A 92664-nucleotide genomic window follows, 5' to 3' on the forward strand; every position below is an offset into this window, starting at 1 on the left:
CGCAGGCCCCGCGCGCCCCCAGCCCGGCCGACGACGCCGCGCGCGAGGAGCGGGTGCGCATGACGCGCCTGCGCCAGACGATCGCCAAACGCCTGAAGGACGCGCAGAATACCGCAGCCATGCTGACCACCTACAACGAGGTGGACATGAAGGCGGTCATGGATCTGCGCTCCGAATACAAGGACCTGTTCGAAAAGAAGCACGGCGTGCGGCTGGGCTTCATGTCCTTCTTCACCAAAGCCTGCGTGCATGCCCTGAAGGAAGTTCCCGAGGTCAACGCCGAGATCGACGGCACCGACGTCGTCTACAAGAACTACGTCCATATGGGCATCGCCGCGGGCACGCCCCAGGGCCTCGTCGTGCCCGTCATCCGCGACGTCGACCAGATGTCCTTCGCCGCCATCGAGAAAGAGATCGCCGCCAAGGGCCGCGCGGCCCGCGACGGCAAGCTCGCCATGTCCGACATGCAGGGCGGGACGTTCACCATCTCGAACGGGGGAGTCTACGGCTCGCTCATGTCCTCTCCGATTCTGAACCCGCCGCAATCGGGGATCCTGGGCATGCACAAGATCCAGGAGCGTCCGATGGTCGTCGGCGGCGAGATCGTCATCCGTCCGATGATGTACCTGGCGCTCAGCTACGACCACCGCATCGTGGACGGGAAGGGTGCGGTGACGTTCCTCGTGCGCGTGAAGGAAGCGCTGGAGGATCCGCGTCGGTTGCTGATGGACCTGTAAGGCCTGATAGAAGCGGGACAGCCCGTGCGCGTCGCAGTCCTTCGTGTTCTTCTGGCGCGACCGGGGTTCCATACACGGGTCGCGGCGTCGGGTGTGTTCCTGTTGGTCTGGGTCGCCCAGGCGTGGGAGCAGTATCGTCAGACGACGCTTTTCGGGTCCGAGGGAGATTTGGTGGCCGTGTTCGACAGAATGTGGCTGCCACTTCTGATCTACGGGATCGGCGTCGTCCTGATAGTGTGGATCCCGCTCGTCGCGCTGTTGGGATTGCTGGTATTGTCTGGCCTCATCCTGGCGGAATTCGCGGCGTCCGACCGCATACCCCCGGACGTCGTGAATATGATGGTCCCGATCCTGATCGCGACCGTCCTGCTTGCCGCAGGCTTCGTGCGGCACGTCATGTCACGCGAGCGGGAAGGCTGACCGAGGCGCGGGCGGGACAAAGATCATTGGATCGTGGTCGGGACAGGCGAGACCGGGAGGACCTGGCGGACCATTCGCGCGACCTGACGTCTTGCGACACGCATCCGTGGCTTTCCCTGAGCTGGTCGGTCACGCCGCTTGCCCCACGGACGTATCCCGTATAGCCCCCGCCCTCGCTCCCCAACCCATCGGAGAGGATCAATGGGCTACAAGGTCGTCGTCTGCGGCGCCACGGGGAACGTGGGCCGCGAAATGCTGAATATCCTGGCCGAGCGCCAGTTTCCCGTGGACGAGATCGCCGCTCTGGCGTCGCGCCGTTCGTTGGGTACGGAGGTCAGCTTCGGCGACAAGACACTCAAGACGAAGGACCTGGCCGAGTTCGACTTCACCGGCTGGGATATCGCCTTCTTCGCCATCGGCTCTGACGGGTCGAAGGAATACGCGCCCAAGGCCGCGAAGGCCGGATGCGTCGTGATCGACAACTCGTCGCTCTATCGCTACGACCCGGACGTTCCGCTGGTCGTGCCGGAAGTGAACCCGGAAGCGGTCGAGGGCTATTCGAAGAAGAACATCATCGCGAACCCCAACTGCTCGACGGCGCAGATGGTGGTGGCGCTCAAGCCGCTGCACGACCGCGCCCGGATCAAGCGGGTCGTCGTCTCGACGTATCAGTCTGTCTCGGGCTCGGGCAAAGGCGGGATGGACGAGCTGTGGGATCAGACGAAAGCCGTCTACAACCCGACCACCGATGTCGAACCCGATGTCTACACCAAGCAGATCGCCTTCAACGTCATTCCCCATATCGACGTCTTCATGGAGGACGGGTCGACCAAGGAAGAGTGGAAGATGGTCGCCGAGACCAAGAAGATCGTGGATCCGGCGATCAAGGTCACGGCCACCTGCGTGCGCGTCCCGGTCTTCGTCGGTCATTCGGAGTCGATCAACATCGAGTTCGAGGACTTCCTCGACGAGGACGAGGCCCGCGACATCCTGCGCGAGGCGCCGGGGATCATGGTGATCGACAAGCGCGAGGACGGCGGCTACGTCACCCCGGTTGAATGCGTCGGCGACTTCGCCACCTTCATCAGCCGCATCCGCCAGGATTCCACGATCGAGAACGGTCTGAACCTCTGGTGCGTCTCCGACAACCTGCGCAAGGGCGCCGCGCTGAACGCGGTACAGATCGCCGAGACGCTGGGCGCACGGGTCCTCAAGAAGGGCTGATAGGCGATACGGCTTGCCCCTCGCCTCCGGCCGCGACACGTTGGCCCCCGAACGCAATTTCGGGGGCCTTTCCATGCGCGCCATCCTTCTCGCCTCTCTTGCCCTGCCCGGCATCGCCTTTGCCGACGATGTCCCGCTGCGTGCCGGCGTCACCTCCGCCACGATCTACCCCGCAGGTGCCGAAGTCGTGCGCGAGACGCAGGTGGACGTGCCTGAGGGCGCGCACCGGCTGCTGATCCCCTTCCCGCCCGGAGTGGTTCCCGATGTGGTTCTGGATGGGGCAAGCCTGACGGGGGTCGCGATCCTGCCGGATGCCGGGCTCGACCTCGAAGCGCTGGATAGCGACGCACAGGCCCGCGCACGGGACGCGGTGGAGGCCGCCGAGAACGAGACCGAAGCGGCGGCCCGGGCCGTCGAGGCCGCGCGGGCCGAAATCCGGGGGGCAGAGATCCGACTGCGATGGCTCCAGACCCTGACCGGCGGGGGCGAAGGCGGCCTGCGCGCGCCCCGCGATGCAGAGGGGCTGACCACGCTGCTGGGCACATTGGCCGAGCAGGTCGCGCAGGCAGAGGCCGATCGCGTGGCCGCCTCAGAGGCGGTGTCGGCCGCCGAGGACGCACTGACGGAGGCGAGAGAAGCCGAGGCAGAAGCGCGTGCCGCCCTCGCCCGGCTGAGGCCCCTGCCCGAAGACGTTCCAGTTCTGGCCATTTCCGCCGACGTGCCGGAGGCCGGTGAGATCGACATTCGCATCGAAGGCTTCGACCGCTTCGCCGGTTGGTCGCCGCTCTACGACATGCGGCTGGACACAAAGGAAGGCACACTGGCCCTCGACCGGAAAGCGTCCATTCGTATCGGTGGCGCGGAGCTTTGGTCCGATATCGACCTCGCCCTGTCCACCGCGAACCCCACGCGCGGGACGGATCCCGCTCCGGCCTTCCCGGACCCGGCCCGTACCGTCAATCCGAACCTGGAGCAGTTTGCGGGGGACGCTGTGGCCGAGCCGCTCGTCATGGAAGAAAGCGCCCCGATGCAGCGCAGGCTCGCCGCCCCCGCACCCGCGGCGGCACAGGCGGTGAACTACGGATTGTCGCTGACCTACACCTATCCGCGGCCCGTCACGCTGGAGCCCGGCGCAGAGGTGGCGATCCTGCTCGATACACTGGCGCTGGAGGCGGAGACCGCGCTGCGCGCCGTGCCACGGCGGGACGAGACAGCCTTCCTGATGGCGGATGTGACCAACATGACGGCCGAGACGATCCTGCCCGGGCCGATGACCCTCTACCGGGACGGGGACCGGCTGGGCACCGGCAGCGTGCCCCTGACCCCGCCGGGCGGAGAACTGCAGGTCGGCTTCGGGCCCGTCGACACGATCCAGCTGGAATGGGAACGGCTGACCCGCGACGAGGGGGATACGGGCATCTTCCGCACCAACTCGACCTTGCGCGAACGCGTGGCCTTTGTCGTCCGGAACACGGGGGCCGATCCCGAAGAGGTGACCGCCCTCTACTCCCTGCCCTTTTCCGAGCAGGAAGATGTTGGCGTCGAGGTTGCCGCGCAGCCGGGCCCGAGCGAGATGGACTGGCGCTTCCGGCGTGGCGTCGCCGCATGGGAGATGACGCTGGAGCCGGGCGAGGAGCGGCGCGTGGAACTGACCTTCGAGATCGACTGGCCCGAGGGCCAACAGCTTCGCTGGCAGCCCTAGCCTTCGACAGACCCGCGGGTCGGCCGGATCAGAACCGTTCGGCCCGCAGGACCTCGCAATCCGTGATCGAGACCACGCCGATGTGGGGTTTCACCACCGCGAAGGCCGCGTCCAGCAGCGTGTCCAGCCGTTCGGCCCGGACGATACAGACGAACGCCAGCATCCCTTGCGCCCGTCCGACCTGTCCGGCCCGCGACCAGGTCCCGGATCGACCCGACCCGCCCTGCACCGGAAGGATCGTGTAGCCCGTCACATCGACCTTGCGCAGCGCCTCGCTCAGTCGCCGTTCCATGATGGCTTCGATGATGATCTCGACGCGCTTGGCGGGATGGGTATCCATGTCAGCCTCCGGCGATCATGTGGGCAGCGGCGAGATAGACGCCCAGCCCGATGGTCAGATTGAAGGGAAAGGTCACGCCCAGCGAAAGCGTGAGGTAGATCGACGGGTTCGCCTCTGGCAGCGCCACGCGCATGGCCGCGGGGACGGCGATATAGCTGGCCGATGCCCCCAGGACCGCCATCAGCATCGCACTGCCCGGGTTGAGCCCCAGCAGGAAGGCCGCGGCCAGCCCGGCCGTGGCGCCGACCAGCGGCATCGTGACGCCGAAGGCGAGCAGACCGGCGGTCAGAATGCCCCGCGCCTCGCGCAGGCCACGTCCCGCGACGAGGCCCATATCCAGCAGGAACAAGCAGAGTACGCCCTGAAAGGGCGCTTCGATGAAGGCGGAGATGCGGGCCATACCGTCCTGCCCCGTGATCCAGCCGATGAAGAAGGCTCCGACCAGAAGAACGATAGAGCCGTTCAGCACGATTTCCCGCCAGAGATCCGCATCCATGTCACGCCCGTCGCCGGATCGCGCGACGAGCCAGAGCGCGGACAGGATCGCAGGCGCCTCCATCACGGCGGCGACGGCGACCATCCAGCCATCCGGGTTGAGACCCGCACTCTGGGCGACAGAGGTGCCGGCCACGAAGGTCACGATCGAGATCGAGCCGTAATGCGCAGCCACCGCGGCCGCATCCAGCGGCGTGAGGCCGGTCATCGCCCGAAGCAGCGCGAAGGCCACGAACGGCAGCGCGGCCGACAGCACGAGGCCCGCAAGGAGCGCCCCGACGAGTTGCCAGCCCAGACCTGCCTCGGCCACCGAGACGCCGCCTTTGAAGCCGATGGCGAAGAGCAGATAGATCGACAGGCCCTTGGCGATCGCTTCGGGGATGGACAGGTCCGATCGGGCCAGCGCGGCGACGACGCCGAGCGCGAAGCTCAGGATGACCGGCGACAACAGGTTCGCGAGCGCCAGATCGACCACGTTCATCGGAGAACCCGCCGGATCACGTCAAAGCGCAACAAAGGCGTCCGCGGCCGGATCGTAGGCTTCAAGGACGCCGGACGAGATATCGTTCCACAACCCGTGCAAGGCGAGGTCGCCCGCCTCGACCGCGGCGGCGACGAAAGGGAACGTCATCAGGTTTTCGAGGGAGACCAGGACGGCACGTTTTTCGAGCGCCGTCGGTCGGATTGCGAGGTCGAGGTCCTTCACGGACTCGTAGCCGGGACGGAGGATGTCCATCCAGCGGCCCACGTAACTGTCGTCGTCGTCCAGTTCCGGAGCTGCGCCCTCGCACATCTCGGCACAGGCCGCGACGCCGCCGCAGCGGGAATGGCCCACGACGATGATCTGGCTGACATGCAGGCCCGTCACGGCATATTCTACGGCGGCAGACGTCCCGTGTTGCCCGGCGCCGGGATCATGGGACGGCACGAGGCCGGCGATGTTGCGATGGATGAAGAACTCGCCCTGCTCCGCTCCGAAGATCGACGTGACATGAACCCGGCTGTCGCAACAGGCGATGATCATCGCGCGCGGCCGCTGCCCCTCGGCGGCAAGGCGGCGATACCAGGCTGCATTCTGCGCATAGGTGGTGGCCTTCCATCCGTGATATCGCTGGATCAGGGATGGAGGGAGCGGGCTGGCATGCTTCATGGGTCGTCCTCTTGGCGGGTCCGCACTACCGTCCTCCGCGCGTTCGTGCAATTCGACCATTTCCACCCTAGGCCGCCCGGCCCACGCCATGATCGCGCCCTGATCCCGGGTGACCTTCCGAGCATGGCACAGATCGTTCCCTTCTCCTCCGCAAGCTCCAACGGCGGCACCGCGTCGCTCCTGCCCCGCGAACCGATGCAGATCGACACCCGACGCTTGCGGGCCGTCTGCGACGCCCACGGCGCCGCCGCCGAAGAAACCATCGCAGCGGCGCTCTTCCGGATCGAGGAACGTCTCATCCTCGCATCCTGGCAAATCGAGAAATTCGAGTTGGGCGGTCTTCGCCGGACCGCGACCGAGTTGGTCGACTTGTCCGGTGAACTGGGCCTCGTCTCGCTCGAACAGGCCGCGGGCGCCGTGATCGAAGTGCTCGACAGACCGGATCCCGCGCAAGAAGAGACGACGCTTGCCGCCGTCGCCGCTCGGCTGGCCCGGATGGGACAGGCCGGATCTCTCGGGCATTGGGATCTGACGGGGGACAGCGGCCCGGACGGCTTCGCCTCCTGAGACGACAGGCAGGGCATGGCCGTCCTGCATCGCCCCGACCTCGCCATGCGCCGTTCCTCTTGCGGTGGCGCGCAGCGGGCCTAGGGTCCGCGCAGCCGTTCCTGCTGCGAGAACCCGATGAGCGCCCCCCTTTTCGCCGATCCCGATACACGAGCCATCCCGCTTCGACCCGTCTGGAGCGACGATCTGGAGGCGTGGCTCGCCGATCAGGACGAGCCGGCGAGGGATTGGGTCGAGGCCACGGGTTTCCGCGCCAAGGCCGGCGAACTCTGCCGGATACCCGGACCCGATCTGACGGTCTCGCGCGTCCTTCTTGGCATGGGGCGCCGGACGACCCGCCGCCGCACGCGCTTTGCCGTCGCGCGGGCCGCCAGGGCGCTGTCGGAGGGGACCTACAGGCTCGACGGCGAAATGACGGTCAACGACACGGAAGAAGCCGCGCTCGGCTGGCTGCTCTCGGGCTACCGGTTCACCCGCTACAGGCCCGGCGACGGCGGATCGCATCCCGGCCTGATCGCACCGCGCGGCGTCGATGCTTCGCGCCTCGAAACGATCGCGGAGGGCGAGTTCCTGACACGGGACCTCATCAACACGCCCGCGCAGGACATGGGCCCCGATGAGCTGGAGCACGCGGCCCACGACCTGGCCCGCCGTCACCAGGCCACCTGCACCGTCACGACCGGCGACGACCTGCTGAACTCCGATCTGCCGCTGATCCACGCTGTCGGACGGGCGAGCACCCGTGCCCCACGGCTGATTGACCTGACATGGGGAGCCGAAGACGCCCCAAAGCTGACGCTGGTCGGAAAGGGCGTGTGCTTCGACACGGGCGGGCTGAACCTGAAACCGGCATCGTCGATGGGATTGATGAAAAAGGACATGGGCGGCGCGGCGACCGTCCTGGGCCTGGCGTATATGGTCATGGCGAGCGGTCTGGACCTGCGCCTCCGGGTCCTGATCCCCGCGGTCGAGAATGCCGTCGCGGGCAACGCATTCCGTCCCGGCGACGTCCTGACGTCCCGTTCGGGAAAGACGGTGGAGATCAACAACACCGACGCCGAGGGGCGGCTGGTCCTTGCCGATGCCCTGACCGTCGCAACCGAAGACGAGGATGCGCGCCCCGATCTGCTGGTCTGCATGGCCACGCTCACAGGTGCAGCGCGTGTCGCTCTGGGTCCGGACCTCGCCCCGTTCTATACCGACGACGATGCGCTGGCGATGGCGCTGGCCCATGCGGCCGCGCGCGTCCGCGATCCGGTCTGGCGGATGCCGTTCCACCGGCCCTACGAGACCATGATCGAACCCGGCATCGCGGACCTGGACAACGCGCCGTCAGGCGGTTTCGCCGGATCGGTCACGGCCGCGCTGTTCCTCGACAGGTTCGTCCCGGACGCCGTGCGGTTCGCGCATTTCGACATCTATGGCTGGAACCCGACTGCGGCGCCCGCGCGCCCCAAGGGCGGCGTCGGCCAGGGGGCACGCGCCTTGTTCGAAGCGTTGCCCAAGGTCCTCGCCCGATGACGCAAGACCCGCGGACCACACCAGCGAACGGACATGCGGCCGCGTCCGAACTGCGGGGCAAGGTCGAAGCCGCGCGTTACGTGAAGGGCACGATGAAGACGGTGCGCCAGCCGCTGGCGAACCTGCTCGACAAGCCGCGCGGCGAGCGGACAAGCCAGTTGCTCTATGGCGAGACGTTCCGGGTGATCGACGAGCGGGAAGGATACTCCTTCGGACAGGGTTTGCGCGACGGGTATTGCGGATGGGTCGCGACGACCGCGCTTGCGCGCCATGAAGAGGCGACCCACTGGATCGCGGCACCCGCGACGCATCTCTACGTCAAGCCGAGCCTGCGCGCGCAACCGGAAGTGTCGCTCTATTGCGGCAGCCGCGTCCGCGTCGTCTCCGAGCAGGGCGACTTCTGCAAGCTCTCGACCGGGCACCACGCCCCGGTTCAGCATCTGCGGCTTTTGCGTCAGACCTATATGGATGCGGTCCGTCTGGCGGACCTGTTTTTGGGGACGCCGTATCTCTGGGGCGGCGTCTCGCCCTGGGGGGTGGATTGTTCCGGTCTGGTACAACGCGCGCTGCTGGGCGCGGGTCACGAATGCCCGCGCGACTCGGATCAGCAGATGGCCGAACTCGGGCGGCCTCTCTTGGGCGGAGAAGACCTGAAGCGTGGCGACCTCATCTTCTGGAAGGGCCATGTCGGTATCCTCGCCAGCCCGACCCGGCTGCTCCACGCGAACGCCTACACGATGTCGGTGGCCTACGAGAATCTGGGCGAGGCGATTGAGCGCATCGCCCGAAGTTCCGGGCCCGGACAGGGCAGCGGAGAGGTTCTTGCGATAAAGCGGTTGGAACGTCTCTGAACGTGCGGGGGCGGCACCGCTTGGTGCCACCCCCATCGGACCCACGACGGGTCTGGATCGGTGTGATCAGCCCAGCATGAAGTCCATCTCGACCATCGGCGGCATTTCGATGAGGTCCGCCTCGATCGTCGGTACGGGAAGGATCGGGCCGCCGTCCGATCCGCAGAAGCCGTCATGTTCCAGCGTGACCACCTCTGCCGCGATGAACTCGATCTGGTCGGCGTCAATAGCATCCTGAAACCGCTTCATCGCTTCGGCTTCGGCAGCCGCGGCGATCTCCATCTGGATGGCAGCGAATTTCGGTGTCGGAACGTACTCGATCGTGGTGACGGACTTGGTTCCGGTCCACTCGACCGACTTCAAGGGAAAGGTAAGCGCCATGACATGACCTCCGATTGGTAAGCGTTAACAAATGCTTGCAAGAAGCCCCTCGGAGGTAGCAGGCGCGTTTAAATGCGATCAGTGGGGTATTCCGTACCGCGGAACCCGTCGGGGGTAAGTCAATCCTGACTTTCCGTCGTCGGTCAGTCGACGGGGCGGATCAACTTGCGTTCGAGGACCCGCAGGACCTGTTGCAGATCGTGTCCGCGGCGCAGGATGCGGCCATCCATACCGATCACCGAATACTGACCTTGCCGTGCCGCCAGCTTGGGCCGTTTCTCGATCCGGTACATCGGCTGTTCGGCCGTCCGGCGGAACACGGAAAAGATCGCGACGTCCCTGAGCGCCGAGATCCCGTAGTCGCGCCATTCGCCCGCAGCCACCATCCGACCATAGAGACGAAGGATCGCGTTCAGTTCGGACCGCTGAAACTGGACCTGCTCGGGGGGGTGGATTGGCTGGTGGGCCGTCATCCGACGACAGTTACGCGAGCACGAGCGCATTTCAAGCGCTGCCATCGCCCTGCCACGAAATGATCCCCCCTGCGCCGCCATGAGTCCGTGGAATCGCCCGGCACCGGGGTCAGTGTCGTCCCTGCAGCAAGTCCTCGGCGGGTCGACAATCCTGCCCCCACCGTCGGCCCGCCGGGGCGCTGCATCTCTCTCAAGGATAAAGACCGACCCCGCCCCCCTCTGGCGGGGTCGACCCTTTTTCGGCAAGCCGGTGACGGGTGTTACCTGTGCGTCAACCCTGCCACCGCGCCGCCACAAAAGTTTCCCGGGATCGCCCGGAACCCGGCGTGTCTCCGCCGAATGGCACGGTCAGAAGGAACGTGTCGGAGCGGTTTCCGCTCCGGTCCCGGAAGAGGCGCCAATCCTGCCCCCACCAGGCGCCCTTCCGGGCCAAGTCTGCCCACGCGGCCGAGTTCCGCGTGACGGCCCCGCCGGAAAAGGCGGGGCCGTTTGGATTCGGGCCGCAACCGCGTGATACGTCAGCTTCGAACGAGTGTCTCGTAGGATTGTGCGATATCGCGCGTGATCGCTCCGACTTCGAAGTTGTAGTCACCGATCTGGCCCACCGGCGTCACCTCGGCCGCGGTCCCGGTCAGCCAGCACTGCTCGAACCCTTCCAGCTCTTCGGGCATGATATGGCGCTCGTGGACCTTGATCTGGCGGTCCTTGAGCATGCCGATCACCGTCTGACGCGTGATCCCGTTCAGGAAGCAATCCGGGTCCGGTGTGTGCACTTCGCCGTCCTTGACGAAGAAGATGTTGGCGCCGGTCGCTTCGGCCACATAGCCGCGATAGTCGAACATCATCGCGTCCGAGCATCCCTTCGCCTCGGCGGCGTGCTTGGACATCGTGCAGATCATGTAGAGACCGGCCGCCTTGGCCATGTGCGGCGCCGTTTCGGGAGACGGACGCTTCCACTTGGCGATATCCAGCTTGGCGCCCTTCATCTTGGCATCGCCGTAATAGTCGCCCCACGCCCAGGTCGCGACAGCCATCCGAACCGGGTTCCGGGAGGAACTGACGCCCATATCCTCGCCAGCGCCCCGCCAGGCTAGCGCGCGCACATAGGCGTTCTCCAAGCCGTTGGCCTTGAGCGTCTCGTATTTGGCGGCCTCGATCTCATCGACCCTCCACGGGATTTCCATGTCGAGCGCGCGACCGCTCGCGATCAGGCGTTCGGAATGCTTGCGGCTCTCGAAGATGGTGCCGTCATAGGCGCGCTCTCCTTCGAAGACGCTGGACGCGTAATGCATCGCATGGGTCAGCAGGTGCACGTTGGCCGACTGCCAGTCGACCAGCTTGCCATCCATCCAGATCTTGCCCGTCATTTCCGCATAGGAGCCCGCCATCGCATCATCCTTTCCGATCATGTCCCCGGTCGGTCCGGTTCAGACATTTTATTTCGTCAAATCTGTCTTCGCCTACGGATTCGGGCTTGGAATGTCAACAAGGCTGACTTAATTTGCTGCCATGTCGGATCGGGACAGCGAATCCCTGCTCTTCTTGACGGATGAGCAACTGCGCCGCGCTATCGAGGCCATGTTCTTTGCCTATCGGGGTTTTACCGCCGACCCGGACCGCATTCTGGCCGAGCGGGGATATGGTCGCGCTCATCACCGGGCGATCCACTTCATCAACCGAAGCCCCGGAACCACCGTCAACAATCTGCTCGCCATCCTGGGCGTCACGAAGCAGTCGCTCAACCGCGTGCTGCGAAGCCTCGTCGAGGACGGCCTCGTCGAGAGCCGCGTCGGCCCGCGCGACCGGCGCGAGCGGCATCTCTACCTGACCGAGACGGGTGCCGCGCTCGAAGCGGAGCTGTCGGATGCCCAACGGACGCGGATGCGTGCGGCATTCCGCGAAGCGGGGCCGACAGCCGTCTCTGGCTTCCGAGAGGTCTTGGAGCATATGATGGACCCAGACCTGCGCCGCCACTTCGCCGCCGTGCGAGAGGACAGATGACGGACATCCCAACCCAACAGGCCCATGTCCTGTTGGTCGACGACGACGAACGGATCCGCGAGCTTCTGCAGAAGTTCCTTGTCCGGAACGGCTATCTCGTGACGACGGCCCGCGACGCGGATCACGCGCGGCGCCTGTTGCTGGGGCTGGATTTTGATATCGTCATTCTGGATGTGATGATGCCGGGCGACGACGGGATCACCTTGTGCGGCGAGATCCGGGAGAGCCGCGCCAGCCTGCCGATCTTTCTGCTGACCGCCAAGGGGGAGACGTCCGACCGGATCGCGGGACTTGAGGCGGGGGCCGACGACTACCTCCCCAAGCCGTTCGAGCCGAAGGAGTTGCTTCTGCGGATGAAGGCCGTTCTTCGACGGGCGCCCGCCTCCGGAGAAGCCCTTCCGAAGACGCTGCAACTTGGCCCGCGCCGGTACGACCTCGAGCGTGGGGAGTTGTGGAAGGGATCGGATCCGGTGCGACTGACGGCGACGGAGACGACCCTGATGCGGATCTTCGCCGCGACCCCCCATGAGCCGGTGAGTCGTGCGACCCTGGTCGAGAAGTTGGGGCGCCACGGCGACGGGGACACGACATCGGAGAGGGCCGTGGACGTGCAGGTCACGCGCCTACGCCGCAAGCTGGAGCCCGATCCGAAGCAGCCGCGATACCTGCAGACGATCCGGGGCGAAGGCTACATGCTGGCGCCGGACTGACCTCCGTTCGAGCAGATCGGGGCCGTCTGTCCAAACCTGTCCAGCACTCTGATCGACGCAGAAATACGACCGGCGTTGCACGGGTCGAGCGCATCGCGGGACTCTGCCGCTTGCCCAAATTCCCAGCGGGCTAAGGGGAGTGGCGGAGGAGCGATCTCGCTTGCTATGCGTCGGTAATGACGATCCTCTTTTCCCACGACGCGGCCGCGCGGCACGTCACGCCCCCCGGCCATCCCGAACAGGTCGCCCGCTACGGCGCGGTCATTGACGCGCTGTCGGATCTGACGCTGGACCGGCGCATCCCCGAGCGGGCGGCGGCCGAACAGGTCCTCCGCTGCCATCCGCAAAGCTATCTTGACGAACTCGAGGCGACCGTCCCTGCAACCGGCACCGTCCAGCTGGACCCCGACACCCATATGTCGCCGGGCTCTCTGGACGCGGCATGGCTTGCGGCCGGCGCCGCCTGCCAGGCCGTGGACGCAGTCGCGGATGGCGGGCGTGCATTCGTCGCGATGCGCCCCCCCGGTCATCACGCCGAGACCGCCAAGCCGATGGGATTTTGCCTGCTCGGAACCGTTGGGATCGCCGCGAAACACGCGCTTCAGACCTATTCGCGGATCGCGGTCGTGGATTTCGATGTCCATCACGGCAACGGCACGCAGGATCTTCTGTGGGACGAAGAGACCGCGCTCTTCGTATCGACGCATCAATCGCCGCTCTGGCCCGGATCTGGAGATCCGTCCGAGACGGGCGCCCACGGCCAGATCATGAACCGCACGCTGGAGCCGTTCTCGGACGGCCATGCTTTCCGCAAGGTGATGGAGCGGGACGTGCTGCCCGCTTTGGACGCGTGGCGGCCCGAACTCGTGCTCGTCTCGGCCGGTTTCGACGCCCACGCAGACGACCCGTTGGCGCAGTTGCAATGGTCGGAAGACGACTTCTCCTGGGTCACCGAGCGGCTTTGCGAACTCGCGGACACACATGCGGGCGGACGGGTGGTCTCGTGCCTGGAAGGGGGCTATGACCTGCCGGCGCTCGGCCGCTCGGCCCGGGCCCATGTGACTGCGCTGGGAGAGTGAAATGGCCGACGACATCGCCGAAATGAGCTTCGAGGCGGCCATGGCGGAACTGGAGAAGCTGGTGACGCAGCTGGATTCCGGCGATGTGCCATTGGAGGAGTCGATCGCCCTCTATGAGCGCGGCGCTTTGCTGAAGGCCCATTGCGAGGCCAAGCTGAAAGCCGCCGAAGAGCGGGTCGAGCAGATCACCCTCCGGGACGGTCAGCCGACCGGAACGACCCGGTCCGACGTGTCGTGAGCTTCGAAGCCGCGCTCGCGCGCGCGCAGGCGGACACGCAAGCCACATTGGATGAGATGCTTGCCCGGTTCGACGGGGCGGTTGGCGACGCGATGCGCCACGCCTGCAACGGCGGCAAGCGGCTGCGCGCTTTCCTGTGTCTCGAAAGCGCGGCGCTGCATGATGCCCCGCGGGATCGCGCCCTGCGCGCCGCGGCGGCGATCGAATGCGTCCATGCGTACAGCCTGGTTCATGACGACCTGCCCTGCATGGACGACGACGACATGCGGCGGGGGCGGCCGACCGTGCATCGCCAGTGGGACGAGGCGACGGCCGTTCTTGCCGGAGACGCCCTCCAGACGCTGGCTTTCGAGATCCTGGCGGATCCGGCGACACACCCGGACGGCGCGGTCCGGTCCGAGCTTGTCCTGACGCTGGCGCGGGATGCAGGGGCGGCCGGAATGGTTCGCGGTCAGGCCCTGGACATCGCGGCAGAGGAAGCGGAGGCACCGCTTTCCCTCGATCAGATCACCGAAATGCAACGCCTTAAGACCGGGCGTCTGCTGGAATGGCCTTGCCGGGCGGGTGCCGTGATGGGTCGTGCGGATCCGGCGCCGATGCTGGATTTCGCGGGCCATCTGGGCCTCGCCTTCCAGATTGCTGACGACTTGCTGGACGTGGAAGGCGACGCGGCGGCGACGGGAAAGGCCGTCGGCAAGGATGCGGCGGCGGGCAAAGCGACCTTCGTCTCGCTTTTGGGTGTCGAGGGTGCCCGCGCCCGCGCGCGCCAATTGATCGAGACAGCCGAGATGTCTCTTTTGCCTTACGGACCCGCTGCCGCTAATCTCAAGGGTGTCGCCCGCTACGTGGTGACCCGCGACAGGTGAAGCTCATGACCGAACGACCGCATACACCTCTTCTGGACCGGGTCGCCGGCCCGGCCGATCTCAAGGGCATGAGCGATCGCGACCTGACCCAGCTCGCACACGAGCTTCGCGCCGAGACAATCCACGCCGTCTCCGGCACCGGCGGGCATCTGGGATCGGGGCTGGGCGTCGTGGAACTGACCGTCGCGCTCCACGCGGTCTTCGACACGCCGCGCGACCGGCTGATCTGGGATGTCAGCCACCAATGCTATCCGCACAAGATCCTGACCGGGCGCCGCGACCGGATGCACACGCTGCGGCAGAAAGACGGCCTGTCCGGCTTCACCAAGCGGGCCGAGTCGCCCTACGACCCATTTGGCGCCGCGCATTCCTCGACCTCGATCAGCGCGGCGTTGGGATTTGCCATGGGCCGGGAGCTTGGCGCACCGGAGGTGGGCGACGCCATCGCCGTTATCGGCGACGGTGCCCTGTCGGGAGGCATGGCCTACGAGGCGCTCAACCACGCCGGTCACCTGAAAAAGCGGCTGATCGTGATCCTGAACGACAACGAGATGTCGATCGCGCCGCCGGTCGGCGCGATGTCGTCCTATCTGTCGCGTCTCTACGCGGGAGCGCCGTTCCAGGATTTCACAACCGCTGCCAAAACCGCAGTCGGTTTCCTTCCGCCTCCGCTGCAGGAAGGTGCGCGCCGCGCAAAGGAAATGATCAAGGGCATGACCGTCGGCGGCACGCTCTTCGAGGAATTGGGCTTCAGCTATGTCGGTCCGATCGACGGGCACGACATGGAGAGCCTGCTGCAGGTCCTTCGCACGGTGAAGGTTCGCGCGACCGGGCCGATCCTGATCCACGCGGTCACGCAAAAGGGCAAGGGCTATGCGGAGCATCGCGCCGACAGGGGACATGCGACCGCCAAGTTCGATGTCGCGACCGGAGAGCAGAAGAAGGCGCCGTCCAATGCACCCAGCTACACAAAGGTGTTCGCCCAATCCCTGATCCAGGAGGCAGCGGAGGACGACCGAATCGTCGCCGTGACGGCCGCGATGCCAGACGGCACGGGGTTAAACCTCTTCGCCGAACGGTTTCCGGCCCGTTGCTTCGACGTCGGCATCGCCGAGCAGCATGGTGTCACCTTCTGCGCGGGTATGGCGGCCGCAGGGCTGAAGCCGTTCGCGGCGATCTACTCGACCTTTCTTCAGCGCGGCTACGATCAGGTGGTGCACGACGTCGCTCTTCAGAACCTGCCGGTGCGCTTTGCCATCGACCGGGCGGGACTGGTCGGCGCCGACGGGGCCACCCATGCGGGCAGTTTCGATATCGCCTATCTCTCCAACCTGCCCAATTTCACAATCATGGCTGCCGCCGACGAGGCAGAGTTGCGCCATATGGTGGCGACGGCTGCCGCCCACGACAGCGGTCCCATCGCCTTTCGCTTTCCACGCGGCGAAGGCGTCGGGTGCGAGATGCCCGAACGGGGCGAGCCGCTCGAAATCGGCCGTGGCCGGATCGTACAGGAAGGCGAGCGCGTCGCGATCCTCTCCTTCGGGGCACGGCTGCGCGAGGTCGAGGCGGCATGCGAGAAGCTGGCGGCACGGGGGATCAAGCCGACCGTCGCTGATGCGCGGTTCGCCAAGCCGCTGGACCGAGAGTTGATCCTGTCGCTGGCGCAGGGCCACGAGGCGCTGATCACGATAGAAGAGGGCGCCGTGGGCGGCTTCGGCAGCCATGTCGCGCAGCTTTTGGCCAGCGAAGGCGTATTCGACAGCGGTCTGCGGTTCCGATCGATGGTCCTGCCGGATCGCTTCATCGATCAGGCGGGCCCGTCGCAGATGTACGAAAGCGCAGGGCTTCAGGCGGAAGACATAGAAGGGATGGTCCTGCGCGTTCTGGACGTCGAGGTCCTGGAACGTCGGGCCTAGCGCCGCATCTCGGCACGAAGAAAAAGGGCGGCTCGATAAGCCGCCCTTTCCAAATTCGGATCCGCGAGAAGATTACTCGAGGATTTCCTCGATCTCTTCTTCGCCGGTCGTGTCCGAAGAGTCGCCACCCGACAGAGCGGCAGCTGCCAGGATCACGGCGCCGGCGCCGATCGCCAGCGGCAGGAGGCCGGGGCCACCAACGCCCTCGTCCACGATGACGACTTCGTCGCCGACGACGGCTTCGACGTTGCCGGTGGACTTCGTGCTGTTGAGCAGCAGGGGCGATTCGGCCAGAGCGGTCACAGGCGCGAAAGCGACCATGGTGGCGGCCGACAGCGCAAAGAGCTTGGTCATGGTTGTCTCCAATTCGACGTGCACGCCCAGAACGATAGGGCGATTGATCACGCCTTACAACCAAAGGCCCCGGGAAATCGAATACTTATTGAGACGATCGGCGCCAATTCGCTGCCTTCTGTGGCGCCCTTGCAGCGTTGACGCCGATCAGTTGCGCAGAAGGCTCAGGTCGAAGCGGCCGAGCTCGTCGCTGACTTCGACTTGCTGGCGACGGACGGCCCCGGTCGTGTCCACCCAATAGCGGTTGGTCAACGCCTGCCCTTCGCCAACGCACCGCTCCTCATAGAGCGATGTGCGCCAGGACTGTCCGTAGAACTCGATGGTTTCGCTTCCGACAGGGACAACGTCGCAGAGATAGTCGCGCACCTCGATCGTGCTGTCGCCTCTCAGACGACGCTCCACTCGGAGGACGTCTTCGCCGCCTCCACGGCCAAGCGCACCGATTAGGCCGTCCACATCCGCGGTGAGCAGATCGAACCCGAGCCCGCGCGTGCCCACCAGGATACCGGAGCGCAGCAGGACGCCGATGCCAGACCCGTCGCGCCATTGCACCACGTTGCCCACGCCTGTCGCAACCGGCGTGAAGCCTGCCGCCTGATCGCGGTTCACATCGACGACCAGAAGGACGGGTTTGCCCACCTGCTCCAGAAACGCCGGAGACAGCAGGGGCCGGACATCGCTTTCCGGTTCGGGAGAGCCCAAGCCGATCAAGGTTCCAAGCGAGCTCGTCGTGAGATCGATCAGGCCGCCCGGCTCACGTTCGGAGCCGCAGCCGGCAAGGACGGCGAAGGACAGGATTGCCAGCAGACGCTTCATCGCCAGAACCGTCCCCAGTCTTCCGTCAGCTCCGGCCCGGACTGGTCAGAAACCAGACCGTACAGCCGGTTCTGCAACCTCAGGCGCGCGCCACCGTCCCTCAGGATCGGCTGAATGACCGTATTGCGCTCCCCCCGGCTCGGCTGTCCGGTGAGGAAACTCGTCGGGATCGTGATCTTGATGCCCTTGTCGAACGACCCTTCACCGAATTCCTCGGACGACACGTTGGTCTTGGTCGCGTAGGCTCCAAGTTCCCAGCCGTTGGCGAAGCGGCGCGACAACTCGTAGGTCGCACCCTGGTCCCCGGCGAGGTACTGTCCCACATGCAAGGTCGAGTGATAGCCGCCGCCGTGATTGTAGTAGGCGGACACGTAACCCGTCGTCGCATCGAGATCCTGGAATCCGAAACGCATGTCGAAATCGCGCTGCCGCACGTGGTTGACTTCGACACCCAAGGCGAGCGGTCCAGTCGCCGGTTTCCACAGGAGTTCGGCTGATACGCCGCCGAATTGACGCTCCAGCAGGCCGGCGCTCAGGCGGCCATAGAGGTTCCGGCCGGGGCGGAAGAAATACTCGGCCGTCAGGTAGGGAATGAACGGTTCGTCGGTCTTCGCGAAAAGGTTCGACTCTGACCGGACCCGGGGCAGGACCGAGTTCGACTCGCGGGTGGACTCGTCGCGGTTTCCGATCAGACGCTGGCGGATCGCCCCCGAGAAGACGAGACCGGGCGTCGGCTCGAAGCGGGCGGACAATTGGGCCCCGAGATCGATGCGAAGCGGATTGTCCGGATCGAACGTGCTGATCGAGACATAGGGGCCCAGCCCCCAGTCGAAGCGCGGATAGGCGCCGGGCGCGAGGACGAGACCTTCGCGCGAAAGGGTTTGCGCATCGACGATGCCCGCGACCGCGAGGATCTCATCGGCGCCGTCCGGGCGGTTCTCGATCGCCTCGACATCCGAACGGCGCAGAACCACGGCGGCACCCGGTTGGCTTCGCGAGTTCAGCGGCACCAGAACCAACGTCTCGACGGATGCGGGAAGGGACCGGGTCGCGGCGCGCGCGGCGCGGCCGATGGCCTGCGCCTGGCTTTCGTAGGTCGGGTTGAAGAACCGGATCTGCGCTTCATCGGCCGAGACGCGATAGGAGTGAAGCTCCAGTCCGGCCGCCTCGAGCGCGCGGGTCAGCGAGTCCTCGATCACCGGACCAGAGCGCGGGTTCGTGAGCCATTCCGTCAGCCAAAGCTCGGGCGCAACGTTTCTCGAAGGGCGGACGAGCACCGGTTCCGGCACGACGTCTGTCCCGCCGCCTGCAGGCGCCTGCTTGGGGTTCAGCGCGTAGACCAGGCCGATCCCGATATCACTGCCGAACCGATAAGCGGCCTGAAGCCTGAGGCGCGGCGAGTATTCATAATCCAGCCCCAGATTGACGCTGGTCTTGCGGTCGACGATCCCGGCTTCGACTTCCTGTTCATAGGCATCGGAGGAATACTCCGCCTTGAACGTCAGCTTGTCGGTCGCGCGCCAGGCGACACCCCCGAACAGGGCCGCATCGCCCCGGAACCATTGATCCGCTTCGAAGTCGCCGCCCGTCCCGCCCTCGAACTCGGGTCGGTCGCCCAATCCGAACGGATTGGAAAATCCGTTCTCGGTTCCCAGTCGGCCCCAGCCGATGCCTCCGCTGACCGTGAAGTCGCCCAGCGTCTTCGTCGCGACGATGTATTCACTGCTGTAGATCCCGGTTCCGCCGAAATCCTGCAGGCCGACCGTGACGGCGGGGCGTCGCGCGGTCTCTTTCAGAAGCTGCAGGCGGAGGTCGAAACTGCGGTCGTAGGTCCGCTCCCGCTCCCCGTTCACGATCAGCAGGTCGTCGATCGTCGCATAGCGGAAGACACCCTGGACCCGAGGCGCGATCTGAAAGGTCAGGGCGGTGCGGGTCGTGCCGTTGTCGAATGCATGAACCGAGGTCGTCAGCGTTCCGTCGGGCTGCATCTCTGCCGAGGGCGTGTCGATCAGGCCGGGGACGCCAAGAAAGTTCGTCGTGACCGGACGCTGGTTCTGCTGCGGAACGGCCGAATGGCCGGATAGCATGACGGCCAGGGCAGCCGCCGTGCCCGGAAGATACCGCTTTGCCCCCATCTTCGCCCTTGGCCCCCGCTTGTCTGGCCCGCCGTGACGCCCGTCAGACCATTGCCGCCGTCGCTTGTCCATTGCTCTTGGCCGCAGATCGGCTCAACTGTCCCGTCCATGCAACGTGTCGCTCCCCCGCCTCGCACGATCGTCACCGGCGCTTCGGGCCGTGTGGCACGGCTCTTGCGCGCGGTTTGGGGAGAGACGGTCGAATGGCGATCCCGCGCCGGCGGAGATCCGCTGGCAGACCTGCCGGAAGGCGGCAGCCTGCTGTGCCTGGCCGGCATCGTGCCCGGCGCTGGCGACCTGGCAGAGAACGCTCGCATCGCGCGCAAGACGTTGGATGCGGCGGGGCGGGTCGGCCTGCGCCGCGTCCTGCTGATGTCGAGCGCGGCCGTCTATCCCGTCGGCGAGCGGCTGACCGAGGCGCAGGCGGCCCCGTTCTCCGACTACGGGCGGGCCAAGCTGGCCATGGAGACCGAGGCACAAGGGGCAGACGTCGAGACCTGCTGCCTCCGGTTGGGAAACCTGGCCGGAGCCGATGCCCTGCTTGGGCGCCTGACAAGGGCCGACCCGGTTCTCGACGTGTTTGCCGACGGGCGGGTCCCGCGGCGCAGCTACATCGGACCCGTGTCGCTGGCGAACGCCCTGGCGCGCCTGCTGACGCTGCCCCAGCCGTTGCCGCCGGTTCTGAATCTCGCGGCGCCGGGTGTCGTCGGGATGGACGAGCTTTTGTCCGCCGCCGGGCGCGCCTGGATCTCGCGGCCGGCCCCGGAGACGGCCATCCCCGTGATCGGCCTCGACACGGCCGCGCTGCGCGCGCTGGTCCCGATCGGCGACGATGACGGGGACCCGGCGGAAATCGTCCGGCAATGGCGGCAGGTGCGTCCGTGAGCGCGGGGAAGCGTCTGCTCGATCTCGTGCTGGCATGCTTTCTTGCGGTGATCCTCGCTCCGGTCATCGCGGTCATCGCCGTCTGGCTCGCGATCCGTCAGGGGCGACCCGTCCTCTATGGGTCAGAGCGGATGCGCAGCCCGGAGCAGCCCTTCACGCTGTGGAAATTCCGCACGATGGCCCCCGATCCCGCCGATGCAGGCGTGACCGGCGGCGACAAGGTCGACCGCATCACGCCGCAGGGCGCATGGTTACGCGCCCGAAGGCTGGACGAGTTGCCCCAACTCTGGAACGTGCTGCGCGGCGATATCAGTTTCGTGGGTCCCCGCCCGCCCTTGCGCCGCTATGTGGACCTTCGCCCGGACCTCTACGCGCGCGTTCTGCGCTCGCGTCCCGGCATTACCGGGCTGGCGACCCTCACCTACGAGGCGCACGAGGAGGCCCTGCTTAGCCGGTGCCGGACGGGGGCAGAGACCGAAGCGGTCTACCTCCGCTCCTGTGTGCCAAGAAAGGCGGCGCTGGACCTGATCTATCAGGAACGGCGGACGCTGTGCCTGGACCTGTGGCTTATCGGCCGAACGGCGGCGAAGGTCATACCGAAACGGAAGTAGCTGTTGTCCGCCCGCGAATGGCTCGCCCGCGCCTATCGGCCCTCGCCCAGTCGCTTCTCGATCGCTTCGAGCCGGGCCAGCACCTCGTCGCGATAGGCATCCGTGGCGGCGTTGGATTCCTCGGCATGCGCGTCCTGCATCGAGTTGACGATCAGGCCGACCAGAAGGTTCACCACCGCGAAGGTCGTCACCAGGATGAAGGGCAGAAAGAAGGCCCAGGCCCAGGGGTGGACCTCCATCACCGGTCGGACGATCCCCATGGACCACGATTCCAGGGTCATGATCTGGAACAGCGTATAACCGGACCGGCCCAGATCCCCGAACCAGTCCGGATGGGTCGCTCCGAAGAGCTTCGTCGCCATGACCGCGCCGACATAGAAGACCAGCCCCATCAGCAGGAACACGCTGGCCATGCCGGGCAAGGCGGTGACCAAACCCTCGACCACCCGGCGGAGACGGGGAAAGACCGAAACCACGCGCAGCACGCGAAGGACGCGAAGCGCGCGCAGGACGCTGAAACCTTGCGTGGTCGGGACCAGCGCGATGCCCACGATCACGAAATCGAACAGGTTCCAGCCGTCGCGCCAGAACCGCCGCCCATAGCCAACCATCTTCAGAACGAGCTCGATGACGAAGATCGTCAGGCAGATCCTGTCGAGCGTCAGGATCAGTTGCCCTGCCGTGGCCATGGCGACCGGAACAGTCTCCAGCCCAAGCGTCACCGCGTTGAACAGGATCACGCCGGTTATGAACCACCGCACCTGTGGCGTCTCGAGCCACGTGGACAGGCGAGATCGGAAGTCGGTCATGGGGTCTCTCGGCGGAAGATGGCGGCAAGTTCCAGATGGGCCGACCAGCGGAACTGGTCAACAAGTGTGACAGGCCCCGGCCGCCATCCGCCCGCGACGAGGTTGGCGGCGTCGCGGGCGAAACTGTCTGGATCGCAGGACACATAGGCGATGGCGGCGATATCCACCTCGGCGAGATGCGCGATCTGAGCCGCCGCCCCTGCCCGGGGCGGATCGAGGATCACCATGTCATAATCCGACAATTCCTCAACGGTCAGGGGTTCGCGAAAGAGGTCGCGGCGCGTCGTGGTGATTGCCTTGCAACCCGGGGCGTGCCGGATGCCGCCGTTCAGCGCTTCCACAAGATCCGCAGCGCCCTCGAACGCATCGGTCGGCGCGACTTGTGCCGCCGGGAAGGTGAACGTGCCCATGCCCGCGAAGAGATCGGCAATCCGGCGCGCGCCGCCGAATGCCGGCGCGATCGCAGCGACGAGCGTCGCCTCGCCTTCGGCCGTGGCCTGAAGGAAGGCGCCAGGCGGCGGAACGACGCGTGCAGGCCCAAGCTGCACCTCCGGCGCGACCGTCTGGGCAATGGGCTCACCATCCTGGGTCACGCGCGCGAAAGGCAGATCGGCGACCATTCCGGCGTCGAGCGGTCGCCCCCCCGTGATCGACAGATCGAGCCCGGTGGCGGTTTCGGTCAGGTGAAGCCCGATTTCGGCGCCACGCGGGGCGGTCCGTCGGGTCAGGACCTCCAGCGCCGGGAGGGCGCCCATCAGCCTCCGGGACAGCAGGCGGCAATCGGGGATCGCCACAAGGTCGTGACTTCCGGCCGCGTGAAAGCCGACTTGCGCGCCCTTCTTCGTCTTTCGGCCTTTCAGGGCCGCACGACGGCGGCTGTTCGGGGGCGACGTGTGGACAGGGCCGATCTGCGCCTTGACGCCCGCACGGCTCAGGGCATCGGCGACGCGGCTGCGTTTCCATTCGGCGACGAATCCATCCGAGGCATGCTGCAGCACGCATCCGCCACAACGCCGGAAATGCGGACAGGGCGGCGCGACGCGGTCAGGGCTGGGCGTGACGATCCGGGGCTCCGGGACACGGTCGCCCACGATGTCGCCCGTCACCTCTTCGCCGGGCAGCGTCCGCGGCACGTAGATCGGACCCGGGGCGATCCCGTCCCCGCGATGGCCAAGGCGGTCGATGAGATGGCTCTGCGTCATGGAACGGGATCAATCCCATTCCATCCCGGTTGCAAATCACTCCGCAGCGATTTGCACGGACCGCTACTCGGCAGCCACATCCTCGATCCCGATGAAGCCGCCGGACTGACGGTCCCAGTACCGGGCATAGGTGCCCCTCAGCGCGATGAGTTCGGCATGGGTTCCCTGCTCGACGATCCGGCCCTCTTCCAGTACGATAATCCGGTCCATCCGGGCGATGGTGGACAGGCGGTGCGCGATGGCGAGGACGGTCTTCCCCTCCATTACCCGTTCCAGCGCGGTCTGGATCGCGGCCTCCACCTCGCTGTCGAGCGCACTGGTCGCCTCGTCCAGCACCAGGATGGGGGCGTCCTTCAGGATCGCGCGAGCCAGGGCGATGCGCTGCCGCTGACCGCCCGACAACTTCACCCCCCGCTCCCCGAGAGTGGCCTCGTAGCCGGTGCGCCCCTTGTGGTCGTGCAGCCCGGTGATGAAATCGTGCGCCTCCGCTGCGCGGGCGGCAATCATCACCTCCTCCTCCGTGGCGCCGGGCTTGCCGTAGCGGATGTTGTCCATCGCGGAGCGGTTGAACATCGCCGTCTCTTGCGTGACCATCCCGATCTGGCGGCGCAGGCTGTCCTGCGTGACGTCGCGCACGTCCTGTCCATCCACCGCCACACGTCCGGCCTCGACATCGTAGAGCCGCATCAGAAGGGCCACCAGCGTCGACTTGCCCGCGCCGGAGGCGCCGACGATGCCCAGCTTTTCCCCGGGCGCGATCCGCAGATCCAGATCGAAGACGCCGCCGGCCTGGGCGGCATCGGGGTCGCGACCATAGGTAAAGGTCACATCCTCGAATGCGATCCGGCCGTCCGTCACATCCAGATCCACCGCATCCGGCTTGTCGGTCAGGTCATGCAGATGGGCGAGGGTCCGCATCCCGTCCTCCACCTCTCCGACATTCGCGTAGAGCGCCATCAGCGTGAAGCTCACCCACCCCGTCATCTGGCTCAGGCGGAATGCGATGGCACCGGCCGTCGCGATGTCGCCGGCGCTCGCCTGACCCGATTGCCACAACAGGACCGTGCCGCCGATCATCAGGATCGGCAGCAAGCCGGCCGTGAACATCAGGCTGAAGCGGAACCCGGTTGACATCCGCCCGAAGGCGAGGCTGTCGTCGCGAAGCCTGCCCATCGCATCCAGCGCGGCGCGATCTTCATGATCGGCATGGCCGAACAGCTTGACCGTCTTGATGTTCGTGATCGTGTCGACGACCTGCCCCGTCACCATCGCCCGGCTGGCGGCGCGCGCCTTCGACCGGGCCCGGATGCGCGGCATGAACCACCGGAAAAGCGCCAGATACCCGATCAGCCACAGCGTCAGCGCCAGCGCGACGCGCCAATCGATCGCAAGCATCAGAAGCGCCGATCCGATCAGCGAGGCGAGCGCAAAGGCCACGACGTTGATGAACTCGTTCGTCACCTCGGTCACGGCACGGGCCGTCTGCATCTGCTTGGAGGCGATGCGCCCCGCGAAGTCGTTGTCGAAGAAGCTGACCGACTGGCCCAGCGACCAGCGATGAAGCCGTGATTGGACCAAGGGGTAGACGTTGGGCACGACCGCAAGCCCGTTGAACGCCGCCGAGGTGCCGAAAACGAGCGGCCGGGCAATCAGGTAGAAGCCGAGAAACGCCGTCAGCAAGAGCGCGTTGCGCGCGAAATACCCGTCAGGCGCCGTCGCGCTGTCGATCACGGCGCCCAGGAAGAAGGCCGTCACGATCTCTGTCGTTCCGGCCAGTGCCGAAACCGCGAAAGCGACGATCAGGGGCGGCCAGGCCCCGGAAAGGCACCAGCGGAAGAAAGACAACAGGTCGCGCGGCGGCGGCCCGTCCGCGTGGCGAAAGGCGGGAACGAGGCCTGCAAAGCGGTCGGCGAGGGAACGAAGCATGAGCCTCCTTTCGTAATTGCGCAAATGAGCAACCTAGCTCCGGCAGATGCGATTGGCAGGCCGGGGGCGGTGCAGCACGACGGAGCGGAAACGGCTTCCGTCTAGGCGATCCGGGGCCGGATTGGTATTCTTGAAGGCCAGCGGATTAGGGTTATCTCATAGTCAACGCAGCAAAATTACTCCGCAGCCTCTCCCGCCACATCGATGAAGCCACCTGATTGCCGCGCCCAGAAGCGCGCGTAGAGGCCTCCTTCCGCCAGAAGGTCGTCGTGGCTGCCCTGCTCTACGATGCGGCCCTCGTCGATGACGACGATCCGGTCCATTGCGGCAATGGTCGACAGCCGGTGCGCAATCGCGATGACGCTCTTGCCTTCCATCATCCCGTAGAGCGTGTCCTGGATCGCAGCCTCGACCTCGCTGTCGAGCGCGCTCGTGGCTTCGTCCAGAACGAGGATGGGCGCGTCCTTCAGGATGACACGCGCGAGCGCGATGCGCTGGCGCTGGCCGCCCGACAGCTTGACGCCGCGCTCGCCGACATGGGCGTCGTAGCCCGTTCGGCCTTCGCTGTCTTCGAGCGCAAGGATGAAATCGTGAGCATGGGCCCTTCGCGCCGCGGCCTCGACATCCGCGTCGGTCGCACTCGCAAGACCGTAGCCGATATTGTCCCGGATCGAGCGGTGCATCAGGCTCGAATCCTGCTGGACCATGCCGATGGCACGGCGCAGCGAGGCTTGCGTCACGCTGCTGACGGACTGGCCGTCGATGGCGATGCGTCCGTGCTCTGCGTCGTAGAACCGCAGGAGCAGCTTGACCAAGGTCGACTTTCCGGCGCCCGACCGTCCGACGATGCCGACCTTCTCGCCCGGCGCGATAGCAAGCGACAGACCCGTCACGCCGCCCTGCGTGCCGCCGTAGTGATGACTCACGTCTTCGAATACGATCGAGCCGTCCGTCACCGTCAAATCGCTCGCGTCGGTGGCATCGGTCAGCGCGATGGGTTGCGCGATCGTCTCCATCCCCTCGGCGATGATCCCGAGGTTCCGAAAGAAGGACGACAGCGCCCACATGATCCAGCCCGTCATGGCGTTGAGCCGCAGGACCAGCGCCGCGGCCGCCGCCACGATCCCGACGCTGGCCGTCCCCTGCGACCAGAGCAGGATCCCCCATCCGACGACGCCCACGATCAGCAGCCCGTTCAGCGTGACGAGCGCAACATCCATAATCGTGAAGATCCGCATTTCGGCGGCGAAGGTCCGGCGGGTATGCTCGATGGCATCCTTGGCGTAATCCAGCTCCTGCCCTTCATGGGCGAAGAGCTTGACGGACTGGATGTTCGTATAGGCATCCACCACGCGTCCGGTCGTCATCGACCGGGCATCGGAGGCGGCCTTGGAGGCCGGGCCGACATTCCGGATCGTCCACCAGACCAGACCGGCATAGAGCGCGAACCAGATCGCCAAGGGGATCAACAGGCGCGGATCGCCTCCCCAGAGAAGGATCGCCGCCCCCAGGAGATAGGCCAGCGCAAAGGTGATCGCATCGAAGACCTGAAACATCGCCTCGCCCGCGGCGGGCGGCGTCTGCATGATGCGGTTGGCGATGCGCCCGGCGAAATCGTTCTCGAACCAGCCCACCGATTGGCGCAACACATGCTTGTGCGCCCGCCAGCGGAAGACGGTGCCGTAGTTCGGCAGAAGCGCGTTGTTCAGCAAAAGCACGTCCAGGGCCTGGATCGCCGGACGAAGGATCAGCACGAAAGCCGCCATCAGAAGCAGTTCGGTCCCGTAGCGCGACAGGACCTCTGATGGGCTACCTTGGGACATCAGGTCCACGACCCGCCCCATATAGGCGATGAGGCCGACCTCGACGGCCGCAACGACGACGGAAATCAGGGCAGTCAGCGTGAAGAGTTTTGTGAAGGGCCGTGAATATTCCTGCAGAAATGGCCAGAGCGCGCGGGGCGGTGCATCCGCTTCGGGGACGGGTGCGTAGGGGTCGATCAGGTTCTCGAAGTAGCGGAACATTGGCGGCTGCCTCCGGGCCAGCCGCCTCATATAGGGTCAACCAGGCACAAAGACCATGACAGCGGACGCGGAAAGCGCGATTGCCATCACTGTCGTGAACATCCGCCACGCGATCGGGGTCGTCAGCAGGTATGCCAGCAGCGACCCGGCAATGGCCCAGAAGACGCAGACGAAGAGATTGATCCCGGAGAACGCGGAAGCGATCCGCGCCGCCTCGAGAAGCGGCGGGAGACCCAGCGAATGACCAGCAACCGCGGCGAGGGCGATCGCCCAGGCTTTTGGATTGACCCATTGGAAGAGAACCGCCTCGACGAAGGTGAAGGGGCGCCCGTGCCCTCCTTCCTGACCCGGCGCCGAGACCAACAGCTTCCAGGCCATCCACAGGATCCAGGCGGCGGCCCCGACTTGGAGCGTGAATTTGAGCGCCGGAATTGTGACGAGCAGGGCGCCAAGCCCGAACGTCGCCACAGCCGACGTGACCCCGACGCCGACCACTACGCCGCAAATGTGCGGCACGGTCGCATGGAACCCGAACCGGGCCCCGGACGCCGTGATCAGGATGACATTCGGGCCGGGCGAGAACAGCCCGGCAAACACGAAGAGATAGAGAGGGTCGAGCGTCACGCGAGCCGAAGGGTTGAGGACAAGGAAAATGGCGGATCGGCGGTTTCCCGGTGCACCTGTTGCAGGGCGAAGGGAAGGCTAGTCGCCATCAACCCAGCGCCCGCGCCCTGAGATCGTCCCGTTCAATCTCGCCCGAAGCCGCGAGCCAGACGGCCTTTGCCTCTGCAAGGGCGCGGCCAAGATCGGGCCCTTGGAGCGCCGGCATCAGATCGGCTGCGACAAGTGGAAACGGCGTATCGGCGCCGCGCTCCGCTGCGGCGAAATCCCCCGGCCCGGGCGCGTGCCCGATGCTCGCCGCGCGGATCAGCAGCGCATCGCGCGCCCGCTCTGCCCCCAGGATGTGGCCCAGTGCAAAGGGCGGCCCTTCCGTTTCCCGCAAGGACTCAATCGCTTTCTCCTCGGCCCGTGAGAGGCGGAGCCCGGATGTGTCCCCTCCGATCGCCGCGAGGCGACGAAGCCAATCCGGCGAGATCTCTCCTTCAAGGTGGACCAACGGGGCCAATGCAGTCGGATCGGCCCCCGGAAGGACCCGCGTCAGGATCCCCGTCTGGGCCATCGCGCCGATGCACGGTGCAGGATCCGGCGCCGCAAGAAGCTTGCGGATTTCGTGGCCCACCCTCTCTCGGCTCAGACGATCGAGACCGGCCGCCTCTCGCGCGCAGGCGGACAGGCCCTCGGCGTCAAGCCCGTCGCGTCCGTACCAGGCCGTGAAGCGAAAGAACCGGAGGATCCGCAGATAATCCTCTTTGATCCGCGCATGCGGGTCCCCGATGAAACGGACGCGCCCGGCGCGCAGATCGGGCATCCCCCCGAGCGGGTCGACGATCGTGCCATCGGCCCGCGCATAGAGTGCATTCATGGTGAAGTCGCGCCGGCGGGCATCGTCGGTCGCATTGTCCGAGAAGGCCACGGTCGCGTGCCGCCCATCGGTATCCACATCCCGGCGGAACGTCGTGATCTCGTGGGGCAGACCACCGCTCATGACGGTGACCGTGCCGTGATCCAGACCGGTCGGAATGACCCTCAGTCCATTCTGTTCGGCGAGGTCGATGACCCGTTCCGGACGCGCATCGGTTGCGATGTCGATATCGGCGACAGGCGCGCCGAGCAGGGAATTGCGGACGCAGCCACCGACTGCGAGCGCGTCGTGCCCGGCATCTTCCAGCAATTTCAGGACAGCCTGCGTCGGCGCGGCACTCAGCCAGTCAGCTTCGATCCTCATGCACCCTCTCGGCCAATCCGCGCAGGATGCGTGCCGTCGCACCCCAGACGTAGTAGGGACCATAGGGCACGGCGTAGTAGCGGCGCCACTCCCCGCGCCACCGCCTCGCTTCGATCGTGTAGTTAGCGGGCTCAAGCAGATGGCTCGCCGGGATCGAGAAGACTTCGGCGACCTCCCCCGCCTCCGGCACAGGATCGAATTGCGGCACTTCGGCAAGGATCGGCGTCACCGTGAAGCCGGTGACCGTCTCGTGGCTCGGCAGATGGCAGAGGACCGATGCCTCGCTGAGCCCGACTTCTTCCGATGCCTCGCGGAGCGCGGCCGACTCAGCGGTCTCGCCCTCCTCGGTCTTGCCGCCCGGAAAGGCGATCTGTCCGGGGTGATGCTTCAATCGGCTGGAACGCTTGGTCAACAGAATGCGCGGGCCTTCTTCCGCATCCATGAGACCGACCAGAACGGCCGCATCGCGTAGCACCCTTCGTCCCGGCAGGACGACCTCCGGATTGAGATCGAAATCCGAAGACGCGCCGTCCGAATGTCGGGCGGCGCGCGTAATTCCGGCGATTGAAATCACGGCGCCTTCGTTGCCTCGAACCCGAGCGTCTCGGGCTCGAACTCGTAATGCGCTCCGCAGAACTGGCAGTCTGCCGTGACGATGCCGTCCTCCGTCGTCATGTGGGCGATATCCTTTGCAGAATAGATCGACAGGGATTGCCGCACCCTCTCCGACGAACACGTACACCCGAAGCGGATCGGCTGAGGATCGAACACCCTCGGCCCCTCCTCATGGAACAGACGGACCAGCAGGTCGGTCGGGCTGACGGACGGGCCGATCAACTCGAGGTCCTCGGTCGTGTCGAGCAGCAGGTTGGCCCGGTTCCAGTTCTCCTGCCCGTCGTCATCGAGGATGTCCGACGCGGTCAGGAGCCCGCCTTCACCGGATCCGCCCTCGCCGCTCGCGTAGGGGCTGGCCTTCGGCATGTGCTGCAGCATCACGCCTCCGGCTCGCCACCCCTCCTCCACGCCAGGCTCGGTGGGCCGGCCATGGGACAACGCAAAGCGCGTCGAGATCTGCTCGGATTGCGCGAAGTAGGTTTCCGCGCAGGCCGACAGGCTCCCCCCGGCGATGGGCGTGATCCCCTGATAGGGCGCCATGTCCTTGCCTTGGTCGATGAGGATCGCAAAGTAGCCCTTTCCGATCAGGTCGAACGGCTCGTCCCGGACATGCGCCAGCAACCTATCGCGATCGAAGCTCGCATAGGCGCGGATCCGAGCCGGTTGCCCGTCCTCGGTAGGCCCGTAGTAATCGGTCGCGATAAGCCGCGCCGGACCGTCGCCGCGAACCTGGAGCGAGAGCTTCCAGCGCAGCTTGATCGTCTGACCGATCAGTGCAGTCAGCAAGGCCATCTCGGCCACCAGCGCCTCGATCTGAGGCGGGTAATCGTGCTGGCGCAGCACCTCGTCGAGCACTCCGTCCAGACGGGCCACGCGGCCGCGGATGTCGGAAGCATCGAGCTGAAACGGCAACACGGTGTCGTCCCAGATGTGGGTCATCGTATTGATCATGGCGGAGTTCCTTTCCGGCACGGGTATCCCGCGCCTGTCTGGCGAGCCATATAGGACCGCGGCAGCCCCCGATAAACCCTTCCGCCCGGAGAGCCGATGATCCCTCGCCTTGGACGCCCGCCCCCATCGGTTCCGCACCGCTTCCGGCCCGGCGCCTATGCGATTCTGGTCAAAGGAGACCGGATCCTGCTCACGGAGCAGGACATGCCCGACGGGGTGGAGCTTCAATTGCCGGGCGGTGGCCTGGAACCGGAAGAGACGACGATACCCGGTCTGGTCCGCGAAGTGATCGAGGAGACGGGATATCGCTGCCGTATCCTGCGCCGCGTCGGTGCATATCGGCGCTTCACGATGATGGAAGACTACGGAGTCCGCGCCGAGAAGCTCTGCCATATCTATCTGGGCCAAGCCGGGCTTCGGATCGGGCCGCCGCGGGAACAGGGGCACAGGGCAATCTGGGCTCATCGTGACGAAGCCATCCGCGGGCTTGCGAACCGGGCGGATGCTGAGATCCTTCACCGTGTCTTGCGGAACCGATGGACTCGCCGCTGAGGCTCTTTGCAACCAGGATCCCGGGCAATGACCAGCGTCTCGGCACACTCGCGACGACACGTCGAGCCGCGCTGCGCGTCCAGATCGGTGGCGAGATGACCCGGCATTTCACGACAATTCTTGCATCGGGACGTCGCGCCGGCTTCAGGGTCCGTCGAAGAAATCACGTGATTGCAATCACGCCGTTCCACCGGCCGGAGTGAAATCGCCACAGATAGAGATCAGCAGTTTGCTGCCCGCTGCTTTCGCGGACAGCCACTAGAAGACCGCTGAGACGTCGCAGCGATCTTTCGGAAGACCCGCCGCGCTGTCGGGTCACCTTGCCGTGCCGGTTTTAGCGGGATCGCCGAATGCGAAGCTGAGCATCGAGACGTCGTCATCGAAGTCGGCTATCTCCGCATGGGTTCGGAGGCCTTCCTCGATCGCCTTCAGCATTCCTCCCGGGTCCGGGGGAGAGGTCGCAAGCATTTCAATCAGGCCCACCTCGCCCAGCATATCGCCCCAGCTGTTCATGCATTCCGTGACGCCATCGGAATAGAGGAGCAGGGTATCGCCCGGCGCGAGCCGGGCTCGTGACCGCTCGAACGGGGCCTCGGGCAGCAGTCCGACTGGGGGGCCGCCTTCACCGATCGGATCGACGCTGCCATCTGCCCGCCGGATCAGCGGATGCGGGTGACCGGCCTGACAGAATTCGATCTCGCCCGTCTGAGTGTCCACATATGCGAGCGCCGCCGTGAAATAGATGTCGGTCGACATCTCGGAAATCATGTAATCGTTGATCCGGGCCAGCACCGCCTCGGGTGGATCCGGCCGCCCATAGCCGTGACGGAAGAGAGCACTGTCGCGCGCGGTGCCGGTCAGAAAGGCGCCGGCAAGTCGGCCCGTCAGCAATGCGGATGCAATTCCATGTCCGGATACGTCGATCGAGAGAAGGGCAAGACGTCCGTCTCCGAGGTCGAGATATCCCAGAAGGTCGCCGCCTACCGGTCCCTGCGTGATCAGCTTCAGCTGGACGCCATGAGGCCCGAACGTCTCGGCGTCTGGGGGCAGGAATGACCGCTGAAGGTTCCGAGCCTCGATCAGGTCACGGTCGGTCGCATCCTGTTGCAGCCGCAGGTCGTGCAGCATGACCGCCACTTCGTGATTGCGATGCAAGAGCACCTCTTGCATCGACAGCATTCGCTGTCCCGACCGGACGCGCGCCCGCAACTCGTCCATATCGATCGGGCGGGTGACGAAATCATCGGCGCCGGCCTCCAGGCCCCGTGCCTTGGTCCGAGCGTCCTTGGCCGCCGTCATGAGAATGAAGTAGGCGTAGCGATCCGCCTGACTGCGACGGAACGCCCGGCAAAATTCCGGCCCGTCCATACCCGGCATCTGCCAATCCGAGACGATCAATCCGATCGGCGCCGCTTCCGCCTCTCTTTCGACGATATCGAGAGCTTCGACCGGGCTTTCGGCCTGCAGAACCTCGATACCCATCTTCTCCAGCACACGCGCGACGAGCCGGCGTTGCGCCCTACTGTCGTCGACTACCAGCGCACGCAGCGAAGCGACCGCAGGCGGCGGCGGCGGCGGCGACTGGATCGGAACGTGTTTCATCCCAACCGCGATAGCGCGGATACGCTAACGGAACGTGAACCGCCGGGAGCCTGCCCGATCATCCGCTGCGCGTTAACGCGGTCTTCAACCTTGCACGCCATATCGGCGGCATGAACGCGAATATGCTGGACATCGAACGTCTGTCTGAACTTGCCGGGGAAGTCGGCGAAGAGGATCTCGATATGGTTCTGAACCTCTTCCTCGACGAGGCGGAAGAGGTGATCGAACGAATTTCCAAGCGCATGGAAGACGAAGACTTCGCCAAGGCGACCCACTTCCTTCGATCCGGCGCTTTGAACATCGGCTTCTCCGGGCTCGCATCTGCGGCCGGCGCGGCAGATGATCTTCCGCCGGACCGTCGCGGCGAAGCCGCCGCATCCCTAACGGCGGTCCTGCTCGAAACCCGTCGCGTGGTGGGCAGTACGGTCGGATTCGCAGCCTGATTCACGCGCAAACAGGACAGGCAGACCCTGATCCGCACCTGCGATCAGATGACGAGTTCGGCCAGAACCGGATCGCCTGTTATGTCTCGCCAGGTAAAACCGCTGTCATCCATTCGCGCCTGAAGCCGCTCGAATGAGGCAGGGTCGGTGGTTTCGATCCCCATGAGCACGGTCCCGAAGTTCCTGGCCGACTTCTTGAGGTATTCGAATCGCGCGATGTCGTCGTCGGGGCCCAGCAACTCAAGGAAGTCCCGGAGGGCGCCCGGCCGCTGTGGCATCCGCAGAATATAGTACTTCTTCAACCCCCCGAACCGCATCGCGCGCTCCTTGACGTCGGGGAGTCTCTCGAAGTCGAAGTTGCCGCCAGTCGTCACACAGACCACGCGTCGGCCTTCGATTTCCGGCCGCAAGTCCCGCAATGCATCGACCGAGAGCGCGCCCGCGGGTTCTAGGACGATCCCTTCGATGTTCAGAAGCTCTTGGATCGTCAGGCACAAGCGACCCTCCGGAACCCGCAGAACGTGCTGCGGAGGGGTCTGCCGCAACAGCTCGAACGGGCGGTCGCCGATCCGCGCGACCGCGGCCCCGTCGACGAAGCTGTCGATCTGGTCCAGCGTCACCGGATGCCCCGATACCAGCGCCGCGGCAAGCGAGGCCGCGCCCACAGGTTCGACCAATCGGACGTCCTGCGGCATCTGGCGGGCAGCGCGAAGATAGCCGACCACCCCGGCCGAAAGCCCCCCACCGCCGACCGGCATGACGAGCATGTCGGGAGGCCCGTCCATCTGCTCCAGCATCTCGACCGCAACGCTGGCTTGCCCCTCGATCACATCGTCATCGTCGAACGGAGACAGGAAATGCGCGCCGGTCTCCTCGCAGAATCGTCGAGCTGCGGCGAGGGTCGCGTCGAAGAAATCGCCTGTCAGCTCGATCCTGACATGCTCCCCGCCGAAGGCACGCGTCTTGTCGATCTTTTGACCTGGAGTCGTGACCGGCATGAAGATGGTTCCGTCGACACCCAGATGCCGACACATCCAGGCAACGCCCTGTGCGTGGTTTCCGGCACTGGCACACGCCACCGCCTCGCCGCTCAGCTTGCGCATGGCGTTGAACGCGCCCCTCAGCTTGTAGGAGCGGACCGGCGTCAGATCCTCGCGCTTGAGCCAGATATCAGCGCCGTAGCGGTCGGACAGGAAATCGTTGCGCAGGCACGGGGTCGCTGGAAAGACCTCGCGCATCGCATCGGTCGCCGCGAGCGCGCCTGCGACGCGGTCATTCAAGAGGTCGGCCCTCGACCACGTGACCGTACAGCACCGTCAATGTCCCGACGCCGACCATCAGGGCAATCCACTGGACGACGATCTGGTAGATCACGGTGATGGGCCCGGCGGCCTGCATCTCGCCCTCCGGCAGGTCGGGTGCCGTGTCCAGAAGCGTCGGGACCTCGAGAAGGAAGGTAAATCCGACGGTTAGCAGGGCGAGCACGATGGCCGTCCGCGAATGGCCGGACGTCTCGCGCATTGCCTCGCCGAAACTCATGCGCCGTCCGATCGCGCCCGCCGGGAGAACCACGCCGAGCCGGTAGAACAGCAACAGCGCGATGAATAACGAGGTCGCGCTGACCAGCGGCTGCGCCGCGAGACCGAACAGGGGGTAGAGCAGAACGGCGACCATCGTCCCCGCAGCAAGCATGATCAATCCGATCGCAAGTCCCAGAAGCAGTGTCCGGCCGAGATAGCCGAGGACAAGTCCGCCATTGAAGGGAGGAACCCAGCCGGCCGGCGGCTCGCCCAGCAGGGTCCGCCGATGCCAGGCCACGGCGACCCATGTGAAGAGGAACAGGCTCAGAAAGCCGACACCTAGGGCGGAATTGACGAAGCCGGGTGGTATCTCGCCGGCCTGCATCATCTCCGGGTCCAGCGCCATGAGGGAGAGGTCCGGATAGGACGAGGTCAGCCACCAGGATGCCGCGCCCGCGATGATGAAGGGAATGAGGGATACTCTCAATGCATCCGACAGCCCATCGGTGATCTGCAGCACCGCATGCTTGAAGATCGTCCAGCCCAACATCTCGCAAATCCCTTCAATCCTGTCAGGCATCTGGCGTGCCACCCGGCGAGCGTCAATGTCGTCGCATTTCGCTGCCCGCTTTGGCAAAGGTGCCGTCTTGTGTATCTTTTTGAACCAGCGAGCTTTTCAGGCGTTCGAGTTCATGTGCCGACACGGCACTGGATATCTGAGGAGTCCCAAGATGCCCTTCCTTCGCCCCGCCTTGACCGCTTCCCTCTTACTGGCCGCGCCCGGTCTCGCGCTTGCGGACGCGCACGCGTCGTCGCCATTCGCGGAGTCCACGCTGGAATACGGGGAAAGCTATATGGCAACCACGCTGATCGGAACGCGGATCCACGCGACCGAGGCCGAGTTGACGCCCGGCATGTCGCTCCCGGCCGGCACCGTCGCGGAATGGGACGACATCGGCGAGATCGGAGATCTGATCATCGGCACCGACGGTTCGCTTGAAGCGGTAGTCGTGGATGTCGGCGGCTTCTTGGGCCTCGGCGAGAGGGAAGTCGCCATCTCGTGGGACATGCTGCGCCCGGTCTACGAAGAGGACAACATTCAGGAATATTTCCTCGGCGTGAACGCCACCGAGGAGATGATGCGGAACGCCCCGCAGGTAACGCGCGTCCCGACCGAATAGCCGGCCTCCGGCCTCTGCCCCATCTTGCGGGCGGGGGCCGCCAGCGTTAGGCGCCTGCGGGACCGAAGGAGGACCGCATGGACGCGCCCAAGAAAGTCGTGCTCGCCTATTCCGGGGGGCTGGATACCTCGATTATCCTCAAATGGCTGCAGACCGAGTATGGTTGCGAGGTCGTGACCTTTACGGCCGATCTGGGCCAGGGCGAGGAACTGGAACCTGCCCGGAAGAAGGCCGAGATGATGGGTGCGACCTCGATCCATATCGAGGATCTGCGGGAGGAATTCACTCGCGACTTCGTCTTCCCGATGTTTCGGGCCAACGCGCTTTACGAGGGGCTTTACTTGCTCGGCACATCCATCGCGCGGCCACTCATCTCGAAGCGGCTGGTCGAGATCGCAGCCGAGGAAGGCGCCGATGCCGTCGCGCACGGAGCCACGGGCAAGGGCAACGACCAGGTCCGCTTCGAGTTGGCGGCCTATGCGTTGAACCCCGACATCAAGGTCATCGCACCCTGGCGCCTCTGGGACCTGACGAGCCGGACAAAGCTGATTGATTTCGCCGAGAAGCACCAGATCCCGATCGCAAAGGACAAGCGCGGCGAGGCGCCATTCAGCGTCGATGCCAACCTCCTGCACACCTCATCCGAGGGTAAGGTTCTCGAGGACCCCGCCGAGGAGGCGCCGGACTACGTTCTGCAGCGGATCACGCGGCCCGAAGATGCGCCGGATGAGCCGGAAATGGTCGAGATCACGTTCGAGCGCGGAGATGCGGTCGCGATCGATGGCGAGGCGATGTCCCCCGCGGCGATCCTGACACGCCTGAACGAACTCGGCGGCAAGCATGGCGTCGGTATCCTGGATCTTGTCGAAAACCGCTTCGTCGGGATGAAGTCCCGCGGCATCTACGAGACGCCTGGCGGGACGATCCTGCTGGAGGCCCATCGCGGGATCGAACAGATCACGCTGGATGCGGGCGCAGGCCACCTGAAGGACTCGATCATGCCCCGCTATGCGGAGTTTATCTATAACGGCTTCTGGTTCTCACCCGAGCGGGAAATGCTGCAGGCGCTGATCGACAAGAGTCAGGAGCATGTGTCCGGAACGGTTCGCGTGAAGCTCTACAAGGGGTCCGCCCGGACCGTGGCCCGCTGGTCCGATCACAGTCTCTATTCAGAGGCGCATGTGACCTTCGAAGAAGACGCCGGGGCCTATGATCAGCGCGACGCGAAGGGCTTCATCCATCTGAACGCACTTCGACTGAAGCTCGTGGCGAACCGGAACAAGCGGGTCGGCGGATGAATCGGGATGCCGCCCGGCGCAACGGGCGGTCCGCACCACGTCGGTGCCGATGCGAATAGCGATCACGTTCGCGATTTGCGCCGCGGGTGTGGGCGTCTTCCAGCTTCTCGGCCTGCCCCTTCCCTTTCTTCTGGGTCCGCTCTTCGCATGTCTCGCCGCCGCTCTTGCGGGGATCCGGCTCGATAGCTGGAAGATCCTGACAGACGGCATGCGCACGATCCTCGGGGTCGCCGTCGGCGCATCGGTCACGCCCGCCCTGATGGGCCAACTGCCGTCAATGGCATTGTCGCTGCTGCTCGCGCCGCTCTTCCTCTTGGTGTCCGGCCTTGCGGGTTATCCGTATCTCCGCGCGGTGTGCAGGTTCGACAAGCCGACGGCATTCTATGCCGCGATGCCGGGCGGCCTGCAGGACATGCTGGCCTTCGGAGAAGAGGCCGGCGGGGATCCGAGGGCCCTCTCTCTGCTGCACGCGACGCGCGTCCTGCTGATCGTGTCGGTCATCCCGGCGGTTCTGGTCCTCTACTACGAAATCGACCTGACGGTCGCTCCGGGTGCACCGGCACGTGACCTTGAACCCGGACAAATGGCGTTGATGGCGATCGCGGCCCTCTTGGGATGGCGGGCCGCCAAGTGGATCGGGTTGTTCGGCGCTTCCATTCTCGGTCCGATGATCGTCGCCGCGCTCCTTTCGCTCATGGGTCTGATCGAGAGCCGTCCGCCTGCCGAAGCCATCCAGGCGGCGCAGTTCTTCATCGGCATGGTCGTCGGAGTGAAATATTCCGGAATCACCGTGACAGAAGTTCGCCGGATCCTCGTCTCTGGCCTCGGACACGGCCTGATCCTCGCCGTCATCGCGGGGATCTTCGCCGAAATCGTCGTTCTTGCCGGGCTCGCTCCGCCACTTGATGCGATCCTCGCCTTCTCGCCGGGCGGGCAGGCGGAGATGGCGATCATGGCCATCATCGCAGGGGCGGACTTGGCCTACGTGCTCGTCCACCACATCACTCGAATCGTTCTGGTCATTACCTGTGCCCCGCTGGTTTATCCGTACCTGAGATGAGGCACATCGAACGCGCATCGGCAGGGTCGACCCGCGCGGACAGAGCAACCAAAGTAGACCGAGAGCCCGCACCGCCATTCGACGACCACACCCGAGATTTGCCCATGACCTCCTTGCCCGACGATGACGACGCAATCCCGGCGGCGCTGCGACGCTGGCTGACCGAAGACGCCCTTCCGCTGTGGACGGGACTAGGCTTCGATGCAGCGACAGAAACGGTCTGGGAATCGCTGACCCATGACGGGGCGCCGCGTCGCCATCAGATCAAGCGATTGCGGGTCCAGGTGCGGCAGGCCTACGTCTTCGCGCAGGCCAGAGGAATGTCACCCGGGGCCGAAGACCTCGCGGTTCGTCTCTTCGCCCGCACCATGGAAGACGGGTTTGATCAGGACGGACATCTCGCGGCCAATCTGGATCCACGGACCGGCGCGCGCCTCGATAGTCCGCACGACCTCTATGATCTGGCCTTCGTCCTCCTGGCGACGTCCGCACTGATCGACGCAGGGCACGGGATCGAGAGCGATCTGAAAAAACTGCGGTCCGCCTTGGAAAAGCTCAAGGCGGCACGAGGCTGGCACGAAACGGCGGAGCGACGGCAGCCACGTCGCCAGAACCCTCATATGCACCTGTTCGAAGCCAGCACGGCGCTCTTCGCGGCGACTGGCGATGCCTTCTGGCGCGATGTCGCTCAGGAATGCCTCGACCTGCTTGGGGAGGTTTTCCTGGCCCCCGAAGGACGCCTTCTTGAGCATTTCGATGCGGATTGGTGCCCCTTGCCCGATGGCGGAGGGCAGCAATACGAACCGGGCCACATGGTCGAATGGATCTGGCTCCTCGATGCGTGGGAGAAGGCCACCGGCCTCTCATCCGGCATCGATCCCGCGCCGCTTTGGCACCGGGCCCTGGATCGCAGGTTCGAATTGACGGGTTGCCTACCGGACCAGTCCGATCCGACCTCCGATTTCGCGCGCACCTGGCCCCAGACCGAGATGCTCAAGGCGGCGATCGTGATGACGGCTAGAGGCGATAACCGCCTGGAGCCCGATCAGGCGCTGCGTCTGCTGTGGGACCGATACCTGACTGGCCCTGTCCCGGGCGGCTGGTACGACCGCCTGGATCGCCACGGCTCCGTCATCTCCGACAACATGCCGGCCTCGACATTCTATCACATCTGGGTTGCACTCCGTGCCCGGATGACCGGGCCATCCCGATAACGCACTCGGAAGCTGACTGCGTCCGGATCAGCTCCGCCCTTCGCGCATCCAGGCGCCGACGGTGAGACCCGCAGCGATCAACAGGAACAACCAGGGCGGCACGAGCGACAGCAGTCGGATATCGGCCGTGAGATACGCCTGACGGGGGGTATAGCCCAGCCACCCCCGGCCTGCCGCCTCGCGATCCGCGCGAACAGCCCGCAAATCCGGCGCGCCGTCTTCGACCGCCCAGACGCCACCATTCGTCGCATCGACCGCCTCTGCGACGACCTCCTCGCTCGCGATCGTCTGTTCGAATTCGCGTGGGGCGGCAGGTCCCAATCCGATGACGGCGGTCCGATCCCCTTCCTGCAACCGATAGAGGCCCTGCATCTCGCCGAGATGGCGCGCCACGTAACGACCCGGCGCCTCCTCCTGGAGCGTCAATTCGATTGTCGATCCATCCGGCGCGGTCAGCGTTACGGGGCCCGGTTCGTCGCCAAGCGTCCGGCGTGTCACCGTGATCTCCTGTCCGAGCGCAGTGGCCGTCAGCGCCTCTTCTTCCAGTTCGGGCTCACCCATCAGCCAATGGGCGAGACGCCGCAACAACTCCGCCTGCGGACCGCCACCTTCATAGCCGCGATCCCAAAGCCAGACATGATCGGATCCAAGCAATGCGACGCGGCCCGCCTTTACGCGGTCGAGGATCAGCAACGGTTCATCCTCGACACCGGTCATGACGATCTGTGCGTCGGACGGGGTAAGCTGAATCTGACGATGCCACCGGCCCCAAGGCGCCTCGCCATCCCCATACCCTGTCGGCAGACCTTCGGTCACCGGATGCTTCTCGCCCGTATCCGACACGGTGGGCAGGAAGCCCTCCTCGATGACACGCGCGGTGGGTTCGGCCGGTAGGACCGACGCCAGAGGAGAGCGGAAGATCGAGTCGGCGGTCGCGAAGTCCGGGCCGGCCGCAATCAGCAGGGCGCCCCCCTCCTCGACGTAGCGGCGGACATTCTCGAGATAGATGCCCGGCAGAATACCACGCCGTTGATATCGGTCGAAAATGATCAGGTCGAATTCGTCGATCTTCTCGAAGAACAGCTCTCGCGTGGGGAATGCGATAAGGCTGAGTTCCGTCACGGGAACCCCGTCCTGCTTGCCCGGTGGCCGCAGAATCGTGAAGTGAACCAGGTCCACCGACGCATCCGCCTTCAGCAGGTTGCGCCAGGTCCGTTGGCCCGGATGCGGCTCGCCGGAGACGAGCAGGACGCGAAGCCGATCGCGAACACCGTTGATCTGAATGATCTGGGCGTTGTTCCGGTCGGTCAGTTCGCCATCTGCTTCGGGCAGGCGGAACTCCATGACATTCAACCCGCCATGGGGCAGGACAATCGGCAGGTTCAGGTCTTCGCCCACCGGGATCCGATAGGCCCGGGGCTGCCCTCCGTCGATCGAAAGAACGATATCCGCCTCGTTCCCGATATCCGGCGGAACATCCCCGACATCTTCCACGCGGAGGGTTATCGAGAACTCTTCATCGAGGATCGCAAAAGCAGGCGCGTCCCGAACGATCAGACGGCGATCCCAGTCGCCGCTACGTCCGGTGCGAAGCAAGTGAAGCGGCGCAGGCAGATCCGGTGCGAGCTGAGGATCGTGGATCCGGCCATCCGAGATCAGGAATGCGCCGGCCACGCGATCCTGCGGGACTTCGGCGAGAAGTTCGGAAAGGGCGGTCATCGCCAGCGTACCCGCGTCCCCCTCCCCGTCGGACACCCGGACGACACGGGTATCGAGACCTTCACGCTCTGCCTCCGACAATAGCTCAGCGAGCGCCTCGCGTGTCTGCTGTTCACGGTCGGACAGACGCTGCGATGCGCTCTCATCAACGGCGACCAGCAGGATGTCGGAAAGGGGTTCACGCTCCTCGGTCTGGAGCGAGGGGTCCAGCAACGCCACAGTCAGCGCCGCGGCAGCAAGCGCGCGCAGCCACCATCCCGGCAGGCGCCGCCACAGGGCCAACAGCGCTGCGGCGAAAGCCAGCGCCGCCACGGCACCGATCAGCCAGAGCGGAAGGGTCGGATCGAGGACGATTTCACGGGTCATCGCGTCAGTTCCCCAACCGATCAAGCAGGGCCGGGACGTGCACCTGGTCGGATTTGTAGTTACCGGAAAGCACGTGCATCACCAGATTCACCCCGAACCGGTACGCGATCTCGCGCTGTTGCTCGCCGGAATAGCCCGAGCCGACCGGCAAGAGCGGACGACCGCCCTGATCCGTGGCCCATGCCGCCGCCCAATCGTTTCCACCGATCAGAACCGGCGTCACGCCATCGTTCAGGTTTCGGAACGGCATGCCTTCCACCTGCTCCGCCGCGGGACTGGCTTCGACCCACACGTCGCGGCTTGCGAAGCGGCCGGGGAAATCCTGGAGCAGATAGAAGCTCCGGGTCAGAACGTGGTCACCCGGGAGGGGTTCGAGAGGCGGAATGTCAAGCGGCGCCGCGAGATCCCGAAGTCGCCGCGAGGCCGGGGAATTCGACCCGAACCCGCCGAGATCGGCGTCGCGTGTATCGAAGACGATCATGCCCCCGCCGCGAAGATAGCGGTTCAGCTTGGCGTATGCATCCTGGGACGGAAGCGGTTGGTCCTCCGTCACGGGCCAATAAAGAAACGGAAGAAAGGCGAGTTCGTCGGTTTCGAGGTTCACCCCCCTTGGCGCCTCGGGCTCCACGCTGGTGCGCTGCGTCAGAATTCTGGACAGACCGCGCATCCCCGCTTCCGACACGTCATCGATCCGGGGATTCCCCGTCTGGACATAGGCCAAGGAGACGTCGGTCGGGAAAGGATCGTCCTGGGCCGAAGCCGGCATTGCCGAAAGCGCGATCAGGGCCGCCGCGCCGAAGCGCCGGAGGATCGGAATTGCGGCGAGCGCCGTCATGACGATGAGAACGAGTAGGATCATACCTTGCACGTGGGAACTGATCGCTCCACCGCAATGCCATTGCGTCGAACAGGTCGAACCCGCGGATGCGGCATCAGGCAGCACGAGAACGAACGGGGTCGCCAAAACGGCCACCGCACCGCGCAATCTGCCTCCCAGCCAGAGGGTCGCTATCGCATCCATCGCCAGCAGGATCAGCGCGACGGCGAGCAACCAGGGCGCGAGATCCGTCTCTTCTTGAATGGCCAACGCTTCGACGGTCGCACCGGCCGGATAGCTCGCCGGCACAAGCTCCGCCTCGGGTCCGAGGACGTTCAAGGCAAGCGAACGGCCCGGACCCTCGTATACGCCGGGTGGCAGATCAGCGGTGGGAATTCCATCCGCCAGGTCTTCCCCGGCGACTCCAGGAAGCGTGCCCGCATCCCGCACACGTCCGAAGCCGTCGAGAACGATGCGTGGTGTCCAGGTGGTTCCCTCAAGCTCTTCCGCCTCGATGGCAGCGGGCCGGGTGGACACCGCAAGCCTTTCGAGCATCTGGACGAAGAGCCCAGAGATCGGCAGGTTCGACCATTCCGCATTCGCGGTCACATGGAAGAGAACCACTTGCCCCTCCCCCAAGGACTTCCGCGTGACCAGGGGCGTGCCATCCGCAAGAGCTGCGATCGCGCGCTCCGCCAAGGTCGGATCCGGTTGGGCGACAACCTGCGATGTGACGGTCACCTCCTGCGGAAGGTCCAGCCCCGCAAAGGGGCTTTCGTCGGGGAACGGGCGGAGCAGCTTAGGCTCGCCCCATGACAGGGCGCCGCCCACCGTGCGCCCTCCGCTTCTCAGCCGGACGGGCATCAGCGGATCCTCATCCGCCCGCGACACGTCGGACGCGGCAAGACGCGGACCCGCAAAGCGAAGCAGCAGGCCACCCCCTTCGACCCATTCCTCGACGCGCAGCGCTTCGGATGGCGACAATCGCGCGACATCGGCGAAGACGAGGACGTCAGGGTTGGCAGGCAAGATCGTGTCGAGATCGCCCTCGATGAGATCCGCTGTCGGCGCGAGGGCTCGGCGCAGGTAGAAGAGAGGATCAAGCAAATCCTCGCTCTCGCCGCCGGCGGTCGCCAGCAACGCCACTTCACGCCGGGCGAGGCTGTCATCGGCAAGCGCCACGGCACCGGCCGTCCGCTCTCCGGCGATTTCGATCCGTGAAACCCTGTTTCTCAGCTCGGGCGGCAAACGCAGTTCGGCCTCGGCACGGTCCGAGGCCTCTTCGAAGACAGCCTCACCTGTCCCCAACTCGGCCATGGCGCCGGTCGGGCCCGGTCCGATCGCGCGCAGCGCGACAGTCCGTGTGCCAGCGTCTCCGAGACGCACGACATGCAAGCGGATTGCGCCCTCCTCGTAGCGCGGCGGAGTCAGCCCGATGATGGGTCGACTTCCAGCCACGAAATGCGCGCCGATCTCGCCCCGGCCCTCTCGTTCCAGACCGTCAGAAAACCAGACGACTTCAGCGCCTTCCAGATCGAGGGAGGAGAGACCGGAATAGTCCGGCTCCCATGCACGGGGCTGAACGGAAGGCAATCGTTCGATCCAGGCCTGTGCGCCCTGAAACGGGATCTCGTCGGGCAACTCGTCCGTCAGGGACAGGACTGCGGCAACACGCCCGGCCCGAGCCGCATCGCGCAAGAGCCCTTCGACCCGTTCCATGCGCTGCGGCCAATCCCTCGCCGAGGCCCACGATGCGTCCATGAGCACGAGCAGAGGTCCACGGCCCGTCCCCGCCTCTCGCGGGTTCAGCACCGGGCCGGCGAACGCGATGATTGCCGCCGCAACCGCCAACATCCTGAGGAGCAGAAGCCACCAGGGCGTCGTCGATGTCTGGCTCTCGTCGTCCTTCAATCCGAGAAGCAGGATGATCCCCGAAAAACGCCGCCGGATCGGGGCAGGCGGAACGGCACGCAGAAGCCACCAGAGGATCGGGAGAAGCAGAAGCCCCAGCAAGAGAAGCGGTGTTGTGAAAGCGATCGCGCTCACCGGCGGGGGCCCAATGCGGAATGAAGTGAAAGAAGGGCGGCGCCCGCGGACTCGTCGGTGTGATGCGTCATGAACCGCCAGCCGGTTCTGGTGCAAAGCCCGTTCAGCGTGTCGCGCCGTTCAGCCAGCCGTGTGAGGTAGTCTTCGCGCAAACGGCTCGCCTTGAGCGTTTCGAACTGAATCGCGCCGGACATGCTTTGGAACACGGTGCGTCCATCGTAGGGGAAGGCCTCCTCTTCGGGGTCGAGGATCTGCAACAAAATCCCCTCGACCCCTCGGTCCGCGGCCGAAGTCAACGCGTCTACGAGTTTCTCCGGTGGCCCGAGGAAATCCGACAGGAAGACCGCGCGCGCCCCCCACGGCATCGTCTGGGGACGAGGTGTACCGTAATCGGACCGGTCTCCGTCCTGCATCAGTGAGTTCGCCATGGCCATCAACTGTGCCCGCCCACCCTTCGGTGGCTCGGCCAGATTGGCGAGGCCCGCCCTCTCTCCGGCGCGGATCGCCAGTGTCGCGAGCGCGAGCGCCAGCGTCTGTGCCCGCCGCAGCTTCGAGGGACGATCACCGCCGGAGAACTGCATCGATGCGGCATCGTCGACCCAAATCGTAAGGGCCTGCGCCGCCTGCCACTCGGTTTCCCGGACGAAATGGGCATCGGTCCGGGCCGATTGGCGCCAGTCGATGGAGCGGCGCGGATCGCCAGGCTGTGCGGACCGGTACTGCCAGAACGCATCCCCGGGTCCGGCCCGTTTGCGGCCATGATGCCCCATCAGAACAGTCGCCGCCAACCGTTCGGCATGCAGAAGCAGCTGAGGAAGAGCGCTGGCTTCCGCTTCGGACCGGGCTCTCAGAGAGCCGGGGGTGTGGATGGCCGCATCCAATTGTCAGGCGGCGCGTTCGACATGCGTGATGCGGGCCGTCATCTCGTCGATGACATCTTCCAGACGGACCCCCTCGGCACGGGCGGCGAAAGACAGTGCCATCCGGTGCAGAAGAACCGGCCGCGCGAGCTTGGCCACGTCCTCCGGACCCGGCGCAAGCCGCCCCTCGAGCAACGCTTGAGCCCGGCAAAGCATCATGAGCGCCTGTGCCGCGCGTGGGCCAGGCCCCCATGCGACGTGCTTTCGGACCTGGTCCGTCGCTTCCTCGCCATCGGGCCGGCAGGCCCTGACAAGATCGAGGATAAGCTCCACAATCCCCTCGCCCACCGGCATGCGCCGGACGATCCCCTGCGCGGCGATCAGGGACGGGCCGTCGAAGATCTGACGCGTCTCTTCTTCGGTAATGCCTGTCGTCGCCAGCACGATCGCGCGCTCCGTATCCCGGTCGGGATACTCGACGTCGATCCGGACGAGGAACCGGTCCAGCTGCGCCTCAGGCAAGGGGTACGTGCCCTCCTGCTCGATCGGGTTCTGCGTGGCGAGGACGTGGAAGGGCGAAGGCAACTCATGCGTCTGACCCGCGATCGTCACTTCATGCTCCTGCATTGCCTGCAAAAGTGCCGATTGTGTACGGGGAGAGGCGCGGTTGATCTCGTCCGCCATCAGAAGTTGAGCGAAGATCGGCCCTTCGACATAGCGGAACGCCCGGCTGCCGTCGCCCGCCGTCTCCAGAACTTCCGAGCCAAGGATATCCGCGGGCATCAGGTCGGGCGTGAACTGTATCCGGTTGCCGCTGAGGCCCATGACGGTCGAAAGCGTTTCGACCAGACGTGTCTTTCCGAGCCCCGGGAGGCCCATCAGAAGCGCGTGACCGCCGGACAACATCGCAGCCAGGGTCAGGTCGACGACCCGATCCTGCCCGATGATCCGCGTCGCAATCGCGCCGCGCGCATCGGCCAGACGTGCACCCAGCCTTTCGATTTCCGCGAGCAATTCGTCGGCCATTGCGAACCCCTTCTGCGCCACTACTCTTGCACTAGCTATGGTGTCCGGAACGCGGGGCAAAGGGTAATGTCGGATAACGGACGCGTGAGCACGTCGACGGATGGGCTGATCTCCGCCGCAAGGCAGGCCGCAAAGGAGGGGAAACGTGGCTCTCCCCCCGTCCACCTCTGGGACCCGCCCTATTGTGGAGAGATCGATATCGTCATCAAACGGGACGGAACCTGGTTCCACGAAGGGACACCTATAGGCCGACCCGGCCTTGTGAACCTGTTCGCATCGATCCTGAAACGCGAAGGGGACAAGCACTACCTCGTCACGCCAGTCGAGAAGGTCGGAATCGAAGTCGAAGACGCACCGTTCGTTGCGGTCGATTTCGAGACCGGGCCGAACGGAATTGCGTTCGTCACCAATGTCGATGATCGCGTCACCGCTGGTCCCGAGCATCCGATCCGCGTCGATCTGGCGCAGGATGGAGAGCCGTCACCCTATGTCGAGGTGCGCCGCGGCCTGGAGGCGCTCATCGACCGCAAGAGTTTCTATCGGCTCGTCGAGATCGGCGAAGAGCGCGATGGCGTCTTCGGACTAAGCTCCGGGGGCGCATTCTTCCCAATCATTGCGGCCACCGGACTCGATTGAGCGGACTGAGGTCACGCAACGTCAGTCGTCGTCGCCGCCCGGTCCGTCTGGTGTTACGGGGCGCCGCTCGTCATCGCTGACCCTGTCGCTCGGCCGCGCGGTCTCCTGCTCGCGCGCCGTCTCCATCTGCTCGCGGGTCGAAGGCTGACCGGCAGCTTCGGCCCCTGTCCCGAGGGGAGCCGCGCCGGGATCGGGAAAGCCCTGCTTGTCGCCGGTCCTCCCCGAAGCGATGTCGTCCTTCAGCATCGCGGACGTCGCGCCTTCGCGTTCTTCCAGCGGCGTGTCGGGATCATAGGGCAGCTCCTTGCCGTCCTTCTTCGGTCCCTTTCCCTGAGCGTCGTTCTTGGTCATGGCGGCCTCCGTCATCTGCTCCCTGCACAACCGGCCGGGGCACGCATACGTTCCGGCGCGCCCGTTTAGGGGAGCAAGCGGATGGCCGTGGCGGGACCGACGGGGCAGACTGCCCGCGAACCGACGCCAAAGGAGCCGCACCATGATTCCCGCCCGCTTCGCTCCCGCGCTTTTCGGCCTGATCCTCTCCGGCCTCATGTCGCTGATCGTTTCCGGCTTCGCGACCTGGCGCGCGATCGGTCTGGTCGAGGGCTTCGGCGCCACATGGACGGGCGCGTGGCTGGGATCATGGGCCATCGCGTTTCCGACGGTGCTGGTGGTCGCCCCCCTGACCCGGCGGCTGGTCGATCGACTGGTCGCCCGATGATGCTGACACAATGCTGTCAGCAGGGGCGCGCGATGGTCTAGGCTCCAACCATTCGGAGCTGACCCATGACCTTCGCACCCCAACATCCCGTCGTCTGGACCGAGATCCCCGTCACCGACCTCGCGGCCGGCCGGCGCTTCTATGAGAGCGTGTTCCAGTGGGCGATGGCACCCCAGTCCGGCCCGCCGAACGATTTCGTGTTCTTCACTCCGCCCAGCGCGGACGAGGGCATCGGCGGCCACATATACCCCGGCACACCGGCGCAGGATGGCGGCCCCACCATTCACCTCCAAGTCCCCGGGACGCTCGAGGATGCGGTGGATCGCGTTTGGAACGCAGGCGGCAAGGTGTTGGACATGCCGCCCGTCACCATCCCCGCCGGCCGTTTCGTCTATGCGCTCGACCCCGACGGCAATTCCATAGGTCTCTTCGAGCCCAAGCAGGGCGGATGAGACGGGCCGACCGCCTTCTTCGGATCACGGATATCCTGCGCGGCGGTCGGCTGACCACCGCGCAGGATCTGGCCGACCGTCTGGAAGTGTCGAAGCGCACGATCTACCGCGATGTGGCCGATCTGATCGCCAACCGCGTCCCGATCGAGGGCGAGGCGGGCATGGGCTACGTCATGCGGCAAGGCTACGACCTGCCGCCGATCATGTTCACCGCCGAAGAGGTGGTGGCCCTGGTCGGCGGCGCCCGCCTGATCCGCGCCTGGGGCGGGGGCCGGATGGGCCGATCCGCCGAGGCCGCGCTGGACAAGATCGCCGCCGTCCTGCCGGATCCCGAAGCCGCCCGGGCCGGATCCGTTCACATCCACGCCTTCCGCCCATCGGAGCAGTCGCGAGAGACCGCGGACCGGCTGGACGGTATCGAAGCGGCAACCGAGGCGGGCTGCTATCTGTCCTTCGCCTACAGCGACGAACGAGGCCGGCCCACACGCCGTACCGTGCGCCCTCTGGGCCTGTGGTTCTGGGGAAAGGTCTGGACCATGGTTGCGTGGTGCGAATTGCGACAGGACTTCCGCATGTTCCGCGTCGATCGCATGTCCGAGATGAACGCGGGCGAGCGATTTCCTCCGGATCCCGATCGCACCATCGAGGCGTTCCGCCGAAGCCAGCCCTGCCTACCGCCGGAATGGTGAGGGGCGAAGCCCCTGGGCGGCGGACGCTGCGACATCCGCGATCCGCTTGGCGCGGGTCGCTTCGGTTTTCGCCGTCTTGACCCATTCCAACGTGCCGCGTGTGACCGATCGGGGCCAGCCGTCCCACACGGCGCGCAGATCGCCCAATGCCGCATCGAGATCTTCCGGCACCACACCGGCCTCGATCTCGTCGAGGAAGGTCCACATCCCCGAGTCCTTCGCGGCCTCAATGGCGTCCTCCCCCGCCTCGGTCATCGCGCCAGAGGTGCGCGCGGCCTCAACCAAACGCTTGTTCAGAGCCGACCAGGCAGAGCCCGGCCTGCGCGGTGCAATCAGATGGGCCGAGCGGTCTTCATCGATCCTGTTAACGACCGCGTCGATCCAGCCCCAGCACAAGAGTTCCTCGACCGCCTCGATCCAGGGCAGGTGATCAGGGTGATGCGCCTTGTAGGTGGCAAGCCAGACGCCTTCCTCGTCTCGATGATGCACGGCCAGCCACTCGCGCAGATCCGGCCGCGACCGGACCGTGACCAGCGGGCGATCCTTGTGCGTCTCGCTCATACCGCTCGCCACTCGCCCGGCAGCAGATCCTCGACGCTCCAATCCCCGACCGACCAGCGCACGAGCCTCAGGACAGGTAGGCCCACATGGGCACACATCCGGCGCACCTGACGGTTGCGTCCCTCGGTGATCGTCAGCCGCAACCAGGCGTCCGGAACGGTCTTGCGCAGCCGCACGGGTGGATCGCGCGGCCACAGGTCGGGGGCCGCGACCTCTTCGACCTCGGCGGGCCGGGTCAATCCGTCCTTCAGGGTCACGCCACGCCGCAAGGCGTTCAGCGCCGCCGCATCCGGCGTCCCTTCGACAAGCGCGAAGTAGGTTTTCGGCGTCTTCGCCTTCGGCGACGTGATCCGCGCTTGCAGCCGGCCGTCATCGGTCAACGCGAGCAGGCCTTCGCTGTCCCGATCCAGCCGTCCCGCCGCGTAGACGCCCTTGGGCAGACCGAGCCTCGAAAGCCCCGGCCATTTCCCTTCGTCGGTGAACTGACTCAGCATGTTCATCGGCTTGTTGACCAGCACGATCACGCGACCATCCCCCACTCGTGCGCATATCCTTTGCCCGATCGGGCGGTCCCGCGCTACCTTCGACCCAAAACACGAGGGAGAGCAGCCCCATGATCGGACGTCTCGCAGGCGTCGTGCTGGCCGTGTTTGTGGGCGGCACAGCCAGTCAGGCCCCCGAATTCGCCCAACAATACCAGCAACGCCTTGGCGGCGCGGTGGATGAGCTATCCCGCATTGTCGCCGATTTCGACCGCGACGCCTACGAGGCGGGTCTGACGCGGCAGGACGCCCTTGCCGCGATGACCGGATCGGAGTTCGTCCTCCGGCGGCAGGCCTCCATGCGCCGAAATATCGACAGGCTGGGGCGAATGGGTGCTCAGATCGACCGCCTGCGGGCCGAGCCGACCGGACTGGGTCGCGTCGCCCTCGTGGCTCGGGCACCCGATCCCGAACTGGCGCGCCGGACCTGGGACGACTTTCAGCCGGCCATTCCCATCACGCCGACCGGCTTCGGCCTGGGCGCGACCGGCGCGTTCCTCGGTTGGCTCTTGGCCCAACTTCTCCGAATGCCGTTCCGCAGGCGCACGTCTCAGCCGGCCCGTTCGTCCCTGTAGATCCGGAACTCGGGCGACGACGCGGCATAGATCACATTCGCAAGCTTCGGATCGTCGTAGGCATCGTCATTCGTGACATGCCCATCGTAGCCACCGACCTTGACCAGATCCGTCCCGTCCCGCCAGCAGATGTTGAGACCGTGTTCCGCTTCCCAATCGCAATCCGCCTCCAGGCTCACGAACCAAGCCGTCTTGAAGTAGTCCTGCCGCACCGTGATCGAGCGGGGGCGGACATGGGCCCAGATCGCCTCAGGCCCGGCGGGGACGCCCATCTGCGCATCCAGCCAATCCTCTCCGCCGACGGCTGAGTGGTAATCGCGGTAGTAGGCGTAGACATGGCGCCAGGTCGTGCTCAAGGCCTCGGGAGGCAGCGTCATGAACCGGTCGAACGCAGCGCGTCCATCGTCGGTGATCGGTTCGAATTCCAACAGCGCGACCTCGACGCCGCCGAAGATTGGCGGCCGGACGGGCGTCTCACGATGGGTCAATGCGCCTCGGCCCAGGTCTTGCCCACACCGGCATCGACGACGATCGGAACCGAGAGCGACCGGACCGGCATGTTCGCACCCTCCATCACCTCGCGGGCGCGCTCGATCAGCGCGTCAGCGGCGTCCTCGGCGGCTTCGAACAGCAATTCGTCGTGGACCTGTAGCAGCATCCTCGCGTCGATCCCCTCGATCGCGGCCTCCATGCGCGCCATGGCGCGGCGGATGATATCGGCATTCGACCCCTGGATCGGCGCGTTGATTGCCGCGCGGCGCGCATAGCCGGCCTGCGGTCCTTTCTGGCCGACACCCGGTGTGTGGACCTTGCGGCCGAACAGCGTCGTGACGAACCCGTCCTTCTTCGCGCGCTCGGTCGTTTCGTCCATGTAGTCCTTGATGCCGGGGAACTTCTCGAAATAGCGCTTGATGAACTCGCTCGCCTCCTCACGCGGGATCCGCAGATTGCGGGCCAACCCGAAGCCCGAGATGCCGTAGACGATCCCGTAATTGATCGCCTTCGCAGATCGCCTGACGTCGGGCGTCATCTCGTCGAGTGGCACGCCGAACATCTCGGACGCGGTGACCGAGTGGATGTCATGGCCAGCCCGGAACGCCTCTTCCAGCGCGGGAACGTCTGCGAACTCGGTCAGCAAACGCAGCTCGATCTGGCTGTAGTCGAGGCTGACAAGCACCCGACCTTCGGGAGCGACGAAGGCCTCGCGGATACGGCGCCCCTCTTCGGTGCGGACGGGGATGTTCTGAAGGTTGGGATCCGAAGACGCCAATCGCCCGGTATTCGCCCCGGCGATCGAATAGGACGTGTGCACCCGCCCCGTCTCGTCGTTGATATGGGTCTGGAGGTTGTCGGTATAGGTGTTCTTCAGCTTGGCGATCTGGCGCCAGTCCAGCACGCGGCGGGCCAGATCGTGTTCCGTCGCCAGGTCCTCCAGTACGTCCGCGCCGGTCGCCCAGGCGCCGGTCTTGGTCTTCTTTCCTCCCGGCAGGCCCATCTCGTCGAACAGGATCTCGCCCAGCTGGCTGGGTGAGCCGACGTTGAAGGGCTTGCCCGCCAGCGCGTGGATGTCGGCCTCCAGTTCAGCCATCTTCTGCGCGAAGGCCCCCGACATCCGACTGAGATGGTCGCGGTCGACCTGAATGCCGTGCATCTCCATCCGTGCGAGGACGGGGACCATTGGGCGCTCGAGCGTTTCATAGACCTGGGTGACATGCTCGGAATGCAGGCGCGGCTTCAGCAGGTGCCAGAGGCGCCACGTCACCTCCGCATCCTCGGCGGCATAGGGAGCGGCCTTGTCGATCGGCACCCGGTCGAAGGTCACAGCCGACTTTCCGGTCCCGATCAACTCCTTGATCGGGATGCATTGGTGATTGAGATAACGGTCCGCCAGAACGTCCATCCCGTGCGCATGCAGTCCGGAATGCTGAGCGTAGGAAAGCAGCATGGTATCGTCGATTGGGGCGACCGTGACCCCGTACCGGGCGAAGATCTTGAAGTCGTACTTCATGTTCTGACCGATCTTCAGGACCGCCGGATCCTCCAGGACGGGTCCGAGCATCTCCAGCGCGCGGTCGAGCGGCATCTGACCCTCGGCCAGCGTGCCCGTGCCGAACAGATCGTCTTCTCCGGACTTGTGGCCGAGCGGAACGTAGCAGGCCGCTCCTGCTCCGGTGCTCAGCGAGATGCCGACAAGCTCTGCCGTCATTTCGTTCAGCGACGTCGTTTCGGTGTCGACCGCCACGATGCCCACCGCGTTGATACGGTCGATCCAGCTTTGCAGACCGGCTTCGTCGGTCACCGTCTCATAGACGGAATGATCGATGGCCGGCATCTCGACGGCGGCCGGCTGGTTCGGCTCCGCTGCGATGTCCGGCGCCTTCGGCGGTTCCACCTCGAAACGTTCCGCGATCCGGCGCGTCAGGGTGCGGAATTCCATCCGGTTCAGGAAATCGAGCAACGCATCCGGCTCCGGCGCACGCAACTCCAGATCGTCCAGCGTGAAGGCGAGCGGCACATCGTCGTCCAGCCGGACCAGCTCGCGCGACATGCGGATCTGATCCGCCTTCTCGAGCAGCGTCTCGCGACGCTTGGGTTGCTTGATCGCCTCGGCATTGGCCAGCAGATTGTCCAGATCGCCCCATTCACCGATCAGTTGCGCGGCCGTCTTGATCCCAATCCCCGGCGCACCGGGAACGTTGTCAGTGCTGTCCCCCGCCAGAGCCTGGACATCGACCACCCGATCGGGGCCGACGCCGAAGTACTTCTCGACCCCTTCGACGTCGATCGTCTCGTCCGGTTTGCCCTGGATGCCGGGCTTGGTCATCTCGACCCCGCCCCCGACGAGTTGCATCAGATCCTTGTCGGCGCTGACGATGGTGCAGCGGCCACCCGCCTCCCGGACCTGGCGGGCAAGGGTGGCGATGATGTCGTCGGCTTCGAACCCCTCCATCTCTTCGCAGGCGACATTGAAGGCACGCGTCGCCTCCCGGGTCAGCGGAATCTGGGGCCGCAGGTCTTCGGGCAATTCCGGACGATGACCCTTGTAGTCCGGATAGATGTCATTGCGGAACGTATGACTGCCCTTGTCGAAGATGACCGCCAGATGCGTCGCCGCGTCGGGCCCTTCATTCCGCTCCAGATACCGGTCCAACATGTTGCAGAAGCCGGAGACGGCACCGATGGGCAGCCCATCCGACTTGCGCGTCAACGGCGGCAGGGCGTGGAAGGCGCGGAAGATGTAGGCCGACCCGTCGATCAGATGCAGGTGGCACCCTTTGCCGAACGTCATGATCTCGATCCCCCGCTGCCATTCGATCGTCCTTCTGACACGATGGCCGGGCACGCGCCACGTCTTGTAGGCAGGCAGGGACCGAGCCGTGAAAGACCGGCTGGGGCGGACCAGTCTGCCGTTGCCTCGGTCAGCGTCCGGGAATGCGTGGGGTCGGTGCCGTGAGCTTTGTGTTGCGTCAGGGTGAGCTGACCGCTCTAGGCGGCAATCACCGACTGAGCCGCGTGCAGGAAAACCGCGATGAAATAGACCACGGACGCCGCGACGACGAAGGCATGCCAGATCGTGTTATGGTACCGGACCCGCTCCATCAGCAGGAACGGAGTTCCAAATGTGTACAAAAGACCCCCGGCCACCATCAGCCCCAGTACGGGCCAAGAGACGGTCGAGATGACCTCCTGCCCGCCCGCCAGAACGGCCCAGCCCATGGCCAGGGCGATACCCACCGAAAGCGCGGTCGACCGGCGGCGCTTGAGAAAGGTGGTCGCCGTCGCCACGACGGCCGCAGTCCAGATCGCTGCCAGGAAGGTGGAGCCGGCACCGGACAGCATGACAAAAGGCGTAACCGTTCCCGCGATCTTTATGTAGATCGCGGACAGGTCGATCCGGCGCAAGCGGTCGGTCCAGCCCGGATGATAGACATGATTGTAGGCAAGCGATGCCGTCAGCATTGCAATAAGGCAGATGCCGTAAACACTGACACCCAGGACACCTGTCAGATTGCCATGCCACAGAACTGTCAGAGTGATCAGGACGGGCACCGCGGCCAGCGCGGCGATCAGTCCCAGCAGGTGGACGACTGCATCCGACATCCGCTCGGCCCGGCTGTAGAGCCTTGGACCGTCCAGATCCGGGGGCATGACGACGCGTCTGGACATGATTCCAGTCTAGACCTCAACGGAGACGTGACAAATCGCGAAACGACAACCTTTCGTGAACAGAGCGGTTCCGAAAGTAACAGATGTGCGTTTAAGCATCGTAAACGCAGTGGGCAGGCCAGGATATCCCCTAAGGCGCCCTCAACCTGCGGTCCACCGCTCATGGATCACTGAATAGCCGGGCGGACCTCGTAGAGCGTGAACCGCCCTTCCTGCGCGACCAGATCAAGGCCGTCTACCAGACCATCAATCGCAGGGCCTCGATCGACAACGATCGCATGGGTCAGCTTTTGGTCCCAGTTTTCGAGGTACGGAAGCCGTTCCGCCAGATCTTCGGTCAGCGGCGTCGTCAGAAACCTGTAGTCAATCGCCTGTCCGATGAACACTGCGTGATCCGCCCATTCCGGTCGTACCGAAAGCAGATGCGTCCCCTGAAAGAGGGTAGGTACGAACGCGCTACGGGCAGCGACCAGATGAGCATGGACATGATAGTAGCTTCGATCACGCTGGTGACCTGCGCCGCGAAGCCCAGCCACTCTCGCTCCGGGCGGCAGATCTCGCGAGACTTCTCGGAGATCCGCCACTTCTTGCGAATAGGTAGCCGCGATGTCGTGAAACACCCACGCTCTGCCGCCGATCAGCAGACCGAGGACCACAGCGATGACGATTGCGCTACGCGGCCGCAGATCAATCCAGAATGTGCTCGCAAATAGAACTGCAATCAGGACAACGGGAACGCGAATATGAACGAGTGCGATCCCGTTGAGCCAGGTCGGTGCGAGTAGAGATGCGACAGCGAGCGCGATAATCGGTCCCTTCATGCGCGGAGCGACTGCAAGGCGGTTGTGTCCCTTGGCAAAAACGCGGAGTCCGCATCCGACAATGACCATGATGGCCGCGGCCGAGATCAGCGTCATTGAAGAGAACCCGGTCTCACCGACCTGCACCAGCGGCGACATCGCGGCGCGGAAACGATCGCTCAGGATACCGAATTCGGTCCTCGTGCTCGCATCGCTTTCTGGCGCGGAAACCAGGCTCACAATGAGGACAACGATCGGCAGGACGAACGGTATACCCTCGATCAGCAGGATACCGATCCGACGTTTGACCGGTCCGCTTCCGTTGGCAGCCCGTTGGACCTCGCGACCGAAAGCGGCGATGCCGAGAATTAGAAATGCGAAGAAATGCATGATGTAGAGAGCAGCGGCGAACAGGATGAAGAAAGGCATCCTCCAGCGAGCCCAACGCCCCTCTTCCATCGCCAGCCAGAGAGCGAGACCATAGAGCATGAATGGCAAGCTGAATACGAAGTTCTGGAAGCCCCACATGAAGGGAGCTGAAAATACCAGAAGCGCGCTTGCGGCGGGCCAAGTCGTCCATCGCCCGAGGGCGACGCGTGAAACGACCATCGTCGCCGCGATCAGATTCACCGCATAGATCGCGATAAGGACTGAGGCAAACTCTTCAGCTTCTCCGGGGAAGCCCGTGAGATGCCAGACGAGGTCCGCAGCAGAATTCGGGATCAGTCCGAATGTATATTCGTAGTAGGTATCGAGAGGGCCGCCTTCGGACGCAGCAGCAATATGGAGCCGGGCTATGTGGTTCGGTAGATCGACCAGCGGAAGGTGCGGGTTCGAGACGATCGCGGCGACGGAAACGATAGCGCAGAGCGCGAACGCCATGAAAGGAACTGCGCCGAGGCCGCGCGTCCTATCGGGGATTGCCCGCTCCTTCGACCCGATATCGAAAACGTGGCTCATCTTGCACCTGTCGGCATCTCGTAAGGAGTATTGTCGATCATTTGCCGGGGTTCCGCGGCGGAAATGTGTCGATACCTTGAAGGTGACGCGGATTTCTCAGGTGCACGCTATGAGCGTTTGATCCCCGTCATCGGTCTGGCTTGAAAAACCTTGGCGGCATCGGTCGCATGTCAGGCCTGCTGCGCGCGCCGGACGATCTGACGGCGGAAATGTCACAGCTCCGCCGCACTTCGGCCGACTTGGAGAGGCAACCTGCGGCAGTCGTAAGCTGGGCAGTACGTATCCAAGGGGCAGAAATGGCCAAGATCGAACAGATCCTTCCGGCAGTTCGGGTGCCTTCCGCCTCGAGAGTGCGCGAGATTCGAAAGGTCTCGCTGATCGTCCCGGTACTCAACGAGCAGGACGCCATCGCCGCCTTCCTCGACCGGATCGAAGAAGTGATGGCACCGCTTGCCAAGGAGTACGTCTACAGCGTGATCTTCGTGAACGACGGAAGCACTGACGCGACTGAATTCGCCATCCGGAGCAGAATGCAAAGTGACGGCCGTATCAGTCTCATCAATCTGTCACGGAACTTCGGCAAGGAAGCGGCCCTGTCTGCCGGCCTCGATCATGCGGACGGCGACGCATGCATACCTATCGACGTCGATCTTCAGGACCCGCCCGAACTCCTCCCGCAAATGCTGGGTCACTGGAAGAAAGGCGCCCTCGTGGTAAACGCGCGACGCACGTGCCGCGCGACCGATACCTGGATGAAGAGAGCGACAGCCGGCAGTTTCTACAAGATCTTCAACGCAATGGCCGATCAGCGGATCCCTCCGGATGTCGGCGATTTCCGCCTTCTGGATCGACAGGTCGTCGATGTCCTGCGCGGCATGGGGGAACGGGTCCGCTTCAACAAGGCGCTCTTCAGTTGGGTCGGATTCGAGACTGCCGAAGTGACTTTCGAACGCCCCAGGCGCGAGAGCGGCACAAGCGCATGGAACTACTGGCGCCTGTGGAACTTCGCGTTGGACGGGATTTTTAGCTCGTCGACGGCTCCCCTGCGGATCTGGACCTATGCAGGTGCCGTCCTGGCGTCCCTGTCTTTTCTCTACGCAGGCTTCGTTCTGCTTCAGACACTGATCGTCGGCGTCGACGTGCCCGGCTACGCATCGACCCTGATCTTGATCCTTCTGTTCGGCGGACTGAACCTTTTCGCCATAGGGATCATCGGAGAATATGTCGGCCGCATCTATTCGGAGGTCCGGGAGCGGCCGCTCTACGTTCTGCGATCGGTCCATATGACTGAGAAGGCCGCGACCGATGACTAGCCGGTACGAATGTCTCTACCGCATGAACCCCAGCCGACATTCCACCAGACTTGAAGTGCGGCGAGGCAAGCGCGTCGTTTTTCGACAGAGAACGAAAGCGGCGCGATGATCGGCCAATTGGCTCGCTTTGCCGGCATCGGACTGCTTGCCACGCTGACCCATGTGTCGGTTGCGCTGCTTGCTTCGTCACTCATCGGCTTCGGCCCTCAGGCGGCAAACTTCGCCGGGTTCCTCTCCGCGGTGGCGCTCTCCTATTTCGGACATGGCCGCATCACCTTTCGAGCGGAGATGGTTCACGAATTCCACGGACCTCGCTTTCTTGTCGCTTCGATGAGTGCCCTGTTGCTCTCAACGGCCTTGACCCAGATTCTGACCGTCTGGCTCGGAGCGCATCTGGCAGTGGCAATGGCCGCGGTTGGCGTGGTCGTCCCGGCTGCGAGCTTTTTGCTCTACAGGTTCTGGGTCTTTCCTCAGGATCAGGCCACAGGCCCGTAGATCGCCAGGGTCTCCGTCTGGATTGCACTCGGCAGTCCATCGCATTGGGGTGCGGCCTCGCCAGCGACGAGCGGGCGAACGTAATACTCCGCTCCGACCTCGTTCAGGATGTCTTCCATATACTCGCAGGTCGCCGCACGACGGGTCGCTTCGTCCCAAGCCTGAGCACCCAACCAGCCCTCCAAAGTCTCGACGTCCGGAGCAGGTCGCGTCACCTGGTCGATGCGCGTGCGTGTCAGCGCCGCTTGTTCGGGCTGGGCGACCGAGAAGAGCTTGAAATCGACATAGGCGCTCCGCTGGGCGTAGTGGCGAAACTCCATCAGGCTGACGGGGATCACGAACAGCGCGTCGACCGGCGTCTCTGTCCGGATCCGCTCCAGGGCAATGCGGCTCGATTCCGGCAGGGGTGGAGGCAGAGGGCGCGCCGGAAACAGCAACACGAGCGATGTGGCGAGGCCGATTGCGAGAAGTTGTCGAGCACGAACGACTCGATCCAAAAAGATCATGCCGATCCCAAGCGCAAGCAGCAGCATCCCGGCTGGCACACCGTTCAAAACAGCGAGCGCGGCAAGCAGGGCGACCATCGCAAGGGCCACCGGCTCCCGTAGCCGGTCATGGACGGCGGCAATCGCAAAGACGGGCCCCAGAACAAAGCCCAACGAGCTGGACCGGGTCGCATCGAGGATGAAGAAACCGACCCAATCCGTGATCTGCCACTTGTAGACAATTAGGGTGACCAGATGCAGCGCCGTCAGGGCGGCCATCGCTCCGACGGCGAACCGCCCCCCCGCGCGTCCGGTGCGAAGCATCAATGCGGCTCCGGCCCAGCCCGCCAGAAGATACAGGGATGTGAGCCCGATATGAGACCAGGGCGGGTCATAATGCGCTGGCGAACGGAATCGGTATGCATCCTGGATCAGATCGATCTGCGTATTCGCATCAGAGGTCGCGATCATCGATCCGAGGATCGGAATGGCCGCCGGTATGGCGACACCGATCGCTGCCGCAGCCATCGGCAGCGTATCGCCCGGCCTCTGGAACAGGGCACCCAGACCGACGATCGCAGCGCCGTGAAATGCCGTCATGGGTTGGGCGTAGGCGGCCACCCCAAGCAGGATGCCAGCCAGCCAGACCCGCCGGGCCAAGGCCATCGCGACGGCTCCGAGGACCAAGGCCAGTGCAACATTGTGGTGATGGAAGAACGGCGAGATCAATCCACCGAAATGCCCCCGCCCCAACCCGGGAAGCGCAACGACGACGCCCAGGCCCACGACAACCGGCAAGGCCCATGCAGGTGCACCCAGCCGGCGCAGGATGGCCAGAACGGCAACGGCAACCGCCCCTGCCAAAACCCAGACCGCGATCCGAAAGACCGGCTCGACCCCCGGTCCCCAGAGACCCAATCGATAGATCGCCTCGTAGACCAGTGCATGGTTCGAGAACATGCGCAGTTGCTCGTCACGCGGAAACAGCGATGGGTCGAGGCGGATCTCGGTCAGAGGCGCATAGGCGAAATCATCTCCGAACGGGAACGGTGCGTACCCGATGAAGCTGTGCGCCAACAGGCCCAGCGCCAAAGCGAAAAGGATCCCCTGCCAGTTCATAGGTCCCGTCGGTCATCCCCGTCAGGCGGTTCTGACGCGCTCGCCGCAGAGCATCAAGCTGATGGCATTCGAAATCCCGAACCGTGGCAAGCGAGCCGCCGAACGGCGGCTTCGGGACACGTGGCCTAAGCTCAGCGACCACGGAGATACCTACGACCGTCGCACCTCCGCCGCCGAAATCCTTCCCATGACCTAGAGCCGCAGCCTAAGCGTCAGGATTTCGTAGTTTCGCAGGGACACGGCAGCCTCGCCCTTCGTTAGCGTAATCGGTTCGCTCTCCGTCTCCAGTAGGCCGCAGCGCTCTACGCTTCTGACGGCCGGATCGAAGCGAAGCGTGACCGGCCCGTTCGTGTTGTGAGCCTCGTACAACCGTACGATTATTCCCTCACCATCCTCGGCCGGCTTGATCGTTTCGATCACGATACGCTGGCTTTCGCATTCTACGATCGAACCGCGTGAACCAGCCCCGTCACCCGATCCGGCATAAACGCGCGGCTGAAGATTCAACGCATAGGCCTCGCGGCGGACGTCCACGCGCGTGTCTCCTTCGTGAGGCAAGAGCGCGTAGGTAAAGCGATGATGCCCCTGATCCGCCGTGTTATCTGGCATCGTGGCCGACTTGATGAGCGAAAGCCGAAGGACATCGCCGCGGACGTCGTAGCCGTACTTGCAATCGTTCAGAAGCGCGACGCCGTAGTCACCTTCGCTCAGATCGGCCCATTTCTGGGCAGGCACTTCGAATTGCGCGGCGTCCCAACTGGTGTTGCGGTGCCCGGGCCGGTCGATCTGCCCCCACTGGATGTCGAACTCCGCACGAGAGGCACGGACGGAGACGGGGAAGGCCGCCTTGAGAAGGAGATGTGTCTCGTGCCAATCGACATCCGTGTCGAAATCGATCCGCGCCGAATGGCGGGTCAGGCTGATGCGCTGCGTCAGGCGTGACTGGCGGAATGCACGCGTCAACTGGATCGTCGCGCGCAGTGGACCGGTTTCCACGACGTCCATCTCGTTGAGCGCGGTCACGACCTCACCGCGATCCTCGAAGAAGATGTCGATGTCCCAGGCGTCCCAACTGATGGGCCGATCCTCGAAGAGCTCCAGCTTGTTCCCGAGAGCACCGTCCTTGAGGACCTCGCGCCCCCTGCGCTTGTCCAGGATTGAGGTGATCATCCCATGGTCACCAAAAGTGACGCGCAGGACCGCGTTCTCCAGAATCGCACCGCCGTCGGGCGTCCGCATCGCGGTCGCGCCCTGCGGTTCCGTCGCTGGACCCGATGACGGGTAGAGTGGCCGCGTGGAAAGCGGAACGCCGGCAGGAAGCTCGACGAGAACGCCGTCTTCGATTGACTGCATGGGTAAGGACCCGCCGCCGGCTTCCGCCACCGGCCCCGCCCCATTCGGGAGCTTGACGAGCCGCGCCCCCGGCAGAGGGGCCGTGTCCAGCACCAAGTAGGCCGCGTCCTGCGGGGCGATCGCCTTGGCCGCACGGTCCAGCACAGCCTCGACCGATTGCGTGATGCGAGCGAAGTCTCGTCTAGCATCCTCGAAGACGACGGGGACAGAGGTGCCGGTCAGGATATCGTGGAACTGCATCATGCAGAGCAGCCGCCATTCTTCCGTGAGATCTTCGGGTTCGCGGCCGCCCATCATCGCCAGCGACATCGCAAGTTCCGCGTCGTGGAGCAGCACTTCCGTCTTGCGGTTGGCACGCTTGATCCAGCCGTTCCCGGTCAGAACGCCGCGATGCCCTTCGAGGTAGAACTCGCCTTGCCAGGTCGGGAGTGCGGGCGCTTCTTCTTCGAGACGCTCGAAGTAACGGCGGACGGTGGATTGTACGACCCGCGGCGCGCCCGGCATCATCTCGTAGGATTTTGCCCTGCGGATCAATTCGTCCGTCGGGCCTCCGCCGCCGTCGCCGTAGCCATAGGCAATCAGCAATTCGCGAACGCGATCCTTCATCGTGTTCCGGGACCAGGTTCCGACCACCTCGCCGGCAGTCAGGTCGGACTTGTAGTTGGTCGGGAACGGCAGATGCTGAACAGTGCGGGGTGTCGTCAGAAACTGCGCCAGCACGCGGGATCCATCGATCCCCTCCCACCAAGTCGTCGACGCCGGCATCTGGTTGTACTGGTTCCAGTTCACCTTGTTGGTGACGAACCAGCGCAGCCCGGCCTGAACCATCAGTTGTGGCAGACAGGCCGGAAAGCCGAACGTGTCGGGCAACCAGAGAACCGGAGCTTCCGCGCCCGGGCCGAAAGTCTCGTCGCAGTACCGGCGGGCGAGCAAAAGCTGCCGGACCAGGGCCTCGGCGCCCGGCATGTTGGCATCGGGCTCGACCCACATGCCCCCCAGGATCTCCCAGCGGCCCTCGGCCACCCGTTTGCGGATCCCCTCGAAGATCTCGGGATAGTCCTCTTGCGTCCATGCATAGAGCTGGGGCTGCGAATGGGAGAAGTGGAACGCGTCGTACTTCTCCATCAGCCGGAGGACGTTGGAATATGTGCGTGCGTTCTTCTGGCGGATCTGAGCCGTCGGCCAGAGGTAGGCCACGTCCATGTGGGCGTGACCTGCCGCATGGAGCGTGACGTCGAGAGGCGGCCCGGCCCGGCTGAGACCCTCTTTCAACTTCTGCGTCGCGGGCAGAATGGACGCGCGAAATGCGTCCTCCATGGGATCGCGGGTATCCAGAACGAGAAACGCGGAATCGAGCGCCGACAGGATCGCGTGTTTTTCCGGCCGGTTGTCATTCATCTGCGCCGACAGGTCGAGCGCGGTCTCGGCCAGCATGATCAGATCCTGAAGGTCGCAATCGACGTCGATCACCGCGCATTCACGCAGGAAGAGTTGTGAGCGGTCGCGTGGATCGGGCGGCCAGCTTGTCAGGCCTGTCCAGCCGTGAAGGAGCACCTCGTGCGATTGCCCATCGACGAAGCGCCGCGGGATTTCGATCGTATGGTGATAGCGATCCGCGGACGCGATCGTAGTGCCGTCGATGTGCAGCAATCCTTCCGGATGGGTGAAGATGTCGCCGGCGACGCCGAGCGGAAAATGCAGTGCCGCATCCTGCCAATCCGCCGGCACGGCGAATTGCGACCGCAGGACGAAATGCAGGTTCTGCCCCCCCCAATAGCTTTGCCAGTCAAGGATTTCGCCAGGCGCCTCCCTGGCGGAAACAGACAAGTGGGGCGCGACGGTCGCGTCGGGGAGTTCTTCCAGACGAAACCGATCTATGGGGCGCCGCTGCTTTGCGATGAGGGGTCTGATCAGGCGCAGGCGTTGCGCGATCTTCTCGGCGGTCAGACGCTGTCGGTGAGACATCGGGGATCAGTCCACCCCCAGAGAAAACCCGGGGATCGTACTCCTCAGGATCATCTCGTGCCGGCCGTCGATCCGCGCCAGCTCTGCGAGCCCGGCCTCCGCATCCTCGGACGAGCCCCAGTCCCGGTCGAGATCCGGCCACGGGATCGAGGAGATGAGCAGCTTCGTATACGCGTGTTGCGGATCGCCGATCACGTCCTTTGGAGGTCCGGCCTCGACCACATGCCCCTTGTACAGGACCATCACATAGTCCGAGACATGATACGCCGTCGCGAGGTCATGGGTGATGTAGACGATCGAGATCCCGTGCTGGTCCTTCAGGTCATGGATGTTTTTCAGGATCGTCGCCCGAAGCGACGCGTCGACCATCGAGACCGGCTCGTCCGCGATCAGCAGCTTGGGACTTAGCATCAGGGCGCGGGCCACGATGAGGCGCTGCCTTTGTCCACCAGACAATTGGTGCGGATAACGCCCCAGCACGGTTTCGGGGGCGAGACCGACCGCACGGCACGCATCCTCCATCGCCTGTTGAACGTGCGCAGGTCCCTCGGAGAGGCCGAACCGCTCGAAAGGAAACTTGAGTGCGTGGTTGACCCGGTAGAAGGGATTGAAGCAGGCATAGGGGTCCTGAAAGACCGCCTGCACGTCCTTGCGGAAGGCCAGCGCCTCGGGTGCGGATTGCCGGTTGATGTCGTGACCCTTGAATAGAACTGCCCCGGTTGACGGCTCGTTGAAGCCCAGCATCAGGCTGCCCATCGTCGACTTTCCGGATCCCGACTGCCCGACGATCGAGATGATCTTGGGCTCCTCGCCATCGAGAGAGAAGCTCATCGGATGCAGAGCCGTCACCGCGCCGTACGTCTTGGACACGCTGCGCAGTTCGAGCAGCGGCGTTCCGTCTTCGGTCGCGTAGCCTTTGGCCGGGGTCGCGGGCTTCGGGTCCAGAAAGCTCTCGCCCCCCACAAGCGGAACCGAAGAGATCAGTTCACGCGTGTAGGGGTGCTGCGGGTCTTCGATGATCTGGCGGACCGGCCCGAACTCGACCAACTCGCCCTTCTTCAGGACGCCGATCTCATCGACCGATTGGGCCATCAGGCCCATGTCGTGCCCGATCAGGATCAGACCGGCACCGATCTTCCCCTGCACGTCCCGCAGGGTCTGCATCACGTGGCGCTGCGTGATGACGTCCAGTGCCGAAGTCGGCTCGTCGGCGATGATGAGATCCGGATCGAGGCAGACCCCGATTGCGATGCAGACCCGCTGCTTCATGCCTCCGGACAATTCATGCGGGTAGAGTTGCCCCACGATATCGGGATCGAGGCCCACGCTTTCCAGCGCGCGGTTCGAGCGCTGCCGCAGCTCTTCCTCCGCCATCGCACCTTCATGCGCGACGATCCCGTCCCAGATCTGGTTCTCGATCCGCATCACCGGGTTCAGCGAGTTCATCGCCCCCTGAGGAATGTAGCTGATTCGGGACAGACGCACGTTGCGCATGTCTTCATCGGACAGCTTGAGCAGGTTGCTCTCCGGCAAGGAGTGCAAGTGGATCTCGCCGCCAGAAACGAAGCCCGGGGAGGCCAGCATCCGCATCGCTGACAGGGCTGTCGTCGTCTTGCCGGACCCGCTTTCGCCGATAAAGCCGATGCGGCGGCCCTCTCCGATCGACAAGGATACATCGGTCACCGCATGGACGATGCCGGTCGAGGTCGGGAAGTCGATGGAGACGTTCTTGAAGTCCAGAATGGTCATCGCGCGTCCTGTCACAAGCGCCGTAGGCGCGGGTTCGACACTTCATCGAGCCCGAGGTTCACCAGCAGAAGCCCGATGAACATCACCGCCAGCAACAGCGTCGGGATGCCCCACCACCACCACAGGTTCTGGATCAGCGCGCCCGAGTTGATCGCATCGTAGATCACCCGTCCCAACGTCGGGATGCGTTGGGGACCGAGACCCAGGACCTCCAGTCCCACAGCCGTCACGATGGATGTCGTGACATTCGCGATGAAGGATCCGAAGAGGTAGGGTACGAGGTTCGGCAGCATCTCGCGGAACATGATGTGCCACGTCGATGCGCCGGACAGGCGGGCCATCTGCACATAGCCCGACTCGCGCATCGACAGGACCTGCGCACGGATCAGCCGGGTGGGCGATTGCCAGACGAAGCACGCGATCAGGATCGCCATGATCGTCAGCGAGATGTCTCCGTAGGCCGCCTGAAAGACGACGAGGATCAGAAGCGGCGGGATCGTGATCATCACGTCCGACCCGACCCGGATCACGTCGTCGGTCCGGCCACCGATGAAGCCTGCCGAGAAGCCGAGGAAGATGCCGATGGACATCCCGATCAACGACGCCAGCACACCCACATAGAGCGAGTTCGGCGCCCCGACGATCAGCAGGGCGAGAATGTCCTTTCCGGTGACGTCGGTTCCCAGCGGATGCGCCCAGGATCCGACCTGCCCGCGCAGGTTCTCAATCCCCACCGGGGCCTGTCGCGGCAGACCGGAGCCGGTGAAGACCATCTCTGTATCCCAGAAGATCCGACCGAGGATACCCAAAGCCACGATCCCCAGCAGCAGGCCGAGGCCCCATAGCAGCTTTGGGTTCAACCACGGATTCTCGAACCGCTTCATCCGGCGCAGCTGCGCACGGGAAAGGCCCGTCATGTCCGGTGCGGCAGTCTCGGGCGCGGCGGCATTCCTGTCTTCCATCGCTCAGGCTCCGTGCCGGATGCGGGGATCGACCAGCGGATAGACCAGGTCGACGAGGAAGACCGAAACGGCCGTCATCAGGATGATCACGAACGACACGCCTTGGATCACCGGATAATCCTGCGTGAGGATCGCGTCGTAGAGCAGCTTTCCCATCCCCGGATAGGCGAATATGCGCTCTACCAGGACCTGCCCCGCCACGAGCATCCCGATCTTGAGGGCGAAGGCCGTGATCTGCGGGAGGATCGCGTTGCGGATCATGTAGCGGTAGAGGATGTAGCGCGGACGCAGGCCCTTGGCCTTGGCGAGCGTCGTGTAGTCCTCGCCCTGCACCCCGATCATCAGCCCGCGCATCCCCAGCGCCCAGAACCCGAACGTCACGACGACGATGGAAAGCGCCGGCAGGAAGCCGTGATAGAGGACCGAGGCCGCGAAATCGAAGGTCCAGCTCGGCTCGACATTCAGGCCGTATGGCCCGGAAAGGGGAAACCACCGAAGCTGTGTCGAGAATATGTACATCAACAGCAGACCGGAAAGGATCGGGGGAACCGAGGTGAAGACCATCGCCGCCGGGATCGCGACTTTCCAGATCCGGGGTGTGTGTTCCCACACCATCAGCGCGCCAAGCAGGTTGCCGATCAGGAAGGTGATGACCAGCGAGATCAGCATCAGGCCGATGGTCCAGGGCAATGCGTTGCCGATCATCGCCGCCACGGGGGTCGGGAAGCTGGCGGTCGACAGGCCGAAATCGAAGGTCAGCGTGTTCCAGACATAGAGAAGGTATTGCATCGACAAAGGCTGATCGAGGCCGAAACTCTCGCGCAGCTGCGCCAGGATCTGGTCCGCATTCTCGACCGACCCGCCGCCCGAAGCCATCCGCCCCAATGCCGCCGAAGCCGGATCGAGCCCGGAGAGGCGCGGAATGATCCAGATGAGCGTCGCGGCGATCACCACGGTCAGGACGAGCGTCGTGATCCGATTCGCAAGGTAGCCTGCCGGTATGCGTCCCATTGCGGACCTCCTCCCCGCGCTCCCTCTGGGTGCCATGGGCCGCTGATCTCGGCGGCCCATGGCGGGTTTGTTCGGGCGCCGTCGCGCCGGGGCGCTATTCGGCCTTGGTCAGGTTGTGGATGATCTGATGTCCCGAATTCCAATGGAAGAACGGGTGGTTGTAGTAGTTGTCATCCGACGGCCACCCCTCCCAGTACGTGGTGCTGAAGGGCATCAGCTTGAACGCCTGAACCAGTGGGATGAAGGGCATCTCCGCGTCCAGATGCTGGTACGCATCGGCCACCATTCCCGGGATCGCCTCATCGCCCAGCGGCATGGATGCCATCTGGTTGACGATCTCCGAGTAGGCTGACGCCGCATCGCTGTCCCAGCGCGAGGTGTTGTTGAAGCCAGGCGACCGCTCACCGACCGGGACGACGTCTTGAACCGTGTAGCGTCCCATCGACGCCCAGGGTTCGTTGACCGACCCGCAGGACAGCCAGGAATAGGACATCGTGTACGCCCCGAACGGCAGCACCTCGCCCCAGAAGACCGAGTTCTCGACCGGCACGGAGCGGGCGTCGATCCCGGCCCGCTGAAGCTGTTCGACGACCATGTCGATCGTCCGCGTGTATTCGGTCGATGCCGAATTCACGTGGATTTCCACCGACAGGGTCTCGCCGTCCTTCTCGTAGTAATCGCCGTTGCGGGTCCAGCCTTCGGCCTCGATCAACGCTTGGCCGGCGGCCACGTCGGCGGTTTCGGGCAACCCGTAGCCGGCTTCCACCACAGCGTCGATGAAAGGCGCCATCGAGCCGTAATCGGCGAACATGGTCCGGCTGGGCGTCGTCGCGCCCTCGGCGGCTATGTTCACGATCTGGGTCCGGTCGATGATGCTGGCAACGGCGCGGCGCATGTTGGGATTGTCCCAGGGCGCGACGGTCGTGTTGATCTCGAGCTGGCGTGCGCAAGGATCGGCGACGGCATACGGATAGTCCGCATACCAGGCGATGACGTTCGGGTTCTGCGCCCGGATCGCTTCGAACGTGCCCACCGACAGGTTCTGCGCGGCGTCGAGCTGGTCCGTCGCGATCAGCTGTGCCCGGCTCTCCTCGCCGCCCGACTCGAGGAAGACGACGCGGAGCGGTTCCGGCAGATCCCGGAAACCGGTCTCCGCGCCCCACCAATCGTCATTCCGGTCCCAGATCGCGCGGTTCGATGCGGCACTGGTGAAGGTATAGGGGCCGGTCCCGATCGGCGGGTTGAAGGTAAAGGTCGCCGGGTTCTCGGCCTGGCTCCAGATATGCTCTGGCATGATCAGGAACGAGCCGAAGATCCGAACGCCGAAATTTTCCACGACGAAGCGCGGGTTGGGTTCGTTCAGCGTGACGCGGACGGTCAGGTCATCGACCTTCTCCACGCTCTGGACCTGGCTGCGCAGCGTGGCGACCTCACGGGCGTTGAGTTCTTCGTTCTCGAGCGCCATCTGGATCGAAAAGACCACATCGTCGGCATTGAAAGCCTCGCCATCCGACCAGGTCACACCCTCGCGCAGCGAGATCGTGAATTCGGTCGAGTCCGCGTTGCCCTCGGCGCCGGTGGCGAGCCACGGATCGAGTTCACCCGTCCCGTAGTTCAGGATGAAGAGCGGTTCCCACATCACCTGATGAGCCCCCTGCATCCGCCGGATGCCGGTTCCGTCTGTCATCCAGTTGAAGTTCTCCGGATCCTGGATCGTGCGGTCCAGGTCGAAGATCACCGTGTCTTCCCGCGCGACATCCTGCGCGAGGGCCGGTCCGTAAAGCACCATCGCCGCCGCGGTCGCAGCCGCGAGCAGTCTTTTCCTATCAATCATTTTGTTCCTCCCTGTCTTCACACTCTACCTTCGGCGCGCCTCAAGCCGCCCGTCGGCACACGGTGTCACCTAACGTAATCGAGCACCAGCACGCGCGTCTCCTCCGGAATGTCCGAGCGGCCGATCTCGACGGTGTGGGCGCAGGCGAAATCGACATCCGCGTCGTCGAAGTGACCAAGGAAGCTCTCGATCCACATCGTGTTGCGGGGCCGATAGGTCAGCGTCCGGAAATGCATCGGCACGACCAGCTTCGGCCCGACCGCACGGATCATCTTCATCAGGTCGGGCAGTTCGATAGTCAGATAGCCCCCCGCCAAGGCCAGCAGCACGTCACACTCCTCGAAGAAAGCGATCTGCGCATCGGTGAGCGGATTTCCCACATCGCCCATATGCGCAATGCGCAGACCGTCGAGTTCGAAGCGGTACATGCCGTTCTGGCCCGGCACTTCATGTTCCGGATGGTGGTCCCATTCGGCCGCCTCGATCGCGCTGACAGTCAGGCCGTCCGCCTCTGCCGTGCCGCCCTGCTGCGCCACATGCAGCGCATTGATCACGACCGGATTGCCGGGGACCAGATCGGCCCGGCAATGTGCGTCGTCGTCGTCGGAAGAAATGATGACGACATCCGACGCCTCGCGGATCGGCGGATAGCCCACGCCTTCGGGCGTGTAGGGATCCGTAGTGACGGAGAAGCCATTCGCGTCCGAAAGGCGGAACGCCGCATGGCCGAACCAGGTCAGGCGCATGTCGCGGGCCCCATCGCTTGAGACGAAGACGTCATTCAGTTGTTCCCGACGACATGCGGGCTGGAGGTCTTGCGGATATCATCGTTGTCCGGGCGCGGATGGTGGCGCCAATGCCCGTCGGGATCCGATCCGCGCGCAATGATGGCCTCGACCCCGCGCGCCCAGTCCAGATCGACAATACGCACCTCCGGCGGACAGTATCTCAAGGTCAGTCCGCACCGCCTTCGGTCCGACAGGTTCGGTCCCGATCCATGTACGAGCATGTCCGCATGCATCGAGATCTGGCCCGCTCTCAGATCGTTGACCACCGGCGCGCCGAACCGCTCTGCATCCGCAATTCCCTTGTGAAATACCGATCCCGCCCCGGCATCGGATGTACCGATCGCCCCCTTGTCGTGGGCTCCGGGAATGAACTGCATGGCGGCATTCGCTTCGTCGGCCTCGTCGATCGCCAGCCAGACGGTCACCGTTCGCGCGGGCGTAAGCTTCCAGAACGAGGCGTCTTGGTGCCAGGGAACATGCCTTGGATCGCCTGCCGCTTTCGACAGAACCGCACTGGCCCAGCAGATGATGTTCCCGCCGATGATATCCTGCACATGATCCAGGATCTTCGGATTGGTGGCGATGTCCCATAGACCGGACAGCCGGGCCTGGTAGCAATTGATCCCGTAGCTTCCGTTCTCACCAAGGTCGTCCATGAGCCGGTCGAGATAGCTGCGGATCGTCCTGATCTCGTCCTGATCGAAGATCTCGAAGGGCGCGACATAGCCGTGGCGATTGTAATGATCGATCTGGCCTGCGGAGAGCAGGCGCCCCGGCCCAGCCGGTACGGGGCGGAACCGCAGATCGAGATCCACATCCGTTTCCATGACGAAAGCTGCCTCCTCCAAGCGTCGACCAGACTAGAACCGGCCCGACCGGCTGGTGAGAGACATGCTTGACAAAAAAATGTACGGATTTGACGTTCTCCGAAAGGAAGGTTCTCAGCGCGGCCCCGCCTATCATGCGTCTCCCTCAGAAGATGTTCAGGATTGACGCCTATCTCGGCGCATCCGACGCCTTTCACTTCGTGCGCAAGACGCTGTCCGACGCGCCGCCCGTGCTCGAGCACAATCACGACTTTTTCGAACTCCTGCTGGTGGAGCACGGGCATCTGCACCACTGGATCAACGGCGTAGAGGAAGTGCTCGGCCGCGGGCATCTGGTCTTTCTGAGGCCGACCGACAGTCACGCGCTCCAGGCGGTCGTCGGGACCAACGCGCAGATCCTGAACGTCATGTTCCGGCGCGAGACGGCGGCGCATCTCGAAACACGCTACGCAGAGGATTTCTCCGGACGGTTTTTCTGGAAATCCGGTCAGATGCCGGCGACACTGCGCTTGCAGGGCCCTCGCCTGGAAAGGGCGGTCAACGCGTTGCTGAACCTCCAGACCAGCCGGAGGAGCCTCGCGCGGATCGAGCACTTCCTTTTGTCCGTGATGACGCATGTGCTGGATGCAAGCCACGCCGCCGATGAACGGATCCCGGCCTGGCTCTTGGCGGCCTGCCGCGCGACCGCAGAGCCGAGGGTGTTTCGTCAGGGCGCGGCGGGGTTTCTGAAGGCGGCCGGCCGCAGCCATGAGCATGTCTGCAGGCAGACAAGACGCCATCTGGGCCTCAGTCCGACACAGTATGTGAACCGCATCAGGATCCAGCATGCGGCCATGCTGCTCGCCGGGACGGACCGGCCGCTTCTCGAAATCGCGGCCGATTGCGGGTTCGAGAACCTCAGCTACTTCCACCGTCTGTTTCGACAGCAATATGGAACCACCCCGGGAAGCTATCGCCACCGCCACGGACGGGAGCCGCTGGCGTCCGAAACCGCATAGCCCCCGCTCAGCCAGGTCTCAGTCCCGAACGCCCCACAGGTATCGCGTGACGAGGGCCGTCACCGCTTCGTCCAGGTCCGGCAGCCCCAGAAGCTGCGCCCGTCCTGTCACCGACAGGGAGACGAGGCCATGCACCGCACCCCAGAGGATCCGCGCCTCCGCCTTGCGCTCCTGCCCCAGAGAAGCGGTGACCCGGTCGTCCAGGCGGCTCAGCAACGCGGCGACCCGCTCATCGTTGGGATTCGTCCCGCGCTCTCCGACGGGACCTTCGAAGACGGCGCTCCAGAGATTGGGCTGATCGCTGACAAAGCCGGCATAGGCCCGGGCCAGCGCGGTCAGATCCTCTTGCGGGTCCTCGGCCCGAGGCACGGCGTCCAAGGCATCCGCCAGCCTGTCGAAGGTCCTCGCGTTGACCGCGGCCATCACGTTGTCGATCGACCCGAACAGATTGATGGGCGTGCCCAGCGCGACGCCCGCTTCATCCGCGAGGCGCCTCGCTTTCAAGGTTGCGATCCCCTCGTCGGCGACGATCCGTTCCGCCGCATCGACAATGGCCTGTCGCTTCGCGTCCGGCGCACGGCGGGCAGTGGCGCCGGTCCTCCCCCCGTCGTCCCGATCGGCAGGCAAAGCGTCCCCGTCGGCCGAATGTCTGGTGCCTGTGCTCATGGTCGACCTCTGACGCCACGGGATTTCGATGTCTACAACCTGTCTCTTGAACATTGTTCACGACCTTGCTATCTCCAATTTGTTGAACGTTGTTCAGGAGCGAGAAATGACACGCACTGCCCTCTTCGCAACCTCCGCTTTCGTCAGCGCAATGGCCGCGGCGACGGTGATGGCCCCATCCCCCGTCGAGGCCGCTGGCCTTCTGACCCCCGCAGGCAGCACCCAGTCGCTGACCCTCGCGGATCACGAAGTGACCGTCGTGCTGGAGGACGGATACGCCATCACGACGATCGAGCAGCGCTTCGCCAATCCCGGCGCATTCGCGGCAGAAGCGCATTACTCGTTTCCCGTTCCGGACAAGGCCGCCGTGTCCGAGTTCACCTACTGGATCGACGGCAAGCCCGTGGTCGGCGAAGTCGTCGAGCGCGAGCGTGGCCGACAGATCTACGAGGGGGAACGCGCCGCAGGTCGCGAAGCCGCCATTGCCGAGCAGGACGCGCATTACGCCTTCGACATGCGCGTCACGCCTGTTCCCGCCGGCGGCGACGTCATGGTGAGGCTGACATACATTCAGCCCGCCCGGCTCGAGGGCGGCATCGGCCGATATGCCTATCCGCTCGAACGGCAGAGCACGAACGAGGACCGCATCGCGTTCTGGGACATGACCGAAACGGTCGCGGGCCGCTTCGCGTTCGAGATGGATCTTCGAACCGACTACCCGATCGAGGCAGTGCGCCTGCCGGCCCATCCCGACGCGCGGACAGAACGGACTGCGGACGGCTGGCGCATCTCGCTGGGCGACGGGCGCAACGTCCTGGGTCTTCCCGCGCCGCTATCCGACGGCACGGCGCCCGAACTGACGGATGCCGCCTTCGACCCGGCGGCAGATGCCGAATGGGCTACGCTCGGCGGCGAGGAGATCGCGCTCGACGGCGCTCCGGCGACCGAGAACGCCGCCGAGATAGAGAACTCCGCCCTGCAAGCCCGTCGAACCGCGCCTTCGGCCGCAACCAGGTTGGATACGGATATCGTCCTCTATTGGCGGCAAGCTGCAGACCAGCCGGCGCGCGTCGACCTCGTCCCCTACAAGGCCGAGGCCGGCGAACGCGGAACCTTCATGCTGACCTTGACCCCCGGCATGGATCTCGGACCGATCGAGGGCGGACGGGATTTCGCCTTCGTTCTGGACGTTTCCGGCTCCATGGACGGAAAGATCGCGACCCTCGGCGAAGGCGTGGCCCGTGCCCTCGCCAGCCTGACGCCGGAGGATCGCTTCTCCATCTCGACCTTCAACGACGGCGCCAAGGATCTGACCGGTGGTTTGATCCAGGCCACGCCGGACGCCATCGCCCGGTGGAGCCAGACGGCCCGCACTCTGCCCCCCGGTGGAGGCACCAACCTCTATGCCGGCCTCGACATGGGTCTACGGGGGCTCGATGCGGATCGGACCGGCGCAGTTGTCCTCGTCACGGATGGCGAGGCGAATGTCGGCGTAACGGAGACGCAGAAATTCATGGACCTCGTTCGGGGTCAGGACGTCCGGCTCTTCACCGCCGTCATGGGGAACGGGGCCAACCGTCCCTTGCTCGAACCGATGACCCGCTTGTCGGGCGGCACGTCGGTCGCGGTCTCCAACTCCGATGACATCCAGGGCGTCTTGGTCGAAGCCGCAAGCAAGGTGGGTTTCGAGGCGCTCAACGGCCTGAACGTGGCGCTGGATCCGGTCGATGGCGACGTGCGCATCGCCGACATCGAAGCGGAGGACATCCGCACTCTCTATCGCGGCGAGCAACTCTCGCTGCTGGGGCACTACTGGGGCGCAGGCGACGTGCGTGTTACCCTGACCGGAGAGATCGCGGGCGAGGCAGTCAGCTACACCACGACCCTGCCGCTGCCGGAAACCGCCCTTCGCAATCCCGAGATCGAACGGCTGTGGGCCTTTCAGGCGATCGAGACCCGGATGGAGCGCATGGCGCTTCTCGGCGAAGACGCAGACGCGAACTCGGCCGTCATCGACCTCTCGGTCGAGAACGGCGTCTTGACCCCGCTGACGGCGATGATCGCTCTGCGCGAGGAACGGTTCGAGGAACTTGGCATCGAACGCAGGAACCGAGACCGGGTAGAGATCGAAACCGCCGCGGCCGAGCAGCGGGCCAGCGCGCCGGTCCGGACCACGCGGGTCGATACCGGTCAGCCCATGTTCCAAGCGCCGGCCCCGACAGCGACGCGGAGCAGTGGCGGCAGCGGCGGCTCGGGCAATATCGGTCTGCTCGGCATGGTTCTTGCCGGCCTCGCCGGGCTTGCCGGCGGCTTGGGCCGCCGCCGCTCCGGGGACCGCTCGTGACCGTGCGCTCCGTCATCCGTCGCATCGCGGGGGCGGCCAGCGCCGCCCCCGCGACCGTGGCCCTGGTGCTGACGCTACTTCTGGTCCATGCATTCACCGGAACGGATAGGCAGGCGTTCGACACCATGGTCCACAGCGACCACGGGCTTGCTTCGGGTGAAGTCTGGCGTCTGATCTCGGCGCATCTGATCCATCTCGACCCCGGTCATCTTATTCCGAACGTCGTGGGACTCGTCGCCCTCGGCCTTCCTCTCGAAAGACGGATCGGAACGGGACCGATACTGGCGCTCGCCCTCGTGTCCAGTGGCGCGATCTCCCTTGGCGTGGTCATGGACCCATCCGTCGACCGCTATTGTGGTCTGTCCGGCGTCCTGAATACGTTCTTCGCCGCGCTTTGCCTGACAGGGATCGCGCGAGGTCCGCGGCTGTTCTGGACGGTCCTGCTGACCGCCGGCCTGGCCAAGATCGCTTGGGAAATGGGGCACCCGCCCCTCATGCAATCCGGCCTGTCCTGGCCACCTCACGTCATCAGCCATCTTGTCGGCTATCTTGTGGGCGCGATGGGCGGCGCGATGCTGATCGGCGCGCAAGCACCCACGCCCGGCCATCGCCAGCCACGTCATCCAGATCCCCAAGGACATGGCCATGCCACGGTCAATCGCTGACGCATCGCGACCCGCGGTCGTCCTTCTGCATGGCGGCCCGGGCGGCGGCACGTCCGCGCGGCTGCCGCGCCTCTTCGACCCCGACCGCTGGCACATCGTGACGACCGATCAGCGGGGCGCCGGACGGTCGCGTCCGCATGCGGGCGAAGACCTGAGCGCGCTCCATGCCAACACCACGGACCATCTCGTCTCCGACCTCGAGCGCCTGCGGTCCCTTTTGGGGATCGATCGATGGACGGTCTAAGGGGCCTCTTGGGGCACGACGCTCGCGCAGGCCTATGCTCATGCCCACAAGGACCGTGTCGCCGGCCTGATCCTCGCCGCCGTTACTACGACGGGCCGGTCCGAACTAGACCAGCTCTACGGCGGCGCGGGCATGTTCCTCCCCGAGGCGTTCGAGGCGTTCCAAGCGGGCGCCCCGGAAGGCGCGCCGGGCGTCGGCATGGCGGAGGCCTATGCGCCGCGCCTTGCGAGCGATGCACCGCGCGTCGCCTTCGACGCCGCGCGAGCTTGGTGCCGGTGGGAGGAGGCCGTGCTGCAAGTCGACCCGCGCGCCGAGCCGTCGGGACGCTTCGAGGACCCCACCTTCCGCCTCGGCTTCGCGCGCGTCGTGACGCACTACTTCCGGCATCTGGCGTGGCTCGACCCGCCGCTTCTGGACCGCGCCGCTGACCTTGCGGGTCTTCCGGTAACGCTCATCAACAGCCGGCTCGACCTGTCATGCCCGCTCTCGACCGCGTGGTCGCTGCATCGGGCGATCCCAGGATCGGCGCTGAAGATCATCCCCGGATCGTTGCACGGAACCCTCTATGGGCCACTCGCAGACGCGATCGTGGAAGCGGGCGGCGCTCATGCCGACGTCCTTGAGGGTCGCTCGTAGACGACCGTTTCGTAGGGTGCAGATCATGAACGCGCTCGCGGCCGTTCCGGACGGGTCTCATCGGGTGACGCCGACCGAACCGACCCTGACGAAACAGGGCTGACCTGTCTTGCGGGCATACCTGGCGGAACGTTCCACCTTACTCCGGCCGTACGACCCACATCGGCGTGAACGCGGTGATCCCGCCGTCCACCGCGAGCTCGTGACCCGTCACGAACCCGGCCTCCGGGCTGGCGATCCAGGCGATGGCGCGGCCCATCTCCTCGGCGGTCCCGAAGCAGCCCATCGGGATGAGGTGCTCCAGGGTGGTGCGCTGTGCCTTGTAGGCCTCCTTGGGCATGCCGGTATCCGCATAGAGCATCGTCTCGGTCGGACCCGGCGAGACGGCGTTCACGCGGACGCCGCGCGGTGCCATCTCCTGGGCGAGGGAGCGGGTCAGGTTGGCGGCGGCGGCCTTGGCGGCACCGTAGGCGTGGCAACCGGGTCCGAAGAAGTCGTTGATGGCCCCGGTGATCAGCACGATCGACCCGCCCTCGGGGATGCGGTCCGCGAGCGCCTGCACGGTAAAGAGCGGCCCCTTCACGAGGACGTCGAACTGCGCGTCGAAATCGTCCTCGGTCTGGTGCGCGAGCGGCTGGAACCGCGCGAAGCCAGCGTTGAGAATAAGGATGTCGGGTGCGGCGCCGTGCGCGTCGAGCTGTCCGGGTAGCGCGCGAATGGCGGCTATGTCAGCCCCGTCGGAGACGATTGCCTTTCCTCCGACGTCCTCGGCGGCCGTCTTGAGCTTCTTCTCGTCCCGTCCGGTGAGGATCGCCGTGGCTCCGCACTCGGCGAGGAACTTTGCGGCGGCGAGGCCGATGCCGCTGGAGCCGCCGGTGACGAGGGCGGTCTTGCCGGTGAGGTCGGTCATGTCCGTGTCTTTCATCGTGTTGGAGAGGAGGTCAGCCGCGCGCGGCGCGCCCGAAGGCGATGAGCGGCGCGACGGCTAGCGCGGTCGCGGCGATGCGCTCGGGCGCGGTGCCGTCGAGCCATGCCGACTTCGGCAGGTCGCCCCGAACGAGCAGGCTCTTAAGCTTGAGTTCGTCCGCCAGCGGCCCATCGGCATGGTCGGCATAACCGCGCGGCATCGAGGTCAGGCTGTCGTCGCGAACCAGCGCGCCACCCCGGGCCTCGATCTCGGCCTTCGTGTCAGCCCGGTCGTCCGACTTCGCCACGATCCGGTCGCGCAGAACGTTTAGCGCCTTCGTGGGGAGCTTGTAGTATCCGCCCCCCGCCCAGCCGCCGTCGGGGGATAGCTCGACATAGACGACCCCGTCGGTCTCCTTCTTGGCACCCGACGGCGTCAGCAGGCCCGCGACGCTCTCGCGGTAGGGCCGCTTGTCCTTCGAGAAGCGAACGTCGCGGTTCATGCGGAACATCGTGTCCGCGCTGCCCATCAGCTCCATGTCGGTGCCTGGCAGCCGGGCGGAGACGGCATGCAGCGTCGCGGCAAAAGGGGCCTGGAGGGACGCCTTCACTTCGTCGCAGTGCGCGTCGAACCAGTCCTTGCTGTTGTCGGCCGCGAGCCCGTCCAGCAGATCGAAGGATTTCTGCGTGATCTTGGGCGTCTCGGTCTCGTTCATTCCGCGGCCTCCACCGCATCAGCCCCACGCGGCGGCAGGGTCGGCTCGACGAAGGTCTTCCAGTGGTAGCGCTGGAAGGCGATGGTGCTGGCGTCGGCTGGCATGGAAATCTCGGCCGTGGGCGCGGGCACGCGGGAGGGCCATGCGGTCTCGACGTTGCGCTTGTCCTCGTTGAGGACGACGATGTTGAGCTTGTCGGCGGCAGCCCAGGCCGGGTTGCCCCGCCCGAAGTTGCGGCGGGGCACGACGAACTGGTTGCTACGCCCCTCCGTCGTTGGCGTGCAGAAGATGTGAAGATACCATTCCTTCGGCACGCGCGCGCCGCCTTGCTTTGTCTCTCCCTTGACCGGGACCTTGGGCGACATGCCGTTGGGCGGCAGGAAGGCCAGCCAGCCCGCGTCGCTCTCGCCGCCGGTTACAGGGTCCGTCAGGCCCCAATCCATCTCGTAGGCCCCGCCGCCCGTCTCGCGCAAGTCGAGCTTCAGGTGCGCCGCGTCCACCTTGCCGATCTTGCGGCCCAGCCCCGCGCCGATGGTGCGGGCACGGACGAAGGGGATATGAGCGACGTCCAGCATGGTCTGGATCGCGCGGGACCAATGCGCATCCCATTCGCGCACGATCATGTCGCCATGCCATCCGGGCTCAGTCATTGAGGGCGGCAGCGAGGGCATAGGCGGGACAGCCTCGTCCACCTCCAGCACGCGGGTAAAAAGCCAGATCAGCCCGCCCGCCTCGCGCGCGGCCAGCCGACCGGCACGGACTTTGGCGGGCCGCTCGGCCCCCGTCACCAGCGGGATGGACCGGCAGACTCCATCGCCGCCGAAGCGCCAAGCGTGGAAGGGGCACTGGATCGCCCCGCCCTCCACCACCTTGCCGACCGACAGCTTAGCGGAGCGGTGGGGGCACTGATCGACCAGCGCCTGCACCGCGCCCTCGGCCCGCCAGAGCACGACGGGCACGTCGTCCACGGCGATCCCAAGAGGCTTCGACTTCAGATCATGGGAGAACGCCACTGGAACCCAATGATCTGGGATTGACGGAGACGGGACGCATCCTCGGGTCGGCGCGTCGATGGCATGAAGGGTCCTGTCGCTGGCGGTAATCTGTCCCTCTCGTTCGATTGGTCTGTCCCGGCGGTTGGACGACGAGATGGGGCGGCATACATCTTGGGACCAATAGAGATGTGCGATTCAGCCATCTCCGAACGGTTATGATTGGATCGCCCCATGGACCTGCGCCAGATGGGGATCTTCGCCATCCTCGCCGAGGAGCTGCATTTCGGGCGGACGGCGCATCGGATGCACACGGCGCAGCCCGTCATCTCCAAGGCCATCAAGGACATGGAGGCCGAGGTTGGCACCCGCCTCGTCGAGCGACCCTCGCGCAAGGTGGAGCTGACACGCGCAGGCCGCGCCTTCCTCGCCTCCGCCGAGGCGGCGCTTCAGCATGCGGATACCGCGATCCGCGCGGCGCGCACGTCGACAGAAGACGGGATCGAGCGGCTGACCCTCGGCCTCACCATCGGCGCCGCACAACCTGCGGCAGGCGATCTGGTTGCGCGCTTCCAAGCCGCGAACCCGGTCGCCGAGGTCGGCGTCATCGAGATCGACGAGGCAGGCCTGGGTCGCGCGCTCGCGGAAGGCGAGATCGATGCCGCCATCGCCTGGGACCGGTCCATCCCGGCCGGGCTGCACTCGCGCGAGGCCTTCGAGGTCGAGATGAAGGTGCTGCTACCCGAGGACCATCCGCTCGCCGCTCAAGCGGCGATCCGTACCTCGCAGCTCGACGGCCTGCCCGTCATCATGCCCGCCCGCGCCAAGCAGCCGATCCTCGCAGAGACCTACCGGGCTTATTGCGAAGCCGAAGGCGTCGCGCCCGCTTCGACCCTCGAGGTCTCGACGACGGCCGACCTCTTCGCGATGGTGTCAGGCGGCGCGGGCGTCGGCCATGCCCCGATGCCGGACGGCTTGGCCTATCCCGGCATCGTCATCCGGCCGCAAAGCCCGCGCTTCACCCTGCGCTACAATCTCGTCTGGGCGCGCGAGACGGAGACGGTGCTTTCGATCCTCGGGGTCCTGAACGCGATGCGGCCGCGGAGGGAACGCGAAAGGAACGGTCGCGATGCGACCGGCGCGGACGCCGACGCTTCGGCTGCCCTCGTATGACGTTCCGCTACCGCGTCATCGGAAGTCTCAGCCCGACCCACAGCCCGTCATCGTCAGCGATCTTCGCGTCCGGCGAGGAACTCACCGAACGGTCGCAGCGGCTCGACATGCTGGCACAGGACGCGCAGGCAGACGAGCAGGGGCACGGCCATGATCATGCCCATCACCGACCAGAGCCAGGCCCAGAACGCCACGGCGATCAAGATCACCACGGTGTTGAGGCGCAGGCGCCGACCGACCAGCCAGGGGGTGACCACCTGCCCCTCCACCGACGTTAGGGCGAAGTAGACGGCGGCCACGACGAAGGCGTCGAAGGCGGTAGGCAAGGTCACCAGGGCGACGGCGAAGGAGATTGCGACGCCCCCGATCGCGCCGAGGAAGGGCACGAAGTTGAGTGCGAAGGCCAGGAGGCCGAAGGCCAGCGGGCTGGGCATGCCGAGGAGCGCCATGGCGAGGCCGACCGCGAGACCCAGGCCCGCATTGATGACCGTGATCGACAGGAGGTAGCGCGAGACGTCGCGCTCGATGTCGTAGGCTATCTGGAGCGCGCGCTTCTTCTCGGTGAGCGTCGGCATCACGCGCACCAGCCGCTCGTAGAAGAGGCTGCCCGAGGCGAGGATGAAGAACGTGAGGATCAGCACGAAGACGGTCTGCGCCACGATTAGCGGCGCGCCGAGCGCCACTGTCGTCAACGGCCCCTGCTCCGCTATGACCACCTCCACCGGGGCCGCTTCGGTGCCCTCCCCGGATGCGGCGGCCTCCTCGATCTGGCGCCCCGCTTCGCTGACCGCTTCCGCGTAGCCCGCGAGGACGCGCAGCTTGCGCTCCGCCTCGCGGGCGATGCCGGGCGCATCCTCGAGCCAGCCGGATACCGGCAGCGCCAGCGAGAAGGACGTCGCGGCGAGACCCGCGAGCAGCCCCAAGACGATCGCCAGGGCCGCGACCGGCTCGGGCACACCACGCCGGCGGAACCAACGGCAGAGAGGGCTGAAGACGAGCGCGAGCAGGAAGGCCATGATGACCGGGACGACGAAGACCCGCGCGACGGCGAGCGCGGCGAGCACCGCCAGGATGGCCAGGACGATGATCGCCCAGCCGACGGCTGTCCCGAGCCCGGTGCCTGCGACCACAGTGCGGGTCTCCAGCGATCGTGGGTCGCCCCCTTCTTCCAGCGTTTCTTCTACGTTCGTCATCCATCTCGTCCCTTGCGGCGCCTCATCATCTAGCGCGGAAGGCGACGCCGTGGGTGGAAATCCTGGCTTAGGGCTGGCCGAGCCGAGCGGCGGACGTTCGGCCTGCAGAACTTGCAAAGCGTCCGCCCAATCAGTCTCGTGCACAAGATCGACCGTGTCGTTCCACGGTCCGCCGAACTACGGGACGCTGGTCCTTTCGCGGAAGGCAGTCTGGCCCCAATTCAGGCTCCCTCAATCCCCGTCAACTGGCCGTACAGGCGTGCCTGGCGACGATCTTGACACTGGAAGTGTGAGTTTTGGCGTTTCGTGCTACCGTCTAGCGATTGATACAGTCCGGTCTCCGCGCCGGGACCGAGGGGGCCATGCCAGACACACTACACGCCACGCCCGCCGTAGTGGTCCCGCCCGGAGCCGAACAGGACCCCGAGCACTTCCTTGAACGGATCGCGACCGTCGCGCCCGCGATCCTCTACGTCTTCGACCTGGAGACGATGGAGAACGTCTGGGTCAACCGTTCGCTCTTCGCCTATCTCGGCCACAGCGAGGCAGACATCCGCGCCATGGGCGACGGTATCATGAGCGATCTCATGCACCCGGACGATTACGCACGCTTCCCCGCCCACATCGATGTCCTCAAGGCCTTGAACACCGACGGGACCGCGAAATTCGAGTACCGGATGCGGACCAAGGACGGACGATGGGTCTGGCTGCATTCGCACGAGGCGCCCTACCAGCGGGCGGAGGACGGCACGGTGCGCCGTATTGTCGGCTCGGCTCACGACATCACCGCGATCAAGGAGGCCAGCGAGCGCGTCGAGCTCGTCTCCTCGGAGCTGCTGCACCGCGTGCGCAACATCTTCACCGTCGTCGGCGCGATGGTCTCGATGGCGGGGCGCAGCGCGCCGGAGGCGCGGGCGGCCTTCGACGATCTGCGCGGCCGCATCGGGGCGCTGTCGCAGGCCCACGACGTGGCGCTGCAGACGATCGACACGAGCCGCATCTCGGCCGGCGATATCATCGAGCGGACCTTGGCCCCGTACCGGCAGACCTCGCCTATCAAGGTGCGGGCCGAAGGCGTCGATGTCCTGACCCAGACTGCGGCGTCCCTCGGACTCGTACTACACGAACTGGCCACGAATGCGGTGAAGTATGGCGGCCTGCGCAACGGGGACGGCGGGCTCGACCTCAGCGTGACACGCGACGGCGACGCCTTCGAGATCGACTGGCGGGAGCGCATCGCGCCGCCCCTCGACGCCTCGGTCTTCGCGGCCTCGAAGGACGGGTTCGGCACGAAGATGATCCGCCAGGCCGTTCGGCAGCTCGGCGGAACCTTCGAGCGCCATCTCGAGGCCGACGGGCTGCACGTCACCATCCGCTTCGGGGAAACGGCAGCGGCTTTGGGAGCAGCCATTCGGTCGTCGACGCGCTGCGACCGGCTCAATCCTTAGCCGTCTCCGGCTGCCACGGGCCTCCGGTCTCGCCCCATCCCCATTCCGGCATCGGCGCATCCGCATCGACCTCCGCCCCAGGCTGCGAATTGATCACGGCGAGGCGCGAGCCCCATTCGAGATAGCAAACTAGAGCGGAGGCGAACTCGGGATCGTGGGGCACGTCCGCATCCTCGTAGGCGTCGAGCAGCAGCGTCATCCAGCGGCGGCGCTGCGCCTCGGTCAGATGCCGCCCCAGGTGATGCCGGATCATCTCCGGGTGCCCACCGTGATCCACGCTGTAGGCTTTGGGTCCGCCGAACACCTCGCCGATGAAGGCCGCGACATGGGCGGGGTGGCCCGCGTCCATCTTCGCGAAGACGGGTCCGAGCAGATCGTCCGCCTTCACGCGGTCGTAGAAGTCGGAGGTCAACGCGTTCAGCGCCTCCGACCCGCCGATCCAGTCGTAGAGCGTCGGCGCCGTCACGGCGCGGCCTCCAGCAGCTGCTCGTAGTGCCGCATCTCCTGGATGTCGTCGTAGAAAGGCTTCACCAGCGCGAAGAACTCCCGGAACTCGGGCGAGTCGCGAAAGCCCTTCATATGGTCCTCGGCGCTCGTCCATTCGAGCCGGAGGATAAACTGGGTCGGGTCTTCGACGCAGCGACTGAGGTCGAACGAGGTGCAGTGCGGCGAGGCCATGAGCGGCGCGCGCGCCGCGTCGTAGGCGGCGACGAAGTCGTCCGCTCCAGCGCGAATTCGCATCTAAGCTTCAGTGGGATCATACGCTATCGGCACGTTTCAAGGATCGAATGGAGCTTAATCACCACAAGTCGTGTGGAGCCTCCAGCGAGCCGCGGCACTCCCTTCGCTTCTGACGTCCCATCCGAACGGCACGTCTGTCCAACGCCGCCCAAGATCCGCCGCCTATCCTCGCGATCATGTCGGATCGCATCTTCTCCCCGAACAGTTCGGCTCTGCCCCGATCGTCACGTCGAATGCAGGCCGGCCGGTCCGGCCATACGGGCCTCCGCCCCGCCGCGCCGTCCCCGTGGCGGGATGCGGGGGCCCGAGCCCTCTTACCGAAATCCGTTGCGGTCTTTTTCGGCCTCGCTGCCACGCCGCTCGCCGCGCAGGACCTTCCCGCCGCCTGGGCCGTGGCGCCCGAGATCGTCGCCGAGACCTCGACCTATACCGAAGGCCTCGCCTTCGATGCGGATGGGGCGATGTTCTTCTCCGAACCCAGGCGCGGCGCGGTCACGCGGGTGGGCTCGGACGGGGCGGAAGGCGAATTCCTGACCCGGACTGGCGCCAATGGCCACGCCGTCATGCCAGACGGAACCCATGTCGTGATGACGCGTCCGGCGGTGCTGTGGCTCGACGGGGACGGGTCGGTCCTGCACGAGGTCGACGGCCTCGACGGGGGGACCTTCGTCTTTCCGAACGATCTCGAACTCGATGGTCAGGGCGGCTTCTGGTTCACCGACAGCGGCAGCCGCACCGAGGCGACGGGCGCGGTCTACCACATCGACGCCGAGCGGCAGGTGCGCCGGGTCGCGGACGGCCTCGCCTTCCCGAACGGGGTAATCCTGTCGGACGGGCGTCTTTTCGTCAGCCAGAGCCAGGCCAATGACGTGCTCGTCTTCGACGTGGCGGACGACCTGTCGCTGGGCCTCGCCTCCGTCTTCGCCGAACTCCCGCCCGAGGGGCTCGACGACGCCAAGGCCGCGCCGGACGGCATGTGCCTCGGGCCCGCGGGCCGCCTCTTCGTCACCCATCACGGGACCGGGCGCGTCCGGGCGCTCGACGCGGAGGGCGCGGACGCGGAGGGCGCGCTCGTCGCCTCCTACCGCACGGGCCTGCTGACCAACTCGAACTGCGCTTTCGGCCCGGACGGCGCGCCCTATGTCACCGGCTCCTTCGGCTTAGAGACGACGCCCGGAGCCATCGCTCGCCTCGATCTCTTTCCGCCAGCCACTGCCAGCCCGACGGAGGACTGACCCAATGCGCGACCATTTGACCACATTAGAAGCTCGCCCCAGCCGACGCGACCTGCTCGCGGGCGCCGCCGCGCTGTCCGCGACCGCAGCCTATTCCGCTGCACTGGCGCAGGGCGTTGGGGATCTGGCCGCCCTGCCGCACACCGCGGGAGGCTATCTCTTCTTCACCGATGCGGAGGCCACCGCCGTCGAGGCGATGGTGGACCGGCTGATCCCGGCGGGCGGCGTCGGACCGGGCGCCATCGAGGCCGGCGTGCCGACCTTCCTCGACCGGGCCCTGCGCGCGGGCTACGGGCTGGGCGAGGGACAGTATCTCGAGGGGCCGTTCCAGGCGGGCACGCCCGAGCAAGGCTACCAGCTGCCGCTGGAGCCGCATCAGCTTTACCGCGTCGCGCTGGCCGACATCGCGGATTGGGCACAGGCGGTCCACGGCGCCCCATTTGCAGAGTTGCCGCCCGCCACGCAGGACGATGCGCTGCGGCTGATGCAATCGGGGGATATGGCACTGGCAAACCTTCCTGCGGCCCTCTTCTTCGGGACCTTCTGGTTCGACGTCCGCACCGCATACTTCAGCGACCCGATCCATGGCGGCAATCGCGACATGGCCGCGTGGCGCATGGTCGGCTTTCCCGGCGCCTATACCGATCTGCGCCCATACCTGTCGGCCGACACTGCCATCGAGATCGAGCCCGTCTCGCTTGCGCAGGTCCTGAACCTCGAGGAGCGCTGAGATGGCCCGTACACTCCCCCGCACCGACGCCGTCATCGTGGGCTTCGGCTGGACCGGCGCCATCGCCGCCAAGGAGCTGACCGACGCCGGACTGTCGGTCGTGGCCCTCGAGCGCGGGCCCGCCTACGGACAGGACGACTTCGCCACGCGGCGGATGCATGACGGGCTTACCTATTCGGTGCGCGGCGGGCTGGCGACGCCGCTCGACCGCGTGACGCTCACCTTCCGCAACAACGGCGACCAGACCGCGCTGCCGATGCGGCGGATCGGGTCGTTCAACCCCTCCCAGGGCTTCGGCGGCTCGGGCAACACGTGGTCCGGCCACTCCCCCCGCGCCTACCCATCGGACTTCGTGCTGCGCTCGCACTACACCGAGCGCTACGGCGCGGACATCTTTCCCGAGCACATGACCTCCCAGGATTGGGGCGTGACCTGGGACGAGGTCGAGCCAGGCTACGACCGGTTCGAGAAGGTCGCCGCCGTGTCCGGCACGGCCGGCAACGTGCGCGGGGAGAGGCGCGAGGGCGGCAACCCATACGAGGGCGAGCGCTCCGACGACTTCCCCCTGCCTGCCTTCGAGCGCAACCGACCCGGCCGCCTCTTTATCGAGACCGCCCAGTCGATGGGCCTGAACCCGTTTCCCGTGCCGGTCGCCAATGCGTCCGAGGCCTACACCAACGCCTACGGCGTCGAGATGGGGCGCTGCGTCCTGTGCGGCCACTGCCCCGGCTTCGCCTGCGCCTACCAGGCCAAGGGCAGCCCCGTGAACTCCGTCATCCCAGCCATCGGCGGCGACTTCGAGGCGCGCTCCGAATGCGAGGTACTGCGGATCGAGCGGGCCGAGGACGGGCGCACCGTCACCGGCGTCACCTATCTCTCGCCCGCGGGCGAGGAGCTGTTCCAGCCCGCCGACATCGTGATCCTCGGCGCCTACGCCTTCGAGAATGTGCGCCTGTTGCTCCTGTCGGGCATCGGCGCGGCTTACGACCCGGCGACGGGCGAGGGCGTGGTGGGGCGCAACTACTCCTACCAGACGCTCGCCAACGTCGAGGCCTTCTTCGAGGGTGAGGCGATGAACCCGCAGATTGCAGGCGGTAGCCAGGGCACGATCCTCGACGACTACCAGTCGGACAATTTCGACCACGCGCAGGCCCTCGTCGACGGCCGGCCCTTCATCGGCGGCGGCTTCATCGGTCCATTCAACCTGGGCGCCGACCCGATCACCTACCACCCGACGGCGCCGGGCAGCCCGCCCTGGGGTGCCGGATGGAAGGAGGCGGTCGTCGCGGGCTACCAGAACCGCGTCGGGATCAACGTCCATGCCAGCGTGCAGAGCTACCGTGGCAACTACCTCGACCTCGACCCGACCTATCGCGATGCCTACGGGCGCCCGCTGCTCAGGATGACCTTCGACTTCCCCGACAACGAGCAGCGGATGATGCGTTTCCTCATGGACCGCGCCGAGGAAATCGCGCGCGAGATGGGAGCTTCGCAGGTCCGGGCCAACGGGCTGAAGGTGCCCTACGACATCACCGTCTACCAGACGACGCACAACGTGGGCGGCACGGCGATGGGGGCGGATCCGGGGACGAGCGTGGTCAACACCGCGCTCCAGCACTGGGACGCGCATAACCTGTTCGTCCTGGGCGGCTCCGTCTTCCCGCAGAACGTGGGCGTGAACCCGACGCCCACCATCGCGGCGCTGGCCTATCATTCGCTCGGGCGACTGACGGGCGAGTATCTCTCCGATCCGCGTCCCCTCGATGCCTGAGCGTCAGCCCCCGGGCGCGTCGCGCCAGCGATGCGCCCATTTCGCCAGCTCGATCAGGATGAGCCGCAAATCGCGCCCCTTCTCGGTCAGGCGGTATCCCCGCCCAGACGGGTCGCCCTCGACGATTCCATGGGCCGTCAGTTCCTTGAGCCGGGCCGACAGCGTGCGGTCGCTCAGGCCGGGGACGGCGTCGGCGATCTCGCGGAAACGGACATTGCCGTGGAACAGCGCGCGCACGATGGCCCCTGTCCACCGCCTGCCGACCAACTCGCCGGCTTCGTGGAAGGCTGGGTCGAACGCGCCCTGCCCAACTACCTCGGACCAGCCGGGCTTAACATCGGGCCCTGTCTCTGAGGGAAGCGGATGAGCATCGTCCATTCTTTGCATAATGCCCTGTCCGATAGGGGGAGCGCAAACCGGTTAGCGCAAGTGCAGACCATCCCTCGCCAAACCGAGACAATCCCGAACAATTCTCTGGGTGCGGCCTGTCTTGCAGTGGCCCTCGGCCTCGGATTGGCCGCTCCGGTGGTAGCGCAGCAGGGTTCGGACCTGCGCCCCTATGCGCCCGGCACGCCGCAACTGGGGATCGGCGGCACGCCCGACAGTCCCGCCAACGCGATCCTGCCGCAGGACGAGGATTGGTCCTGGTTGCGGACGGTGCCCCTGTCCGAGCGCAGCGCGGTGGATCGCCTGCGCTTCGTGCCGCTGAACGCGGACGGCTCGATTTATGCGAGCTTCGGCTTCGATGGTCGCTTCGGGTTCGAGTATTTCGACGATGCGACCTTCGGCGACCAGCCGGGCGATGACCTCGACTGGCACCTGCGTGCCAACTTGTTCGCCGGTGTCACCTTCGGCGATCGCGCCCGGATCTTCGGCGCCCTGAAGTTCGGCCAAGTCGAGGACAGCGATTTTCCGGTTCCTCCGGTCGACGACGACGGTCCCGACCTGCACCAGGCCTTCGCGGAGTTGTCCTTCGGCGACATGTTCGGGCTCTCCGTGCAGGACGCGTTTGTCCGCGTAGGTCGGCAGGAGCTACATTACGGGGCGGGTCGCCTCATCTCGATCCGGAACGGCCCGAACGTGCGCAACGATTACGACGGCGTACTGGCGCGCATCGCAGCCGGTGGCGTGATCGCCGACGCCTTCGCCTTCCGTCCGACCGAGAACGATCCTGGTCTCTGGAACAACAACACCGACGACACACGGGCGGTCTGGGGCCTCTATACGACGGCCCCGATCACGACCTTCGCGCCGAACGCATCCGGGCTCCTGGGACGCGCGAACCTAGATCTCTTCTACATCGGTTTCGACCGCGAGGTGAGTCCCTACGCCTTCCAGCCCACGCCGCTCGACGAAACGCGGCACACAATCGGTGCCCGGTTCTGGACCTCGGGCCCTCCGACCGACGGCTGGAACTTGGAGATCGAGGGCGGCTTTCAGTTCGGCGACGCGGACGGCCTCGCGGGCGGCGACGGCGACATCCGCGCGGGCTACCTTGCCGGCAGCGTCACCTACGGATACGCGGACACGCGCTGGACGCCCGTGATCGGGGTCGACTTCGGCATCAACACGGGCGACGACGATCCGACTGACGACCGTCTCGGCACCTTTCGCGCGCCCTTCCCGCCGGGCCGCTTCTTCGGCGAGGCGAGCCCTCTCGGCGCGGGCAACCTCATGGGTTTGCGGCCGGGGATCACCGTCTCGCCCTCCGACAAGCTGTCCCTGACCGCGCGCTACGAAGCCTTCTGGCGCGTCGAGACCGAGGACGGCATCTACGCCCCGCCGCAGGTTCCAATCCGCGGCAATGCAGGGGACGACCGCTTCATCGGCCAGGAGGTCGCGCTGCTCGCAAGCTACCGCCTCAGCGACACCGCCACCCTCGGCGGCTCCATCGCGCGCTTCGAGACGGGCGGGTACCTGTCGGACAACGGGCCGAACGAGGACGTGACGGCCGCCTCCCTCAAGCTCGACATCCGGTTCTGATGGCGATGGGACGACGCATTCCCGACGTCGTCCTACACACCCGCGTGCGGGACGAGGCTATCTCGCCTAACCCATTTCGCTGGGCGCCGATACGCGCGCCCGAGCTGATGGGTGAGGGCCGCGTCGCCGTGTTCCTCTTCCCGGCGGCCTTCTCGCCGACCTGCTCGGACAGCCACCTGCCGGCCATCGAGGAGGCCTATCGGGCCTTCACCGAGGCTGGATGCCGCGCCGTGTTCGGCATCGCGGTCAACGACGCGTTCACGATGCACCAATGGGGACGGCATCTCGGGATCGAGAAGGTCGCGCTCGTCCCCGACGGAAACGGCGATTTCGCCCGCCGCCTCGGCATGCTCGTGAGCCGGCGCCACCTCGGCTACGGCTTCCGCGCCTGGCGCTCGGCCTTCGTCGCCGAGGACGGCGAGATCGTCGCCTGGTTCGAGGAGCCGGGGATCGGCGACGACGGCGGCACCGACGACGATCCTTACGGCGAGACCGAACCGGCGAAGGTCCTGGACTGGCTGGAGGCCAATCCACGCGACGAAGCAGGCGGGGCAGGCTCGTGACCGGCGCTGCCGCATCCCAAGTTAAGCCCGGCGCCCGACAGATCACGCTGCTGCTGGCCGGCACGATGACGATAATGGCGGGCGCCACGATCTCGCCCGCCCTGCCGCAGATCGAGGCGGACGTGGCGACGGGGCCGAATGGCCCGCTGCTCACCCGGCTGGTGCTTACGATCCCCGCGCTCTTCACTGCGCTGACGGCGTTGGCCGCGGGCGCGATGCTGGACCGCTTCGGACGACGGCGCATCCTGGTCGGGGCGATCCTGCTCTACGGGATCGCCGGACCAGCCGGTGCGCTTGCCTCCTCGGTTGATCAGCTCCTGATCGCACGCGCCCTTCTCGGCGTGGCGGTCGGCGTGATCATGACCGCCGTCGTGACGCTGATCACGGACTACTACGACGGCCCGGCGCGCGGCACGGTGATGGGGCGGCAGGCGGCGTTCAGCGGCGGCTCGGGGATCGTGTTCCTGCTCGCCGGCGGTGCGCTCGCCGACCTGTCCTGGCGAGCGCCCTTCGGCCTCTACCTCCTCGCCTTCCCGATCCTGGCGATGGTCCTCGCCAACCTGGACGAGCCGAAGCGGACGTCGAACGCGACGCCCGATGCGCCGCTGGAGGCCCTGCGCCTCGTCCCCGTCGCCGGGCTCGCCGCGCTCGCCTTCGTTTCCATGGTGCTGTTCTACCTGACGCCGGTGCAGGTGCCCTTCCACCTCGCGGCTCTCGGCACCGCCTCAGGCACGGTCGCGGGCGGCGCCATTGCGACGCTGACGCTGACGGGTGCGATCGCGTCCGCGCTCTACGGCCGGGTCCGGGCGCGCCTCGGATACGGCGCGATCTTCGCGGTTCTCTATCTGTTGATGGCCTCCGGTTACGGCGTCGTGGCGACGGCGTCCGGCCCGTCGCAGGTCGTGGTCGGTCTGGCGCTCTTCGGCTGCGGCTTCGGCCTGCTGCTGCCCGCGCTCCAGTCGCTCGCGGCCGAGATCGCGACGCCCGCCAGCCGCGGCACCGTGATCGGCACGCTCACGACCGCGCTCTTCCTCGGCCAGTTCGCCTCGCCCTTCGCCGCACAACCGATCGTCGCGTGGCTCGGTAGCGGCGCGGCCTTCGCGCTCGCGGGAGCCGCGCTCGGGCTGCTCGCCATCGCATCCGGCCTCCGGACGCTCCTGACGCCGGACGCCCCTCACAATCGGGAGACCCCGTCATGACCACGGCACGCCTTTCCACCACCCGCCGCCACGTTCTCGCGGGTGGCGCAGCTCTCGCCCTTGGCGGCTTTGCGGGACGGGCGGCGCTGGCGCAGTCCGCCGCGCCGACGATCCTCGCGAACGCGCGTATCACTACGCTCGACCCGGCGAGGCCAGAGGTTGAGGCGGTGGCGCTCCGGGACGGACTCGTGATCGCAACGGGCACCGTGGCGGAGGTGCGCGCCGCATCACCCGACGCCGAGGAGATCGACCTCGGCGGCCGCCGTGTCGTCCCCGGCCTCAATGACAGCCATCTGCACGCGACGCGGGGCGCGCGGCTCTTTGCGCTCGAACTGCGGTGGGACGGGGTGACCAGCCTTGCGCGAGGGCTCGAGATGATCCGGGAACAGGCCGCCCGCACACCACCCGGCGAATGGGTCCGCGTCATGGGCGGCTGGTCGCGGCAGCAGTTCGCCGAACGCCGTCTGCCCACTCCGGCCGAACTGACCGAGGCCGCGCCCGACACGCCGGTCTTCGTCCTCTACCTCTATTCCCGCGCATTCCTGAACGCCGCCGGGGCACGCGCCGCCGGGCTGCACCGCGAGGGCGCTAAGGAGAGCCGCGAGACCCCCGGCCGCTACGAGATCACCGAGGATGGCGGCGCGATCCTCTATGCCGACCCGTCGAGCGCGACGATGAACCGGGTCATCGCCGAGCTGCGCGGCCTGGACGCGGCGGCCGAGCGCGCCTCGGCGCGTCACTTCTACCACGAATTGGCGCGGTTCGGCCTCACCTCGGCGGGCGACCTCGCGGGCGGCGGCCACACCTATCCGCAGGGCTACGCGGCCACCCTCGCCATGGCCGAGGCGGGCGAGATGGCGATGCGGGTGTCGAACTTCCTGCCTCCGCAGGAGCGTGGGCGCGAGCTGGAGATCCTGGAGGGCTACACCGAGCGATATGCGCTCAACATGAACATGGCCCTGCATCTGGAGCATGGCTTCACCATCGAGGGCGCGGGCGAGGCGATCGACCTGTCCTTTTACGACTTCGAGAACTTCATGGCCGCGCGCCCCGTCCTGCCCCGCGCAAGCGCCAACGGGCAGTTGCAGGCCATCGTCCGGCACCTGCTGCGCGAGCGCTGGCCGATCCGCGTCCACGCCACCTACGACGAGACGATCCGGCGCATGATGGACGTGTTCGAGGCCGCCCACGCCGCCGAGCAGGAGGCGGGCCGCGCGGGCTTCGCCGGGATCCGCTGGGCCGTGGAGCACGCCGAGACGGTCCGCCCCGAGACCATCGCGCGCATTGCGGCGCTCGGCGGCGGCATCGCGGTACAGGACCGCATGGCCTTCGCGGGCGAGGACTTCGTCGAGCGGTACGGCGAAGAAGCCGCCGCCGACGCGCCGCCGCTCGCCGACATCGTCGCGGCAGGTGTGCCCCTAGGCCTCGGCACGGACGGCACGAGGGTGGCCTCGTACAATCCCTGGGTCGCGCTGCATTGGGCGATCACGGGGCGCACGGTCGGCGGCACGGCGCTGCTCGCCCCCCGCCACCGCCAGTCGCGGATGGAGGCACTGTCGCTCTATACCGTGGGCTCGGCCTGGTTCTCGGGCGACGAGGCGCGCAAGGGCCGCCTCGCGCCCGGCCAATACGCCGACCTCGCCGTGCTGGACCGCGACTACCTAGCCGTCCCGCAGGACGAGATCGCCGGGACCGAGAGCCTGCTGACCATGGTCGGCGGACGCACGACCTACGCGGCAGGCCCCTTTGCGGGCATGGCACCGGACCTGCCCGCGATCAGGCCGGATTGGTCCCCTGTCGCCGCCTTCGGAGGATACCAGAATGGATGATCCCTGCCCCGTTCCGCATTCCCCTTCGAACCGAAAGGCCACCCCTATGCACCGCCTCCTGCCCCTCGCCGCCCTCCTCGCT

Annotated in this window: 87 protein-coding genes and 2 pseudogenes; 42 read left to right on the forward strand and 47 right to left on the reverse strand. The window is 65.6% G+C overall.

Annotation, left to right across the window (positions count from 1 at the left end):
• From odhB to jaqu_RS05850, 4 genes are all read left to right on the forward strand, one after another.
• Window positions 1-737 (forward strand): 2-oxoglutarate dehydrogenase complex dihydrolipoyllysine-residue succinyltransferase (gene odhB, locus jaqu_RS05835; protein WP_043918022.1); only part of this gene is annotated, 737 nt, incomplete at its 5' end.
• 24 nt (window positions 738-761) lie between these two features.
• Window positions 762-1157 carry a hypothetical protein gene (locus jaqu_RS05840; protein WP_043918023.1) on the forward strand — a complete coding sequence of 132 codons (396 nt, stop codon included), beginning with the start codon at window positions 762-764 and terminating at the stop codon, window positions 1155-1157.
• 201 nt (window positions 1158-1358) lie between these two features.
• Window positions 1359-2381: an aspartate-semialdehyde dehydrogenase gene (locus tag jaqu_RS05845; protein ID WP_043918024.1), complete on the forward strand. Its 1023-nt coding sequence runs from the start codon at window positions 1359-1361 to the stop codon at window positions 2379-2381.
• A 73-nt stretch (window positions 2382-2454) separates the two neighbouring features.
• Window positions 2455-4083, forward strand: a complete 1629-nt coding sequence (locus jaqu_RS05850; RefSeq protein WP_141134307.1) for a DUF4139 domain-containing protein — start codon at window positions 2455-2457, stop codon at window positions 4081-4083.
• 28 nt (window positions 4084-4111) lie between these two features.
• On the opposite strand, the gene jaqu_RS05855 is transcribed toward jaqu_RS05850, so the two are convergent.
• The 3 genes from jaqu_RS05855 to jaqu_RS05865 are packed head-to-tail and all read right to left on the reverse strand — an operon-like array spanning window position 4112 to window position 6068.
• Complete coding sequence (locus jaqu_RS05855; protein WP_043918026.1) at window positions 4112-4423, reverse strand: P-II family nitrogen regulator; 312 nt, start codon at window positions 4421-4423, stop codon at window positions 4112-4114.
• Window position 4424: 1 nt separating this feature from the next.
• Window positions 4425-5399: a sodium-dependent bicarbonate transport family permease gene (locus jaqu_RS05860; RefSeq protein ID WP_043918027.1), complete on the reverse strand. Its 975-nt coding sequence runs from the start codon at window positions 5397-5399 to the stop codon at window positions 4425-4427.
• Window positions 5400-5420: 21 nt separating this feature from the next.
• Entirely contained in the window at window positions 5421-6068 is a 648-nt protein-coding gene (locus jaqu_RS05865) for a carbonic anhydrase (RefSeq protein WP_043918028.1), read from the reverse strand.
• Window positions 6069-6191: 123 nt separating this feature from the next.
• Here jaqu_RS05865 and jaqu_RS05870 point away from each other — a divergent pair, with 123 nt between their 5' ends.
• The 3 genes from jaqu_RS05870 to jaqu_RS05880 all read left to right on the forward strand — a co-directional run bounded on the left by jaqu_RS05870 (window position 6192) and on the right by jaqu_RS05880 (window position 9007).
• Window positions 6192-6635, forward strand: coding sequence for a hypothetical protein (locus jaqu_RS05870; protein WP_043918029.1), 444 nt, complete (start codon window positions 6192-6194; stop codon window positions 6633-6635).
• Between the two features lie 117 nt (window positions 6636-6752).
• A complete protein-coding gene (locus tag jaqu_RS05875) occupies window positions 6753-8156 on the forward strand; it encodes a leucyl aminopeptidase family protein (RefSeq protein WP_043918030.1) in 1404 nt (467 codons plus the stop codon).
• Window positions 8153-9007 carry a C40 family peptidase gene (locus tag jaqu_RS05880; protein WP_043918031.1) on the forward strand — a complete coding sequence of 285 codons (855 nt, stop codon included), beginning with the start codon at window positions 8153-8155 and terminating at the stop codon, window positions 9005-9007. The genes jaqu_RS05875 and jaqu_RS05880 overlap by 4 nt, the downstream gene beginning before the upstream one ends.
• 66 nt (window positions 9008-9073) lie before the next feature.
• On the opposite strand, the gene jaqu_RS05885 is transcribed toward jaqu_RS05880, so the two are convergent.
• The 3 genes from jaqu_RS05885 to jaqu_RS05895 all read right to left on the reverse strand — a co-directional run bounded on the left by jaqu_RS05885 (window position 9074) and on the right by jaqu_RS05895 (window position 11249).
• Window positions 9074-9388: a hypothetical protein gene (locus tag jaqu_RS05885; protein ID WP_043918032.1), complete on the reverse strand. Its 315-nt coding sequence runs from the start codon at window positions 9386-9388 to the stop codon at window positions 9074-9076.
• A 143-nt stretch (window positions 9389-9531) separates the two neighbouring features.
• Window positions 9532-9861, reverse strand: coding sequence for a DUF2794 domain-containing protein (locus jaqu_RS05890; protein WP_043918033.1), 330 nt, complete (start codon window positions 9859-9861; stop codon window positions 9532-9534).
• Window positions 9862-10379: 518 nt separating this feature from the next.
• Complete coding sequence (locus jaqu_RS05895) at window positions 10380-11249, reverse strand: branched-chain amino acid aminotransferase (protein WP_043918083.1); 870 nt, start codon at window positions 11247-11249, stop codon at window positions 10380-10382.
• 121 nt (window positions 11250-11370) lie between these two features.
• On the opposite strand from jaqu_RS05895, the gene jaqu_RS05900 reads away from it, so the two are divergent.
• The 6 genes from jaqu_RS05900 to dxs all read left to right on the forward strand — a co-directional run bounded on the left by jaqu_RS05900 (window position 11371) and on the right by dxs (window position 16671).
• On the forward strand, window positions 11371-11862 hold the full coding sequence (locus jaqu_RS05900; protein ID WP_043918034.1) for a MarR family winged helix-turn-helix transcriptional regulator: 492 nt from the start codon (window positions 11371-11373) through the stop codon (window positions 11860-11862).
• Window positions 11859-12572, forward strand: a complete 714-nt coding sequence (locus jaqu_RS05905; RefSeq protein ID WP_170938636.1) for a response regulator — start codon at window positions 11859-11861, stop codon at window positions 12570-12572. Before jaqu_RS05900 ends, jaqu_RS05905 begins: the two co-directional genes overlap by 4 nt.
• Window positions 12573-12748: 176 nt before the next feature.
• The gene (locus jaqu_RS05910) at window positions 12749-13651 is read left to right on the forward strand and encodes a histone deacetylase family protein (protein WP_043918035.1); all 903 of its coding nucleotides are present in this window, start codon (window positions 12749-12751) and stop codon (window positions 13649-13651) included.
• Window position 13652: 1 nt separating this feature from the next.
• The gene (locus tag jaqu_RS05915) at window positions 13653-13889 is read left to right on the forward strand and encodes an exodeoxyribonuclease VII small subunit (protein ID WP_043918036.1); all 237 of its coding nucleotides are present in this window, start codon (window positions 13653-13655) and stop codon (window positions 13887-13889) included.
• Window positions 13886-14755 carry a polyprenyl synthetase family protein gene (locus jaqu_RS05920; protein ID WP_052500797.1) on the forward strand — a complete coding sequence of 290 codons (870 nt, stop codon included), beginning with the start codon at window positions 13886-13888 and terminating at the stop codon, window positions 14753-14755. The genes jaqu_RS05915 and jaqu_RS05920 overlap by 4 nt, the downstream gene beginning before the upstream one ends.
• Window positions 14756-14760: 5 nt before the next feature.
• The gene (gene dxs, locus jaqu_RS05925; RefSeq protein WP_043918037.1) at window positions 14761-16671 is read left to right on the forward strand and encodes a 1-deoxy-D-xylulose-5-phosphate synthase; all 1911 of its coding nucleotides are present in this window, start codon (window positions 14761-14763) and stop codon (window positions 16669-16671) included.
• 72 nt (window positions 16672-16743) lie between these two features.
• Here dxs and jaqu_RS05930 read toward each other — a convergent pair whose 3' ends face one another.
• The 3 genes from jaqu_RS05930 to jaqu_RS05940 all read right to left on the reverse strand — a co-directional run bounded on the left by jaqu_RS05930 (window position 16744) and on the right by jaqu_RS05940 (window position 20048).
• The gene (locus jaqu_RS05930; protein WP_043918038.1) at window positions 16744-17025 is read right to left on the reverse strand and encodes a hypothetical protein; all 282 of its coding nucleotides are present in this window, start codon (window positions 17023-17025) and stop codon (window positions 16744-16746) included.
• A 147-nt stretch (window positions 17026-17172) separates the two neighbouring features.
• Window positions 17173-17841, reverse strand: a complete 669-nt coding sequence (locus jaqu_RS05935; RefSeq protein WP_043918039.1) for a YjbF family lipoprotein — start codon at window positions 17839-17841, stop codon at window positions 17173-17175.
• On the reverse strand, window positions 17838-20048 hold the full coding sequence (locus tag jaqu_RS05940) for a YjbH domain-containing protein (protein WP_089268337.1): 2211 nt from the start codon (window positions 20046-20048) through the stop codon (window positions 17838-17840). The genes jaqu_RS05935 and jaqu_RS05940 overlap by 4 nt, the downstream gene beginning before the upstream one ends.
• A 36-nt stretch (window positions 20049-20084) precedes the next feature.
• Between jaqu_RS05940 and jaqu_RS05945 the strand changes: the two genes are divergently transcribed.
• The gene (locus jaqu_RS05945; protein ID WP_043918041.1) at window positions 20085-20861 is read left to right on the forward strand and encodes an NAD-dependent epimerase/dehydratase family protein; all 777 of its coding nucleotides are present in this window, start codon (window positions 20085-20087) and stop codon (window positions 20859-20861) included.
• Window positions 20858-21472 carry a sugar transferase gene (locus jaqu_RS05950; RefSeq protein ID WP_043918086.1) on the forward strand — a complete coding sequence of 205 codons (615 nt, stop codon included), beginning with the start codon at window positions 20858-20860 and terminating at the stop codon, window positions 21470-21472. Before jaqu_RS05945 ends, jaqu_RS05950 begins: the two co-directional genes overlap by 4 nt.
• 32 nt (window positions 21473-21504) lie before the next feature.
• On the opposite strand, the gene jaqu_RS05955 is transcribed toward jaqu_RS05950, so the two are convergent.
• The 8 genes from jaqu_RS05955 to hslO form a co-directional block, all read right to left on the reverse strand.
• Window positions 21505-22281: an ion transporter gene (locus tag jaqu_RS05955; RefSeq protein ID WP_043918042.1), complete on the reverse strand. Its 777-nt coding sequence runs from the start codon at window positions 22279-22281 to the stop codon at window positions 21505-21507.
• Window positions 22278-23483, reverse strand: a complete 1206-nt coding sequence (locus tag jaqu_RS05960; protein ID WP_043918043.1) for a class I SAM-dependent RNA methyltransferase — start codon at window positions 23481-23483, stop codon at window positions 22278-22280. The genes jaqu_RS05955 and jaqu_RS05960 overlap by 4 nt, the downstream gene beginning before the upstream one ends.
• A 63-nt stretch (window positions 23484-23546) precedes the next feature.
• The gene (locus jaqu_RS05965; protein WP_043918044.1) at window positions 23547-25409 is read right to left on the reverse strand and encodes an ABC transporter ATP-binding protein; all 1863 of its coding nucleotides are present in this window, start codon (window positions 25407-25409) and stop codon (window positions 23547-23549) included.
• Between the two features lie 176 nt (window positions 25410-25585).
• A complete protein-coding gene (locus jaqu_RS05970; protein WP_043918045.1) occupies window positions 25586-27433 on the reverse strand; it encodes an ABC transporter ATP-binding protein in 1848 nt (615 codons plus the stop codon).
• Window positions 27434-27469: 36 nt separating this feature from the next.
• On the reverse strand, window positions 27470-28057 hold the full coding sequence (locus tag jaqu_RS05975) for a LysE family translocator (protein WP_043918046.1): 588 nt from the start codon (window positions 28055-28057) through the stop codon (window positions 27470-27472).
• A gap of 88 nt (window positions 28058-28145) precedes the next feature.
• Window positions 28146-29279, reverse strand: coding sequence for a CCA tRNA nucleotidyltransferase (locus tag jaqu_RS05980; protein ID WP_043918047.1), 1134 nt, complete (start codon window positions 29277-29279; stop codon window positions 28146-28148).
• Window positions 29263-29853, reverse strand: coding sequence for an NUDIX hydrolase (locus jaqu_RS05985; RefSeq protein WP_043918048.1), 591 nt, complete (start codon window positions 29851-29853; stop codon window positions 29263-29265). Before jaqu_RS05985 ends, jaqu_RS05980 begins: the two co-directional genes overlap by 17 nt.
• Entirely contained in the window at window positions 29850-30845 is a 996-nt protein-coding gene (gene hslO, locus jaqu_RS05990) for an Hsp33 family molecular chaperone HslO (RefSeq protein WP_043918049.1), read from the reverse strand. The genes jaqu_RS05985 and hslO overlap by 4 nt, the downstream gene beginning before the upstream one ends.
• 96 nt (window positions 30846-30941) lie before the next feature.
• On the opposite strand from hslO, the gene jaqu_RS05995 reads away from it, so the two are divergent.
• Entirely contained in the window at window positions 30942-31397 is a 456-nt protein-coding gene (locus jaqu_RS05995; protein ID WP_043918050.1) for an NUDIX domain-containing protein, read from the forward strand.
• 315 nt (window positions 31398-31712) lie between these two features.
• Here jaqu_RS05995 and jaqu_RS06000 read toward each other — a convergent pair whose 3' ends face one another.
• Window positions 31713-32999 carry a PP2C family protein-serine/threonine phosphatase gene (locus jaqu_RS06000; RefSeq protein WP_043918051.1) on the reverse strand — a complete coding sequence of 429 codons (1287 nt, stop codon included), beginning with the start codon at window positions 32997-32999 and terminating at the stop codon, window positions 31713-31715.
• Window positions 33000-33109: 110 nt separating this feature from the next.
• On the opposite strand from jaqu_RS06000, the gene jaqu_RS20510 reads away from it, so the two are divergent.
• Window positions 33110-33442, forward strand: a complete 333-nt coding sequence (locus jaqu_RS20510; protein ID WP_141134308.1) for an Hpt domain-containing protein — start codon at window positions 33110-33112, stop codon at window positions 33440-33442.
• Window positions 33443-33486: 44 nt separating this feature from the next.
• Here jaqu_RS20510 and ilvA read toward each other — a convergent pair whose 3' ends face one another.
• Together ilvA and jaqu_RS06015 are read right to left on the reverse strand one after the other, a co-directional pair.
• Entirely contained in the window at window positions 33487-34722 is a 1236-nt protein-coding gene (ilvA, locus tag jaqu_RS06010; protein WP_269078981.1) for a threonine ammonia-lyase IlvA, read from the reverse strand.
• The gene (locus jaqu_RS06015; protein WP_161793831.1) at window positions 34715-35542 is read right to left on the reverse strand and encodes a hypothetical protein; all 828 of its coding nucleotides are present in this window, start codon (window positions 35540-35542) and stop codon (window positions 34715-34717) included. The genes ilvA and jaqu_RS06015 overlap by 8 nt, the downstream gene beginning before the upstream one ends.
• 151 nt (window positions 35543-35693) lie before the next feature.
• Between jaqu_RS06015 and jaqu_RS21590 the strand changes: the two genes are divergently transcribed.
• From jaqu_RS21590 to jaqu_RS06035, 4 genes and pseudogenes are all read left to right on the forward strand, one after another.
• Window positions 35694-36143 carry a PRC-barrel domain-containing protein gene (locus jaqu_RS21590; RefSeq protein ID WP_052500801.1) on the forward strand — a complete coding sequence of 150 codons (450 nt, stop codon included), beginning with the start codon at window positions 35694-35696 and terminating at the stop codon, window positions 36141-36143.
• Between the two features lie 77 nt (window positions 36144-36220).
• Window positions 36221-37441: an argininosuccinate synthase gene (locus jaqu_RS06025; protein WP_043918053.1), complete on the forward strand. Its 1221-nt coding sequence runs from the start codon at window positions 36221-36223 to the stop codon at window positions 37439-37441.
• A gap of 49 nt (window positions 37442-37490) precedes the next feature.
• Window positions 37491-38501: an AbrB family transcriptional regulator gene (locus jaqu_RS06030; protein WP_043918054.1), complete on the forward strand. Its 1011-nt coding sequence runs from the start codon at window positions 37491-37493 to the stop codon at window positions 38499-38501.
• A 104-nt stretch (window positions 38502-38605) separates the two neighbouring features.
• Window positions 38606-39670 (forward strand): annotated as a pseudogene (locus jaqu_RS06035) (AGE family epimerase/isomerase); the annotation flags it as partial.
• A 72-nt stretch (window positions 39671-39742) separates the two neighbouring features.
• On the opposite strand, the gene jaqu_RS06040 reads toward jaqu_RS06035, so the two are convergent.
• From jaqu_RS06040 to jaqu_RS06055, 4 genes are all read right to left on the reverse strand, one after another.
• Window positions 39743-41800 carry a membrane protein gene (locus tag jaqu_RS06040; protein WP_043918055.1) on the reverse strand — a complete coding sequence of 686 codons (2058 nt, stop codon included), beginning with the start codon at window positions 41798-41800 and terminating at the stop codon, window positions 39743-39745.
• Between the two features lie 4 nt (window positions 41801-41804).
• Window positions 41805-44663, reverse strand: a complete 2859-nt coding sequence (locus tag jaqu_RS06045; RefSeq protein WP_043918056.1) for a DUF4159 domain-containing protein — start codon at window positions 44661-44663, stop codon at window positions 41805-41807.
• On the reverse strand, window positions 44660-45451 hold the full coding sequence (locus tag jaqu_RS06050) for a DUF58 domain-containing protein (protein ID WP_236687801.1): 792 nt from the start codon (window positions 45449-45451) through the stop codon (window positions 44660-44662). The genes jaqu_RS06045 and jaqu_RS06050 overlap by 4 nt, the downstream gene beginning before the upstream one ends.
• Window positions 45452-45547: 96 nt before the next feature.
• Entirely contained in the window at window positions 45548-46549 is a 1002-nt protein-coding gene (locus tag jaqu_RS06055; RefSeq protein WP_043918057.1) for an AAA family ATPase, read from the reverse strand.
• A 66-nt stretch (window positions 46550-46615) separates the two neighbouring features.
• Here jaqu_RS06055 and jaqu_RS06060 point away from each other — a divergent pair, with 66 nt between their 5' ends.
• A complete protein-coding gene (locus jaqu_RS06060; RefSeq protein ID WP_043918058.1) occupies window positions 46616-47185 on the forward strand; it encodes a DUF1285 domain-containing protein in 570 nt (189 codons plus the stop codon).
• A gap of 21 nt (window positions 47186-47206) precedes the next feature.
• Here the strand turns inward: jaqu_RS06060 and jaqu_RS06065 are convergent, their stop codons facing one another.
• Window positions 47207-47536: a hypothetical protein gene (locus jaqu_RS06065; RefSeq protein WP_141134310.1), complete on the reverse strand. Its 330-nt coding sequence runs from the start codon at window positions 47534-47536 to the stop codon at window positions 47207-47209.
• 142 nt (window positions 47537-47678) lie between these two features.
• Between jaqu_RS06065 and jaqu_RS06070 the strand changes: the two genes are divergently transcribed.
• The 3 genes from jaqu_RS06070 (at window position 47679) to jaqu_RS06080 (ending at window position 49044) form a co-directional block, all read left to right on the forward strand.
• Window positions 47679-47903: a DUF2798 domain-containing protein gene (locus jaqu_RS06070; RefSeq protein ID WP_043918059.1), complete on the forward strand. Its 225-nt coding sequence runs from the start codon at window positions 47679-47681 to the stop codon at window positions 47901-47903.
• A 65-nt stretch (window positions 47904-47968) separates the two neighbouring features.
• Window positions 47969-48355 (forward strand): VOC family protein, encoded by a 387-nt coding sequence (locus jaqu_RS06075; RefSeq protein WP_043918060.1) that lies wholly within the window; start codon window positions 47969-47971, stop codon window positions 48353-48355.
• Window positions 48352-49044 (forward strand): helix-turn-helix transcriptional regulator, encoded by a 693-nt coding sequence (locus jaqu_RS06080; RefSeq protein WP_043918061.1) that lies wholly within the window; start codon window positions 48352-48354, stop codon window positions 49042-49044. Before jaqu_RS06075 ends, jaqu_RS06080 begins: the two co-directional genes overlap by 4 nt.
• On the opposite strand, the gene jaqu_RS06085 is transcribed toward jaqu_RS06080, so the two are convergent.
• Window positions 49027-49605 carry a YdeI/OmpD-associated family protein gene (locus jaqu_RS06085; RefSeq protein WP_043918062.1) on the reverse strand — a complete coding sequence of 193 codons (579 nt, stop codon included), beginning with the start codon at window positions 49603-49605 and terminating at the stop codon, window positions 49027-49029. The two genes, jaqu_RS06080 and jaqu_RS06085, sit on opposite strands and share 18 nt — an antisense overlap.
• A complete protein-coding gene (locus jaqu_RS06090) occupies window positions 49602-50129 on the reverse strand; it encodes a pseudouridine synthase (RefSeq protein WP_084629487.1) in 528 nt (175 codons plus the stop codon). Before jaqu_RS06090 ends, jaqu_RS06085 begins: the two co-directional genes overlap by 4 nt.
• 89 nt (window positions 50130-50218) lie before the next feature.
• Here jaqu_RS06090 and jaqu_RS06095 point away from each other — a divergent pair, with 89 nt between their 5' ends.
• On the forward strand, window positions 50219-50722 hold the full coding sequence (locus tag jaqu_RS06095; RefSeq protein WP_043918063.1) for a DUF2937 family protein: 504 nt from the start codon (window positions 50219-50221) through the stop codon (window positions 50720-50722).
• Here jaqu_RS06095 and jaqu_RS06100 read toward each other — a convergent pair.
• The 4 genes from jaqu_RS06100 to jaqu_RS06115 form a co-directional block, all read right to left on the reverse strand.
• Window positions 50698-51210: a DUF6985 domain-containing protein gene (locus jaqu_RS06100; protein WP_052500804.1), complete on the reverse strand. Its 513-nt coding sequence runs from the start codon at window positions 51208-51210 to the stop codon at window positions 50698-50700. The two genes, jaqu_RS06095 and jaqu_RS06100, sit on opposite strands and share 25 nt — an antisense overlap.
• Window positions 51207-54011 carry a DNA polymerase I gene (polA, locus tag jaqu_RS06105; protein ID WP_043918095.1) on the reverse strand — a complete coding sequence of 935 codons (2805 nt, stop codon included), beginning with the start codon at window positions 54009-54011 and terminating at the stop codon, window positions 51207-51209. The genes jaqu_RS06100 and polA overlap by 4 nt, the downstream gene beginning before the upstream one ends.
• Before the next feature lie 197 nt (window positions 54012-54208).
• Complete coding sequence (gene trhA / locus jaqu_RS06110; protein WP_236687802.1) at window positions 54209-54889, reverse strand: PAQR family membrane homeostasis protein TrhA; 681 nt, start codon at window positions 54887-54889, stop codon at window positions 54209-54211.
• A 167-nt stretch (window positions 54890-55056) separates the two neighbouring features.
• Entirely contained in the window at window positions 55057-56649 is a 1593-nt protein-coding gene (locus jaqu_RS06115; protein WP_043918064.1) for a hypothetical protein, read from the reverse strand.
• 296 nt (window positions 56650-56945) lie between these two features.
• Here jaqu_RS06115 and jaqu_RS06120 point away from each other — a divergent pair, with 296 nt between their 5' ends.
• Both jaqu_RS06120 and jaqu_RS06125 read left to right on the forward strand, forming a co-directional pair.
• Window positions 56946-57962 (forward strand): glycosyltransferase family 2 protein, encoded by a 1017-nt coding sequence (locus jaqu_RS06120; protein ID WP_084629455.1) that lies wholly within the window; start codon window positions 56946-56948, stop codon window positions 57960-57962.
• Window positions 57963-58067: 105 nt separating this feature from the next.
• Window positions 58068-58457, forward strand: coding sequence for a GtrA family protein (locus jaqu_RS06125; protein WP_043918065.1), 390 nt, complete (start codon window positions 58068-58070; stop codon window positions 58455-58457).
• Here the strand turns inward: jaqu_RS06125 and jaqu_RS06130 are convergent.
• Window positions 58439-60061 (reverse strand): DUF6798 domain-containing protein, encoded by a 1623-nt coding sequence (locus jaqu_RS06130; RefSeq protein ID WP_043918066.1) that lies wholly within the window; start codon window positions 60059-60061, stop codon window positions 58439-58441. The genes jaqu_RS06125 and jaqu_RS06130 overlap by 19 nt on opposite strands.
• A gap of 61 nt (window positions 60062-60122) precedes the next feature.
• On the opposite strand from jaqu_RS06130, the gene jaqu_RS22210 reads away from it, so the two are divergent.
• Entirely contained in the window at window positions 60123-60257 is a 135-nt protein-coding gene (locus jaqu_RS22210) for a hypothetical protein (RefSeq protein ID WP_269078982.1), read from the forward strand.
• On the opposite strand, the gene jaqu_RS06135 is transcribed toward jaqu_RS22210, so the two are convergent.
• The 7 genes from jaqu_RS06135 to jaqu_RS06165 form a co-directional block, all read right to left on the reverse strand.
• Window positions 60254-63379 (reverse strand): alpha-mannosidase, encoded by a 3126-nt coding sequence (locus jaqu_RS06135; RefSeq protein WP_043918067.1) that lies wholly within the window; start codon window positions 63377-63379, stop codon window positions 60254-60256. The genes jaqu_RS22210 and jaqu_RS06135 overlap by 4 nt on opposite strands.
• A 6-nt stretch (window positions 63380-63385) precedes the next feature.
• Window positions 63386-65128, reverse strand: a complete 1743-nt coding sequence (locus jaqu_RS06140; protein ID WP_043918068.1) for an ABC transporter ATP-binding protein — start codon at window positions 65126-65128, stop codon at window positions 63386-63388.
• An 11-nt stretch (window positions 65129-65139) separates the two neighbouring features.
• Window positions 65140-66090 carry an ABC transporter permease gene (locus jaqu_RS06145; protein ID WP_236687803.1) on the reverse strand — a complete coding sequence of 317 codons (951 nt, stop codon included), beginning with the start codon at window positions 66088-66090 and terminating at the stop codon, window positions 65140-65142.
• Between the two features lie 3 nt (window positions 66091-66093).
• Window positions 66094-67101 (reverse strand): ABC transporter permease, encoded by a 1008-nt coding sequence (locus tag jaqu_RS06150; RefSeq protein WP_043918069.1) that lies wholly within the window; start codon window positions 67099-67101, stop codon window positions 66094-66096.
• Window positions 67102-67195: 94 nt separating this feature from the next.
• Entirely contained in the window at window positions 67196-68935 is a 1740-nt protein-coding gene (locus jaqu_RS06155) for an ABC transporter substrate-binding protein (protein WP_043918070.1), read from the reverse strand.
• Window positions 68936-69000: 65 nt separating this feature from the next.
• A complete protein-coding gene (locus jaqu_RS06160; RefSeq protein WP_043918071.1) occupies window positions 69001-69681 on the reverse strand; it encodes an MBL fold metallo-hydrolase in 681 nt (226 codons plus the stop codon).
• A gap of 35 nt (window positions 69682-69716) precedes the next feature.
• Window positions 69717-70550: a phytanoyl-CoA dioxygenase family protein gene (locus tag jaqu_RS06165; RefSeq protein ID WP_043918072.1), complete on the reverse strand. Its 834-nt coding sequence runs from the start codon at window positions 70548-70550 to the stop codon at window positions 69717-69719.
• Between the two features lie 152 nt (window positions 70551-70702).
• On the opposite strand from jaqu_RS06165, the gene jaqu_RS06170 reads away from it, so the two are divergent.
• On the forward strand, window positions 70703-71548 hold the full coding sequence (locus tag jaqu_RS06170; RefSeq protein ID WP_161793832.1) for a helix-turn-helix transcriptional regulator: 846 nt from the start codon (window positions 70703-70705) through the stop codon (window positions 71546-71548).
• A gap of 18 nt (window positions 71549-71566) precedes the next feature.
• Here jaqu_RS06170 and jaqu_RS06175 read toward each other — a convergent pair whose 3' ends face one another.
• Complete coding sequence (locus jaqu_RS06175) at window positions 71567-72214, reverse strand: TetR/AcrR family transcriptional regulator (RefSeq protein ID WP_052500806.1); 648 nt, start codon at window positions 72212-72214, stop codon at window positions 71567-71569.
• 106 nt (window positions 72215-72320) lie between these two features.
• Here jaqu_RS06175 and jaqu_RS06180 point away from each other — a divergent pair, with 106 nt between their 5' ends.
• The 3 genes and pseudogenes from jaqu_RS06180 to jaqu_RS22375 all read left to right on the forward strand — a co-directional run bounded on the left by jaqu_RS06180 (window position 72321) and on the right by jaqu_RS22375 (window position 76103).
• On the forward strand, window positions 72321-74558 hold the full coding sequence (locus jaqu_RS06180) for a VIT and vWA domain-containing protein (protein ID WP_052500807.1): 2238 nt from the start codon (window positions 72321-72323) through the stop codon (window positions 74556-74558).
• Window positions 74555-75223 carry a rhombosortase gene (rrtA, locus tag jaqu_RS20515; RefSeq protein ID WP_052500808.1) on the forward strand — a complete coding sequence of 223 codons (669 nt, stop codon included), beginning with the start codon at window positions 74555-74557 and terminating at the stop codon, window positions 75221-75223. The genes jaqu_RS06180 and rrtA overlap by 4 nt, the downstream gene beginning before the upstream one ends.
• Window positions 75204-76103 (forward strand): annotated as a pseudogene (locus jaqu_RS22375) (alpha/beta fold hydrolase). The gene rrtA and the pseudogene jaqu_RS22375 overlap by 20 nt, the downstream one beginning before the upstream one ends.
• A 139-nt stretch (window positions 76104-76242) precedes the next feature.
• On the opposite strand, the gene jaqu_RS06195 reads toward jaqu_RS22375, so the two are convergent.
• The 3 genes from jaqu_RS06195 to jaqu_RS06205 are packed head-to-tail and all read right to left on the reverse strand — an operon-like array spanning window position 76243 to window position 78738.
• Window positions 76243-77013 carry an SDR family oxidoreductase gene (locus jaqu_RS06195; RefSeq protein ID WP_043918073.1) on the reverse strand — a complete coding sequence of 257 codons (771 nt, stop codon included), beginning with the start codon at window positions 77011-77013 and terminating at the stop codon, window positions 76243-76245.
• 31 nt (window positions 77014-77044) lie between these two features.
• Window positions 77045-77725, reverse strand: coding sequence for a TIGR02453 family protein (locus tag jaqu_RS06200; protein ID WP_043918074.1), 681 nt, complete (start codon window positions 77723-77725; stop codon window positions 77045-77047).
• Entirely contained in the window at window positions 77722-78738 is a 1017-nt protein-coding gene (locus jaqu_RS06205) for a Rieske 2Fe-2S domain-containing protein (RefSeq protein WP_043918075.1), read from the reverse strand. Before jaqu_RS06205 ends, jaqu_RS06200 begins: the two co-directional genes overlap by 4 nt.
• Before the next feature lie 213 nt (window positions 78739-78951).
• Between jaqu_RS06205 and jaqu_RS06210 the strand changes: the two genes are divergently transcribed.
• Window positions 78952-79890, forward strand: coding sequence for a LysR substrate-binding domain-containing protein (locus jaqu_RS06210; RefSeq protein ID WP_043918076.1), 939 nt, complete (start codon window positions 78952-78954; stop codon window positions 79888-79890).
• A 53-nt stretch (window positions 79891-79943) separates the two neighbouring features.
• On the opposite strand, the gene jaqu_RS06215 is transcribed toward jaqu_RS06210, so the two are convergent.
• On the reverse strand, window positions 79944-81083 hold the full coding sequence (locus jaqu_RS06215) for an AI-2E family transporter (RefSeq protein WP_052500811.1): 1140 nt from the start codon (window positions 81081-81083) through the stop codon (window positions 79944-79946).
• Window positions 81084-81445: 362 nt separating this feature from the next.
• On the opposite strand from jaqu_RS06215, the gene jaqu_RS06220 reads away from it, so the two are divergent.
• Window positions 81446-82531 (forward strand): sensor histidine kinase, encoded by a 1086-nt coding sequence (locus jaqu_RS06220; protein WP_084629469.1) that lies wholly within the window; start codon window positions 81446-81448, stop codon window positions 82529-82531.
• Here the strand turns inward: jaqu_RS06220 and jaqu_RS06225 are convergent.
• Window positions 82521-82997: a group II truncated hemoglobin gene (locus jaqu_RS06225; RefSeq protein WP_043918078.1), complete on the reverse strand. Its 477-nt coding sequence runs from the start codon at window positions 82995-82997 to the stop codon at window positions 82521-82523. The two genes, jaqu_RS06220 and jaqu_RS06225, sit on opposite strands and share 11 nt — an antisense overlap.
• A complete protein-coding gene (locus tag jaqu_RS06230) occupies window positions 82994-83272 on the reverse strand; it encodes a putative quinol monooxygenase (protein WP_043918079.1) in 279 nt (92 codons plus the stop codon). The genes jaqu_RS06225 and jaqu_RS06230 overlap by 4 nt, the downstream gene beginning before the upstream one ends.
• Before the next feature lie 233 nt (window positions 83273-83505).
• Here jaqu_RS06230 and jaqu_RS06235 point away from each other — a divergent pair, with 233 nt between their 5' ends.
• From jaqu_RS06235 to jaqu_RS06245, 3 genes are read left to right on the forward strand one after another with little or no spacing between them, the layout of a single operon-like run.
• Window positions 83506-84507 (forward strand): SMP-30/gluconolactonase/LRE family protein, encoded by a 1002-nt coding sequence (locus jaqu_RS06235; protein WP_052500812.1) that lies wholly within the window; start codon window positions 83506-83508, stop codon window positions 84505-84507.
• 4 nt (window positions 84508-84511) lie between these two features.
• On the forward strand, window positions 84512-85237 hold the full coding sequence (locus tag jaqu_RS06240) for a gluconate 2-dehydrogenase subunit 3 family protein (RefSeq protein ID WP_052500813.1): 726 nt from the start codon (window positions 84512-84514) through the stop codon (window positions 85235-85237).
• A 1-nt stretch (window position 85238) separates the two neighbouring features.
• Complete coding sequence (locus tag jaqu_RS06245; RefSeq protein ID WP_043918080.1) at window positions 85239-87008, forward strand: GMC family oxidoreductase; 1770 nt, start codon at window positions 85239-85241, stop codon at window positions 87006-87008.
• 3 nt (window positions 87009-87011) lie between these two features.
• On the opposite strand, the gene jaqu_RS06250 is transcribed toward jaqu_RS06245, so the two are convergent.
• On the reverse strand, window positions 87012-87386 hold the full coding sequence (locus tag jaqu_RS06250; RefSeq protein WP_084629477.1) for a winged helix-turn-helix transcriptional regulator: 375 nt from the start codon (window positions 87384-87386) through the stop codon (window positions 87012-87014).
• Window positions 87387-87503: 117 nt separating this feature from the next.
• Here jaqu_RS06250 and jaqu_RS06255 point away from each other — a divergent pair, with 117 nt between their 5' ends.
• Genes jaqu_RS06255 through jaqu_RS06270 form a run of 4 tightly spaced genes read left to right on the forward strand, consistent with a single transcriptional unit; the run spans window position 87504 to window position 92582 of the window.
• Window positions 87504-88991, forward strand: coding sequence for an alginate export family protein (locus jaqu_RS06255; RefSeq protein WP_161793833.1), 1488 nt, complete (start codon window positions 87504-87506; stop codon window positions 88989-88991).
• Window positions 88991-89554: a redoxin family protein gene (locus tag jaqu_RS06260; RefSeq protein WP_201774354.1), complete on the forward strand. Its 564-nt coding sequence runs from the start codon at window positions 88991-88993 to the stop codon at window positions 89552-89554. Before jaqu_RS06255 ends, jaqu_RS06260 begins: the two co-directional genes overlap by 1 nt.
• Entirely contained in the window at window positions 89551-90753 is a 1203-nt protein-coding gene (locus tag jaqu_RS06265) for an MFS transporter (RefSeq protein ID WP_084629481.1), read from the forward strand. Before jaqu_RS06260 ends, jaqu_RS06265 begins: the two co-directional genes overlap by 4 nt.
• Window positions 90750-92582 carry an amidohydrolase gene (locus jaqu_RS06270; protein WP_052500814.1) on the forward strand — a complete coding sequence of 611 codons (1833 nt, stop codon included), beginning with the start codon at window positions 90750-90752 and terminating at the stop codon, window positions 92580-92582. The genes jaqu_RS06265 and jaqu_RS06270 overlap by 4 nt, the downstream gene beginning before the upstream one ends.
• Window positions 92583-92664 lie beyond the last annotated feature (82 nt).

The sequence above is a fragment of the Jannaschia aquimarina genome (assembly GCF_000877395.1).
GTDB lineage: Bacteria > Pseudomonadota > Alphaproteobacteria > Rhodobacterales > Rhodobacteraceae > Jannaschia > Jannaschia aquimarina.

Coding starts and splice junctions, on each gene's coding strand:
- jaqu_RS05885 (WP_043918032.1), bottom strand. CDS start 9,388: ATGGCGCTTACCTTTCCCTTGAAGTCGGTCGAGTGGACCGGAACCAAG.
- jaqu_RS06085 (WP_043918062.1), bottom strand. CDS start 49,605: ATGAGCGAGACGCACAAGGATCGCCCGCTGGTCACGGTCCGGTCGCGG.
- jaqu_RS06260 (WP_201774354.1), top strand. CDS start 88,991: ATGGCGATGGGACGACGCATTCCCGACGTCGTCCTACACACCCGCGTG.
- jaqu_RS06160 (WP_043918071.1), bottom strand. CDS start 69,681: ATGCGCCTGACCTGGTTCGGCCATGCGGCGTTCCGCCTTTCGGACGCG.
- jaqu_RS05955 (WP_043918042.1), bottom strand. CDS start 22,281: ATGACCGACTTCCGATCTCGCCTGTCCACGTGGCTCGAGACGCCACAG.
- jaqu_RS05945 (WP_043918041.1), top strand. CDS start 20,085: ATGCAACGTGTCGCTCCCCCGCCTCGCACGATCGTCACCGGCGCTTCG.
- jaqu_RS05870 (WP_043918029.1), top strand. CDS start 6,192: ATGGCACAGATCGTTCCCTTCTCCTCCGCAAGCTCCAACGGCGGCACC.
- jaqu_RS06230 (WP_043918079.1), bottom strand. CDS start 83,272: ATGCGAATTCGCGCTGGAGCGGACGACTTCGTCGCCGCCTACGACGCG.
- jaqu_RS06000 (WP_043918051.1), bottom strand. CDS start 32,999: ATGAAACACGTTCCGATCCAGTCGCCGCCGCCGCCGCCGCCTGCGGTC.
- jaqu_RS05865 (WP_043918028.1), bottom strand. CDS start 6,068: ATGAAGCATGCCAGCCCGCTCCCTCCATCCCTGATCCAGCGATATCAC.
- jaqu_RS06075 (WP_043918060.1), top strand. CDS start 47,969: ATGACCTTCGCACCCCAACATCCCGTCGTCTGGACCGAGATCCCCGTC.
- jaqu_RS06130 (WP_043918066.1), bottom strand. CDS start 60,061: ATGAACTGGCAGGGGATCCTTTTCGCTTTGGCGCTGGGCCTGTTGGCG.
- jaqu_RS06125 (WP_043918065.1), top strand. CDS start 58,068: ATGATCGGCCAATTGGCTCGCTTTGCCGGCATCGGACTGCTTGCCACG.
- jaqu_RS05995 (WP_043918050.1), top strand. CDS start 30,942: ATGATCCCTCGCCTTGGACGCCCGCCCCCATCGGTTCCGCACCGCTTC.
- jaqu_RS06155 (WP_043918070.1), bottom strand. CDS start 68,935: ATGATTGATAGGAAAAGACTGCTCGCGGCTGCGACCGCGGCGGCGATG.
- jaqu_RS06245 (WP_043918080.1), top strand. CDS start 85,239: ATGGCCCGTACACTCCCCCGCACCGACGCCGTCATCGTGGGCTTCGGC.
- jaqu_RS21590 (WP_052500801.1), top strand. CDS start 35,694: ATGCCCTTCCTTCGCCCCGCCTTGACCGCTTCCCTCTTACTGGCCGCG.
- jaqu_RS05960 (WP_043918043.1), bottom strand. CDS start 23,483: ATGACGCAGAGCCATCTCATCGACCGCCTTGGCCATCGCGGGGACGGG.
- jaqu_RS05935 (WP_043918039.1), bottom strand. CDS start 17,841: ATGAAGCGTCTGCTGGCAATCCTGTCCTTCGCCGTCCTTGCCGGCTGC.
- jaqu_RS05875 (WP_043918030.1), top strand. CDS start 6,753: ATGAGCGCCCCCCTTTTCGCCGATCCCGATACACGAGCCATCCCGCTT.
- jaqu_RS06200 (WP_043918074.1), bottom strand. CDS start 77,725: ATGAACGAGACCGAGACGCCCAAGATCACGCAGAAATCCTTCGATCTG.
- jaqu_RS06060 (WP_043918058.1), top strand. CDS start 46,616: ATGTCGGATAACGGACGCGTGAGCACGTCGACGGATGGGCTGATCTCC.
- jaqu_RS06065 (WP_141134310.1), bottom strand. CDS start 47,536: ATGACCAAGAACGACGCTCAGGGAAAGGGACCGAAGAAGGACGGCAAG.
- jaqu_RS06145 (WP_236687803.1), bottom strand. CDS start 66,090: ATGGAAGACAGGAATGCCGCCGCGCCCGAGACTGCCGCACCGGACATG.
- jaqu_RS05905 (WP_170938636.1), top strand. CDS start 11,859: ATGACGGACATCCCAACCCAACAGGCCCATGTCCTGTTGGTCGACGAC.
- jaqu_RS06170 (WP_161793832.1), top strand. CDS start 70,703: ATGTTCAGGATTGACGCCTATCTCGGCGCATCCGACGCCTTTCACTTC.
- jaqu_RS06270 (WP_052500814.1), top strand. CDS start 90,750: ATGACCACGGCACGCCTTTCCACCACCCGCCGCCACGTTCTCGCGGGT.
- jaqu_RS06220 (WP_084629469.1), top strand. CDS start 81,446: ATGCCAGACACACTACACGCCACGCCCGCCGTAGTGGTCCCGCCCGGA.
- jaqu_RS06040 (WP_043918055.1), bottom strand. CDS start 41,800: ATGACCCGTGAAATCGTCCTCGATCCGACCCTTCCGCTCTGGCTGATC.
- polA (WP_043918095.1), bottom strand. CDS start 54,011: ATGACGTTCGGCAAAGGGTGCCACCTGCATCTGATCGACGGGTCGGCC.
- jaqu_RS06025 (WP_043918053.1), top strand. CDS start 36,221: ATGGACGCGCCCAAGAAAGTCGTGCTCGCCTATTCCGGGGGGCTGGAT.
- jaqu_RS06165 (WP_043918072.1), bottom strand. CDS start 70,550: ATGGAAACGGATGTGGATCTCGATCTGCGGTTCCGCCCCGTACCGGCT.
- jaqu_RS06150 (WP_043918069.1), bottom strand. CDS start 67,101: ATGGGACGCATACCGGCAGGCTACCTTGCGAATCGGATCACGACGCTC.
- jaqu_RS06120 (WP_084629455.1), top strand. CDS start 56,946: ATGGCCAAGATCGAACAGATCCTTCCGGCAGTTCGGGTGCCTTCCGCC.
- jaqu_RS06030 (WP_043918054.1), top strand. CDS start 37,491: ATGCGAATAGCGATCACGTTCGCGATTTGCGCCGCGGGTGTGGGCGTC.
- hslO (WP_043918049.1), bottom strand. CDS start 30,845: ATGATCAATACGATGACCCACATCTGGGACGACACCGTGTTGCCGTTT.
- jaqu_RS05930 (WP_043918038.1), bottom strand. CDS start 17,025: ATGACCAAGCTCTTTGCGCTGTCGGCCGCCACCATGGTCGCTTTCGCG.
- jaqu_RS06080 (WP_043918061.1), top strand. CDS start 48,352: ATGAGACGGGCCGACCGCCTTCTTCGGATCACGGATATCCTGCGCGGC.
- jaqu_RS06210 (WP_043918076.1), top strand. CDS start 78,952: ATGGACCTGCGCCAGATGGGGATCTTCGCCATCCTCGCCGAGGAGCTG.
- jaqu_RS06070 (WP_043918059.1), top strand. CDS start 47,679: ATGATTCCCGCCCGCTTCGCTCCCGCGCTTTTCGGCCTGATCCTCTCC.
- jaqu_RS05970 (WP_043918045.1), bottom strand. CDS start 27,433: ATGTTCCGCTACTTCGAGAACCTGATCGACCCCTACGCACCCGTCCCC.
- jaqu_RS05910 (WP_043918035.1), top strand. CDS start 12,749: ATGACGATCCTCTTTTCCCACGACGCGGCCGCGCGGCACGTCACGCCC.
- jaqu_RS05980 (WP_043918047.1), bottom strand. CDS start 29,279: ATGAGGATCGAAGCTGACTGGCTGAGTGCCGCGCCGACGCAGGCTGTC.
- jaqu_RS06215 (WP_052500811.1), bottom strand. CDS start 81,083: ATGACGAACGTAGAAGAAACGCTGGAAGAAGGGGGCGACCCACGATCG.
- jaqu_RS05860 (WP_043918027.1), bottom strand. CDS start 5,399: ATGAACGTGGTCGATCTGGCGCTCGCGAACCTGTTGTCGCCGGTCATC.
- jaqu_RS05895 (WP_043918083.1), bottom strand. CDS start 11,249: ATGGCGGGCTCCTATGCGGAAATGACGGGCAAGATCTGGATGGATGGC.
- jaqu_RS06180 (WP_052500807.1), top strand. CDS start 72,321: ATGACACGCACTGCCCTCTTCGCAACCTCCGCTTTCGTCAGCGCAATG.
- jaqu_RS06235 (WP_052500812.1), top strand. CDS start 83,506: ATGCAGGCCGGCCGGTCCGGCCATACGGGCCTCCGCCCCGCCGCGCCG.
- jaqu_RS06250 (WP_084629477.1), bottom strand. CDS start 87,386: ATGGACGATGCTCATCCGCTTCCCTCAGAGACAGGGCCCGATGTTAAG.
- jaqu_RS05850 (WP_141134307.1), top strand. CDS start 2,455: ATGCGCGCCATCCTTCTCGCCTCTCTTGCCCTGCCCGGCATCGCCTTT.
- jaqu_RS05855 (WP_043918026.1), bottom strand. CDS start 4,423: ATGGATACCCATCCCGCCAAGCGCGTCGAGATCATCATCGAAGCCATC.
- jaqu_RS06195 (WP_043918073.1), bottom strand. CDS start 77,013: ATGACCGACCTCACCGGCAAGACCGCCCTCGTCACCGGCGGCTCCAGC.
- jaqu_RS05900 (WP_043918034.1), top strand. CDS start 11,371: ATGTCGGATCGGGACAGCGAATCCCTGCTCTTCTTGACGGATGAGCAA.
- jaqu_RS05965 (WP_043918044.1), bottom strand. CDS start 25,409: ATGCTTCGTTCCCTCGCCGACCGCTTTGCAGGCCTCGTTCCCGCCTTT.
- jaqu_RS05890 (WP_043918033.1), bottom strand. CDS start 9,861: ATGACGGCCCACCAGCCAATCCACCCCCCCGAGCAGGTCCAGTTTCAG.
- jaqu_RS20510 (WP_141134308.1), top strand. CDS start 33,110: ATGAACGCGAATATGCTGGACATCGAACGTCTGTCTGAACTTGCCGGG.
- jaqu_RS06115 (WP_043918064.1), bottom strand. CDS start 56,649: ATGAGCCACGTTTTCGATATCGGGTCGAAGGAGCGGGCAATCCCCGAT.
- jaqu_RS06175 (WP_052500806.1), bottom strand. CDS start 72,214: ATGAGCACAGGCACCAGACATTCGGCCGACGGGGACGCTTTGCCTGCC.
- jaqu_RS05880 (WP_043918031.1), top strand. CDS start 8,153: ATGACGCAAGACCCGCGGACCACACCAGCGAACGGACATGCGGCCGCG.
- dxs (WP_043918037.1), top strand. CDS start 14,761: ATGACCGAACGACCGCATACACCTCTTCTGGACCGGGTCGCCGGCCCG.
- jaqu_RS05940 (WP_089268337.1), bottom strand. CDS start 20,048: ATGGACAAGCGACGGCGGCAATGGTCTGACGGGCGTCACGGCGGGCCA.
- trhA (WP_236687802.1), bottom strand. CDS start 54,889: ATGTCCAGACGCGTCGTCATGCCCCCGGATCTGGACGGTCCAAGGCTC.
- jaqu_RS06135 (WP_043918067.1), bottom strand. CDS start 63,379: ATGTCTCACCGACAGCGTCTGACCGCCGAGAAGATCGCGCAACGCCTG.
- jaqu_RS05845 (WP_043918024.1), top strand. CDS start 1,359: ATGGGCTACAAGGTCGTCGTCTGCGGCGCCACGGGGAACGTGGGCCGC.
- jaqu_RS22210 (WP_269078982.1), top strand. CDS start 60,123: ATGGCATTCGAAATCCCGAACCGTGGCAAGCGAGCCGCCGAACGGCGG.
- jaqu_RS06240 (WP_052500813.1), top strand. CDS start 84,512: ATGCGCGACCATTTGACCACATTAGAAGCTCGCCCCAGCCGACGCGAC.
- jaqu_RS06015 (WP_161793831.1), bottom strand. CDS start 35,542: ATGCCTGACAGGATTGAAGGGATTTGCGAGATGTTGGGCTGGACGATC.
- jaqu_RS06095 (WP_043918063.1), top strand. CDS start 50,219: ATGATCGGACGTCTCGCAGGCGTCGTGCTGGCCGTGTTTGTGGGCGGC.
- jaqu_RS05915 (WP_043918036.1), top strand. CDS start 13,653: ATGGCCGACGACATCGCCGAAATGAGCTTCGAGGCGGCCATGGCGGAA.
- jaqu_RS06055 (WP_043918057.1), bottom strand. CDS start 46,549: ATGGCCGACGAATTGCTCGCGGAAATCGAAAGGCTGGGTGCACGTCTG.
- jaqu_RS06140 (WP_043918068.1), bottom strand. CDS start 65,128: ATGACCATTCTGGACTTCAAGAACGTCTCCATCGACTTCCCGACCTCG.